General features: G+C 70.3%; 102 protein-coding genes, 2 tRNA genes, 1 other RNA gene and 2 pseudogenes. 65 read left to right on the top strand and 42 right to left on the bottom strand.

Features of this window, described 5'->3' with window-relative positions:
• Positions 1-146: 146 nt before the first annotated feature.
• Complete coding sequence (locus ABH937_RS16925) at positions 147-3,362, bottom strand: glycosyl hydrolase family 18 protein (RefSeq protein WP_370218671.1); 3,216 nt, start codon at positions 3,360-3,362, stop codon at positions 147-149.
• 321 nt (positions 3,363-3,683) lie between these two features.
• Between ABH937_RS16925 and ABH937_RS16920 the strand changes: the two genes are divergently transcribed.
• Together ABH937_RS16920 and ABH937_RS16915 are read left to right on the top strand one after the other, a co-directional pair.
• Complete coding sequence (locus ABH937_RS16920; protein ID WP_280690997.1) at positions 3,684-4,346, top strand: sigma-70 family RNA polymerase sigma factor; 663 nt, start codon at positions 3,684-3,686, stop codon at positions 4,344-4,346.
• On the top strand, positions 4,343-4,585 hold the full coding sequence (locus tag ABH937_RS16915; RefSeq protein ID WP_280690996.1) for a zf-HC2 domain-containing protein: 243 nt from the start codon (positions 4,343-4,345) through the stop codon (positions 4,583-4,585). The genes ABH937_RS16920 and ABH937_RS16915 overlap by 4 nt, the downstream gene beginning before the upstream one ends.
• A gap of 10 nt (positions 4,586-4,595) precedes the next feature.
• Here the strand turns inward: ABH937_RS16915 and ABH937_RS16910 are convergent, their stop codons facing one another.
• Positions 4,596-4,826, bottom strand: a complete 231-nt coding sequence (locus ABH937_RS16910; RefSeq protein ID WP_280690995.1) for an anti-sigma factor — start codon at positions 4,824-4,826, stop codon at positions 4,596-4,598.
• Positions 4,827-5,144: 318 nt separating this feature from the next.
• On the opposite strand from ABH937_RS16910, the gene ABH937_RS16905 reads away from it, so the two are divergent.
• Positions 5,145-6,371, top strand: coding sequence for a PP2C family protein-serine/threonine phosphatase (locus ABH937_RS16905; RefSeq protein WP_280690994.1), 1,227 nt, complete (start codon positions 5,145-5,147; stop codon positions 6,369-6,371).
• A gap of 320 nt (positions 6,372-6,691) precedes the next feature.
• On the opposite strand, the gene ABH937_RS16900 is transcribed toward ABH937_RS16905, so the two are convergent.
• Positions 6,692-6,776, bottom strand: a tRNA-Ser gene (locus ABH937_RS16900).
• Between the two features lie 132 nt (positions 6,777-6,908).
• On the opposite strand from ABH937_RS16900, the gene ffs reads away from it, so the two are divergent.
• The 10 genes from ffs (at position 6,909) to ABH937_RS16850 (ending at position 16,909) form a co-directional block, all read left to right on the top strand.
• An RNA gene (gene ffs, locus ABH937_RS16895) (signal recognition particle sRNA small type) lies at positions 6,909-6,999 on the top strand.
• A gap of 69 nt (positions 7,000-7,068) precedes the next feature.
• Positions 7,069-9,261, top strand: coding sequence for a DNA polymerase III subunit gamma and tau (locus ABH937_RS16890; RefSeq protein WP_370218670.1), 2,193 nt, complete (start codon positions 7,069-7,071; stop codon positions 9,259-9,261).
• Positions 9,262-9,354: 93 nt separating this feature from the next.
• A complete protein-coding gene (locus ABH937_RS16885; protein ID WP_280690971.1) occupies positions 9,355-9,699 on the top strand; it encodes a YbaB/EbfC family nucleoid-associated protein in 345 nt (114 codons plus the stop codon).
• Between the two features lie 234 nt (positions 9,700-9,933).
• A complete protein-coding gene (gene recR / locus ABH937_RS16880) occupies positions 9,934-10,533 on the top strand; it encodes a recombination mediator RecR (protein ID WP_370218669.1) in 600 nt (199 codons plus the stop codon).
• Complete coding sequence (locus ABH937_RS16875) at positions 10,526-11,182, top strand: DUF5063 domain-containing protein (protein WP_280690969.1); 657 nt, start codon at positions 10,526-10,528, stop codon at positions 11,180-11,182. Before recR ends, ABH937_RS16875 begins: the two co-directional genes overlap by 8 nt.
• A 430-nt stretch (positions 11,183-11,612) precedes the next feature.
• Positions 11,613-12,893 (top strand): aspartate kinase, encoded by a 1,281-nt coding sequence (locus ABH937_RS16870; protein ID WP_370218668.1) that lies wholly within the window; start codon positions 11,613-11,615, stop codon positions 12,891-12,893.
• Positions 12,890-13,963 (top strand): aspartate-semialdehyde dehydrogenase, encoded by a 1,074-nt coding sequence (locus ABH937_RS16865; RefSeq protein ID WP_370218667.1) that lies wholly within the window; start codon positions 12,890-12,892, stop codon positions 13,961-13,963. Before ABH937_RS16870 ends, ABH937_RS16865 begins: the two co-directional genes overlap by 4 nt.
• Positions 13,964-14,164: 201 nt before the next feature.
• A complete protein-coding gene (locus ABH937_RS16860) occupies positions 14,165-14,686 on the top strand; it encodes a SigE family RNA polymerase sigma factor (RefSeq protein WP_280690963.1) in 522 nt (173 codons plus the stop codon).
• Positions 14,679-15,992, top strand: a complete 1,314-nt coding sequence (locus ABH937_RS16855; protein ID WP_370218666.1) for a hypothetical protein — start codon at positions 14,679-14,681, stop codon at positions 15,990-15,992. The genes ABH937_RS16860 and ABH937_RS16855 overlap by 8 nt, the downstream gene beginning before the upstream one ends.
• 131 nt (positions 15,993-16,123) lie before the next feature.
• Positions 16,124-16,909 (top strand): SURF1 family protein, encoded by a 786-nt coding sequence (locus ABH937_RS16850; RefSeq protein ID WP_280690959.1) that lies wholly within the window; start codon positions 16,124-16,126, stop codon positions 16,907-16,909.
• A 15-nt stretch (positions 16,910-16,924) separates the two neighbouring features.
• On the opposite strand, the gene ABH937_RS16845 is transcribed toward ABH937_RS16850, so the two are convergent.
• The 3 genes from ABH937_RS16845 to ABH937_RS16835 form a co-directional block, all read right to left on the bottom strand.
• Positions 16,925-18,736, bottom strand: coding sequence for a prolyl oligopeptidase family serine peptidase (locus ABH937_RS16845; RefSeq protein WP_370218665.1), 1,812 nt, complete (start codon positions 18,734-18,736; stop codon positions 16,925-16,927).
• A gap of 45 nt (positions 18,737-18,781) precedes the next feature.
• Positions 18,782-20,185 carry an MFS transporter gene (locus ABH937_RS16840; protein ID WP_370218664.1) on the bottom strand — a complete coding sequence of 468 codons (1,404 nt, stop codon included), beginning with the start codon at positions 20,183-20,185 and terminating at the stop codon, positions 18,782-18,784.
• Between the two features lie 70 nt (positions 20,186-20,255).
• Positions 20,256-20,618 (bottom strand): nuclear transport factor 2 family protein, encoded by a 363-nt coding sequence (locus ABH937_RS16835; RefSeq protein WP_280690954.1) that lies wholly within the window; start codon positions 20,616-20,618, stop codon positions 20,256-20,258.
• Between the two features lie 101 nt (positions 20,619-20,719).
• On the opposite strand from ABH937_RS16835, the gene ABH937_RS16830 reads away from it, so the two are divergent.
• Positions 20,720-23,449 carry an AAA family ATPase gene (locus ABH937_RS16830; RefSeq protein WP_370218663.1) on the top strand — a complete coding sequence of 910 codons (2,730 nt, stop codon included), beginning with the start codon at positions 20,720-20,722 and terminating at the stop codon, positions 23,447-23,449.
• Between the two features lie 27 nt (positions 23,450-23,476).
• Here ABH937_RS16830 and ABH937_RS16825 read toward each other — a convergent pair whose 3' ends face one another.
• The 4 genes from ABH937_RS16825 to ABH937_RS16810 all read right to left on the bottom strand — a co-directional run bounded on the left by ABH937_RS16825 (position 23,477) and on the right by ABH937_RS16810 (position 29,911).
• Positions 23,477-25,033 carry an adenosine deaminase gene (locus tag ABH937_RS16825; RefSeq protein WP_370218662.1) on the bottom strand — a complete coding sequence of 519 codons (1,557 nt, stop codon included), beginning with the start codon at positions 25,031-25,033 and terminating at the stop codon, positions 23,477-23,479.
• A gap of 105 nt (positions 25,034-25,138) precedes the next feature.
• Positions 25,139-27,328 (bottom strand): MMPL family transporter, encoded by a 2,190-nt coding sequence (locus ABH937_RS16820; protein ID WP_370218661.1) that lies wholly within the window; start codon positions 27,326-27,328, stop codon positions 25,139-25,141.
• Positions 27,329-27,425: 97 nt separating this feature from the next.
• Positions 27,426-29,081: an alkaline phosphatase family protein gene (locus ABH937_RS16815; protein WP_280690949.1), complete on the bottom strand. Its 1,656-nt coding sequence runs from the start codon at positions 29,079-29,081 to the stop codon at positions 27,426-27,428.
• A 137-nt stretch (positions 29,082-29,218) separates the two neighbouring features.
• On the bottom strand, positions 29,219-29,911 hold the full coding sequence (locus tag ABH937_RS16810) for a TetR/AcrR family transcriptional regulator (protein ID WP_370218660.1): 693 nt from the start codon (positions 29,909-29,911) through the stop codon (positions 29,219-29,221).
• A gap of 252 nt (positions 29,912-30,163) precedes the next feature.
• On the opposite strand from ABH937_RS16810, the gene ABH937_RS16805 reads away from it, so the two are divergent.
• The gene (locus ABH937_RS16805) at positions 30,164-30,808 is read left to right on the top strand and encodes a hypothetical protein (protein WP_370218659.1); all 645 of its coding nucleotides are present in this window, start codon (positions 30,164-30,166) and stop codon (positions 30,806-30,808) included.
• Here the strand turns inward: ABH937_RS16805 and ABH937_RS16800 are convergent, their stop codons facing one another.
• The 3 genes from ABH937_RS16800 to ABH937_RS16790 form a co-directional block, all read right to left on the bottom strand.
• Positions 30,809-31,750, bottom strand: coding sequence for an N-acetylmuramic acid 6-phosphate etherase (locus ABH937_RS16800; RefSeq protein WP_280690946.1), 942 nt, complete (start codon positions 31,748-31,750; stop codon positions 30,809-30,811).
• Positions 31,751-31,841: 91 nt separating this feature from the next.
• The gene (locus ABH937_RS16795) at positions 31,842-32,798 is read right to left on the bottom strand and encodes a hypothetical protein (RefSeq protein WP_370218657.1); all 957 of its coding nucleotides are present in this window, start codon (positions 32,796-32,798) and stop codon (positions 31,842-31,844) included.
• Entirely contained in the window at positions 32,795-33,382 is a 588-nt protein-coding gene (locus ABH937_RS16790; protein WP_280690944.1) for a SigE family RNA polymerase sigma factor, read from the bottom strand. The genes ABH937_RS16795 and ABH937_RS16790 overlap by 4 nt, the downstream gene beginning before the upstream one ends.
• Positions 33,383-33,520: 138 nt before the next feature.
• Here ABH937_RS16790 and ABH937_RS16785 point away from each other — a divergent pair, with 138 nt between their 5' ends.
• The 3 genes and pseudogenes from ABH937_RS16785 (at position 33,521) to ABH937_RS16775 (ending at position 36,573) form a co-directional block, all read left to right on the top strand.
• Positions 33,521-34,414, top strand: coding sequence for a phytanoyl-CoA dioxygenase family protein (locus ABH937_RS16785; protein ID WP_370218656.1), 894 nt, complete (start codon positions 33,521-33,523; stop codon positions 34,412-34,414).
• Between the two features lie 37 nt (positions 34,415-34,451).
• Positions 34,452-35,780: pseudogene (locus ABH937_RS16780) on the top strand (ATP-binding protein); the annotation flags it as partial.
• A gap of 421 nt (positions 35,781-36,201) precedes the next feature.
• Entirely contained in the window at positions 36,202-36,573 is a 372-nt protein-coding gene (locus tag ABH937_RS16775; RefSeq protein ID WP_280690942.1) for a hypothetical protein, read from the top strand.
• 42 nt (positions 36,574-36,615) lie between these two features.
• On the opposite strand, the gene fxsT is transcribed toward ABH937_RS16775, so the two are convergent.
• Positions 36,616-39,300, bottom strand: coding sequence for an FxSxx-COOH system tetratricopeptide repeat protein (gene fxsT, locus ABH937_RS16770; RefSeq protein ID WP_370218655.1), 2,685 nt, complete (start codon positions 39,298-39,300; stop codon positions 36,616-36,618).
• Positions 39,297-39,713, bottom strand: coding sequence for a hypothetical protein (locus ABH937_RS16765; protein ID WP_280690938.1), 417 nt, complete (start codon positions 39,711-39,713; stop codon positions 39,297-39,299). Before ABH937_RS16765 ends, fxsT begins: the two co-directional genes overlap by 4 nt.
• A 562-nt stretch (positions 39,714-40,275) precedes the next feature.
• Here ABH937_RS16765 and ABH937_RS16760 point away from each other — a divergent pair.
• The 6 genes from ABH937_RS16760 (at position 40,276) to ABH937_RS16735 (ending at position 48,086) form a co-directional block, all read left to right on the top strand.
• Positions 40,276-40,470: a hypothetical protein gene (locus tag ABH937_RS16760; protein WP_370145932.1), complete on the top strand. Its 195-nt coding sequence runs from the start codon at positions 40,276-40,278 to the stop codon at positions 40,468-40,470.
• 1,213 nt (positions 40,471-41,683) lie between these two features.
• The gene (locus tag ABH937_RS16755; RefSeq protein WP_280690937.1) at positions 41,684-43,159 is read left to right on the top strand and encodes an RNA-directed DNA polymerase; all 1,476 of its coding nucleotides are present in this window, start codon (positions 41,684-41,686) and stop codon (positions 43,157-43,159) included.
• Between the two features lie 7 nt (positions 43,160-43,166).
• Positions 43,167-43,682, top strand: coding sequence for a hypothetical protein (locus ABH937_RS16750; protein WP_280690936.1), 516 nt, complete (start codon positions 43,167-43,169; stop codon positions 43,680-43,682).
• Between the two features lie 340 nt (positions 43,683-44,022).
• A complete protein-coding gene (locus tag ABH937_RS16745) occupies positions 44,023-46,533 on the top strand; it encodes a glycoside hydrolase family 3 C-terminal domain-containing protein (RefSeq protein WP_280690935.1) in 2,511 nt (836 codons plus the stop codon).
• 247 nt (positions 46,534-46,780) lie between these two features.
• Positions 46,781-47,329 carry a hypothetical protein gene (locus ABH937_RS16740; RefSeq protein WP_280690934.1) on the top strand — a complete coding sequence of 183 codons (549 nt, stop codon included), beginning with the start codon at positions 46,781-46,783 and terminating at the stop codon, positions 47,327-47,329.
• A gap of 310 nt (positions 47,330-47,639) precedes the next feature.
• Positions 47,640-48,086 carry a hypothetical protein gene (locus ABH937_RS16735; RefSeq protein WP_280690933.1) on the top strand — a complete coding sequence of 149 codons (447 nt, stop codon included), beginning with the start codon at positions 47,640-47,642 and terminating at the stop codon, positions 48,084-48,086.
• A gap of 681 nt (positions 48,087-48,767) precedes the next feature.
• On the opposite strand, the gene ABH937_RS16730 is transcribed toward ABH937_RS16735, so the two are convergent.
• Positions 48,768-49,337: a hypothetical protein gene (locus ABH937_RS16730; protein ID WP_280690932.1), complete on the bottom strand. Its 570-nt coding sequence runs from the start codon at positions 49,335-49,337 to the stop codon at positions 48,768-48,770.
• A 282-nt stretch (positions 49,338-49,619) separates the two neighbouring features.
• Positions 49,620-50,372, bottom strand: coding sequence for a GntR family transcriptional regulator (locus tag ABH937_RS16725; protein WP_280690930.1), 753 nt, complete (start codon positions 50,370-50,372; stop codon positions 49,620-49,622).
• A gap of 512 nt (positions 50,373-50,884) precedes the next feature.
• On the opposite strand from ABH937_RS16725, the gene ABH937_RS16720 reads away from it, so the two are divergent.
• Genes ABH937_RS16720 through ABH937_RS16710 form a run of 3 tightly spaced genes read left to right on the top strand, consistent with a single transcriptional unit; the run spans position 50,885 to position 52,337 of the window.
• On the top strand, positions 50,885-51,616 hold the full coding sequence (locus ABH937_RS16720; RefSeq protein WP_280690929.1) for a GntR family transcriptional regulator: 732 nt from the start codon (positions 50,885-50,887) through the stop codon (positions 51,614-51,616).
• The gene (locus ABH937_RS16715; protein ID WP_280690928.1) at positions 51,613-52,032 is read left to right on the top strand and encodes an ATP-binding protein; all 420 of its coding nucleotides are present in this window, start codon (positions 51,613-51,615) and stop codon (positions 52,030-52,032) included. The genes ABH937_RS16720 and ABH937_RS16715 overlap by 4 nt, the downstream gene beginning before the upstream one ends.
• Positions 52,029-52,337: a hypothetical protein gene (locus ABH937_RS16710; protein ID WP_280690927.1), complete on the top strand. Its 309-nt coding sequence runs from the start codon at positions 52,029-52,031 to the stop codon at positions 52,335-52,337. Before ABH937_RS16715 ends, ABH937_RS16710 begins: the two co-directional genes overlap by 4 nt.
• 212 nt (positions 52,338-52,549) lie before the next feature.
• Here the strand turns inward: ABH937_RS16710 and ABH937_RS16705 are convergent, their stop codons facing one another.
• Positions 52,550-53,308: a glycosyltransferase family 2 protein gene (locus ABH937_RS16705; protein WP_280691120.1), complete on the bottom strand. Its 759-nt coding sequence runs from the start codon at positions 53,306-53,308 to the stop codon at positions 52,550-52,552.
• 5 nt (positions 53,309-53,313) lie between these two features.
• The gene (locus ABH937_RS16700; RefSeq protein ID WP_280690926.1) at positions 53,314-54,102 is read right to left on the bottom strand and encodes a GntR family transcriptional regulator; all 789 of its coding nucleotides are present in this window, start codon (positions 54,100-54,102) and stop codon (positions 53,314-53,316) included.
• A gap of 187 nt (positions 54,103-54,289) precedes the next feature.
• On the opposite strand from ABH937_RS16700, the gene ABH937_RS16695 reads away from it, so the two are divergent.
• The 11 genes from ABH937_RS16695 to xerC all read left to right on the top strand — a co-directional run bounded on the left by ABH937_RS16695 (position 54,290) and on the right by xerC (position 63,046).
• Positions 54,290-54,664: a hypothetical protein gene (locus ABH937_RS16695; RefSeq protein ID WP_280690925.1), complete on the top strand. Its 375-nt coding sequence runs from the start codon at positions 54,290-54,292 to the stop codon at positions 54,662-54,664.
• Between the two features lie 90 nt (positions 54,665-54,754).
• Positions 54,755-55,051 (top strand): hypothetical protein, encoded by a 297-nt coding sequence (locus tag ABH937_RS16690; RefSeq protein WP_280690924.1) that lies wholly within the window; start codon positions 54,755-54,757, stop codon positions 55,049-55,051.
• On the top strand, positions 55,048-56,343 hold the full coding sequence (locus tag ABH937_RS16685; RefSeq protein ID WP_280690923.1) for a hypothetical protein: 1,296 nt from the start codon (positions 55,048-55,050) through the stop codon (positions 56,341-56,343). Before ABH937_RS16690 ends, ABH937_RS16685 begins: the two co-directional genes overlap by 4 nt.
• A gap of 33 nt (positions 56,344-56,376) precedes the next feature.
• Positions 56,377-56,679 (top strand): hypothetical protein, encoded by a 303-nt coding sequence (locus tag ABH937_RS16680; RefSeq protein ID WP_370218654.1) that lies wholly within the window; start codon positions 56,377-56,379, stop codon positions 56,677-56,679.
• A gap of 90 nt (positions 56,680-56,769) precedes the next feature.
• The gene (locus tag ABH937_RS16675; RefSeq protein ID WP_370218653.1) at positions 56,770-58,980 is read left to right on the top strand and encodes a cell division protein FtsK; all 2,211 of its coding nucleotides are present in this window, start codon (positions 56,770-56,772) and stop codon (positions 58,978-58,980) included.
• Between the two features lie 178 nt (positions 58,981-59,158).
• Positions 59,159-59,368 (top strand): hypothetical protein, encoded by a 210-nt coding sequence (locus ABH937_RS16670; RefSeq protein ID WP_370218710.1) that lies wholly within the window; start codon positions 59,159-59,161, stop codon positions 59,366-59,368.
• Between the two features lie 27 nt (positions 59,369-59,395).
• Complete coding sequence (locus ABH937_RS16665; RefSeq protein ID WP_280690919.1) at positions 59,396-59,578, top strand: hypothetical protein; 183 nt, start codon at positions 59,396-59,398, stop codon at positions 59,576-59,578.
• A gap of 153 nt (positions 59,579-59,731) precedes the next feature.
• The gene (locus tag ABH937_RS16660) at positions 59,732-60,622 is read left to right on the top strand and encodes a bifunctional DNA primase/polymerase (RefSeq protein ID WP_370218652.1); all 891 of its coding nucleotides are present in this window, start codon (positions 59,732-59,734) and stop codon (positions 60,620-60,622) included.
• Positions 60,619-61,626 (top strand): AAA family ATPase, encoded by a 1,008-nt coding sequence (locus tag ABH937_RS16655; RefSeq protein WP_370218650.1) that lies wholly within the window; start codon positions 60,619-60,621, stop codon positions 61,624-61,626. The genes ABH937_RS16660 and ABH937_RS16655 overlap by 4 nt, the downstream gene beginning before the upstream one ends.
• On the top strand, positions 61,623-61,883 hold the full coding sequence (locus ABH937_RS16650; protein WP_370218649.1) for a helix-turn-helix domain-containing protein: 261 nt from the start codon (positions 61,623-61,625) through the stop codon (positions 61,881-61,883). The genes ABH937_RS16655 and ABH937_RS16650 overlap by 4 nt, the downstream gene beginning before the upstream one ends.
• Positions 61,880-63,046 (top strand): tyrosine recombinase XerC, encoded by a 1,167-nt coding sequence (gene xerC, locus ABH937_RS16645; protein WP_370218648.1) that lies wholly within the window; start codon positions 61,880-61,882, stop codon positions 63,044-63,046. Before ABH937_RS16650 ends, xerC begins: the two co-directional genes overlap by 4 nt.
• A 77-nt stretch (positions 63,047-63,123) precedes the next feature.
• On the opposite strand, the gene ABH937_RS16640 is transcribed toward xerC, so the two are convergent.
• Both ABH937_RS16640 and ABH937_RS16635 read right to left on the bottom strand, forming a co-directional pair.
• A tRNA-Pro gene (locus ABH937_RS16640) sits at positions 63,124-63,197 on the bottom strand.
• Positions 63,198-63,273: 76 nt separating this feature from the next.
• On the bottom strand, positions 63,274-64,218 hold the full coding sequence (locus ABH937_RS16635; protein ID WP_370218647.1) for a metallophosphoesterase: 945 nt from the start codon (positions 64,216-64,218) through the stop codon (positions 63,274-63,276).
• 157 nt (positions 64,219-64,375) lie between these two features.
• Between ABH937_RS16635 and ABH937_RS16630 the strand changes: the two genes are divergently transcribed.
• The gene (locus tag ABH937_RS16630; RefSeq protein ID WP_280690915.1) at positions 64,376-64,834 is read left to right on the top strand and encodes a GatB/YqeY domain-containing protein; all 459 of its coding nucleotides are present in this window, start codon (positions 64,376-64,378) and stop codon (positions 64,832-64,834) included.
• Positions 64,835-64,944: 110 nt separating this feature from the next.
• Here ABH937_RS16630 and ABH937_RS16625 read toward each other — a convergent pair whose 3' ends face one another.
• Positions 64,945-67,284 carry a transglycosylase domain-containing protein gene (locus ABH937_RS16625; RefSeq protein ID WP_280690914.1) on the bottom strand — a complete coding sequence of 780 codons (2,340 nt, stop codon included), beginning with the start codon at positions 67,282-67,284 and terminating at the stop codon, positions 64,945-64,947.
• Positions 67,285-67,718: 434 nt separating this feature from the next.
• Here ABH937_RS16625 and ABH937_RS16620 point away from each other — a divergent pair, with 434 nt between their 5' ends.
• A complete protein-coding gene (locus ABH937_RS16620; protein ID WP_145905440.1) occupies positions 67,719-68,042 on the top strand; it encodes a WhiB family transcriptional regulator in 324 nt (107 codons plus the stop codon).
• A gap of 37 nt (positions 68,043-68,079) precedes the next feature.
• Here ABH937_RS16620 and ABH937_RS16615 read toward each other — a convergent pair whose 3' ends face one another.
• Both ABH937_RS16615 and ABH937_RS16610 read right to left on the bottom strand, forming a co-directional pair.
• Positions 68,080-69,324, bottom strand: coding sequence for an ArsA family ATPase (locus ABH937_RS16615; protein WP_370218709.1), 1,245 nt, complete (start codon positions 69,322-69,324; stop codon positions 68,080-68,082).
• Between the two features lie 71 nt (positions 69,325-69,395).
• Complete coding sequence (locus ABH937_RS16610; RefSeq protein WP_370218708.1) at positions 69,396-70,412, bottom strand: ArsA-related P-loop ATPase; 1,017 nt, start codon at positions 70,410-70,412, stop codon at positions 69,396-69,398.
• Between the two features lie 243 nt (positions 70,413-70,655).
• Between ABH937_RS16610 and ABH937_RS16605 the strand changes: the two genes are divergently transcribed.
• From ABH937_RS16605 to ABH937_RS16585, 5 genes are all read left to right on the top strand, one after another.
• A complete protein-coding gene (locus ABH937_RS16605; RefSeq protein ID WP_100889483.1) occupies positions 70,656-70,814 on the top strand; it encodes a DUF4177 domain-containing protein in 159 nt (52 codons plus the stop codon).
• Positions 70,814-71,278, top strand: a complete 465-nt coding sequence (locus ABH937_RS16600; protein ID WP_280690913.1) for a RidA family protein — start codon at positions 70,814-70,816, stop codon at positions 71,276-71,278. Before ABH937_RS16605 ends, ABH937_RS16600 begins: the two co-directional genes overlap by 1 nt.
• 107 nt (positions 71,279-71,385) lie before the next feature.
• Positions 71,386-72,297: an NUDIX domain-containing protein gene (locus ABH937_RS16595; protein ID WP_280690912.1), complete on the top strand. Its 912-nt coding sequence runs from the start codon at positions 71,386-71,388 to the stop codon at positions 72,295-72,297.
• Positions 72,284-72,451: a hypothetical protein gene (locus tag ABH937_RS16590; RefSeq protein ID WP_280690911.1), complete on the top strand. Its 168-nt coding sequence runs from the start codon at positions 72,284-72,286 to the stop codon at positions 72,449-72,451. Before ABH937_RS16595 ends, ABH937_RS16590 begins: the two co-directional genes overlap by 14 nt.
• Positions 72,452-72,461: 10 nt before the next feature.
• Entirely contained in the window at positions 72,462-73,283 is an 822-nt protein-coding gene (locus ABH937_RS16585) for an MBL fold metallo-hydrolase (protein ID WP_280690910.1), read from the top strand.
• Between the two features lie 41 nt (positions 73,284-73,324).
• Here the strand turns inward: ABH937_RS16585 and ABH937_RS16580 are convergent, their stop codons facing one another.
• Complete coding sequence (locus tag ABH937_RS16580) at positions 73,325-73,999, bottom strand: Crp/Fnr family transcriptional regulator (protein ID WP_030060009.1); 675 nt, start codon at positions 73,997-73,999, stop codon at positions 73,325-73,327.
• 381 nt (positions 74,000-74,380) lie between these two features.
• Here ABH937_RS16580 and nth point away from each other — a divergent pair, with 381 nt between their 5' ends.
• From nth to ABH937_RS16560, 4 genes are all read left to right on the top strand, one after another.
• Entirely contained in the window at positions 74,381-75,238 is an 858-nt protein-coding gene (nth, locus tag ABH937_RS16575) for an endonuclease III (protein ID WP_280690909.1), read from the top strand.
• Complete coding sequence (locus ABH937_RS16570) at positions 75,235-75,906, top strand: CoA pyrophosphatase (RefSeq protein WP_370218645.1); 672 nt, start codon at positions 75,235-75,237, stop codon at positions 75,904-75,906. The genes nth and ABH937_RS16570 overlap by 4 nt, the downstream gene beginning before the upstream one ends.
• A gap of 85 nt (positions 75,907-75,991) precedes the next feature.
• Positions 75,992-77,179 (top strand): MarP family serine protease, encoded by a 1,188-nt coding sequence (locus tag ABH937_RS16565; RefSeq protein WP_280690907.1) that lies wholly within the window; start codon positions 75,992-75,994, stop codon positions 77,177-77,179.
• A 215-nt stretch (positions 77,180-77,394) separates the two neighbouring features.
• Entirely contained in the window at positions 77,395-78,096 is a 702-nt protein-coding gene (locus tag ABH937_RS16560) for a metal-dependent hydrolase (protein WP_280690906.1), read from the top strand.
• A 111-nt stretch (positions 78,097-78,207) separates the two neighbouring features.
• Here the strand turns inward: ABH937_RS16560 and ABH937_RS16555 are convergent, their stop codons facing one another.
• The 7 genes from ABH937_RS16555 to acs all read right to left on the bottom strand — a co-directional run bounded on the left by ABH937_RS16555 (position 78,208) and on the right by acs (position 86,256).
• Positions 78,208-78,411, bottom strand: coding sequence for a hypothetical protein (locus tag ABH937_RS16555; protein ID WP_370218644.1), 204 nt, complete (start codon positions 78,409-78,411; stop codon positions 78,208-78,210).
• A gap of 183 nt (positions 78,412-78,594) precedes the next feature.
• Positions 78,595-79,512 carry an alpha/beta fold hydrolase gene (locus tag ABH937_RS16550; RefSeq protein ID WP_370218707.1) on the bottom strand — a complete coding sequence of 306 codons (918 nt, stop codon included), beginning with the start codon at positions 79,510-79,512 and terminating at the stop codon, positions 78,595-78,597.
• 317 nt (positions 79,513-79,829) lie between these two features.
• Complete coding sequence (locus ABH937_RS16545; RefSeq protein ID WP_280690904.1) at positions 79,830-80,297, bottom strand: phage holin family protein; 468 nt, start codon at positions 80,295-80,297, stop codon at positions 79,830-79,832.
• A gap of 134 nt (positions 80,298-80,431) precedes the next feature.
• Entirely contained in the window at positions 80,432-81,721 is a 1,290-nt protein-coding gene (gene nhaA / locus ABH937_RS16540; protein WP_370218706.1) for a Na+/H+ antiporter NhaA, read from the bottom strand.
• Between the two features lie 365 nt (positions 81,722-82,086).
• Positions 82,087-82,731, bottom strand: a complete 645-nt coding sequence (locus tag ABH937_RS16535) for a response regulator (protein WP_370218643.1) — start codon at positions 82,729-82,731, stop codon at positions 82,087-82,089.
• Between the two features lie 77 nt (positions 82,732-82,808).
• On the bottom strand, positions 82,809-84,089 hold the full coding sequence (locus ABH937_RS16530; RefSeq protein ID WP_370218642.1) for a sensor histidine kinase: 1,281 nt from the start codon (positions 84,087-84,089) through the stop codon (positions 82,809-82,811).
• Between the two features lie 211 nt (positions 84,090-84,300).
• Entirely contained in the window at positions 84,301-86,256 is a 1,956-nt protein-coding gene (gene acs, locus ABH937_RS16525) for an acetate--CoA ligase (RefSeq protein ID WP_280690901.1), read from the bottom strand.
• Positions 86,257-86,796: 540 nt separating this feature from the next.
• On the opposite strand from acs, the gene ABH937_RS16520 reads away from it, so the two are divergent.
• Positions 86,797-87,258 carry a hypothetical protein gene (locus ABH937_RS16520; protein ID WP_370218641.1) on the top strand — a complete coding sequence of 154 codons (462 nt, stop codon included), beginning with the start codon at positions 86,797-86,799 and terminating at the stop codon, positions 87,256-87,258.
• 299 nt (positions 87,259-87,557) lie between these two features.
• Positions 87,558-88,502, top strand: a complete 945-nt coding sequence (locus tag ABH937_RS16515) for a chitinase (protein ID WP_370218639.1) — start codon at positions 87,558-87,560, stop codon at positions 88,500-88,502.
• 129 nt (positions 88,503-88,631) lie between these two features.
• Here ABH937_RS16515 and ABH937_RS16510 read toward each other — a convergent pair whose 3' ends face one another.
• Together ABH937_RS16510 and ABH937_RS16505 are read right to left on the bottom strand one after the other, a co-directional pair.
• Entirely contained in the window at positions 88,632-90,953 is a 2,322-nt protein-coding gene (locus tag ABH937_RS16510) for a SulP family inorganic anion transporter (RefSeq protein ID WP_370218637.1), read from the bottom strand.
• Between the two features lie 404 nt (positions 90,954-91,357).
• Complete coding sequence (locus ABH937_RS16505) at positions 91,358-92,371, bottom strand: ATP-binding protein (RefSeq protein WP_370218636.1); 1,014 nt, start codon at positions 92,369-92,371, stop codon at positions 91,358-91,360.
• 197 nt (positions 92,372-92,568) lie between these two features.
• Between ABH937_RS16505 and ABH937_RS16500 the strand changes: the two genes are divergently transcribed.
• Positions 92,569-93,486 carry an oxidoreductase gene (locus tag ABH937_RS16500; RefSeq protein ID WP_370218635.1) on the top strand — a complete coding sequence of 306 codons (918 nt, stop codon included), beginning with the start codon at positions 92,569-92,571 and terminating at the stop codon, positions 93,484-93,486.
• A 505-nt stretch (positions 93,487-93,991) separates the two neighbouring features.
• Here ABH937_RS16500 and ABH937_RS16495 read toward each other — a convergent pair.
• Positions 93,992-94,978 carry an HAD-IB family hydrolase gene (locus ABH937_RS16495; protein ID WP_280690894.1) on the bottom strand — a complete coding sequence of 329 codons (987 nt, stop codon included), beginning with the start codon at positions 94,976-94,978 and terminating at the stop codon, positions 93,992-93,994.
• A gap of 687 nt (positions 94,979-95,665) precedes the next feature.
• Here ABH937_RS16495 and ssd point away from each other — a divergent pair.
• A complete protein-coding gene (gene ssd, locus ABH937_RS16490) occupies positions 95,666-96,775 on the top strand; it encodes a septum site-determining protein Ssd (RefSeq protein WP_370218634.1) in 1,110 nt (369 codons plus the stop codon).
• A gap of 155 nt (positions 96,776-96,930) precedes the next feature.
• Positions 96,931-98,172, top strand: a complete 1,242-nt coding sequence (locus tag ABH937_RS16485; protein WP_370218705.1) for a TadA family conjugal transfer-associated ATPase — start codon at positions 96,931-96,933, stop codon at positions 98,170-98,172.
• Positions 98,173-98,423: 251 nt separating this feature from the next.
• On the opposite strand, the gene ABH937_RS16480 is transcribed toward ABH937_RS16485, so the two are convergent.
• The 4 genes from ABH937_RS16480 to ABH937_RS16465 form a co-directional block, all read right to left on the bottom strand.
• The gene (locus ABH937_RS16480; RefSeq protein WP_370218633.1) at positions 98,424-98,618 is read right to left on the bottom strand and encodes a hypothetical protein; all 195 of its coding nucleotides are present in this window, start codon (positions 98,616-98,618) and stop codon (positions 98,424-98,426) included.
• Positions 98,619-98,764: 146 nt separating this feature from the next.
• Complete coding sequence (locus tag ABH937_RS16475; RefSeq protein WP_370218632.1) at positions 98,765-99,592, bottom strand: helix-turn-helix domain-containing protein; 828 nt, start codon at positions 99,590-99,592, stop codon at positions 98,765-98,767.
• Positions 99,589-100,092, bottom strand: coding sequence for a DUF6879 family protein (locus tag ABH937_RS16470; RefSeq protein ID WP_370218631.1), 504 nt, complete (start codon positions 100,090-100,092; stop codon positions 99,589-99,591). Before ABH937_RS16470 ends, ABH937_RS16475 begins: the two co-directional genes overlap by 4 nt.
• On the bottom strand, positions 100,079-100,309 hold the full coding sequence (locus tag ABH937_RS16465) for a hypothetical protein (RefSeq protein ID WP_370218630.1): 231 nt from the start codon (positions 100,307-100,309) through the stop codon (positions 100,079-100,081). The genes ABH937_RS16470 and ABH937_RS16465 overlap by 14 nt, the downstream gene beginning before the upstream one ends.
• 519 nt (positions 100,310-100,828) lie before the next feature.
• Between ABH937_RS16465 and ABH937_RS16460 the strand changes: the two genes are divergently transcribed.
• From ABH937_RS16460 to ABH937_RS16450, 3 genes are all read left to right on the top strand, one after another.
• Positions 100,829-101,176, top strand: a complete 348-nt coding sequence (locus tag ABH937_RS16460) for a hypothetical protein (protein WP_370218629.1) — start codon at positions 100,829-100,831, stop codon at positions 101,174-101,176.
• A 162-nt stretch (positions 101,177-101,338) separates the two neighbouring features.
• The gene (locus tag ABH937_RS16455; protein WP_370218628.1) at positions 101,339-101,554 is read left to right on the top strand and encodes a hypothetical protein; all 216 of its coding nucleotides are present in this window, start codon (positions 101,339-101,341) and stop codon (positions 101,552-101,554) included.
• 153 nt (positions 101,555-101,707) lie between these two features.
• Positions 101,708-102,289 (top strand): recombinase family protein, encoded by a 582-nt coding sequence (locus ABH937_RS16450; protein WP_370218627.1) that lies wholly within the window; start codon positions 101,708-101,710, stop codon positions 102,287-102,289.
• Between the two features lie 100 nt (positions 102,290-102,389).
• Here ABH937_RS16450 and ABH937_RS16445 read toward each other — a convergent pair whose 3' ends face one another.
• Both ABH937_RS16445 and ABH937_RS16440 read right to left on the bottom strand, forming a co-directional pair.
• On the bottom strand, positions 102,390-103,139 hold the full coding sequence (locus ABH937_RS16445) for a hypothetical protein (RefSeq protein WP_370218626.1): 750 nt from the start codon (positions 103,137-103,139) through the stop codon (positions 102,390-102,392).
• Positions 103,140-103,476: 337 nt separating this feature from the next.
• On the bottom strand, positions 103,477-105,018 hold the full coding sequence (locus ABH937_RS16440) for a recombinase family protein (RefSeq protein WP_370218625.1): 1,542 nt from the start codon (positions 105,016-105,018) through the stop codon (positions 103,477-103,479).
• Between ABH937_RS16440 and ABH937_RS16435 the strand changes: the two genes are divergently transcribed.
• The 6 genes and pseudogenes from ABH937_RS16435 to ABH937_RS16410 form a co-directional block, all read left to right on the top strand.
• On the top strand, positions 104,902-105,420 hold the full coding sequence (locus ABH937_RS16435; RefSeq protein ID WP_370218624.1) for an ATPase, T2SS/T4P/T4SS family: 519 nt from the start codon (positions 104,902-104,904) through the stop codon (positions 105,418-105,420). The genes ABH937_RS16440 and ABH937_RS16435 overlap by 117 nt on opposite strands.
• Positions 105,420-106,682 carry a type II secretion system F family protein gene (locus ABH937_RS16430; protein WP_370218623.1) on the top strand — a complete coding sequence of 421 codons (1,263 nt, stop codon included), beginning with the start codon at positions 105,420-105,422 and terminating at the stop codon, positions 106,680-106,682. Before ABH937_RS16435 ends, ABH937_RS16430 begins: the two co-directional genes overlap by 1 nt.
• Positions 106,682-107,638, top strand: a complete 957-nt coding sequence (locus ABH937_RS16425) for a type II secretion system F family protein (RefSeq protein WP_370218621.1) — start codon at positions 106,682-106,684, stop codon at positions 107,636-107,638. Before ABH937_RS16430 ends, ABH937_RS16425 begins: the two co-directional genes overlap by 1 nt.
• A gap of 142 nt (positions 107,639-107,780) precedes the next feature.
• A complete protein-coding gene (locus ABH937_RS16420; protein ID WP_370218620.1) occupies positions 107,781-108,191 on the top strand; it encodes a DUF4244 domain-containing protein in 411 nt (136 codons plus the stop codon).
• 100 nt (positions 108,192-108,291) lie between these two features.
• Positions 108,292-108,630 (top strand): TadE family type IV pilus minor pilin, encoded by a 339-nt coding sequence (locus ABH937_RS16415; protein WP_280690889.1) that lies wholly within the window; start codon positions 108,292-108,294, stop codon positions 108,628-108,630.
• Positions 108,630-109,112 (top strand): annotated as a pseudogene (locus tag ABH937_RS16410) (Rv3654c family TadE-like protein); the annotation flags it as partial. The gene ABH937_RS16415 and the pseudogene ABH937_RS16410, both read left to right, overlap by 1 nt.
• 204 nt (positions 109,113-109,316) lie before the next feature.
• Here ABH937_RS16410 and ABH937_RS16405 read toward each other — a convergent pair.
• Positions 109,317-111,641, bottom strand: coding sequence for a DEAD/DEAH box helicase (locus ABH937_RS16405; RefSeq protein WP_370218619.1), 2,325 nt, complete (start codon positions 111,639-111,641; stop codon positions 109,317-109,319).
• 271 nt (positions 111,642-111,912) lie between these two features.
• Here ABH937_RS16405 and ABH937_RS16400 point away from each other — a divergent pair, with 271 nt between their 5' ends.
• Both ABH937_RS16400 and ABH937_RS16395 read left to right on the top strand, forming a co-directional pair.
• Positions 111,913-112,254 carry an STAS domain-containing protein gene (locus ABH937_RS16400; protein ID WP_280690887.1) on the top strand — a complete coding sequence of 114 codons (342 nt, stop codon included), beginning with the start codon at positions 111,913-111,915 and terminating at the stop codon, positions 112,252-112,254.
• Between the two features lie 241 nt (positions 112,255-112,495).
• Positions 112,496-112,906 carry an ATP-binding protein gene (locus ABH937_RS16395; RefSeq protein ID WP_280690886.1) on the top strand — a complete coding sequence of 137 codons (411 nt, stop codon included), beginning with the start codon at positions 112,496-112,498 and terminating at the stop codon, positions 112,904-112,906.
• The last annotated feature ends 323 nt before the right edge of the window (positions 112,907-113,229 follow it).

The following is a 113,229-nucleotide window of genomic DNA, read 5'->3' as shown; positions in this document are numbered from 1 at the left end:
GGGGCGAGTCGTATGGGGCCTCCTGGGGCATGACGGCGATCGTACCGGCAAGAGCCGTCCGGCCCGGACCGCCGAGCGGTCCGGGCCAGCCGGCGCCCGAGGGCCCGCGCCGCGCGTGAACGCCACGCGGACCCCTCGGCGTCGGATCAGCCCGTGCCGGTGGCCGCCTTGACGAGGGTGGCTGCCGGGTCGTCGGACTCGAGGGAGTACATCATGACGCCCGCAAGCCCCTTGTCGCCGATGTACTGACGCTTGAAGGCCAGCGACTGCGGGCTCTCTATGCTCCAGAAGTTCGTTCCGTCATAGATCCACGCACTGTCCGTGGTCTGGTCGAAGAACGTGTGGGCGGTCGTGATCTTGCCTGCCGCCTTCAGCTCCTTGTAGTCCGCCACGCCCGGCTGCGCGGAGTCGGCGAACGCTGCCGTCGGCCCGGTCACGCTCTGGTACAGGCCGTGGGTCGTGCCGGCGGGTACCCCGGTCCAGCCCCGGCCGTACAGCGGGACGCCGAGGATCATCTTGCCGGCGGGGAAGCCTCGCTGCAGAAGGGTGTTGACGGAGGCGTCCACCGTGAACCCCGTTCCGGCCGCCGGGCTGGACGGCGAGTCGTACAGGGGTGCCTGGGCGTTGGTCGGCCCGTGCGTGTCGAAGGCGCCGTGGTAGTCGTAGGCCTCGACGGTGCCGAAGTCGAGGTACTGGCTCATGGCCGCGGGCTGCAGTTGGGCGATGTTGGCCGGACCGGCGGGCAGGACGGCGGTCGTCAGGTAGTGCTTGCCGCCGCCCAGGGCGTTCAGCTGGGTACGGAACTCCTGCAGCAAGGCGACGTAGTTCGCACCGTCCTGCGGGGAGTGGAAGTTGCCGACGTGGCCCAGGTCGGTTCCCGGGAACTCCCAGTCCAGGTCGAAGCCGTCGAAGATGCCCGCGGCCGCACCCGGGCCGCCGGCCGGGTCAGGGGCGAGCTTGGGCAGGTTGCCCTTGATGTACAGGTTGATGCACGAGCTGACGAACTTCTGCCGGGACGCAGCCGTCGCCGCGACCTTGGAGAAGTACTTCGAGTAGGTGTACCCGCCGAGCGACACCAGCATCTTCACGTTCGGGTACTTGGCCTTCAGCTCCTTGAGCTGCTGGAAGTTGCCGCGCAAGGGCTGGCTGTAGGTGTCGGCCTTGCCGTTGACGCTGGTGCCGGCGGTGTACTCCTTCTGGTAGTCGGCGTACGCGTCGGAGGACCCGTCGTTGCCGGAGACGCTGTTCGGGTCGCTCACCGACGGCTTGTTGGCCGCGAAGCAGGTCAGGTTGACCGGGTCGATGTTCTCGAACGCGTAGTTCAGCACCGTCAGCCTGCCGGCGATACCCTCGGTGTCCAGATTCTTCGGGTAGAAGGCGTTGGCGTAGGTCGACCAGCTCGTGTAGTAGGCGATCCGCTGGGCGGGCTTGCCAGGGTTCGGCGGCTGCACCGTCAGGTTCTCGAAGGTGTCACCACCACCGCCGGAGTCGTCGGGCCCGTCGTGATCGGCGGTCGGCGCACCGGCGGGGTCGAAGGGCGTGTAGAACCAGTCCTGGTTGGGCTGGAAGTTGCAGGTGTAGACGTCCAGGTAACCCCGGCTCGGATCCTGGGGGTTGCCCGCGACGTCCAGGCAGAGGCTGTGGTTGAGAACGCTGACGAACAGGGTCGTGCCGTTGTTCTGCGGTTCGGGTTGCCATCGCTGGCTCTGCTGACCCGAGCAGTTGTAGATCACCAGCTCCCGTCCGCTCACGGCCGACGTGCTGTTGTGGATGTCCAGGCACCTGCCGCTGCCCACACCCCGAAAGGACACCGACGCGTCAGGATAGGGCACCACGTTCCAGCCCTGGTTGACCATGAGGTCGCGGTGGTAGGAGATGACCCTCGAGTCGTTCGTCGTCCCGCCTCCCGACACGTCCATGATCCCGCCGTCCCCGATGGACTCCAGGGCGATCGGGTCCGAAGGCGGTGTCTGCACCGGGACGTTCGCGTTCGCCGGGGTGTAGGTCGGCGTGAAGATGAACCGCTCGTTGGGCGTGTTGTCGCAGGAGTAGAGGATCGTGTTCGTCTTGTTGTTCGGGTCGCTCTGGCCGCCACTGAGGTTCATGCACAGACCGGGCAGGAACGCGCTCAGGAACTCGTACTGACTGTTGCCCAGGTAGAGCGGTACCCAGCGCTGGCTCGGCTGGCCGGTGCAGTCGTACAGCGAGAGCGGGGTGCCGGCCCCGGGGTTCCGGTCGCTGTGGGTGATGTCGATGCAGCGACCGCTCCCCGTCCCCTGGAAGGTGACCTCCTCCTTGGGTGTGTCGGTGTAGAAGTTCACTTTCCAGCTCTGGTTGGCACCGCCGTTGCGGTGGTAGCCGACGATCGGGGTCAGGTTCGCGGTGCCCTGCCGGTCGACGTCCAGCACTCCCCCGGCCTGCATGTTCTCGATCGCCTGGGGTATCGGGGCGCCGGACGGCGAGGTGAACAGCTGCGTCGGCTCGGCCGCCGCGCGCAGCGGCCCGAACCCGACCGCGTAGTGGTCGGCCGAGGCGCCGGTCAGCCGCTCGGTCACGGCCGGCGCGGCACCGGTGGTGTAGACGGCGTAGTCGAGTTCGCCTCCCGACTGCTGGGTCGCCTGCCCCGTGGTGGCACGGGCCGAGCCGACGGGAATCTGGAGACTGCTGGGCTCCCGGTTGAAGTCGCCGATGGCCGCCCAGGCCTCGACCCTGTTCCGCCCGGTCACGAAGGTCCTGATCGCGTTGACCAGGGCAGGGGCATCGCCGCCGCCGGTGTCCGACCGTGCATGGACATCGAAGTACCAGGTGGTGCCGTACAGCAGACCCAGGGTCGCCCGGCCATGACCGGTCGGGTTCGGAATCGCGGCGACCGCGTCGGCCGCCCGGTGCGCGACGATCGCGAGATTGTTCCGGCCGCCCAGGTATCGCGGCTGTCCGATGGCGGTGTTGCTGTTGGGATCGGTCTGGAGGAAGTAGACGTCCAGGTTGGTCATGCCGCTCGTCCACTGCGAGTGCGTCACCTGGTTCGCCGCCCCGATGTTCGGCAGGTTCACGGCGTTCGCGTTGGCCAACTGCGCGGCAGGTATGACCACCGGCGCCGTTCCCTGAGCCGGGGTCGGCGGCGCGGCGCCGACTTCCTGGAGCACGACGATCTGGGCCCGAGCGGCATAGCCGCCGACCGTCGTGGTCCATTTGCTGTCGCCACCAGCGGTGGCCCCCTGCATGTTGTACGTGATGACCGGAAGATCACCCAACGTCGCGGCGGCCGGCCCGGCGGTCAGCACGCTCACCGCGCCTGCCAGGCACATGGCCAGCAGCACGGCAACGGACCGCCGCCTCCTGCCGGTTGTCGATCTGAACATCGGCTTCCCCTCCCTGCGAGGCAAGCGAGGTCACCGCCGAGCGGTGACCTCGGGACCGTCGCCACATCGCGGTCCGCAGGAGTAGTCCCGCTTCCCGGCCCAGCGTTACAGCGTCGACCCGGGAGCCGCTCAGGCAGGACGCCGGGCGCCGGGGCGGCCGTGACGCGGTATCGGCACAGCTCGGGTGTGCCGACACCGCCAGAACTGGGAAGCCACGGGCGGCGTTTGACTGCCTACCAAAGCCTTCCGCCGGCGCGGAGGGCCAGACGGGATGGGTATCGTGCGGTGAGCGCCCCTGTATCCCGACCGCGAGGAGCCTTCGTGGCACGCGATGTCCCACTGCCGCCCGACGACGAGATGGTGGAGCGTCTTCGCGGCGGGGACGAGGCGGCCTTCGCGCTCGTCCTGGACCGCTGGTCACCGTCGATGCTGCGCCTGGCCAGGTCGTTCGTGTCCACGAACGCGACGGCCGAGGAAGTGGTGCAGGAAGCCTGGCTCGCCGTCATCCAGGGCCTCGCCCGCTTCGAGGGGCGCGCCTCGCTCAAGACCTGGGTGTTCCGCATCCTGGTGAACACCGCCAAGACCCGGGGCGCCAAGGAGAGCCGCACCCTGCCGTTCAGCAGCCTGCTCCCCGAGGACGAGGGGCCCACCGTCGACCCGTCACGGTTCCGGTCCTCCGATCCCCACCCCGGCCACTGGAACCCGGGGCAGCGACCGCAGCCCTGGATGCTGCCGGAGGACGCCGCGCTGAACACCGAGGTCCGCGCCGTCCTCGCCGAAGCCCTGTCCGCGCTGCCCGACCGTCACCGGATCGTGGTGACGCTGCGTGACATCGAGGGCCACGGCTCCGACGAGGTCTGCGACATGCTGAACATCTCCCCCGGCAACCAGCGCGTGATCCTGCACCGGGCCCGAGCCGCGGTGCGCACGAGGCTCGAAAGCTACTTCAGCGCCGCCGCCGCGCAGCACCAGGACGCGCCATGACCTGCTCCGAGCTCGTCGAGCTCGTCACCGGGTACCTCGACGGCGCGTTGGACGAGAGGTCCGAGACGCTCCTCGTCGTCCACCTGGATGGGTGCCCGTCCTGCCGGGCCCTGCTGGAACAGCATCGGCAGATCATCCGGCTCCTCGAGCCGACGGCCCTGCCCACCCCCCTGCCGACAGCCCTGCCGCCGGCGCGCAGGACGATCCTGCTGGCCGCGTTCCGCGACTCGTCTCGCTGAGGCGGAGCCGCTACCCGCGCCGGAATCCACGGAAGGCGGTCAGCAGTTGGTCCTTCGCCTGCTCCGACAGGCTGTCGGCGGGGAGCACGCCGAGGGTGTGGATGGTCTGCCGGAACTGCTCCAGATACGCCTCGCATCCGTCACAGGCGGCGAGGTGCTCGACGAAGCGCGCTTCGTCGGCCTCGGGCAGGGCGCCGTCGAGGAAGTCCGTGACCAACTCGACGAACTCGTCGCAGTCCACGCGTTCCCATCCCTTCACGCCGCACGCCCGTGCCACGAGGGTACCGGTGTCCGCCAGCGGCAGCGCTCGCCCAGCGTGGGCACCGCGACATGACGAAGGCCCGGACGCAGAGGCGTCCGGGCCTTCGTCTGCCCTGGCGGGCGGGTGCGGAGAATACGGGATTCGAACGCGTGAGGGGTTGCCCCCAGCACGCTTCCAGAACTGGGACCATGATCCGGTAGTGGCAACCTGTACGCCCTGGTCGCGTCGACGACGTCGCTCGGCAGCCTCCCTATCGTTGAACCACATGACTGCGGCGCACGGTGAGGCGGGCGGAGCATGACAGGCGCGGACATCGACTATGCGGCCGTGTTTCAGGCACTGCCTGGCATGGTGGCGCTGCTGACCCCTGAGCTGATGTACGCGGACGCGAACGAGGAGTTCGTGCGTATGTCCGGCCGTACACGTGAGCAGCTGGTGGGCAAGTACCTCTTCGACGTCTTCCCCGACAACCCGAACGACTCGACGGCGACAGGTGCGCGGAATCTGCGCGCGTCGCTCCTGCGGGTGCTGGAAACCGGGGAGCGTGACGCCATGGCGCTGCAGCGTTACGACGTCGAGTCCCTGGAGCGGCCGGGTACGTGGACGGAGCGGTACTGGAGCCCGGTGAACGCTGCCGTGCTCGGGCCCGACGGCCGTGCGGCCCTGCTCGTGCACCGGGTGGAGGAGGTGACCGAGCTCATCAAAGCCCGCGGTGGCACGGACGGCGGCCGGGCACGGGTGCTGGAGGCCGAGCTCTACACGCGGGCCCGCGAGCTGCAGGAGATCAACGAACGGCTGCGGCAGGCCCACGCCCGGGAACGCGAAGTGGCTCTCGCCCTGCAGGAGGCCATGCTGCCTGCCCCGAGACCGGTGGGCCACCACCGGGCTGCCGTGCGCTACCGGCCCGCCGTAGGCGCGCTGAACGTGTGCGGTGACTGGTACGACCTGGTCGACCTGCCCGGCGACTGCATCGGGGTCGCCGTCGGCGACGTCGTCGGTCACGGCCTCAGCGCTGCCTGTGTCATGGGTCTGCTCCGCAGTGCGTTGAGCGCGGCCTCACTCGTCGCCAGCGGCCCCGCCCAGGCGCTGGAGGTTCTCGGCCTGTACGCCCGCTCGGTCGATGGCGCCGAGAGCGCCACGGCTGTGGAGACCCACATCGACTGGGACACGCACACGATCAAGTACAGCAGCGCAGGCCATCCCCCGCCGGGCCTGCTGCACACCGACGGCACCGTCGAGTTGCTGGACCAGGCCACCGACCCGCCACTCGGTGCCCGCCCGGAACCCGTCCCCCGTCCGGAGGCAGCCATCGCATTCAGCGAAGGCGACACGCTCGTGCTCTATACCGACGGGCTGGTCGAACGCCGCCGTGAGGACATCGATACCAGCCTCGCCCGCCTCGCCAACTCCCTCAGGTGCCACCGCGGGCTCGCCCCAGAACCCCTCGCCGACGCACTCCTGCACGACCTCCTGCCGGTAGGCGGCGCCACCGACGACACCGCCCTGGTCATCGTTCGGCTCTGATCACGCCGAGCCGGCAGCTGTCCGGGGAGATGGAGGCTCTCGGGCGATGCCCGGCGCCGGGCACCCAGTGCTGTGTGAATGCGATGGTGGCGGTGTCGCTCAGGCGGTCGGGCGGGTCTCGAAGCCCACGAGCCCTTCGGGTTCCTCCTCGTGGACGCGGACCCGGTCCACCACGGGCACTGCGTGCGCGAAACCGGCAGGCAACAGCCGGCTCCGCTGCGGGCCGACACGTTGGTCGAAGCGGAGCTCCGGCATGAGGGAACGACGAAGGCCCGGACTGGTGAACAGTCCGGGCCTTCGTCTGCCCTGGCGGGCGGGTGCGGAGGATACGAGATTCGAACTCGTGAGGGGTTGCCCCCAACACGCTTTCCAAGCGTGCGCCCTAGGCCTCTAGGCGAATCCTCCGTGGGAGAGCTTAGCCCATGTTCAGGGGTGCTCGCGAACCGCTATGTCGCAGGTAGGGGGTGCGGGTGGCCTGCGGATCGGAGAGTGGGGGAGTGGGACGGAGTGGGGGTCGGGATCCGGTACTCTGGTGCCAGCCCCTCGTGTGGCGTTATCTCTCTGAACCCCCCCAGGGCCGGAAGGCAGCAAGGGTAGGAGGGCTCTGGCGGGTGCACGAGGGGTCCTTGCGTTCCCGGGGGAAGCCTGGGGATGAGGGACGACGCGTTTGTCCGTGCGTCCCGATATCGTCGGTGGCGTGTCCCTAGCCCTGTACCGCCGCTATCGCCCCGAGACTTTCGCCGAGGTCATCGGGCAGGAGCACGTGACCGCTCCGCTCCAGCAGGCCCTGCGCAACAACAGGGTCAACCACGCGTACCTGTTCAGCGGCCCGCGCGGCTGCGGGAAGACGACGAGCGCGCGGATCCTGGCGCGCTGCCTCAACTGCGCGCAGGGGCCGACGCCGACGCCGTGCGGGGAGTGCCAGTCCTGCCGGGACCTGGCGACGGGCGGACCCGGGTCGATCGACGTGATCGAGATCGACGCCGCCTCGCACGGTGGTGTGGACGACGCGCGTGAGCTGCGGGAGCGGGCGTTCTTCGCGCCGGTGCACAGCCGGTACAAGATCTTCATCCTGGACGAGGCGCACATGGTGACCTCGGCCGGCTTCAACGCGCTGCTGAAGGTGGTGGAGGAGCCGCCGGAGCACCTCAAGTTCATCTTCGCCACCACCGAGCCGGAGAAGGTGATCGGGACGATCCGGTCCCGGACGCACCACTATCCGTTCCGGCTGGTGCCGCCCGGGACGCTGCGGGACTACCTGACCGAGGTGTGCGGCCGGGAGGGGATCCAGGTCGAGGACTCGGTCTTCCCGCTGGTGGTGCGGGCCGGTGCCGGGTCGGTGCGTGACTCGATGTCGGTGATGGACCAGCTGCTCGCCGGGGCGGCCGAAGGCGGTGTCACCTACAAGATGGCCACCGCGCTGCTCGGTTACACCGACTCCGCGCTGCTGGACGAGGTGGTCGACGCGTTCGCCGCGCAGGACGGGGCGACGGTCTTCCAGCTGATCGACCGGGTGGTCGAGGGCGGGCACGATCCGCGGCGGTTCGTGACGGACCTGCTGGAGCGGCTGCGGGATCTGGTGATCCTGGCCACCGTGCCGGAGGCCGGGGAGAAGGGGCTGATCGACGCCCCGGCCGACCGGGTCGCGGTGATGCAGGCGCAGGCCGACCGGTTCGGGGCGGGGGAGCTGAGCCGGGCCGCCGACATCGTCAACACCGGGCTGACCGAGATGCGGGGCAACGCCGCGCCCCGGCTGCAGTTGGAGCTGATCTGCGCCCGGGTGATGCTGCCCGGCGCGTACTCGGACGAGCTTTCGCTGATGGCGCGGCTGGACAAGCTGGAGCGCCGGGGGGTGCTGCCGGGCGGCGGGGCGGTCCCGGGCCCGACGGCCCCGGCGGTACCCATGGCCCCGACGCCTCCGGTCGCACCGGCGGCGATGCCCGCTCAGCCGCAGGCCGCTCCGGTGGTCCAGCCGGCCCCGGCTCCGGTAGCGCAGCCCGCCCCCCCGACGCCTGCCCCCGTCGGCCCGGCCCCCGGGGCCTGGCCGATCCCGCGCAGCTTCGCCGCCCCCGGCGAGGCCGCGCCGGCGCCCGTGCAGCCGCCGGCTCCGGTGCAGGCGGCGCCGGCCCCCGTGCCCGTCGCGCCGCAACCGACGCCCACGCACCAGGCGGGCTCGTCCGCGCAGCAGCAGCAAGGGGCGGCCCAGGTCCGGCAGATGTGGCCACAGGTGCTGGAGGCGGTGAAGAACCGGCGCCGGTTCACCTGGATCCTGCTCAGCCAGAACGGCCAGGTGGCCGGATTCGACGGCAGCACGCTGCAGGTCTCGTTCATCAACGCCGGCGCCCGGGACAGCTTCGTCAGCAGCAACAGTGACGATGTGCTGCGCCAGGCCCTGGCCGACGCGCTGGGGGTCGACTGGCGGGTGGAGTGCATCGTCGATCCGTCCGGCGGCACCCAGACTCCGCAGCCCGGTGGCGGTGGCGGTGCCGGCGGTTGGGGCGCGGCCCCGCAGCCGCAGGCCCCGCGCCCGGCCGCCCCGGTGGCGACGGCCACGGCGGTCGGCGGCTTCGGTGGCCCGCCGCCCGGGCAGGCCGGGGCCGCTGCGCCGAGTCCGGTCCCGCCGGGCCCGGCTCAGCCGACGCAGGCCGCACCGCCGGCCCCCACGCCGCAGGCTCAGCAATCGCGACAGCCGCAGGCCCACGGCCAGGCCCAAGTCCACGGCCAGGTCCAGGCGCAGGCCCGGCCGCAGGCGGTGGATCCGGAGGACGAGGAGGTCTCGGCCGACGACGTCGCCGTGGCCGGGGTGCCCGAGGAGAGCGTCTCGGGGCAGGAGTTGATCATCCGTGAGCTGGGCGCGACGGTGTTGGAGGAGATCCAGCACGGCGGCTGATCGCTGCCAGGGTCGCCGGGGCCGGCGGGTGCTGCCGAGCGCGTAGGCTCGACTCGAGCTACCTACTCACTTGTACCCAGGCAGGAGTGACCCGTGTTCCCTGGCGGCCAGCCCAACATGCAGCAGCTGCTCAAGCAGGCGCAGAAGATGCAGCAGGACCTCGCCACCGCCCAGCAGGAGCTGGCCGAGACGAAGCTGACCGGTTCGGCGGGCGGCGGCCTGGTCGAGGCGACGGTGACCGGCAGCGGAGAGCTGGTGGCGCTGACCATCGCCCCGGCGGCGGTCGACCCGGACGACACCGAGACGCTGGCCGACCTGGTGCTCGCGGCGGTCCGTGACGCCAACGCCGCCGCGCAGAAGCTGCAGGCGGACCGGATGGGCCCGCTGACCCAGGGCCTGGGCGGCATGGGCGGCGGCATCCCCGGCCTGCCGTTCTGACGTCGGACGTCCATCCAGGGCCGGACACCTGGGGTCCGACCGCGGCGCGGTTGCGACCCGTCGGGCCCGTCGCCGGCCGTGACTTCTCGGAGTCACGCAGGGGAACTGTTCGATCAGAGTCGACTTTCGGGCGTCGGACGCTGTGTCCGGCGCCCGGTTCGTTGGATGATGGCACCGGCGGTACAGCGATACAGCGGTACGGCCGGGTCGTCTGACCAGTGGAAAGGCAGAGCGGTGTACGAGGGCGTGGTTCAGGACCTGATCGACGAACTGGGCAGGCTGCCCGGCGTCGGGCCCAAGAGCGCGCAGCGGATCGCCTTCCACATCCTGCAGTCGGACCCGGTGGACGTGCGCCGGCTGGCCCACGCGCTGCTCGAGGTCAAGGAGAAGGTGCGGTTCTGCGCGGTCTGCGGCAATGTCGCCGAGGCCGAGCGGTGTCGCGTCTGCCTGGACCCGCGCCGCGACCTCACGGTGATCTGCGTGGTCGAGGAGTCCAAGGACGTGGTGGCGATCGAGCGCACCCGCGAGTTCCGTGGGCGCTACCACGTGCTGGGCGGCGCGATCAGCCCGATCGAGGGTGTCGGCCCGGACGATCTGCGGATCCGGGAGCTGCTGGCCCGGCTGGCCGACGGCAGCGTCGGCGAGCTGATCCTGGCCACAGACCCCAACCTGGAGGGGGAGGCGACCGCCACCTACCTGGCCCGGCTCTGCAAGCCGATGGGCCTGAAGGTGACTCGGCTGGCGAGCGGGCTGCCCGTCGGCGGGGACTTGGAGTATGCCGACGAGGTCACCCTCGGCCGGGCCTTCGAAGGGAGACGACTGCTCGATGTCTGACAACAGCACGCACCAGGCGGTGCACACGGTCCACATGGCCGAACCCGACGACTTCTCGGTCCAGATCTCGGACTCGATCAAGAGTTTCGTGCTCGCGGTGACCGAGATCGCCAAGGGCGACGAGCCGGGCAGCGCCGTGTCGCTGCTGCTCCTGGAGGTCTCGCAGCTGCTGCTGGCCGGTGGCCGGCTCGGCGCCATCGAGGACGTGCTGCCGGAGGACCGCTTCGAGCCGGACGCCGGTCCGGAGCCGGACGGGGTCGAGCTGCGCGAGCACCTCGCCGAGCTGCTCGCACCGATCGACGTCTACCACGAGGTCTTCGACCCGTACGGGCCGCCGATGATGCCGAACACCTTCCGGATCTCGGACGACCTGGCGGGCGTGGTCAGCGACCTGCGGCACGGGCTGACCCACTACGACGAGGGACGGGTCAGCGAGGCGCTCTGGTGGTGGCAGTTCTCCTACCTGTCGACCTGGGGCTCCACCTGCACCGCCGTGCTGCGGGCGCTGCAGTCGCTGATCGCGCACGTGCGCCTGGACAGCCCGATCGGCGCGGTGCCGGACGGCGCCGACACCGATGACGACGGGCTGACGGACGAGCAACTGGAGCAGCAGGCGGGCGACTTGATGGCGGCCGAGTTGGGGACCTGACGGTCCGACCGACGCGCTCGCCGCGCAGCCGGCACCCCGGCAGCGCGGCGAGCCGGCTACTCGTCGGTCGTCGAACCGCACGAACTCCCCGAAAAGCACCCGGCCCCGCCCTTGCGACCCCCTCCGCGCCCCGCTTCGGAGAATTCGCCGAAAAAATCTTCGCGGCAAATTCCGAGCCCGCGCCGCCCCCTTCCGCGAATTCTTTCGAAACCGTCGCCCCTCGCCCGCAGAGTCGCCGGTCGAGCCGCCTGACCGGCGTTCACCAGGTGAAACGTGAGTATCAACATATGGAATATGGCTGACGGCCGCCCCCTGCTCGGTAGACTGACGGGCGACCGCAGTACCCCCGCAGAGGGGGTCTGGGGGGACCGGACGGCGCCACCCCGCGTCGGGTACCACCCCCCGAAGACGACTTAGTCGAGGAGCGCACGTGGGCCTTGTCGTGCAGAAGTACGGCGGCTCATCCGTTGCGGATGCCGAGGGCATCAAGCGCGTGGCCCGTCGAATCGTCGACACCAAGAAGGCCGGCCATGAGGTCGTCGTCGTGGTGTCCGCGATGGGCGACACGACGGACGAGCTGATCGAACTCGCCGAGCAGGTATCCCCCATTCCGGCCGGTCGCGAGTTCGACATGCTGCTGACCGCCGGCGAGCGGATCTCCATGGCCCTGCTGGCGATGGCGATCAGGGCGCTGGGACATGAGGCCCAGTCCTTCACCGGCAGCCAGGCCGGCGTGATCACCGACCAGGTCCACAACAAGGCGCGCATCATCGACGTCACGCCGGGCCGGATCCGCTCCGCCCTGGACGAGGGCAACATCGCGATCGTGGCCGGTTTCCAGGGCGTCTCCCAGGTGAGCAAGGACATCACTACCCTGGGTCGAGGTGGGTCCGACACGACCGCGGTCGCGCTGGCCGCCGCGCTCAAGGCCCAGATCTGCGAGATCTACACCGATGTGGACGGCGTCTTCACCGCCGACCCGCGGGTGGTGACGAAGGCCCGCAAGATCGACTGGATCGCCTACGAGGACATGCTGGAGCTGGCGTCCTCCGGGTCCAAGGTGCTGCTGGACCGCTGTGTGGAGTACGCGCGGCGCTACAACATCCCGATCCACGTACGATCGTCCTTCTCCGGTTTGCCGGGGACCATCGTCAGCAACACCAACCCGAACAAGCCCGAAGGGGGCGAGATGGAGCAGGCCATCATCTCCGGAGTCGCCCACGACACGTCCGAGGCCAAGGTCACGGTCGTCGGTGTGCCGGACAAGCCGGGTGAGGCGGCCCGGATCTTCCGCGCCATCGCGGACGCCGAGGTCAACATCGACATGGTCGTGCAGAACGTCTCCGCCGCCTCCACCGGGCTGACCGACATCTCCTTCACCCTGCCGAAGACCGAGGGCCAGAAGGCCATCGACGCGCTCGGCCGGGTCAAGGAGGGCATCGGCTACGAGTCGCTCCGCTACGACGACGCGATCGGCAAGATCTCCCTGGTCGGCGCCGGCATGCGGTCCAACCCGGGGGTCACCGCGACCTTCTTCGAGGCGCTCTCCGAGGCCGGCGTCAACATCGAGCTGATCTCCACCTCGGAGATCCGGATCTCGGTGGTCACCCGGGCCGACGACGTCAACGAGGCGGTCCGCGCCGTGCACAGCGCCTTCGGCCTGGACAGCGAGACCGACGAGGCGGTCGTCTACGGCGGGACCGGACGATGACCGGCGGCGGGGAGGAACGCAGCGGTCGGCCCAACCTCGCGGTGGTCGGTGCCACCGGTGCGGTCGGGACCGTGCTGCTCGGCATCCTCTCCGCCCGAGCGGACATCTGGGGCGAGATCCGGCTGATCGCCTCCGCGCGCTCGGCCGGCCGCCGGCTGACCGTGCGCGGTGAGCAGGTGCCGGTGGTCGCGCTCAGCGAGGAGGCCTTCGAGGGCATCGACGTCGCGATGTTCGACGTGCCCGACGAGGTCTCCGCGCAGTGGGCGCCGATCGCGGCGGCCAAGGGCGCCGTGGTGGTCGACAACTCCGGTGCGTTCCGGATGGCCGAGGACGTGCCGCTGGTGGTCCCCGAGGTCAACGCGGCCGCCGCCCGGATCCGCCCGCGCGGGATCATCGCCAACCCCAACTGCACGACGCTCTCGATGATCGTGGCGCTCGGCGCGCTGCACTCGGAGTTCGGCCTGAGCGAGCTGGTGGTCGCCTCCTACCAGGCGGCCTCCGGGGCCGGCCAGGCCGGGATCGACGCGCTGCGCGAGCAGACCGTGAAGGTGGCGGGGACGGCGGCCGGCGAGCAGCCGGGCGACCTGCGGGCGCTGATCGGCGACAGCGGTCCTTTCCAGGTGCCGCTGGTGCTCAACGCGGTGCCGTGGGCGGGTTCGCTGCAGGAGGACGGCTGGTCCTCCGAGGAGCTGAAGGTCCGCAACGAGAGCCGCAAGATCCTCGGGCTGCCGCACCTGCGGGTGGCGGCGACCTGCGTGCGGATCCCGGTGATCACCACGCACTCGCTGGCGGTGCACGCGGTCTTCGAGCGCGAGGTGACGCAGGCGCGGGCGCAGGAGATCCTGGCCCGGGCCCCCGGGGTGGTGCTCTACGACAACCCGGCGGCCGGCGAGTTCCCGACCCCGAACGACGTGGTCGGCACCGACCCCACCTGGGTCGGCCGGGTGCGCCGCTCGATCGACGACCCGACGGCGCTGGACCTGTTCCTCTGCGGCGACAACCTGCGCAAGGGCGCGGCGCTGAACACGGCCCAGATCGGCGAACTGGTGGCCGGTGAGCTGATCGGCTGAGGCCGACTCGACCTTTCGATCGGACCTGAGCTCCCTCCTCGGTGGAGGGAGCTCATCTCTTTGCGGAAGAATGTCCGCCGAACGGGGCAACCCTGAGGGGGGATCGAGTGTCCAACGGTCGTGACAGACCTGGCAGTGATAGTGGCGGCACCGACCGTGCGGATGCCGCGGGGCGCCGTGCGGCAGCCGGTTGAGTCAGCGATGACCACCGCCGCCACCGACACGGTCGGCGCCAGCGTCGACCTGCTCACGACCACCTATCAGGCCCACTACCGCGCGCTGCTGCGGCTCGCCGCGCTGCTGCTGGACGACCGGTCCAGCTGCGAGGACGTGGTGCAGGAGGCCTTCATCCGGGTGCACTCGGCCCGGAAGCGGGTGCGCGAGCCGGAGAAGATCCTCGCCTACCTGCGGCAGACCGTGGTCAACCTGTCGCGCAGCACGCTGCGTCGGCGGTTGCTCGGCATGCGACTGCTGCCCAAGCCCATGCCTGACATGGCCAGTGCAGAAGAGGGAGCCTACGATGCTCTCGAACGTGACCAGCTGAAAGCGGCCTTGCAAGGTTTGCAAAGGCGTCAGCGCGAGGTCCTGGTGCTTCGCTACTACGCCGACATGACGGAGGCCCAGGTGGCCGAGCTGCTCGGAATCTCGGTGGGTGCGGTGAAGGCGTACGGCTCACGCGGATTGGCGGCGCTGCGGGTGCTGATGGGGAGCAGTCATGACTGAGGATCAGTTCGGCCGCCGGAGCCCGGTCGGGCCGACCGGCGGTGCGTCGGCTGCGAACGCGTCGGCTGCGAACGCGTCGGCCGGGAGTGGGTCGGCCGGGAGTGGGTCGGCGGATCGGGAGCCGACCTCGGGTGAGGAGCAGGCGCTGCGCGCGCTGCTGCACCGCGCGGTGGACGGCCTGCAGCCCGATGCCGAAGCGCTGCCCCGGATCCGGCGGGCGATTCCGGCCCGACGGGTCCGGCACCGGCAGGCGTGGACCGGAGCGATGCTGATCGCGATGGTCTCGGCGGCCGCCGTGCCGACCCTGCGCGGTCTGGGCGCCCTGCAGCTCTCGGACGGCTCGGCGGTCACCCCGGGTGCCACCCCCGGTGCCACCTCCGGAGGTTGGCTCAGCGCCACGGCGCGCCCCGGGGGCGCGCGGTCGGTCGTTCCGCTTCCGGTGCCCGACGCGAGCGCCGGCGCGGCGAGCGGCAGCCCCAGCGGCACCGCGAGCGCGCCGGTCGGCGGCAGCCCCAGCGCGTCCGCCCAGGGCGCCACGGCGGGCGCGGCGGCGAGCGGCGTGACCGCGACGGCGGTCGTGCACCCCGCCTGCGGGCGAGGGGACCTCGGCGGCGGCCAGGCGACGGTGAGCGCGCCCGACGCCGCAGGGTGGGTGTACGGCGCGTTCACGGTGGCCAACGTCTCCGGGTACCCCTGCGCGCTGACCGATCCCGGGACGATCAGCGCGGTGATCGGCGGCAGTGGCGGCGGGACGGTGCGGGTGCTCGCGCACACGACCGGTGACCCGGCCACCAACCTGCCGGACCCGGCGAGCGCGACCGGCGAGCTGCTGCTGGGGCCGGGGGCCGGCTACCGGGTGCGGTTCGCCTTCCTGCCGGACGCGCCCTGCCCGGCGAACGGTCCCGCGGCCGGCGGCGGGCAGAGCCCGCCCGCCAGCCCCAGCGCGAGTGCCGCCACGCCGGCGGCGAGCGGGGGCGCGAGCCCCTCGAGCGGCGGCGCCGGCCCGGCCGGTGCCCCGGCCGGGGGCGGTTCGGCGGCGGGCGCCGCACCGGCGGGTGCGGCCGCGGACCGGGTCGCGGCCGGCGGCGACCAGAGCCCGCTGGCCGATGGCGGTCCAGCCTCGGTGGCGGCGACGCTCAGCCCGACACCGACCGCGACCGGCAGTCCCACGACGACCCCCACCCCGGCCGCCGTGCAGCTCGGCTACCGCCCGCTCGGCACCGCCCCGGACGCCGCCGGCACCAGCATCACCGGCGTCTGCGGCGGTGGCACGCTCTACCGCGGCGCCCCGGAGGCCGCCGGGTAGGTCCTGTCCGGTCGATCTTGCCGGGCGCCAAGATCGACCGGACAGGACCTGGGCCGCCCGCGAGCGCCCCTGACACCCCCGAGCGGGGGGCCGTGGTCGGCGGTCCGCAATCGCTGGTTACCGTGATGGATGTGTACCGATTCCTCCTGACCGCGCGCTGGCTCGGCGGCACCGTGCTCGCGATCCTCGCCATCGCGGTCTGCCTCTGGCTGGGCTCCTGGCAGCTGAGCCGTTTCGAGGGCCGGGTCGCCAGCCACCCCGCCGCCGCCCCGACCAGCCCCGGCGGGGCCCCGCAGCCGGCCGGAGCGCTGGACACGGTGCTGGGCGGGCCGACCGCGCAGGTCGGCACCAACAGCCTGGGCCGCGAGGTGGCCGCCGCCGGGCAGTACGACGCCGCCCACCAGCTGCTGGTCCCCGACCGCACCGTGGACGGACGTCAGGGCTACTACGTGCTCACCCCGCTGCGCACCGGCTCGGGCCGGGCGGTGGCGGTGGTGCGCGGCTGGCTCCCCGGCTCGCCGGGTGCCGCGCTGCCCGCCCCGCCGACCGGTGAGGTCACCGTCGTGGGCCGGCTGCAGGCCTCGGAGACCACGGACACCGGCGGCGCGGTCAACGGCGGCCTGCCGGTCGGGCAGCTGGGCATGATCAGCCCGGCCACCCTGGTCAACCTGCTGCCGTACCCGGTGTACGACGGCTGGGTGGCCGCCGACGGCGTGCCGGCCGGCCTGACCGCCGTGCCGACCACCCAGCCCGACGGCGGCAACGGCCTGGACGCGCGCGCCTTCCAGAACCTCGGGTACACGCTGGAGTGGTTCGTCTTCGCCGGGTTCGTCGTCTTCATGTGGTTCCGACTGGCCCGCCGCGAGGCGGAGGCGGTCCAGGACCGGGAGCTCGGGCTGGTCCCGGCCCTGGACTGACCTGCCGTCAGCGGCTCACGGCTTGAGGTGCCGCCGGGCGAAGTCCAGCTCCAGCCGCAGCTGCTTGATCCGCTCCTCCACCACCAGCGAGCCGTGCCCGGCGTCGTAGCGGTACACCTCGTGCGGGACGCCGAGCTGCGCGAGCCGGGCCACGTAGTTCTCGATCTGCTGGATCGGGCAGCGCGGGTCGTTCAGCCCGGCGCTGAGGTAGACCGGCACCCGCACCCGCTCCACGTGACTGAGCGGCGAGGAGGCCCGGTAGCGTTCGGGCACCTCCTCGGGAGTGCCGCCGAAGAGCGTGCGGTCCAGCGACTTGAGCGCCTCCATCTCGTCCGCGTACGCGGTGAAGTAGTCCGCGACCGGGACGGCCGCCAGGCCCAGCGACCAGTCGTCGGGCTGGGTGCCGAGACCGAGCAGGGTCAGGTAGCCGCCCCAGGAGCCGCCGGAGAGCACCAGCCGCTCCGGATCGGCCAGCCCCGAGGCCACCGCCCAGGCCCGCACCGCACCGATGTCCTCCAGCTCGATCAGGCCGACCCGCTCGCGCAGCGCGTCCGTCCAGGCCTGGCCGTAGCCGGTGGAGCCGCGGTAGTTGACCCGGACCACCGCGAAGCCGTGGTCCAGCCAGGCGGCGGGTCCGGCGGCGAACGAGTCGCTGTCGTGGTGGGTCGGGCCGCCGTGCACCTCGAAGAGGGTCGGGTACGGGCCGGGGCCGGCCGGGCGTTGGACCAGCGCGTGCACCCGTCCGCCGGGCCCGTCCACCCAGACGTCCTCCACCGGCACCGAACGCGGCGGTGTGCCGCCGGCCGCCCGCAGCACCACCGAGCCGGCCGTGGAGCGGACCACCGAGGGCTCGGCCGCCGAGGACCAGAGGAACTCGACGGTGCCGTCGGGGCGGGCGGTGGCGCCGGCCACCGTGCCGCGCGGGGTCTGAAGCCGGGTCAGCACGCCGGTCGCCAGGTCGTGGCCGAACAGCTCGCTGCGGGCCTCGAACTCGTGCTCCACCAGCAGCGCCCGCGCGTCCGGGCGCCACTGCGCCGAGACGTCGCCGGGCAGCGGCTGCCCGTCCTCGGTGTGCAGCGCCGGCTCGCTCTCGGCGCCGGTCAGCGGGTCCCAGATCATCGGCTCCCAGCGGCCGCGGCGCTGGTGGGCGACCAGCAGCCGGTTGTCCCCGGCCACCGGGGCGAAGCCCAGGCAGGCCAGCCCGCGCGGCTCCTGGCGACCGGTCACCTCGTCGAGCTCGGCGACCGTCGCGCCGTCGGAGGTCCGAACCACCCGGATCGCGCTGTGCATGGCGTCGCCGTGCTCGGTGTGCTCGATGGCCAGCAGCGCGCAGTCGTGGGAGAGGTCGCCGACCCCGCCGTACTCGGCGTGCCGGTAGATCTCCACCGGCTCGCTCGCGCCGGGGCGCAGCAGGTGCAGGGTGGTGCCGTCCTCGTCGGTGGAGCGGCCGACCACCACGGTGCCGTCCCGGCCCAGCGCCAGGCCCGCGTCGTAGGCCGGGGCCAGGCCGGGCACGGCCTCCTCGTCCGGGCCGCCCGCGAAGGGCTGGCGGCGCCAGACGCCGAACTCGTCGCCGTCGGTGTCGTCGAACCACCAGATCCAGGCGCCGTCGGGGGAGAGTGCCGCGTCGGTGGTGCCGCTGGGACGATCGGTGACCTGCCGGTGGGTGTCGGCCGCCCGGTCCCAGGCGTAGACCTCATAGCTGCCGGCCGCGTTCGAGACGTACAGCGAACGCTCCGGGGCGTCATCCGCCCAGTCGGGAAGTGAGACCCGTGCCGCCCGGAAGCGCTGCTCCCAGGCGGGCACGTCGTTCTTCTCGCTACTCATCCGAGTCACTCTGGCACGGCAGGGCGGGGATCCGGCAGTGGGGTGTCAGTTCCGCGGCAGCAGCCGGGAGAGCGCGGCCACCGCGAGTTCCAGTCCGGCCAGGACCAGCATGCTCAGGCCGAAGGCGTGGGTGTAGCCGTGCTGGAGCGCGCCGTAGAAGAGGTTGCCGAGCAGTGCGACGCCCAGCGCGTTGCCGATCTGCGGGGTGGTGGCCACCACCCCGGCCGCCGAGCCGACCAGCTGCGGCCGGACCGCCCCGAGCACCCCGCCGGTCAGCGGGCCGATCACCAGGCCCATGCCGAGCCCGTCCAGGAACATGCCGGGCGCCAGGCACCAGGCGCTGCCGCTGGTGCCGACCAGCTGCGCGGTCAGCGCGAGCACGCCCAGGCCCGCGGCCATGCCCACGGTGCCCAGCGCGACGGCGTGCCGGCCGAGCCGGGCGGCCACGCGGTGCGCGCTGAGCGAGGTGAGCAGGTAGCCGCCGCCGATCGAGACGAAGAGCAGCCCGGAGCCGAGTGCGTCCAACCCCCTGCCCTGCTGCAGGTAGATCGCGAGCACCAGGAAGAAGGAGGCCTGGCCCAGGTTGAAGGCGAGTTGGGCGAGCACGCCGACGGTGAAGCCGGGCTCGCGCAGCAGCCGGGGGTCGAGCACCGGGTGGGCGGCGATCCGGGACTGGTGCAGGGCGAACAGCGTGAAGAGGACGGCCGAGCCGGCCAGGCAGAGCCAGGTCCACAGCGGCCAGCCCTGCGACGGGCCCTGGATCAGCGGCAGCACCAGGGCGGTCAGCGCGCTGGTGACCAGGGCGCTGCCGGGCAGGTCCAGGCCGGTCCTCCCGGGCGCCCGGGACTCCGGCACACAGCGCTTGACCAGGGCCAGGGTGACCAGGCCGACCGGCACGTTGATCAGGAAGCAGCTGCGCCAGCCGAGGCCGAGGAGGTCGGCCCTGATCAGCAGGCCGCCGATCAGCTGGCCGAGCACCGCGCCGACGCCCATCGAGAGCGCGTACCGGCCGAAGGCCCTGGCCTGCGCGGGGCCGGTGTAGCTGTCCCGCAGGATGGCCAGCACCTGCGGGCCCATCAGCGCGGCGGCCAGACCCTGCACCACCCGGCCCGCGACCAGGGTCCCGGTGCTCGGGGCCAGGCCGCAGGCGGCCGAGGCGAGGGTGAAGAGCAGCAGCCCGAGCGCGAAGACCCGGCGGCGCCCGAACCGGTCCCCGAGCCGGCCGGCTGGCACCAGTGCGGCCGCCAGCGCCAGGCCGAAGCCCGCCACCACCCACTGCACACCGGCCGGGCCGGCGTGCAACTGGCTCTGCAGCGAGGGGATGGCGACGTTGACGACGAAGAAGTCGAGCGAGGTCACGAAGGTCGCGGTGAGCACGACGGGCAGCAGGCCGCGCGGCGGGCGGGGCTGCTCGGTGGCGATCGGGGCGGGGGCAAGGGTGGTGGCCATGGCGGACTGCTCCTTCGGGAAAATCGGGAAAGGGGCGCCGGCGGGGTCCGGCCGCCGGCGCCCCGGGGGTTCAGAGGGAGGGGACCTTGTCGAGGAAGCCGTGCACCGCGCCGATCAGGCCGTCCTCGGTGGCCACCAGCACGTCGAAGCCGACGACCAGCGGCTCGGCGCCCGCCGGGCCGAGGTCCCAGGTGAACCGGGCCAGGTCGTGGTGGGCGTCGACCGCCCCGAGGGTGAAGACCAGGCCGGGGAACTGGGCCTGGACGGCGCCGATCACGGCGTCCACCCCGTCCCGCCCCGCGACCTCGGCCAGCGGGTCGGTGTAGCTCGCGTCGGCGGCCCAGCAGGTGTCGATCAGCTTGCGTCGGGCGGCCGCGTCGGTCTCGTTCCAGGTGGCGATGTACTGCTCGGCCAGCTGCTGAAGGTTCGTCATCTTCCGTTCCCATCCTGTGTTCTGCGGTTTGTTCCGGCAGGTCAAGACGGTAGGCGGGATACGCACGGGCCGAATCGGTCACGCATAGGTAGGGTCGACCCATGCTGTACGGACGGGCGGGGGAGCAGGCCGCGGTCGGCGAGTTGCTGGCAGCGGCGGGCGAGGGACGCAGCGGGGCGCTGGTGCTGCGCGGGGAGCCGGGAATCGGCAAGAGCGCGCTGCTGGAGTACGCGGCCGAGCGGGCGGGCGCCGACTTCGAGGTGCTGCGGGCGACCGGTGTCGAGTACGAGGCCGACCTGCCGTTCGCCGGACTGCACCTGCTGCTCGGCCCCGCCCTGCCGCTGCTCGCGGCCCTGCCGGCGCCGCAACGCCGGGCCCTGGAGGCGGCGTTCGGGCTGGCCGAGGTGAGCGGCCCGGCCGACCGGCTGCTGACCGGCCTGGCCGCCCTGGGGCTGCTGGCCGAGCTGGCCACCGAGCGGCCGCTGCTCTGCCTGGTGGACGACGCGCAGTGGCTGGACCACTCCTCGGCCGGGGCGCTGCTGCTGGCCGCCCGGCGACTGGGGCGCGAGGGCGTGCTGCTGCTCTTCGCGGCTCGGGACGGGGAGGGGGCCTTCGTCGCGCCCGGGCTGCCCGAGCTGCGGTTGGCGCCGCTGGAGCCTTCGGCCGCCGCCGAGTTGCTCGCGGCCCGCGCCGGCGAGGACGGTCGCGGCCGGGTCGGCCTGCGCTACCGGGTGCTGGCCGAGGCCCGCGGCAATCCACTCGCGCTGACCGAGCTGCCCGCCGCGCTGGCCGCAGACCAGCCCTACCAGGGCGGCGAGTTGGCGCTGACCGAGCGGCTCAGGCAGGCCTTCCACGGCCAGGTCGCCCGGCTGCCCGCGCCGACCGGGACGCTGCTCCTGGTGGCCGCCGCCGAGGAGAGCGGCGAACTGGCCACCGTGCTGCGGGCCGCCGAGATGCTCGGCGCGGGGGCCGAGCACCTGGCCGCCGCCGAGCGGGCCGACCTGCTGCGGCGCACCCCGGACGGGCGGTGCGTGCTGCGCCACCCGCTGCTGCGCGCCGCGATCCTGGAGAGCGCGCCGCTGGACCGGAAGCTGGCGGCCCATCAGGCACTGGGCGCCGCGCTGCTGGCGAACGGCGAGGTGGATCGCGGCAGTTGGCACCTGGCGCTGGCCGCCACCGGGCCGGACGCCGAGCTGGCCGAGGCACTGGAGAACACCGCCCGCCGGGCGGTGGCCCGGGGCGGGCACGCGGGTGCGGCCGCCGCCTACGAGCGGGCCGCCCAGCTCGCGCCCGATCGCGAGCGGGTCACCCGCTGCCTGGTGCTGGCCGCCGAATCGGCGCTGGACGCGGCGGAGGCGGAACGGGCCGTCGCCCTCGCCCGGCGCGGTGCCGAGCTGACCGAAGAGCCTTTCACGCTGGCCGTGTTGGACTGGGTGCGGGCCACCGCCGAGTTCTGGCGCGGCGGTTACCCCGAGGCGCACCGGCTGCTGCTGGGCGCGGCGGCGCGGGAGATCGAACCGGCACTGGCCGCCCGGCTGCTGCTACAGGCCTTCCACACCGCCTGGTACCTGGGGGAGGAGCAGGTGGGCGACCTGCTCGACCGGCTGGCGGCGCTCGAGCTGTCGCCGGCGGACTCGACCACCCCGCTGGTCGAGTACCTGATTTCGGCCGCCGGTCCGACGCTCGGCCGGTCGGCGCCGCCGGCTCGCCCGCTGCCAGAAGTCGCCGCGCTGGCCCGGGCGGCCGGCGCGGACAGTCCGCGCGAGCTGGTGCAGCTCTGCGGTGCCTCGCTGATCCCCGGTCGGGACGCGGAAACCCACCTGTTGGCCGAGGAGTTGGTCGCCGAGGCGCGGGCGGCCGGTGCGCTCGGCCTGCTGCCCACGCTGCTCTTCTTCTTCGCCGAGGCCGAGCTCTTCCACGGCCGCCACCGGCAGGCCGAACTCGCGGTGGCCGAGGGGCTGGACCTCGCCCGGGACACCGCGCAACCGCAGTGGATCAGCCAACTCTCGGCGATGGACGCCTACCTGGCGGCGCTGCGCGGTGACGGCGAGCTGCTGGCCCGGCGGGTCGGCGAGGCACTGGCCGACCAGGCCACCGCCTGGGGCGCCCCGGCGGCGGGCACTTCCTGGAGCCGGTGGGCGCTGGCCCTGCACGATCTCGGCGCGGGCCGGGCCGCCGAGGTGGTGGACCGCCTGGAGCCGCACACCGCCGGCCGGTACCGCAGCCACGTCTCGGCCATCCGCACCGTGCCCGACCTGGTGGAGGCGGCCGTCCGGCTGGGCCGCCCCGAGCGGGCCGAGGCGGCCTTCCAGCGGTTCGCGAGCTGGTCGCGGCGGATCGGCGAACCGGACTGGACCCGGGCGCTGGTGCTGCGCTGCCAGGCGCTGCTCGGGCCGGCCGAACTCGCCGAGTCGGGCTACCTGGCAGCCCTGGAGCTGCACGCGGCCACCGACCGGCCGTTCGAACTCGCACGCACCAGCCTGCTGTTCGGCGAGTGGCTGCGCCGGGACCGGCGCAAGAGCGAGGCCCGGACCCGCCTGCGCGCCGCCCTGGAGATCTTCGAGCGGCTGGGCGCCGCGCCGTGGGCCGAGCGGGCCCGCGCCGAGTTGAGTGCGGCCGGGGCGGCCACCCCGGTCGCCGCCCCGGCCGGACCGTTGGCGGGGCTGACCCCGCAGGAGGAGCAGATCGCCCGGCTCGCGGCGAAGGGGCTGTCGAACCGGGAGATCGCCGCCCAGCTCTTCCTCAGCCCCCGCACCGTGGGCCACCACCTCTACAAGGCCTACCCGAAGCTCGGCATCGCCTCCCGGGCGGAGCTGGCCGAGCTGGTCTGATCAGGCGTCAGATCAACTGTGGGCGCGTTACTTCCGGAGCACCTGGCGCTCGAAGGCGGCGAAGCCGGCCTCCTCCTGCCACTGCGCGGCCGCCTTCGGGCTGCCCGCCAGCAGCGCCGCGCAGTCGGCCCCGGGGTGCCGGTTGCCCGGCCGCTCCCCGGCACACTCGGGAGCGAGCCGGAACACGTCCCCGTCCCGCCAGATGCTGGCGCCGGGCAGGAAGCCGTACTCGATCGAGGTGCGGGACAGCCGCTTGAGCGTGCGGTAGTCCAGGCCGTAGGTCTCGGCGGCCCGCCGGTACTCGTGGCTGATGTCGATCCGCTCCACACCCTGGTCGTCGGTGGCGAGGGCGACCGGCACGCCGGCGGCCAGGTAGCGCGGGAACGGGTGGTCGGCGCCCATCACGTTGAGGATCTGGGCGTTGCTGGTCAGCGGTACCTCGACCAGTACGTGGCGCTCCACCATGGTGCGCAGCAGGCCGTCCGGGTCGTCCTCGTGGCCGAGGTCCACGCCGTGCCCGATCCGCTCCGCCTGGCCCTTCTCCACGGCCTGGCGGATGTGGAAGCGCAGGTCCTCGGGCTTGACCAGGCCGGGGGCCAACTCGCCCGCGTGCAGCGTGATGTGTGCCTCGGGGTACTGGCCGTGCAGGTAGTCCAGCATGCCCATCTGCAGCTCGTAGTCGCGCAGCGCGACCGGCCCGTCCTCCGGCTGCACCAGGTTGACGGCGACGAACCGGTTGTCGTGGCGGGCGAGTTCCATGCCGAGCAGCAACTGGGTGAAGACCCGCTCGGGTGCCGTGCCGCGGCTCGCCTGGGAGATGATCCGGATCGGCAGCGCGCAGCCCGGGGTGGCCTGGGGTGTGCCGCAGTGCGAGACATCCCGCTGCTCGGCGAACATCCGGTCCAGGTCGCCGCTCGCCTGGGTGACCAGGTCGGCGATCTGGTGGTCGGCCAGCAGCTTGTCGCGCAGCGCGGGCAGGTCCGGGTCCCAGCCGACCTTGGCCGCGAGCGCGGCCGCGCCGCTCGAGGCCGGCGTGATCATGGTCTCCAGGTAGTACTGGTGCTGCTCCGCCGCCCGGTTGGCGACCTCGGCCAGCAGCCGCCCGGTGTGCGGGTAAGTGGCGGCACCGAACTTGCCGAAGGTGGCGAAGAAGTGGTCGTGACCGGATTCGGCGCCAGGCACGAAGTCCTGCATCGACCAGGCCCGGATCACCTCCTGCCGGAAGGCCGGGTCGGTGCTGGTGTCGGCGGCCGGCCGGGTGCCGGCAGCACAGGGCGGCTGCTGGGCGGTGTCGGTCGAGTCGATGCACAGTCCCTGCTCGACGGCCAGCTGCAGCAGCAACTCGGTGCTCGCCGCGCCGGACAGGTGGTTGTGCAGGTCGCCGCCCTTGGGAAGGTCGCGGAAGAAGGCGTCCAGCGCCTCGGGCCGGTCCTGGATCGAGGCCAGGTAGCGGGAGACCGCCGCGTCGACGGGTGGGTCGGTCGGTCGACCGAAGGCGGCGGTCGGCGCCAGCGGCGAAAGCGCCAGCGCGGCACCGAGGAGCAGCGGGATCCAGGCGCGGCGGCGGTTCGGGTACGTCGTCATGGGCGCATCCTGGACAAGATCACCCGGGTCGGCCGCATGTCGCGTGCCGGCGCACAGGGGCGCGTCGGGGGCGCTCGAACAGTACGAGTGCCCGCTGACGCGCCGTCAGTCGCCTTCGACGTTCACCGTCGGCAGCATCCGGTCCAGCCGGCGCGGCATCCACCAGGCGCGCTCACCCAGCAGCGTCAGCACCGCGGGGACCAGCAGCAGCCGGACCACGGTGGCGTCGACCAGCACGCTGACGGCCAGGCCCAGGCCCAGCATCTTGACCACGATGTTGTCGCTCAGGATGAAGGCCGCGAAGACGCTGACCATGATCAGCGCGGCACAGGTGATCACCCGGGCGGTGATCTCCAGGCCGTGCGCCACGGCGTCGCGGCTGTTCCGGGTCCGGGTCCAGTCCTCGTGCACCCGGGAGAGCAGGAAGACCTCGTAGTCCATGCTCAGGCCGAAGACGATGGCGAACATCATCATCGGCACGTAACTCTCGATCGGTACCTTGCCGTTCACCCCGAGCGCCGGGCCGCCCCAGCCCCACTGGAAGACCGCCACCACCACGCCGTACGAGGCCCCGATCGAGAGCAGGTTGAGCACGGCCGCCTTGACCGCCACCAGCAGGCCGCGGAAGACCACCAGGATGATGATGAACGCCAGGCCCACCACCACCGCGATGATGCCCGGCAGCCGCGCCGCGACCAGCTCCAGGAAGTCCAGCTGGGCCGCGGTGGTGCCGGTCAGGTAGCTCTTGGCGGTCGTTCCGGTGGTGCCCTGCGGCAGCGCGGTGTTCTTGAGGTGGTTGAAGAGGTTGGTGGTCGCGGCCTCCTGCGGCGCGCTGGTGGAGATCGCGGTGGCGATCAGCACCTGCCCGTCCGAGGTCGGCTGCAGCGGGCTGATGCTGGCCGCGTTCGGCACGCCGGTGAGGGAGTGCTGAAGGTTGGTCAGCAGCGTGGCGCGGTCCGCGGCGGGGACCGCGCTCTGGTCGACCACGATGGTCAGCGGCCCGTTGGCGCCGGGACCGAAGCCTTCGGAGATCAGGTCGAAGGCGCGCCGGTCGGTGAAGGTGATCGGATCGGCGCCGTCGTCGATGTGGCCGAGCCGGATCGAGAAGAGCGGGATCGCCAGCACCCCGATCACCACCAGGCCGCCGGCCAGGAACCACCACGGGCGGCGCTCGACCCGGCGGGCGTAGCGGTGCCAGAAGCCGGCGCCCTGCTCGGCGGGGACCGCGCTGACCTCCGCCACCGGGGTGCGCAGGCAGAACCGGTCGATCCGCCGTCCGATCAGCCCGAGCAGCGCGGGGACCAGGGTGATCGCGCCGAGCACCGCGGTGATCACGGTGACCATCGCGGCCACGCCCAGCTTGCCGATGAAGCTCACCCGGGAGACCGAGAGCCCGGCCAGCGCGATCACCACGGTGCAGCCGGAGACCACCACCGCCCGCCCGCTGGTGGCCACCGCCTGTCCGGCGGCACTTGTCGGGTCGACCCCGTCCATCAGCAGTTGGCGGTGTCTGGTGATCAGGAAGAGCGCGTAGTCGATGCCCACGCCCAGCCCGATCATGGTGGCCAGGGTCGGCGAGACGCTCGCGAAGGTGAAGGCGATCGCCAGCAGGCTCAGGCAGCTCAGCCCGACGATCACCGCGAGCAGCGCGCTGAGCAGCGGCAGCCCGGCGGCGATCAGGCTGCCGAAGCCGATCACCAGCACCACCACGGCCACCGCGAAGCCGATCGCCTCGCTGGTCAGGTCCTTGGCGTGCGGCCGGGCCAGCTCGCCGAGCGGCCCGCCGTACTCGACCTGGAGGCCGGCCGCCCGCATCGGCGCCACCGCCGCGTCCACGCCGGTCAGGTAGCCGGTGCCGTAGACCGTGGGGTTGGCCTCGAACCGGACGGTGACGTAGCCGATGGTCTGGTCGGCGGAGAGCGCGCCGGTGGGCGGGGCGCCGGGGGCGGGCAGCGGGTTCACCACGGAGAGCACGTGCGGCAGTTGTTGCAGCGCGGTGACGCTCTGGCCGATCGGTCCGGCCGCGGCGGTGAGCGGGCCGCTCGCGTCGCGCAGCACGATCTGCGAGCCGAAACCGCCGGAGGCCGGGGCGTGCGCGGCGAGCACCTGCTGGCCGGTGTGCGACTGCACTCCGGGCAGCGAGAAGTCGTCCGAGTAGCTGCCGCCGACGGCGTTCTGCAGCCCGTGCAGCCCGCCCAGCGCGACCAGCCAGCCGATGAGCACCACGGCCCAGTGGCGCGCGCACCACTGACCGAGCCGGTGGAGGCCGCCGGGCCTCTGGGTGAGCGTGGACATGGGCCCGACGGTAGGCCCTCCCGGCGCGGGGCCATCCGTGCGACATACGCCCAATCAGGTAGGCGGCCCGCGGCGGGGCCGCCCACCTGGTGGACGGTCAGCGGACCGGCAGCACCTTGGTGTTCTCCTCGCGCACGGCCTGCAGCGCCTGCGGGTTCAGGCCCAGCAGCTTGAGGATGGTCGGGGCGATCTGCTTGGTCTGCACCGGGGCCGCGTCACGCACGTGGTCCGGGGTGCCGGCGCCGGAGACCACCAGCGGCACGTCCAGGTCGTCGGCGTGCGCGCCGCCGTGCTCGGCCACCTTGCCGTGGCCGCCGGTGTAGACCACGCCGTACTGGCCGATCCCGAAGATGTCCGGCACCCGGGCGTCGCCCGGCTCGACGCCGAAGTACCGGGCTGCCGCGGCGCCCGCGTAGACCTTGCTCAGACCGCTCGCGGTGAAGGCCTTCGACGTGCCGTTGATGTCGTTGCCGGTGCCGTTCTGGGCGAGCAGGTAGTTCTTGGCGAACTCGGTGGCCGCGGCCGAGCGGTCGTTCAGCCAGAGCAGCATGCCGTCGTCGTCCACGGCGTGGGCCACCAGGTCGCCGGCGGTCGGGTGCAGCTTCTTCCAGGCGGCGTTCAGCCCGTCCAGCAGCGGGCCGTCGTCGATCCGGGTCAGTGCGCTCGGGTCGGTGGGCGACTGGCCGTGCTTGGCGGAGAGCACGATGGTGGTGGAGTCGGCCAGGTGCTGCTTGCGCAGCTCGGCGGTGAGCGCGCCGATCTGGGCGTCGACGTAGGCCAGGTTCTTCGCCAGCAGCGGGCTGGGCACGTTCTTGGCGGTGTAGCCACCCGTCAGACCCTCGGACGTGGGCAGCTTCTGGGCGGTGGAGACCGACTGGAAGTTCAGGCCGAAGATCGCCGGGGTGCCGGTCCTGGTGGTGCGGCTGTGGTCGTAGCCGTCGATCTCGTTGAGCACGGCCTGAACCTTGTAGCCGTCGTACTGCTCGGTGGCCTGGTTGTCGGTGGTCCAGTCGCCGCCGGCCGGGTAGCCGGGGGCGTCGCTGTTGATCTCGGGCGTGAACAGGTCCTGGATCCCGGTGCCGGACGGGCCGTTGAGGATGTCGTAAGCCGCGTGCTTGTCCGACCAGGCGGTGCGCAGGCCGGCCTGGCTCGCCACCTCGAAGATGGTGTTCACCTGGAGGTAGGAGTGCGGGTAGACCGGCTTGCAGGTGGCCGGGTCGACCGGCAGCTTGCTCGGGTCGATCAGGGTCTGCGGCTGCCCGGTCATCGACAGGATGGAGCCCGGCAGGCCGGCCAGGCCCTGGCCGGCGTCGATCGAGGCCTTGTTCCTGTCCAGGTCCTCGGTCAGGTCCACCTCGACACCGGGCTTGACGCCCTTGCAGTCGGTGGTGCCGGCCGGCAGCAGCTTGGCGTTGTAGGTGTCGTCGTAGTAAACGCCGGTGGTGCCGGGGCCGCCGCCGGTGGCCTGGGCGACCATGCCGGGGAAGGAGTCGGAGGGGGTCGTCGTCTGCGCGTTGGTGTACTCCACGCCGCCGCCGACCAGGCGGGCCAGCGCCGACTGCGGGTGCTGCGCGACGTACCAGCTCAGGTCGGACTGGTGCAGCCCGTCGACCGAGATCAGCAGGACGTGCTTGGCGGCACCGTGCTGCCGTGCGGCGGCCGGGGCGGCGGCCAGCGCCGGGGCGACGGTGCCCAGGGCGAGTGCGCCGGTGGTGCTGAGGACTGCGGCGAGGCGGATGGAGCGTCGGTTCACGGCTTCTCCTGGTGCTCACAGTGCGGGCGGCAAGGGCTCGCGCTATGACTATGGGTCGGCCGTGTACCAGGGGCGGCCGGCGACTGAACGCCTGGCGAAGCCTGCCTGGGCCTTCGGCGGAGGCCCTCGGCGGGGGCCTACGGCGCGGCGGGCAGCGCGATGCCGTCCAGCAGCAGCCGCAGGATGCCCTGCAGCTCCCCGGTCAGCGCCTCGGGCCCGGTGGGGTCGGGCCCGTCCGCCCAGCGGTGGAGCGCGCCGAGGTAGAGGTCGTGCAGCAGGTCGCCGACCTGTTCGGGCGCCGGCCCCGGGCGTAACTCGCCCTGTGCGATACCCGCTCCGACGATCCGGGCGAAGGTCTGCGCGACGTACGGCTGCCGCAGGATCGGGCGCCCCGCCTTGCCCGAGGCCCGCAGCATGGCCACGGTGAGCTCCCGCTGCGCCGAGTCGAGCCCGCCGAGCACGGCCATGCAGCGGGTCAGCTGCGCGAGCGGGCTGCTGCTGCCGCGCCGGCCCTCGGCCAGCAGCACCATCAGGTGGTGGCCCCGCTGCTCGCTCCAGGCGGTGATCAGATCCTCTTTGCGCTGGAAGTAGTTGAAGAAAGTGCCGCGGGCCACATCGGCGCGCTCGACGATGTCCTCGATCGAGGTGTGCTCGTAGCCCTTGGCCATGAAGAGGTCGACGGCGGCGGTGTACAGGCGTTCGCGGACCCGCTGCTTGTTGCGTTCGCGGCGGCCCAGGCTGGGGGCGGCGGGCGGGCGCGGGTCCATGGTGTCTCCGTTCGGCTCGACCCGGTCGGCTGGGGCGGTGGCCTGCACCGACGCGGTTTTCATACCACGGTCTGAATATCAGACCCGGTTCCCCGCGACGCCGAGCCACCGAGCAGTCGAATGAATTAACAGACATAACGTCAAGTCACCTGTCTGACCTGCGTAGTAGACGTGTTTGACCAGAAAAGCTTTGACTGCGGACCAAGTTAGGACTTGCGTTCATCGATTGGCTGCCATCTATGATTGACGTGCGGTCAGATCGCCTTGCAGACAAGGAAGCTGGGCGCCCGAGTGAGGAGAGTCGAGGTGTGCGCCGTGGTGCCAGTGATGGAGCCGGCCGAGCCGCCGCCGCTGAGACCGTGGTCCTATCCCGAGGTGACGCGGCTGCTGCTCACCTTCGACGGCTCGGCCAACCGGCTGCTGGCGAGCCTGGTCGGCAGCCCCGTGCGCGCGGTGGTGGACGGCCAGCAGCCCCTCGTGCCGGCGGTCATCCCGTCGGCGGTGCGCGAGGCGCTCGCGGGTGAGGGCGGGGCTGTCCCGCTGCTGCTGCGCCGTTGCCGGCTGGTCACGCCCCAGGGAGTCACGGTCAGCAGCAGCCGGATCTACCTGCCCGCCCGGCAGGCGGAGTCGCTGCTCCCGTCGCCCGGGGTGCCGCTGCTTCACCATCTCGCCCAGCAGCAGCTCGCGTTGAGCTGTCGCCCGGTCTCCTTCGCGCCCCGGCGCTGGTCCTACGGCGCCGGGCGGCAGTGGAGCGTGGGGCGGGACTACCTGGTCGACTGCCGCGGCGGGACGCGGATCTGGGTCAGCGAGCAGTTCAGCCCCGACTGCATCCCGCCCGCCGCCGCGCCGGGCCTGGGCACGGCGCCCGACCTGACGGCGCCCGACCGGACAGCGCCCGACCTGACGGCACCCGACCGGACACCGCCTGCGGGCGAACGCCCTGATCAGCCCGCCCCCTGATCAGCCCGCCTCGACGCCTTCGACGGTGGCTCGGCCCAGCTCCCGCACCGCCGCCCACGGCCGGCCGTGGTTGCGCTCCAGCGCCGCCCTGGCCCGCTCCGGGGTGCTGCCGCCGACCAGCGCCACCAGCGCCGTCGGCGTCTGCCCGCCGCAGGCGTCGAGCGCCTCCTCGGCCTGGTGTCGCGATACTTGACAGGCCGTCATCAGGTTCCGGACGGCTCGCTCGCGCAGCTTGGTGTTGGCGGCCGAGGCGGTGATCATCAGGTTGGACCAGGTGCGCCCGCTGCGTACCATCAGCGCGGTCGAGAAGGCGTTGAGGGCGAGTTTCTGGGCGGTTCCCGCCTTCATCCGGGTGGAGCCGGTGACCACCTCGGGTCCGGTGTCCAGCAGGACGTGCAGGTCCGCGAAGGCGGCCGCCGGAGCGTGCGGATTGCCGGACAGCAGCGCGGTCGTCGCCCCCACCGCGCGAGCTGCCCGCAGCGCGGCGGTCACGTACGGGGTGCCGCCGCCGGCGGTGATGCCGATCGCCAGGTCGCGCTCGTCCGCGGGCTGCCGCTCCGCCGGGTCGGGCGGCTCGTCCTCGGCGCCCTCCCGGGCGACGGCGGCCGTTCGGTGGCCGCCCGCCAGGTGCGCGACGAAGTGCTCCTCGCCCACCCCGTAGGTCGGCCCCAGCTCCACGGCGTCGCCGAGCGCGAGCCGTCCGCCCGTCCCGGCGCCGAAGTAGTGCACCCGGCCGCCCGCGCGCAGCGTCCGCAGCCCCGCCTCGACCAGCTCGGCCAGCTGCGGCAGCGCGGCCCGCACCGCGCCCGGCACGGTGGCGTCCTGATCGTTGATCAGCTCCAGGATCGCGGTGGTGTCCATCCGATCCAGCTCCAGGCTGGCCGGATTGCGGTGCTCGGTGGGCGGGAGCAGGGCTGACGGGTCGTCGAAGTCCAGGGACACGAGGGCTCCCTCGGGTGAGCGGCAGCGGCCGTCAGCAGTCTGCCACCCGGGGCGCTCCCAGGGCGCTGGACGGGGCACGGCAGGTCGGGAGTCACTCGCCGGTGAACAGGCTGACCGTCCCAATGGCCGTGGGCACCCCGCTGCTCTGCTGCACCAGCGGGTGGTCGACGCCGTCGCCCGGAGCGTCGCAGCGCAGCGACGTCCGGTTGTCGCCGGGCAGCGTGATCCTGGTCCGCCAGATGCCCGGGCGGCTCTGCGTCCAGAGGACTTCGGCGATGCCCGGGGTGTGGTCGAGACTGAGGACCCGGGCACCGCCGCCGCAGGGCGGCGCCAGCAGGATCAGGGCGACGTTGTCGGTGGGGACGCCGACGGCGAGCGCGATGGGTGCGGTGGGCGTGCTCGGCGCGGGCCAGTCGGCCAGCAGCAGCAGTGACTGATCGGTCAGGCCCTGCTCGGCGTTCCGATCGCTGTGCAGCAGCAGGATCCGGCGCCGCCCGTCCGGCTCCCGGCCGGCCACCAGCAGCAGGAACCCGCTGGGTGTCGGCTCCTGGTCGAGCAGCCGCACCTCGTCGTGCGGGCCGCTGTCCTTGCTGTCCCAGAACGCCTGCAGTGCCGCCGAGCTGTCCGGGGCGGTCGCTGTGCCGCTCGCCGCGTTGCCCGCCGGGCTGCTCGCCTGGTCGGAACTCGTGCCGGCTGCCGTGCCGCCGGTCGGGCGGGCTGTCGAGTCGGCCGCCCACCAGGGCGTGTCGGACGCTGCCGTCGCGGTCGGCCGCGCGCCGGGCGGACCGGTCACCGACGGTCCGTCGGCGGCGGGGACGATCACCCGGCTGTCGCGGCTCGGCAGCGAGAGGCCGAGCGAGGCGGCCAGCACCACGGCCGCGCCGGCCGCGACCGCCGCTGCCACGGTGGCCCGGCGCCGGCGCCGGTGCAGCGCGATCCGCTGCCGCACCCGGTACTGGAAGTCCGGCGGCGGCAGTTCGATGGAATCCGCGATGGCGGCCAGTTCCGTCTGCAGCCGTGCCTCGAAGCGCTCGGTCGAGGAGTTCATCGGGCCGCTGCCTGGATCGCGCGCCGCGGGGCCTCGGTGGCCTGCGGGGCGGGTGGTTGCCGGTCCATCGCGGCCCGCAGTTGGGCGAGCCCGCGGGAGCTCAGCCGCTTGATGTTGCCCACCGAGCAGCCGAGGGTCTGCGCCGTCTCCTGCTCGGTCAGTCCCACGTAGTGCCGCAGCACCACGGCGGACCGGGTGCGCGGGGCGAGTTCGGCCAGCGCACGGCGCAGCAGGTCGCGGTCGTCCACGGCGCCGGCCGGCTCGCGCTGGCCGGTCTCCGGCAGGTGCAGGGTGAGGATCTCCTGGAGTCGGCGCCGACGCACCGTGCTGATGTGCGTGTTGACGATCGCGGCTCGCACGTAGGCCTCCTCTCTGCCCTGGGAGGTGGCCTGGTCCCAGCGCCGGTAGCAGTTGGCGAGCGTGGTCTGCAGCAGGTCCTCCGCCAGGCCCCGGTCGTTCGTCAGCAGGTGGCACAGGCGCAGCAGGGAGGGCGAGCGGGCCAGCACGAACTCCTCGAATCTGGTCTCCCGCTCGCTGCGCCGCACGAAGGTCCCCCGCTTGTCCCGCGCGGAGCCGTTCGCCACCGCACCATCCAACAACGCGTTGTGCGGCGAGCCGGTTGTATCCGGGGGCTGTGGCGGTGGTCACACCGATCGAGGTCAACCGGGCGGACCGGGGCCGCGTTCTCTAGGACGCAATCAGCCGGTACAGGGGGAGAGTTCATGACCAAGAGCGCCACGGCGACGCTGCGTCCGATGACCGGGGAGCAGCGCGCGCGGTTCGAGCGGGACGGCTACCTGGTGATCCGGGGCGCCCTCGACGAGCACGAAGTCGCCCGGTACGCGGACGCGTTGGACCGGCTGCACGCCGAGGAGCGCGCGGCCGGCCGGGTCGGGCCCGGCGGCTCGATGCACCGGCTCTGCGCGGTGGCCGGACTGCCGCAGGCGGTGCACCTGATCGACCATCCGCGGACCTTCCCGCTGGTCTGGTCGGTGCTCGGCTGGAACGTGCACGTCTACCACTCGCACCTGGACGTGCACCCGCCGATCCGGGTCCCCAAGCCCTACCGCTTCGAGTGGCACCAGGACGGCGGCCGGCAGAACCGCGAGCTGGAGACGGAACCGCGCCCGCGCCTGTCGGTCAAGGTCGCCTTCTGGCTCTCCGACGTCTCCGAGCCGGGCCGCGGCAACTTCAAGGTGGTCCCCGGCAGCCACCTGGCCAATCGGATCGACGGGCCGCCGCGCCGTGACGTCCCGTGGCCCGAGCCGGTCGGCGCCGTCGAGGTCACCGTCGCCGCCGGTGACGCCGTCTTCTTCGACCGTCGGCTCTGGCACACCAGGACCGACAACCACTCGGAGCTGACCCGCAAGGGCATCTTCTTCGCCTACGCGCACCGCTGGCAGCACAGCCGCGACGAGAACACCGAGCTGCTCGCCACCCCGGCGGCCGCCGGTTTCACCCCGGTCCAGCGCCAGCTGCTCGCCGCCCCGCTGGCCGGCCCGGGCCAGTCTCCGGGCGACCACCAGTGGGGCCATCACCCGGACACCACCCCGCTGCACGGCTACCTGGCCTCGCGCGGCCTGCTCGACCCGCACTACCCGCCGCTGCAGCCCTGACCGGCGCCGATGCGGGCCCCGGCGTTCCAGCGGCGGCCCGCCGCTCCCGCGCCGAGAATGGAGGTCCGGACGGGGCGAGGTGAACACGATGCCGGTATGGCACCTGCGGGACTATCGCGAAGCCGACCTCGACCAGGCGATCCAGATCTGGGACCAGAGCCGCCAGGCCGACGGCGAGGTCCCGATCTTCCCGGTCTCCGAGGTGATGGCCGCCGCGGCAGCCGACCAGGCGAGCGTGGTCGCCGCGGTCGGCGACGAGGTGATCGGCATGGTGGTCGCCCAGCCGCGCGGCGACCGCGCCTGGGTGCTGCTGGTGGCCCTCGCCTCGCAGTGGCGCAACCGTGGAGTCGGCAGCGCGCTGCTGGCCGAGGTCGAGCGGCGCCTGCGAGCGGTCGGCGTGCGCCGGATCAGCGTGCTGCTGCCCGAGGGCGCCACCGGGACGAAGGCCCTGGAGAACTCCGGCTACCTGGTCCGCAACGGCCTGGCCTACTACGAGCGGATCGAGCCCCCGGGCGCGGCCGACGCCGACGCGCTCGCGGTGCTGGGCGGCCGGATGCTGCCGGGCGGGCTCTGGGAGGCCATGGCCGGCATGGAGAGTGAGAAGCAGGTCGTCGAACGCCGGGTCGTGCTCCCGCTGGTGGAGCCGGCGGTGGCCGAGCGCTACGGGGTCGCCCCGCCCAAGGCGGTGATCCTCTTCGGCCCGCCCGGCACCGGCAAGACCAGCTTCGCCAAGGCGGTGGCCTCCCGGCTCAGTTGGCCATTCGTGGAGCTCTTCCCGTCCCGCCTGGCGGCGGCCACCGACGGCGGACTGGCCGTCGCCCTGCGGGACGCTTTCGCCGACCTCGCCGGGCTGGACGCGGTGTTGCTCTTCATCGACGAGGTGGAGGAGATCGCCGGGATCCGCTCCGGCAAGGCGGTCGACCCCGGACACGGGGTCACCAACGAGCTGCTCAAGATCATCCCGGGCTTCCGCGAGCACGAGGCCCGTCTACTGGTCTGCGCCACCAACTCGATCCGCTCGCTGGACCCGGCCTTCCTGCGACCGGGCCGCTTCGACTACGTGATCCCGATCGGCCCACCCAACCCGGCCGCCCGCGCGGCCATCTGGGCCCGCTACCTGGGCCCCGCCGCCTCGGTGGACCTGGACCACCTGGTGCGGGCCAGCGAGCTCTTCACCCCCGCCGACATCGAGTTCGCCGCCCGAAAAGGCGCCCAGGCAGCCTTCGAACGCGAACTCACCCACCACCAGGGAACCCCCGCCACCACCGACGACTACCTCACCGCCATCGCCGACACCCGGCCCACCCTCACCCCGCAGGCCATCGCGGAGTTCAACGACGACATCGAGGCGTACAGCCGCTTCTGAGGAGGGGGGGCGGGGGCGAACTCCGGTGCTGGCCGAGCCCTGGCCGGGGGCGCCGGCCAGGTCGCCCGGGTCACCCGTGGTCGGTCTCGCCGCGGTGCTGATGGGGCGTCAGTAGCAGGCGCTCGGGAGTGGGATTCCATGATCCACTCCCCAACTCACTCCCGAGTGACCCTCAGAGGAGCCGGGAAACCAGTCAGGGCCGGTACTCCTTGCGGAGTACCGGCCCTGACTGGTGTTACTGGGTCGGGGTGGCGGGATTTGAACCCACGGCCTCTTCGTCCCGAATTACGGGCAGGGCGGTCGCCGAGGTCATTTGGGCTGTTCAGAAGTGGTGTCAGGTGCACTGAAGGCCACTACCGGACGGCCCGGTTGCTGTACTTTGCTGCTGTACTTCCGGAGCGCGAACCAGGAGTGGGGCGCGATGGACGAACGCATTCTCGCGATGATGGCAGCCGTGAGGTCGGGCGAGGCCGACAGGCTGGTGCATGCCGTGCACGGCATGGTGGATGCCAACCCCGAGGTCTCGGGACGTGAGGTTCTCCTCCAGCTCGAAGCGCTGGCCCAGAAGTCTCAGGAGTGGGCGAACAAGACAGTCGTGGCGAGCGAACCCGATCGGGATACGTGCGCCAAGTGTGGGCAGCCCATCGAGACCGACTCCCGGGACCGGGAGCGCTGGGACCACAGTTCCGATCGGAGCCGAGGCTGTCGAGCGGCAGATTTCACCGCCGAGGACGGCTGGAACGACGAGATCCCGCGCTCATGGGTGGCCAGTCCGCGGAAGCGTCGTTCCTGACCTTTGTTCCTCTGCCTGACGGCACGGCGAGATGGCGAGTCCTCAGAACGGCTGCGACTCCAGGTCCCGGTTGATCCGATTCCAACCGCGCGCGGAGACGGTGTTGGGGTGCTCCTCGCCCAGCTGTCGGATGAACTCGGTGAGCGCCCGAGCCCGCAGTTCGGCGGCCTGGGCGGTGCGGCCAAGCGCCCGTAGGGTGACCGCCAGGTTGGACTGGCAGCTGACCGCGTCCGGGTGGTGGCCATTGAAGCGCTCCGTGAGGCCGCGGTGGGCAGCCAGCTCCAGTTGCTCGGCCCTCGTGTACTCGCCGAGGTCGGCGTACGCGTTGGCTAGGTTGATCTTGGCGTTCAGGTCGTACGGGTGGTCGGGGCCCAGCACGCGCTGCAACGTACCCACCGTCCGCCGGCCGAGCTCGACCGCCTCCTCCACCTCGCCGCTGCCGCGCAGGTAGATCACCAGGTTGTTGGCGCAGGCCAGGGTGAACGGGTGCTCGAAGCCGAACAGCTGCTGGTGGCCGACGTGGACCTGGCGGGCCAGGTCGCGGGCGGCGTTCTTGTCGCCGCCCGCGCTGTAGTCGGCGGCCAGGTCGAGCGCGCAGGCCAGGGTGTCGGGGGCGTTTTCGCCGTAGCGCTCCCGGTAGCGCTCGTAGGTCTCCGTGATGATCCGGCGGGCCTCGGTCTGCCGGCCGGCCTTGCGCAGCGAGACGGCCAGTGACGTGGCGTTGCGCAGGATCTCCGGCGCGTTGATGTCGAGCACCTCGGCGAGGGCCTCCACCACCTCCTGGTGGATCGTCACCGAGGCCTCGTAGTCGCCCGCCGCGCGCAGGTCGCGGGCCAGGTTGGACTTGCTGGAGAGGGTGTACGGGTGCTTCGGGCCGAGCACCAGGGCGCGCCGGTCCAGGGTGTCCTGGTCCAGCTCCTGGGCGGCCAGGGCGTCGCCCGTCAGCCGGTAGTCGATGGCCAGGTTGTTGGCGCAGGACAGGGTCCGCGGGTTGTCCTCGCCGAGTTGCTCGCGGAGCCGCTGCAGCGTTTCCCGGTCCAGCGCCAGCGCTTGGTGGAAGTCGCCGACCGTGCGCAGGTCGGCGGCCAGCGAGCTGGCCGTCCTCAGGGTGTACGGGTGATGCTCGCCGAGCACCCGCTTCTGTCGCTCGAGGGTGTCCTGGTCCAGCTGTTGCGCTAGGGCGTACTGGCCCTGCGTGCGCATCACGTTGGCGAGCTGGAAGCGCAGTAGCAGGATCTGGGGGTCGTCATCGCCGAGCTTGGCGGTCCAGGCCTCCTCCAGTAGGTCGCCGGTGTGGCGGGCCTGCTGGAACTCCCCGCGCCTCCACAGGTAGCGGACCCGGTCGATCATCAGCTCGCGGGTGTCCGGCTCGTCGCAGTTGTGTGCCCGGGAAGGTGACAGGTGCGGCCAGATCTCCTCGAAGGCGGGCCAGTTGGCCGGGTCGTCGGCGTCGCCGGTGACCGGTCGGGCGCCGATCAGGATCCGGTGCACTTCGTGCGCCGCGGTGCTCTTCTCGTCCTCGCTCATGCCGCTGCGGACCACGGCCTGCACCAGGCGGTGCACCTGGACACTGTCGTTTGCCGTGTCGACCCTGGCGAGCCCGTATCGGCTGACCGCACGCAGGACCTTGCCGAGCATGAAGCCCTCGGCCAGTTCCCGGTCGTACGGCTCCAGGGCCAGCCGCATCGACTCGGAGTAGAAGAAGTGCCTGAGCGAGATCGGCTCGGGCCCGAAGAAGGCTAGCAGTTCCAACAGCCGGACGGCAGCTGGTGACTGCTCGCGCAGCCTGGCGATCGAGACGTTCCAGGTCTGACCGACCGGGGCCGGGTAGTCCAGCGGGGGCTCGCCGGCGGCGAGGGCCCTGGGGGCAGCGGCCTTCAGTTGGGTGAGATAGGTGTCCACAGGGATCCCGGTGGTCGCCAGCCAGGCGGCGGCGACCTCGACGGCCAGCGGCAGGTCGCCGACCTCGCGGGCAACCCGGGCCGCGTCCTCCTCGGACAGGCCGGGGACCCGGTTGCATAAATGCTCGATGCTCTCCGATCGGTCGAACACGTCTACCGGCAGCACCTGAGCCAGCCCGGACCAGTTCGGGTTTCGGGAAGTAATCAGGGTGTGTCCGGGGCCGTCGATGAAGAAGCGGCGAACATCGGCGGGGGCATCGGCATTGTCGAAGATCAGCAGCCATCGGGTGGTTGGCACGCCCCGGCGCAGTGCATCCTGGGCTGCTTCCGCCGCCTTCTCGACGTCACCGCCGACGGGGAGGAGTATCCGCTCAGCCAGTTGGGCGAGGGCAGACGTGATCAGCTCGGTCTGTTCGGCATCGATCCACCAGATCAGGTCGTAATACGCCCTGTAGCGGTTCGCATACTCTGCGGCCAGTTGTGTTTTGCCGACCCCGCCAAGCCCCTGCAGGGTCTGGGGCGCCGCGGCCACCAGGGCCGTGGTGCCCTCGGCCAGCGTCGTGTGCAGTTCGGTCAGGACATCGTCGCGGCCGGTGAACGACGGATTCTTCTGGGGTGCGTTTGAGTACTTCGGGCCGATGCCGGCGGATGGTCCTCGCAGCTCGGGGCCGCTGTCGGCGGGCGTCGGTGTGCCTCCGGTAACGGTCTCGGCCGGCGTCAGGACCAAGTCGCCGTTCACGACCATGTCGATGTGCTGCGCAGCCAGTCCGCGGTGGCCCTTGGAATTGATCCAATACTTGGCGGGCGGCTCGTCGGGCAGCGTCACCGCTGAATCGTGGTGTTGTCACCGTTGATGACGGTGCCGATGTGCTGGGCGGCGATACCCCGTTCACCCGAGGCGGTGATCACGACCTGCGGGGTGGGCGGCAACATCGCGGCCACGTCCTCGCGGAGCCGGTCATCCTCACGCAGGGCGCGCTCGATCTGCCGCCGCAGGTCTGCGGCGGCCTCGGGGTTCTCCGGCTCGGCAGCGGCCTCCGCCACGGAAACGGTCAGGGCTGCCTGGTCCGAGCGTTGCCTCCGCTGCCACACGGTCTGAAGGATGCGCTGCCCGAGATTCGCCGTCGCGTCCACGGCAGCATCCTGCGCCCGTGTGAGCACAGCGGCCCCGTACGCGGTGACCGCAGCACTGACATAGGGCCCAGCCTGTTCAACCAACTGCACCAACTCGGCTGACATTCAGTCCCCTCCGGGGTCATGACTCTGCCTCTCAGCGAAATCTAACCCAACGCCGCCAAGGCGGCCAGAGTGCAAGGTCGTTGGGCTACGCTCGGGGCCCCAACGGGCGGCTTGGGAGGCCGTCCGGGGCGCGGACCGAGGAACTGCGTGCGCTGACCTGGAACCATCCGTTCCTCAATGCCTGCCGGACGCCGACCCGCCGGCGCCCCTCGCGCTGTCGCCCCGGTGCGTGGAGGCGCTGTGGGAGCACTGGGTGGACCAGGGCCGGGACCAGCTGGCAGTGGGGGACAAGTGGGAGGAGAACGACCTGGTCTGCCATTCGGACATCGGCAAGGAGCTGGACCCCTCCCACGTCCGCTGGGCCCTCCGGACGGCGATCGGCAGGGCCGAAGGCTGTACAGCAGCGCCTGCTCGGTCATGAGGTCAGGCTCTTGCGGCGGGCGCGCAAGGAGTACGTGGTTCGGCCTTGCCCGGAGCTGCGGCCCCAGCCTCCGGATGTGGCGATGTCCCAGCCACGCTGCTCACGCATCTGGCTGGCGAAGGTCCTGCGAGGACCCCGAAGGTGCTGGCCGATGAGCGGATCGGTCATCTCGACGGGTCGGTTCAGGCGCGGTACTCGCATGTGACGCAGGAGATGCGCGAGGAACTGATGGACGGCCTGACGCGGATCTGGGGGGCCGCTCTCGAAGCTCGCCGGCGGATGTCTCCCCGCTCACCCGTGGCCGTCCTCGACGCCCTACTGACGGGCCGCCAGTAGTAGGCCGCCGGGAGCGGGATTTGCATGATCCACTCCCGAGGCCACTCCCCGGGAGGCTTGAAAACCAGTCAGGGCCGGTGTCCCGCAAGGGACACCGGCCCTGACTGGTGTTACTGGGTCGGGGTGGCGGGATTTGAACCCACGGCCTCTTCGTCCCGAAGCAACTCGGACACTCACCCGACGTGAGGAAGGGGCGCCGATGACCTGCACAGACGGTGCGTGAGTGTCCGTGGTTGTGCGCGGGGGTACGGGGCCGTTGTAGCGCAGTTAGACACTCAACCCCGCATGGCTGCGAGACGCCCTGGCTGCTACTCGTCTGCTGGTGGGGTCCAGTCCATCCCGATCTTCTCCAACGACGTTAGGATCCACTCTCGGCCAGCTGGCCCGGCAACCTTCCAGGTCCAATCCATGGGTCGCCGGTTCTGCCGGTCTCGCCAGTGCCACCACCGACGTGCTCGGAAAGGATCAACCGGCATGTTGTGGCACAGGTCAGCCAACCACGCGATGCACGCAACGAAGTCGTCGTCGGGCCACGTGCTCAACGGCTTGCGCCGTCGCGCCATGGTTCGGATCTCGACCATCGCCCAACCATGCAGGTACGTGCCCGCTGTCCAGCCATCGACCCTGCGCTTGCGGTCCATGCTGTTCTGCCCCTGACTCTGTGATCGCTGCGGAACGGTACCGCCCCCTGTCGGGTTCGAACCGACGACCCCTGCTTTACAAGGATTGGCGCGGGGCACCCAGGCTGACCTTGGCCCTTCCGCCGATGGGCCTTCGCCTGGCTCTGGCCTCTTGATGGCTCTGACTGTCAGTCACATACCGTCCGATCCGGCACGGCTGTGGCACGCACCCCCCTGCCGCCCGCGCCTTCCTGGCCGCGAAGTCTGCCGGCAGCCAGGCCGCCATGGTGCCGTACCTCGCAGCTGTGTAGTCACACGCGTTGGTGGCTCGAACGCTGCTTATAAGCATGACTTTGCAGCACTCAAGATATTGCGCTTGCTGTCAATATGGCCTCCGATGCGAACAGCCGGCGCCACAAATCGGATAAATGATGCAAACCCATCAAATCCTCCAGGTATCGACATGAACCCACGAGATTGGCTCGGGCCGCTAGCCAGCAGCTGACTCATGCATGTAATCTCTGTTGGCTAAATGAAGATTTGCAGGTCTGCGCACCCAGCTTGGGTTCGCCTGACTAGCAAGAGGCCGAGCGATGAACGTTCCACGGGTCCTGGACTCTACATGGCGGCACCATTATCGGGGCCGCTATAACGAGGAGCTTCCGGACGTAATAGGCCTTGATGATCTGCGCCTATTCTGGCCTACGCTGTACAACTCACTCCTTTCTGACCTCCGGGCCGGAAATACTAGGATCGACAACATTGAAATAGTCGATCTCCCCAAGGATAAGATTTCCGTTCGCCCTCTAGTGCGCTTTTCCACGAGGGATCGGATTCTGTACGAGGTGCTCGTTTTTAGGCTGGCCAGGGCCGTGGACTCGCAAATCTTCGATTCCGTCTACAGCTACCGGTGGAGCCGAGGAAGCTTTTCATTCAAGAGTCCGATCGACATGTGGCTCCGGATGCAGCGATCAGCAGCGCGCCATCTCTCAAGAAATCCTGGTCACTATGTGGCCCGCACCGACGTTACATCCTTCTACGACAGCATCCACCTAGAAACATTGATGGATGATCTCGAGGCAGCTTCGGGGGAAAATGGCTGGGTCCGCATGCTCAGCAACTATCTAGACTCATTTCAATCTTTCCATAGCGCATGGGGAATTCCCCAGGGATCGGACGCTTCGGGCATACTTGCGAATCTCTACCTGCTGCCAGTCGACGAGCTACTTCGAAGGCGGGGCATTAAAAGTTTCCGATACTCTGACGACATGTATCTGTTTGGGCCGGACTTCTGGGTTCTCCGCGACGCCATCCTTCAGATAAACGATGTCCTTCGGTCGCGCCGACTGACCATGGCCTCACAAAAGACCATAATTATGGAGCCGGCCGAGGCTAAGGACTTCTTTGAAGATGCAGAGAAAGATGCCATCCAGTATGGAATCCGGGTCGGGAGCCCCGGCACGCCAGCCACGGTCCGAAGCTACTTCGACAAGGTCGTCGGCCAAGAAGAGATATCCGCGCGGGATCTTCGGTTCGCAATAAACAGGCTGAAGCGATTAGGAGATGACTACGCCCTCTCCTGGACCCTGGAGAACTCTCCCTCATTCCCTCATCTCGCGAGGGATTTCTTTCCCTACATAGCGAAGTTCACCGATACGAGAGGAAATGAAGTAAGGCGGAGTCTTGCATCGATGGCGCGAAGCGGGGCCATACGGCCATATCCTTATCTGCAATTCCAGGTAATCCGGATGGCCCTCAAGCATGGCATACGCGACCCCAGCATCCTTGACGCCGCATGGGAGATTCTAGAGGACAAAAATAGGGGAAGCCTGCCGAGAGAGTTTGCCGTGCGCTACATCGCTAGATCGGGAAGCCTTTCTAGTGGAATGCTCATGAAGCACAGGTTCGAAAACGAGCCGACAGAGTCCATGCGAAGAGCTCTAATGGTCGGCATGTACGAGTCTGGATACTTCCCCAAGAGGATATTCAGGCACCTATCCAGCGAAAGCGGTGCTCTCGGAGTTACTGCCGCCTACCTACAAAGCGAACCTGATATACCGATCGTGTGAGGCGAAAATGTCAAGCTCTGGTCAAATAAGCGCTCCCATCGACGCACTTAAAAGACTTGAAATCGATGCCCTATATAGCGCCCAGGCATATTTTGAGGCAGCAAAATCGGCAGACTTCTGGGGAAGGTTCATCGTCTTCTTTCCGGCGATCATTTCGGCCGCATCAGGGATCGCTACTGCAATTTTTTCCATCAAGTTCGGAGGTGCCCTCTCTGCGACCTCCGGAGCAGTTGCTGCAACAGCGTCGTTTATCGGTTCAGGTAAGCTTGCTGCTTCCTACCGAGAGTCGGCTCGGCAGTATACGGCGCTGAGGCATAATGCGCGGCTAGAGGCTTCAATCGGACTCTCCAGAGCAGCAGAAGAGCTGGAACAAGTAGTTCGATCGTTGAATAAAGTGCGAGAATCCATCGTCGCCAAGGACGAACCGGTGCCCAACAGGCTCTTCCGGCGCGCCTCGCGGCGAATTGGTGCCGGTATCACCTCCTATGAGCAGGCAGTCGCTGAGACTCCTCCTGTGCAGTAGCGGGCGCAGTGGGTGGCGGAGTCTCACTGAAAACGCGCAGCGCTGTGCGCGGCGCCTGAAGCTGCAGTAAAGGTCTTTATGCAATCACCCGCGGGCGCCGGCGCAGTCTGCAAGGTAGCGCAGTACCGGTGCAGTTGATTGGCCTGCAACCAGCAGAAATGGCGTGCAATGAGATTGGCTGACGGGGTGTCTCCTCCGCGAATCGGCATAAGGAATGCGCGCTGACCTGGTCTGGCGTCGTCGCTTCGCCGTCTCCGGTGTCGTGTTCTGACCTGGAGGGTTCGCCAGATTAGTGTGCAGGGGCCAGCGAGTCATCTCCCTTCCGTGAGCCGGAGGCGTCATGCGCAGGATCGTCACCGCACCGTGGCTCGCGCGAATGGCGGTGGCCTTGAGCACTCTGTCCGGTTCGCTGCCGGCTGCCTATGTCGTGGCTCCACCCGCTGCGGCGGTCTCGACCGCCTGCCCGTGGGTGGGATCGAGCGCGCCGATCCCTCAGCGCGTCAACGAGGTGATCTCGCGGATGACGCTGAATCAGAAGGTCCAGCTGATGACCGGGGCCGGCGGCTCCAGCTACGTCGGCTTTACGCCGGGGATCGGTTCGTTGTGCATCCCGGCGTTGAGCCTGGAGGACGGTCCGGCCGGCGTGAGCGACTGGATGACGGGGGTCACCCAGTTCCCGGCGCCCGTCAGCGTCGCCGCGACCTGGGACACCACAGCGGAGCAGACCTACGGCCAGGCCATCGGTGAGGAGCAGGCCGCCAAGGGCACGACTGTGGACCTCGGACCGACGATCAACATCGTGCGGGACCCGCGCTGGGGCCGCGCGTTCGAGTCGGTCGGTGAGGACCCGTACCTCAACGGGCAGATGAGCGCAGCTGACATCCGCGGTGTGCAGTCCACCGGGGTGATGGCACAGGTCAAGCACTTCGCTGTGTACAACCAGGAGACGAACCGCAACACGCCCGCCGACGACGCGATCGTCGGCGACCAGGCGCTGCGGGAGATTTACCTACCCGCCTTCCAGACCGCCGTGCAGCAGGGCGCCCCCTCCTCGGTGATGTGCTCCTACAGCCAGATCAATGGGACCTTCGCCTGCGAGAACCCGCTGATCCTGAACTCAGTCCTGCGCCGGCAGTTCGGCTTCACCGGCTTCGTCACCTCCGACTGGCGCGCCACACACTCCACCGTGCCGTCAGTGAACGCGGGCTTGGACCAGGACATGCCGGGTGACAACACCTACTTCGGCAGCGCGCTGCGGCAGGCCGTCACCTCCGGTCAGGTGAGTCAGTCCATGATCGACACGTCCGTCTCACGCATCCTCACCGAGATGTTCGCCTTCGGGCTGTTCGACAAGCCGGCGACAGGATCCGCGACCCAGGTCGCGACCAGTGCCTCGCACCAGGCGACGGCAGAGCGCCTGGCCGAAGAGGGCACGGTACTGCTGAAGAACTCGGACAACGTCCTGCCGCTCGGCGCCTCGGACACGTCCATCGCCGTCATCGGCTCGGATGCCTCGACCAGCGCACAGACCGGCGGTGGCGGGACCGCGGGCGTGAACTCCAGCGGCACAGTCACGCCGCTGCAGGGGATCACCAGTGCCGCGCCCAGCGGTGCGACCGTGAGTTACGACGACGGCTCCTCGCCGAGCTCGGCCGCTGCGCTCGCCGCCAGGTCCAGCGTCGCGGTGGTGTTCGCCAGCACCTGGGAGAGCGAAGGAAGCGACCTGACGAGCATCGATCTGCCCAGCGAGGACAACGCGCTGATCTCTTCGGTGGCCGCGGCGAACCCGGACACGATCGTGGTGCTCAACACCGGCTCCGCGGTCACCCTGCCCTGGCTCTCCTCGGTCAAGGGCGTGCTTGAGGCCTGGTACCCAGGGCAGCAGGACGGCACCGCCATCGCGAACGTTCTGTTCGGCGCCACCAACCCCTCCGGCCACCTGCCGGTGACCTTCCCGACCTCGCTCTCCCAGCTCCCGGCGAGCACGAACGCGCGATGGCCCGGCGTTGACGGGCAGGCTCAGTACTCGGAGGGCGTCGATGTCGGCTACCGCTGGTACGACAGCAAGGGCCTGACGCCCCAGTACCCATTCGGCTACGGCCTTTCCTACACCACGTTCTCCTTCAGCAACCTGCAGATCAGCCGCTTGCCGCGGGGTGGCGAGGCCACGGTGAGCGCGACCGTGACCAATACGGGCACCCGGGCCGGAGCGGAGGTCGCCCAGCTGTATGTCATCGACCCGGCTGCTTCCGGGCAGCCGCCGCGGCAGCTTGAGGGCTTCGTCCGGGTGAACCTGCAGCCTGGCCAGAGCGAGACTGTCACCTTCCCGCTCACCGAGCGAAGCCTTCGTTACTGGGACGTGGACACGAACAACTGGGCTACCAGTACTGGCGATTACGGCATTGCTGTCGGCGACGCCGACTCTTCCGCAGGGCTCAAGCTCACTGGCACGCTCAGCATCTGCGCTGACCAACTCGGGCAGCTCATGACGATCACCGCCCCTGGCCCGCAGGAGGGTTCGGCCGGCACTCCGGTCTCATTGCAGGTCGCCGCAAGCGACTCGACGACCGGACAGAGAGTGGCGTACAGCGCCACCGATCTGCCTGCCGGTCTGTCTCTCTCGTTCTCGGGCCTGATCACCGGCATTCCGACCACGGCCGGGACCAACACGGTGACTGTAACCGCGAAGGACCCGAACGGCGCCCAGGCCGAGACGTCGTTCACCTGGACTGTCGAACCGTCCACTGACGGCCTCGCCGCGACGGCGCTCGTTGGCGGTTCTGATCAACATTTCGGGATGGCTGAGCGTGACCATTGGTCAGTTCGATCTCTGAACAAGCGCGTTGAGTGATCACATACTTGAGGTGCTGCTGCCGCATCTGCTGGCTGTTGCTGTCGAAGACATCCAGGGCCAGTCTCAGGCCCGTTGACCAGCGGGAATAGAGAAGTCCGGCTGGAATATTAGTCCGCCACGCCTGGCAAGGGCGGCCACTTCCAGAGGAAGAAACCGAATACATCTGACATATTTCATACAACATGTCATTTCTGGCAAAGTTTGGTCATTTCGAGTTTATTTGCACGGTATCCATGCGCAAGTCTTGACCGCCTCGATTCCCCCTGAAAGAATTGACGAGGTCGCGGCTGTCAAGTATTCACTCTCAGTGGCGGTCGCGGGTGGAGCTAGCCGGGAGGTCATTTTGGGCACTGCTCGCAAGTTTCGACGGTCGATGGCGAGTGCGCTGACGTTCGGAGTGGCGGCGACTGCGCTGCTGGTCGGGACGACCCCAGCTTCTGCTGCCGGTAATACGGGCACTTGGTGCAACCAGAGCAAGGTTACGAACGACGTCTACCTGTCGACGTGCGTTCATGTGCTTGCGTCGTATTGGGCTTCACCTGACGTAAACATCGTGAACTATGGGCATCATCGGATCGCGGTTACGCTCTGGTATAACAGCGGTGGCTACATGTTTAATATTGCCACCTGTCAGGGCTATCCGACAAACAGCACTTTCAATACGCCTTGTCATGGCGATGCAGGATATGGGAGCAGTGCCTTCCCGAATGGCTATGCGCAAGGTCAGAGCTTCATCGTGATCGACGGGCAGAAGTACGGGACGTTCTACTCGCCTAGCCGGCCGGTCTGGTAGTCAAAGCGCGAGTGCAACGGACAGCGCCCTGGCCTCGATCTTTCGTGACGGTCCGTTGGTCATCCGGCGGGCCGTTTCGGCCGGCTTCCTAATAGGTTTTCCATGTGCCCCACCCACGCCGCAGCCTCGATACACTCACCGTCCCCAGGCCACTGACCAGGGCACATGGAGAACTCTCACTGGAGCACTAGGCTGCTGATCTCTTTTCAGTTTCCCATGCAGGTGGCTACAGTGGCGCCGGGGGGCGTGATCGAGTTGGCCCATCCGTATGTTGACGTACAACCTTGGACCCACGGAGGGACTCAGAGCTATGCAGAACCGATCGAAAGTCCGCGTCGCCGTAGTCGCGGCGGCCGCGCTGGCCGCGCCGCTGGCGCTTGCCTCGGCAGCGCACGCGTCCACCGGTGGCGGGTGCCGCGCCTGGTACTCGTACAGCGGCTTGAATGTGTCCACCAGGCCGTGCATCAGTTCCAGCGGCGCCACGGTCAACGGCAGCGGCTACCTCAGCGGTAGCGGACTGGTGCGTTCGGTCGACTTGCAGCTCGTCCACAACGGGCAGATCGTTGCGGAGATCTCCTCCTTTTGCGACCCGTCCCAGACGCAGTGGGCGATACCCGCAGGGCAGTGCACCGCTTTGGACAACATCTCGTTCGGACAGCAGGCAACCGGAAACACCTACTACGTCGACATGTCCTTCACCCCTGACGGCCTCAACTGGTATGGGCCGACGGAGTCGCCGGCGCTGAACCTGTCCTGACCCGCCCGGCCCGCATGACGAGGCTGCTGAAGTAGCCGTGTGCAGGCCCCGGTTCGGTCACGTCGCCGGGCCGGAGCCTGCGCAGCAGGTTCTGCCGGTCAGCTGGCCGCCCAGCGGCCGGTCGGGTTGAACCAGCCCTCGACCGGGCTCCATACCAGACAGCGCTCACCCATCATCGCGGGCGTTTTACCCTCGGCCTTTAGCTCGCCGAGCAGCTGCGGTAGCCAGAGACCTGACGGTTCTTCAGCCGGAAGTCGCCGTTGACGCGAGCTGTCCAGACCCGGCTGCAGCCCGGGTCGGCCATCGAAGACCGCTCTCTGGCGAGACCGCCGGAGACCTCGGCATGGGGTGTTGGTCCAGGTCCATCCAGCACTCGCCGAAGCCGACCCGGCCGTCCGCGTACTCGATCCGGATGTCTGGCATGCTGTGCGAGCTCCCGTCGTCCTGGAGGATGACGTGCTCACCGGTCAGCTGGGCCATCACCCGGCCGGCCGTGTACTCGAAGTCCCAGCCCATGTGGTCGGCTGCCTTCTTGGCGCGCTGCTCGGCTGTGCGCCGGTCGTCAGGGTAGCCCCGCTGCCACTCGCCGATGAGGGAGACTCTGCCGCCCGCAGCAGGGAGTTCCCACTGGGTTTCCCTGGGCGGTGCTGAGGTGTCTCGCTCGACGTGGTGGGCGGCGAATCAGCCATTCTTGCCCGTCGCGCCACCTCTCTGGGGAGGCAGTAGAAGGTCTCGCTCCGGGTGGCTCTCACCGCTGACGTTGCCCTGGACGCCGAGGTCCTGGCGCGCGGCGTCGTGGAACTCGTTGATGCTGCGGAAGACGGCGCGGTTACGTGAGCGCCACTCGTCCAGGGTGCCGTGGACCTTGCCGCCGGCCTGCCAGTCGACTTCGAGGGCTGCCGCGTTGAGCTGGTGCGCTGCCTCAACGACCTCATCGCCACCGAGCAGCATGATGCGCTCGAATGCGCGCCCGCGCTGCCAGCTGGCCTCCGCCAGCTCCACGCTCAGCTCGTGTTCGCCCTTGGGGCTCGCATGGATGCCCTCCTTGTGCTCGTAGAGCTGCACGGCAAGGAAGATGCACGATCTGATCTTGTCGATGTAGCCCTCGTAGGCGTCGAGCTTCTTCTCGTCCCATCGCGTCAGTAGCTCGTGCTGCTTCCGAGTCCGCTCCATCGCGTGGTTGGTGAGGTGCGTGGTCATCGCACCGACCAGGACAGCTGCGATCGTCACTAACTGTTCGGCGGCCGCCAACTCATCCCCCAGGACATGAAGTTCTCTTGATGTCTTGAGATTCTAGGGGGCAGAGAGGTTCATGGCCCTGTCAACGAGTGTTTTGGCAGGCTGAGTTAGGCCGCACGTCCGGCAGCCGGCGGGTGGCAGGCTGAAACACGGGGGTGGTCCCGATCCCTGGCCTGCTGGCACGCTGACGTTCTGTGACGCTGTGACAGTTGTGACTCCCGCGCCCCGTGTTCCAGCCGCTTGAAGCGGTGGACCGGGTGACTCGTCTGGTCCACAGCCGCATCCGGGAGCTTCTCAGCGCCCGACCGGTACCTCGTAGACCAACTCGCACAGGCCTGCGGGAATGATCAGGTCCGCAGTCTCGACCGCGAGGTCGTCGCTGAAGTAGGTGCGTCGGATGTGCGTGACGAGAGCGCCGCGTTGCACCCCGAGGAGTGTGGCTTCCTCGTCGGTCGCGTGCCGGGGCTCCGGCTGCTCAGTGAGGTGGCTGACCGTGATGCCGATCTCGGCCATGCGGTTGACCACACCGCGGCCGGCGTGCGGGCCGCCCTCGGGGAGTACGACCAGCGTGCCCCCGGTGATGCGGTAGGGCTCCCAACTGGTCGACAGCTGGACCGGTTTGCCGTCGGCGAAGAACTCGTAGGCCGTGCGCACGCACAGGTCGCCTACTGCGATGCCGAGGCGGGCCGCGATGTCGGCAGGCGCTGGCACCTTGGCGTCGGTGCGGCTCTCCCACGTTCCCCGCCGGCCGAGGCTCGTCATGTCGGCTTGGAAGGGGGAGCCGTCGCGGTCTTCGCGCGCCCGAGAGCGGACGAGTCGCAGTCGCTCTCGCGGTTCGGCGACGAAGGTGCCCGAGCCCGCTCGGCCTTCGAGAGCACCCTGAAGGATCAGGAGTTCCTGAGCGCGCCGGATGACGTTGTCACCGACACCGAACTCCTGAGCGAGCAGCGCGCGCGACGGCAGGCGATCGCCCGGCGACCACTCCCCGCTGGCGATGCGCTCCTGCAGGGCATCCACGATCCGCAGGTACGGAGGTTGCTCACGCATATGGAAAATCTAGTCCACTAGGTCTAGTCTAGTTAACTAGCTTCGCTCTTAGTAGTCGAGGGGCTGCGGAGGGGTGTCCTGTGTCCTCGTGCCATCAAGCACGTGTCGATGACATCGCTGCTGGTCTTTCGGCCCTTGGCCTCGACGCGCACGTGCATGACCACGGCAGTCACGTCTGCTTAGAAACGGAGGTGCCGGACTCGACAACGGCCGAGTCGTGGGGAGCCCTGCTGGCTCTGCTGGAGACAGCCGACCAGTTCGGGCTCGTCAAAAGCGCCAGCCGCGGCCTGATCGTGTGGGCCGCCGTCCGTATGGATGCACCCGCGACGGACGACGCATTCGCCGTCGCGGGGCAGTGCCGTCAGCTGTATGGGAGCTGATCAGCGTGTTCGACATTATCTGTCCTGCCTCAACCTTGACCAGGTATCAGCTCGTAGCGTGTTCGAGCTACCTCCACCCGGCTCTGCCGTGTCACGGCTCCGCCGACGACGAGCGGAAGCGGTGACTGCGTCATGGCCGTCCGCTACACGCACGTAGTTGATGAACTCCGAAGCCGTATCAAGAGCGGCGCTCTACCGGCCGGCGACAGGCTGCCCTCGGAGGGGGAGCTTGCCGCGACCTATCGGGTTGGCTTGCCTACCCTGCGCCGGGCACTGGACGTGCTGCAGGCCGAGGGCCTGATCGAGAAGTTCCATGGGCGGGGGAACTTCGTTCGTCCGCCGATCCGGCCGGTCACGTATGTCAGCGGGTGCGATGCGCAGACCGTGCAGCCAGCTGGCTCAAGCCTTCTGAAGGTCGACGTCAGGGTGACCGAGCTGGAGGCACAAGGCGGGTTGCTTCCCTGGCTGCAGGTGCCCGCCGGCACTCCGCTGGTGGAGCGCGTCTACCTGAGCAAGCAGGCAGGTGTCCCCTGCAGCTTGGCTCGCGTCTACGTGCCGCGTGTCCTAGATGGGGGCGCGACGGAAGTGCCGCAATCACCGTGGGGCGACGACGTTCTGGCGCAGCTATTCGCGCGCGGCGTTCGGCTTGCGGCCACCCGAGAGCGGACCGTCGCGCGGTTTCCGACCGCGGAGGAGGCAGAAGAGCTTCACGTCGTCACCCGGGCCCCGGTGTTGGTGATCGAGCGCACCTCGACCGATAGCGATGGGCGGGTGTTGGTGGGATCGCTCCTGCTCCTTCCCGGTGGCCGCGCGGAGGCGCTGTTCGCGACCGTTGACTGCAGGAACCTGGAGGAAGCCCGGTGACGACGATTCCGAGTGCGACCTTTGCCTGGCTGCCGCGCCGGCCGACGTCCGGGGGCGCCGCCCGCAGCCTGTTGCGGGAGTTTTTGGCGGGCGTGGATGGTGGCGAGCTGTTCGCGGAGGTCGGAATGACGGTGCTGACCGAGTTGGTCAACAACGCCGTGCAGCACGTTCGCGCGCCACGGGACTGCCGAATCTTCGTCCGGTTCGAGATGTCGGCAGGTCTGCTGCGCATTGAGGTCCACGACCCCAGCCGCAAACTCCCGGCTATGCGCAAGGCGAGTCGGGACGACGAGTCCGGTCGTGGACTGTTGCTGGTCGAGCAGCTTTCGCAGGAGTGGGGCGCGAATTTCCGCGAAGGGCCCGTGGGTAAAGTGGTGTGGGCTGCGCTCGCTTCGGCCGCCGGAGGTGCTGGGTGAGCGTCACGCCGGAGACCTTCGGCCCTGTCACGGCCTCTATCGAGGGCATCATGCCCGCGGTCGAGTTCGACCAGCTCCTGGACGCGCTCACGGCGCTGCTCAAGGAGGTTGGGCAGTTGAGGGTCTGGCCACTGCACCGGGACTTCATCGAGCTGGGCCTCGGCCGGCCGGAGGCGGCGGAGTGCATCGCAGGTCATTTGCAGCGCACCGGCTGGTGGGGGCAGGACCTTTACGTCGGTGACATCGGGGAGGCGGAGCGGCATCGGATTGAAATCGTTCCGACGCGTCCGGCAGCACCAGGGTGATCTGGCCCCGCCTGGACCGGCCCAACGCCCGCGTCTGAGGGATTCCGGTCAGGGTGGGGAAGTGCAGTTGATCCGGGCAGGACCCAGCCAGGAGACCAGCCGAGCCACCCCACGCTGAGAGTGCCGTGCACCGTTCGACTGATCGAGCCTGGACACCTCCTTGACGGAGGTGTCCAGGCTCTCTCGCTTCTTACGGCGGGACGTCAGGCCGCTCAAGCTCCGGCCGGGTAGCGCCACGCCAAGCCGGCAAGCGCCTCAGCTCGGCTCTCGATCACGGCCATCCGGGCCTCGCGCTCGATCGCGTCGGTGTGGGCGGCCTGATTGGTCATCTGACCGGGCCACTTCCGGTAGAGCAGGCCCACGTCCGGAGTGAACCACCCGCGACTGACTGCGCTGAGCGCGAGCAGAAGACCGGTGTCTTCCGAGGCCGGCAGCGCCATCCAGGCACCAAGGGCAAGCAGCAGGTCGCGCCGGATGCAGAGTGTTGCAGGGTGCACCTGGGCTCGGTAGCCGTGGGCCTTCCAATGCTCCAGCACGGCGCCGCGCTCGATCGGCCCGGCCGGCGGGTCCTGGTCGAAGCCGACGGTCGAGCCGTCGGGCAACAGGTCCAGGACCCGGGACGTCGTCCATCCGATGGTGGGGTCAGAGCTGAGCGCGGCCAGGTCGCGGGCGAGCGCGCCGGGGGCAAACATGTCGTCAGCGTCCAGCACCTTGACGTATTCGCCCTCTGCACGCGCGAGCGCGATGGTCCGGGCCATTCCCGCGCCCCCCGGTCGGCCCTGGCTGAAGCTCACCCGGGCGTCGTCAGGGACGTATGGCGCGACCTCGTCGCTCTTGCCGTCTTCCTGGATCAGCCAGAGCCAGTCCCAGCCTTCGGGAAGCACCTGCTCGCGCAGCGACTTGTACGCGTCCGGCAGGAACGGGGCGGCCGCCGGGTGGACCGGGGTGACGATGATGATGCGCCGCTGCACGGCCTTCACCACCTTTCCAGTTGAGTGGTGAAGGTCATTTCCGTGCGGTCGCCGGGCAGCGTGACGTCGGCGATGTCCACGACGCGCCCGGCGATGTCGTAAGACGTCTTTCGCAGGACCAGGACGGAGGTGCCGGGGGGCAGTTCCAGCTCTTCGGTCTCCTCGGCCGTTGGCGGCCGTGCCGTTATGCGCTCTACGACACGGTCGATCTCGATGCCGACGGTGTAGAGCTGATTCTGAGTGCCCCCGGGCCAGGGCTCGCGCGTGGCGTCGAGAAGGTCGGGGTTCCCCGCGATCATGTCGCGGACCAGGTACGAATGGGTGAGGTTGAAGGGGGCGGTCTCCGCGCGGTAGCGCGTCCGGAAGATGCGCTCCAGCAGGACTGTTCCTGCCGCGACTCTGAAGGCTTCGGCCCACTCTCCGAACGCCACGACTTCCCGGTACTCGGCCGTGAAGACCAGGTCATCCAGGACCAGGCCGGTGTCGTGCTCGGTCGCGCCGGTCTTCTGACGATCCTGCAGCGGACTCCGTGCGCGGTCCTTCTCCCACTGGTGCCGCTGGTTGGTGCGCTGGACAAGCTTGCGCGCCTGGCGCACGAAGTTGCCGAGGCCGTGCTTCTTCTCGATCAGCCCTTCCGCCTGCAAGAGCGCCAGCGCCTGGCGGGTGGTCGGAAGGCTCCTGCCGTACTGCTCCGCGAGGGCCGTCTCCGCCGGCAGCCGGTCGCCCGGCGCGAGTTCACCTGCACGGATGCGCTGGCGGAGGTCGTCCGCGATGCGCTCATACAGCTTCGCCATGGTCACCACCGTCCTGGTCGGTTAGCGACACCAGCATACGAGTCCTTAAGAGGACTTGACGAGTTGAGGTGACGCGCGCCATAGTTCTAGCAACTCCTTAAGAGGACCTGAGGACAGGATCTCTTTAGGAGTTGTGGCGGCCGGGCGGAACCGGACCCGCCTCCGAATCCCGAGGAGGGGGAGACTCATGCAGATCGCAATCGGTGACGTCGTTCGCGACCGGAGCGACATGGCGCTGGGAACGGTGACCGGTGTCGCCCGCCAGGCCGGCGGCAGTGTCGTGGTCATCCAGGTCTCCGGCGGGGAGCTGCGCCAGGTCAGGCACTACGACCTCGAAGTCGTCGCCCGTGGCCCCGAGCCCAAGACCGTCGCCCGGGGCGTGGTGGCATGCATCGTGCTGGCCGTGTCCTTCGTGGCGGGTGCCCTGGCTGGCGACGCGGAAATGGCTTCGGGCGGCAGCCTTCTGCTGGCCATCCTGGCGGCTTTCGGCTCCTCGACCGCCGTCATGACGGCGGTTCAGATCATTCAGCGGGTGGCCGACCCGCGCCGCATCAGCGTCTGAGTAGCACTCTCACAGCCGGTGGCGGCGGTCGACGGGTCAAGGAAGCTCGCCGCTCCGGCTCTCCATCCCATCCAGGACCAGGAGAGCAGTATGCGCACCTATGTCGGTGACCAAGAAGCCTTAACCGTGGCGGAGTTCGAGGAGCTGACCTCCGGATTCGCGGAAGACGAGCAACTCCCTGATTTCCTGCGGGAGATGCTGTTCGGCCGGTCCGGCGAATCGGGCCTGGAGCGTGCCGTCCGAGTGGACGCCGCTCGCGGAATTCTGGCCGACCTGAGCGCGGACGACCCCGAACTGGTGCTGTACGCCGCGACGTTGCTGGGTGTCATCCCGCTGACCACGCGCTGCGGTGCCCACCGGCCGCTGCGGACGGAGCCGGCCGCATGACCGATCAGACGGTTTACAGCCTGCGGGCTGCCAGGCAGTTGGACGCGGTCACGGTGGAACTCGCCAGGGCGAAGGCTGGGAGAGATCGGGCTGAGGCCGATGCCGCTGCTCAAGCAGTGCTCAGGCGATCCGAGCGGGAGCATCAGGAAGCACTGGCCGAGTTGCGCGCCGTTGCTGAGGCGGAACGTGAGCGGCGCGCAGCCCGGCGGCAGGCCGCACGAGCGCAGCAGTGGGCCCGCCGCCGGCGGGCTCTGGCCGGCCGTGCAGCGCTACTGGCCACGCTTGCCGTGATCATGCTGTTCGTGGTCGTCGCGCTGCCGGCGCAGGTCAGCTTCCTTGCCGAGCGCTGGCCGTTGCCAATGGCGTTGGCGGGCGGGACCGCGCTGGAGTCGCTCACTTGGGTGTTCGCCCTGCAGGGGCGGGCGCGGGACGCGCGAGGCCTGTCCGCCGCGGTCCACCACGCGGGAATCTGGACAGCCGCGATCGTCGCGGCGGCCGTCAACCTCACCCATGGCGCTCAGCTCTGGGGCCCGGCCTTCGCGGTCGTCGCTGCGTGCGGTTCGTTGGCGGCGCCGATCACCTGGCACATGTACCTGCTCTCGCAGCGGGAGGACGCGGCGGACCCGCGCCAGGCACGCCGAGACCGCCGCCGGCAGCGTCGCCACCGCAAGGTGGCCCGCACCGCCCGGTGGCTGGCCACTGCGCTCCCGTCGGAGCTGACGCCGGACGAGTTGTGGACGCTGGCCTGGCGGGCGGTGCACGGTGCCGAGCCGGGGATCACCGCCGACCTGCTCGACAGCTACGCCAAGGTCTCCACGCTGGTGGCGAAGCACTTGCGACCGGGTGACCGAGCCGGCCTGGAACTGCTCACTCGGCCCACGGCCGCAGCGGCCGTGCCGCAGAGGCTCGATGCGCGGGCCAGGGTGGAGGCCGGCTTCGCCGCCGCCCGCCCGGTTGCCGAACTGCTGCAGGCAGAAGTCCGCACGCGGATGTCGCCGCTGGCGGTCCGTACAGGGGCGTACACCCAGGTCACAGGCCGTACGGCTGCACGCTCGGCGCCACTTCGTTCGGACCGTACAACCCCTGTACAGGCCGCAGCAACGGGCGCCGCTGTGGAGGCCAAGCGTCGGGCCGCGCGCGCCGCGATCCGCCGCACTCTCGCCGCCGGCGGCTCTCCCTCCCCGACCGAGATCGGGCGGGTGCACGGCATGTCCCCGGAGTGGGGCGCCAAGCAGATCCGCGCCGTCCGGACGGAACGTCAGTCCAGCCCAGTCGCGCCAGCCGGCGCCTGACTGAGTCGACCTCAGCACTGGAGGTATAGCGCTATGAGCAGTACGACCTTCCTGCACGTGACCGCGCAGACCACGGTCATCAGCGCGCGGCAGAGCGACGGCGAGCCCTTTCTCCGGTTGGAGAGCAAGGGGCACCTCCTCACCCTCTTCGGCCCGAGCGTGACGTTCCAAGGCCCGGCCACCCTCGTTGCCTTTGCCGAGGCGCTGGCCGATGCGGCCAGCGAGTTCCTGGTGCTGGCCCGCGAGCGCGCTGCCGCGTCCTGCTCTCGTGAGGTGCCCACCGCCGCCACGGACAGCACGTCGTCCGCCGACGCCGGTGCAGTGCAGCTCCGCTGAGCCACCGCCAGACCACCCGGGACGCGACCGGCCTGCCAGCACAGAGCGCGTCCCGGGCTCCTTCACCCATCGATGTGAGGAAGGACCTCAGTGAACCACGACGAGGATGACGACTCGCGCGAGCTGTTCGCGCGCCTGGAAGCCGAGTTGAACGCTGACCGTGACGACAACGTGGTCGACATCGACCAGGCGCGGGCTCAACGAGCCCAGCAGAACGCCAGCTCCGTCGCTGGCGGCCAGTACAGCAACCCGGCCGGGGATTCGGTGTACGAGCCGGCGCCCGCCGCACCGGTCGACAAGCCGGCGCCCGCTGGACTGGGCTGGCTCCAGCGCCTCCAGACGGAGAAGCGTCGCCCGGTGATTCCGGCCTGGCTGCAGAGCAAGGCCGAGTTCCAGGAGGCGGCCCGCTGGACGGCCAGCCACTACGCCCACTCGGTGGCGTTCCACGCGGTCCGCCTGCCGGCGTATGCGGGCAAGCTCGTGGCGCGCTCACCCCGTGGTGCGTCCCGCGCCATGCGGGAGTTCCGCCGCTGGACGCGTGACCTCGAAGCGGAGCCGATCCGCGCGTACGCCGTCGCCACGGAGGATGCCGAGCTCTACCTGAAGCTCTCCCGCCAGCGCGACCGGCGAGTTGCCTCGCGAGGCTGGCTCACTGCCCTGTTCGTTCTGTCCGTCGCCGCGTTCGGCCCGTTGCTGGTGCTGACCGCCCCCGGCTGGGCGCTGCTGGTGCTCGTCGTGGCTGCGATGCTCGGCCTGGGTACGGCCGGCGCACCGGCAGATCAGCCGTTGATCTCCCGCGCAGTTGTCGCGGCGAAGGTGCAGCGGCTCACCTCTGAGATGGTCGAGCGGGCGCTGTCCGTGCTGGCCGTCAGCGGCATCACCCAGTACCTCTCCAAAGGCGGCCGGGTGGAGTTCACCGCCCCTATCACCCGCGACGGGCCTGGATGGCGGGCCGACGTCCAGCTGCCGCCTGGGGTCACGGTCGGCGAGGTGATGGACAAGCGGGACAAGCTCGCGTCGGGCCTGCGCCGCCCGCTGGGCTGCGTCTGGCCGGAGCCGATGGCCGGCGAGCACCCCGGCATGATGGCGCTCTGGGTCGGCGACCAGGACATGAACAAGACGAGGCAGCCAGTCTGGCCGCTGCTCAACGGTGGCAGCGTGGACCTGTTCAAGCCCGCGAGCTTCGCCACCGACCAGCGCGGGCGGTGGGTCGAGCTGACCCTGATGTACATCGCGGGCATCATCGGCGCGATCCCCAGGATGGGCAAGACCTTCCTCCTCCGGCTGCTCCTGCTGATCGCAGCCCTGGACCCGCGGGCCGAGCTGCACACCTACGACCTCAAGGGGACCGGTGACCTCGACCCGGTCGGCGAGACGGTCTCGCACCGCCACCGGGCCGGCGAGGACGATGAGGACATCAAGTACGCACTGGACGACATGCGCGAGATCCGTGCCGAGCTGCGCCGCCGAGCGAAGGTGATCCGCTCACTGCCGCGCGACATCTGCCCGGAGTCCAAGGTCACCAGCGAACTGGCCGATAAGAAGTCGCTGGGGCTGCACCCGATCGTCATCGGCGTGGACGAGTGCCAGAAGTGGTTCGAACACCCGAAGTACGGCGGTGAGTTGGAAGAGATCTGCACCGACCTGGTCAAGCGCGGCCCCGCGACCGGAATTGTCCTGCTGCTCGCCACCCAGCGCCCCGACGCCAAGTCGCTGCCTACCGGCATCAGCGCCAACGCCTCTGTCCGCCTCTGCCTCAAGGTCATGGGCCAGTTGGAGAACGACATGGTGCTGGGTACCAGCTCCTACCGGAACGGGATCCGGGCCACCACCTTCGCCTGGGCCGACAAGGGCATCGCGTACTTCGTCGGCGAGGGCGCGGACGCCCGGATCGTGCGGGCCGTGAACGTCGACGCGCCCACGGCCGAGGCCATTGGGACCCGTGCCCGAGCTGTGCGGGAGCGGGCCGGCCTGCTCACTGGCTACGCCGCGGGTAACGACAGCGCGCCGGTGGACGGACCGTCCTACAACCTGCTCGCCGACATCCTCGCCGTGGTACCGGCCTCCGAAGCGAAGGCGTGGTCGGAGACCGTTGTCGCGCGCCTCGCGGAGCTGCGGCCGGAGGTCTACGGCGGTTGGGCGCCCGACCAGTTGGCCGCCGCGCTGAAGCCGCACGGGATCAGCACGGGCCAGGTCTGGGGGACCGCCGAGGACGGCAAGGGCGCCAACCGGCGCGGCATCACCCGCGCACACATCTCCGCCGCAGCTGCGGAGCGTGATCAGAAGCGGGACGCGAGCTGAACTCCGCCGCTGCTAGGTCTAGCACCCGAGCCCGCTAGACCTAGCACCCCCGCTAGCACGCCAGATACGCCCCGAACAGGGATCTATTGCCTAGCGCCTCCCGCTGGGGAGCGCCCAGAAGCACTCAGGAGGACCCGTGTTGAGCACCCTGCTTGCCGCTAGCCCCGTCCTGATCCTCATGACCGTGTGTTACGCGGCGCTCTGCGCCGCCAGCCCGTTCGGCGACTGCCGCAGGTGCCGAGGCTTCGGCTTCCAGCTCAAGTACGACCGCCGAGGACGTCCGTGCCGAGGCAAGCACTGCCGGCGCTGCGACGGCATCGGCAAGCGCATCCGCCTTGGCCGCCACCTCTACAACGTCGCCGTCCGTCTCCGGACCGGCGCCCGCTAACTCGTCCGTAAGAAGGGAATTCCAGCCGTGGCCGTCACCGTCTCCACCGCTCTGATCTTCTTCGCCAGCACCGTGGTCCTGGTCTGGGCCAAGCAAGTCAGCCTGTTCGGCGCCGTCGTGGTCTGGCTCTCGGGCTTCACCGCCGCCGCGACCGTGGTGGCCAGCCCCATCCACGCTCTGCTCACCACGCTCACCACGGCCGGCCACTGAGTCGCAGGCCAGCTCGGCGACAGCGAGCGCCTGACTCACCGGCTATGACGGCCGGTTGATGCAGCGCCAGCTCAACCCGGGGCAGCGGACGACGGGTCAGGAAGCCCGCTGCCCCGGCCTCCATCCCATCCAGGAATAAGAGGTGCTCCAAGCATGCACCAAACCACCCCCTGCCCGCTGCTGCAGGCCGCACTTGGGGCCATTGACCGCGGTTGGCACGTCTTCCCGCTCGTGCCCGGTGAGAAGCGTCCGGCGGTCACGTCGTGGGAGGCGCGCGCCACCACCGACCGCAGGCGAGCCGCTCAGTGGTGGACTGCGGGTCGCTACAACGTCGGTGTCGCTGCGGGCCCTTCTCGGCTTGTGGTCATCGACCTGGACGTACCCAAGCACAGCCAGGACCGTCCGCCGGCCGGAACGCCCACCGGAGTTGCGGACGGCCGGGACGCCCTTGCCCAGCTCGCAGAGCAGGCCGGGCAGCTGTTCCCCGACGAGACCTACACCGTTCGGACCCGCCGCGGACTCCACCTGTACTTCGCGGCTCCTGCGGGAGTGGAACTGCGGAACACCGCTTCAGCCCTGGGCTGGAAGGTCGACACCCGTGCGAGCGGCGGCTACGTGGTCGGCGCCGGCAGCACGGTTGACGGCAGCCACTACGTGGTGCTTCGTGGGGAAGAGCCCGCGCCGTTGCCGGACTGGATCCGCAAGCTCCTCTTGCCGGCGCCCCTGCCGCCGCAGACCCACGTCACCACCAAGCTGACGGCCAACGACCGTCACAACGCCTACCTGCGGGCTGCCGAGAAGGGTGAGCTGGAGCGCGTCGCCAGCGCTCGCCCGGGACAGCGGAACCGGGCCCTGTACCTGGCCGCCGTGGCGCTGGGCCAACTCGTAGCCGGCGGAGAGCTGTCCGCCACCGAGGTGGCCGAGCGGCTCATCGCTGCCGCGCTGGCGAAGGGCCTGGCCGAGCGGGAAGCCCGAGCTACTGTCGCTTCCGGCTTCCGGGCCGGGGCCAGGCGGCCCCGGATGGTCACGCGGAGGACGGCGTGAGCGAGTCCCAGCACATCCCGTCCGCCAGCTCGCCGGATCCGCTCCCGTTGCAGCCGGCACAGCAGCGCATCCGCACCGCCTGGACCGCTGACGAGTTGATGGCGGCTCAGTTTCCCGACCCGAAGTGGGCGGTGCCCGGCATCATCTCGGAGGGCGTCAACCTCCTCGCCGGGCCACCCAAGGTCGGCAAGTCGTGGCTCTCACTGGGTCTGGCGCTCTCGGTCGCGGCTGGTGGCCAGGCACTTGAGCGGGTAGAGGTGGAGGCCGGTCCGGTGCTCTACCTCGCGCTCGAGGACACCGCGCGCCGTCTGCAGACCCGCATCCGCAAGGTCCTTGGCACCGCCCCGGCGCCGTCTACGCTGACGCTCGCCACTTCCTGCCCCGCGCTGCCTCAGGGCGGAAGCGAGGCCATCGCGCAGTGGGTCGAGCGCCACCCGGACGCCCGGATGGTCATCATCGACGTCTTCGCGAAGATGCGCGGACCGTCCATGCCTGGCGCCTCCGCCTACGACGCGGATTACGCAGCTGTCGGGCACGCGAAGCGGATCGCCGATCACTACGGCATCGCGATCGTGCTGGTGCACCACGTCCGCAAGGCCGGATCGGACGACTTCCTCGCCGAGGTCTCCGGCACCAACGGCCTGGCTGGAGCGGCTGACGCGACGCTGGTGCTCAAGCGAGCCCGGGGCCAGGCCGACGGCGTCCTGCACGTCACTGGTCGCGATGTCGACGAGACCGAGTACGCGCTTCGCTTCCAGCCGGAGGCGGGTTCCTGGCAGCTCCTCGAAGGCCCCGCTGCCGACCACACCATCAGCGAGACGCGCGCCACGATCCTGCGCTACGTGCGCGCCAACCCGGAGGCGAAGCCGAAGCAGATTGCCGACGGGACCGGCCTGGAGTCGACCCTGGTCCGGCAGACCTGCTCGCGCATGGCCAACGACGTTCAGCTCGTGCGGCGGGCCGGCGGCTACGTGGTCCCGTGCGAGAAGGGGGGACAGGGATGACCAGTCACAGCCGTCACGGTGTCACAGCAGTCACAGCCAATTCCAACGGCAGGGGTCGCGAGACGCTCAGCGCGCCCGTTCTCTACCGGGTGACGGACGTTATGGAGCTCCTGAACATGAGCCGAACCGTCATCTACGAATTGATCCGCGAGGGCCGTATCCGGACCGTCCACGAGGGCCGCAGCCGGCTGATCCCGGCGTCCGCCATTGCCGACTACGTCGCGCTGCTGGAGCGCGAAGCGAGGGGAAACCGGTGACCACCCGACGCAGCAGGGGAGATGGCGGTCTCCACTGGGACGAGACCCGGCAGCGCTGGATCGCCACCGCCAGCCTGGGTTTCGACCCGAGCGGCAAGCGCATCGTCAAGCGTGGCAGCGGCAAGACCAAGACCGAGGCCAAGAACAAGCTCAAGGAGATCCTCCGCGACCACGAAGACGGCCTCGCCATCGCCCCGACGGGCTACACGGTCGAGAACGCGGTCAATGACTGGCTGACCTACGGCCTGGCCGGACGGGACACGGGCACCCTGGAGACCCTGACCATCCTCAGCCGAACGCACGTGATCCCGTCTCTGGGCGCACGGAAGCTTCGCGACCTGAGCGCGGAGGACGTGGACCGGTGGCTCGCAGCAAAGGCCAAGGTCCTGAGCACCCGCAGCCTGCAAGCCATCCACTCCTGCCTGAACCGGGCCGTCAAGCGCGCCATGGCCCGGGACAAGGTGAAGCGCAACGTGGTGGAGCTGTGTTCGGTCCCCACCGGCCAGCCTGGCCGGCCGTCTAAGGCGCTGACGTTTGCTCAGGCCGAAGCCGTGCTCAAGGCGGCGGAGAAGACCTCGATGTACGCGTACATCCTGGTCTCCCTGCTCACGGGTGCACGGACCGAAGAACTGCGTCCGCTGACCTGGGATCACGTTCTCCTGAAGGGAAAGCCGGGCGTCGATCCGCCAGTACCTCCGCACATGGCCGTGTGGCGGTCGGTGCGGGCCGGCGGGGACACCAAGACCCGGAAGTCCCGCCGAACGCTGGCTTTGCCAGCCAGGTGCGTGGAAGCTCTGTTGGATCACTGGGTGGATCAGGGCTGGGACCGGCTCGCAGCGGGGGACAGGTGGGAGGAGAACAACCTGGTCTTTCACTCCGCCGTTGGTACGGAGCTGGACCCCTCCCACGTCCGCCGCGCTTTCCGGACAGCCATCGCCAAGGCCGACGGCGTGGATGCTGCCGAGTGGACGCCCCGCGAGCTGCGCCACAGCTTCGTGTCGCTGCTCTCCGATCGGGGCGTCCCGCTGGAGGAGATCTCACGGCTCGTCGGGCACTCCAGCACTGCCGTCACCGAGGAGGTCTACCGGAAGCAGATCCGCCCCGTGATCCAGACCGGCGCGGTGGTCATGGATGACCTGTTCGGGCAAGATCCTGAGGCTTAGTCACGCAGTTAGTCACGCACAACGAATCAGGGCCCTATCGGATCTCTCCGATAGGGCCCTGAACTCGTACTACTGGGTCGGGGTGGCGGGATTTGAACCCACGGCCTCTTCGTCCCGAACGAAGCGCGCTACCAAGCTGCGCCACACCCCGGTCCTGCTCTTGTTGCTTCCGTCTCCGGCGCAACGAGTAGAACTCTATCCCATGCAGGTCAGGAGACGAAATCCGGTTATCGGGAGCGCGGGGTCAGGGTCAGCAGGGTGGCCTCGGGGGGGCAGGCGAAGCGGACGGGGGTGTAGCGGTTGGTGCCGCAGCCGGCGGAGACGTGGAGGTGGGCCAGCTTGCCGCCGGCGCGGTGGGTGGAGAGGCCCTTGACCCGCTTGGCGTCGAGGTCGCAGTTGGTGACCAGGGCGCCGTAGAAGGGGACGCAGAGTTGGCCGCCGTGGGTGTGGCCGGCCAGGATCAGCGGGTAGCCGTCGGCGGTGAAGGCGTCCAGGCTGCGCAGGTACGGCGCGTGGACCACGCCGATCGAGAGGTCGGCGTCGGCGGACGGGCCGCCGGCCACCGCGGCGTAGCGGTCGCGGCGGATGTGCGGGTCGTCGATGCCGGTGAACTCGATGTCGAGCCCGGCCAGGCTGAGCCGGCCGCGCGCGTTGGTCAGGTCCAGCCAGCCGGCCGCGTCGAAGCCGTCGCGCAGCTTCTCCCAGGGGTTGTGGACCGCCCCGGTGATGCCGGCCCGGCCGGTGCCGTCGGCGTTGTTGAGGCCGTGGTTCCCGTTGGCCAGTGCCTTGAGGTAGCGGGTGGGGCTCTTGCGGGCCGGGCCGTAGTAGTCGTTCGAGCCGAAGACGTACGCCCCGGGGAACTCCATCAGCGGTCCGAGCGCGTCCAGCGTGGCGGGCACGCCGAGCGGGTCGGAGAGGTTGTCGCCGGTGTTCACCACCAGGTCGGGCCGCAGGCCGGCCAGGCTCCGCAGCCAGCGCTGCTTCTTCCGCTGTCCGGTCACCATGTGGATGTCCGACACGTGCAGTACCCGCAGCGGCTTGGCCCCCGCTGGCAGCACGGGGACCTCGACCCGGCGCAGCCGGAACGAGCGGACCTCGTAGCCGGCCGAGTAGGCGAGCCCGGCGGCTCCGGTGGCGAGGGCGGCGAGTGGGACGGAGTACAGCTTTCGCATCGTTCCATCGTCGCAGACCCGGCCTGCCGGGGAGAACCAGGCCTTCCTCGGTTGCTGACATTCCGTCGGCCGCACAGGTACTGCGTTCGCTCCCGCCGGCCGACGGTCCCGCGGTTATTCACGCGCACGGCGGCGGCTCAGGTGTGAGGATTGGCCCATGACAACGCTCAAGGAGCGGCTGCGGGAGGACCTGACGGCCGCGATCAAGGCTCGGGACGAGCTGCGCTCGTCCACGATTCGGCTGACGCTGACGGCCGTGAACCGCGCCGAGGTGGCCGGCAAGGAGAAGCGCGAGCTCTCCGACGCCGAGGTGGTCCAAGTGGTGCAGGGCGAGGCGAAGAAGCGCCGGGACGCGGCGACCGCCTTCGCGGACGCGGGGCGGCCCGAGGCGGCCGAGCGTGAGCGGGCCGAGGGCGCGCTGCTGGCCGAGTACCTTCCCCAGCAGCTCAGCGATGAGCAACTGGCCGCGGTCGTCGCCGAGGCGGTGGCCGAGAGCGGGGCGAGCGGGCCGCAGGCGATGGGCGCGGTGATGAAGATCGTCCGGCCGAAGGTGGCGGGCCTGGCCGAGGGCGGCCGGGTGGTCGAAGCGGTGAAGGCGGCGCTGGCGAACCGGTAGCCGGCCCGCCCGACCCGGGAACGCCGCACAGCGAAGGGCCCGGGGCCCCTGGACTGATCCAGGGGCCCCGGGCCCTTCACTGTGCTCGCGGTGCGGCTCGGGCGTCAGCGTCAGTGGTGCCCCGGCCGGCCCGGCTTTCCGGTGCCGCCACCGCCGATCATCCCCGGCGGCAGCGAGAAGCCGCCGCCGATGGTGCCGCCCTGGGGCGGCCCCGCGGTGATCGGCGGGACCGGGTTGGTGGTGTCCAGGCCGGCGGTGGTCGGCGGGTTGGCGGGCGGGTTGCCCGGGTTCGGCGGCTGGGCCGGGTTCTGCGCCGGGGTGTCGGTGGATGCCGTCGCGGAGGGCGCGTTCGGGATCAGGTTGAACTGGCTCACCGGAGTACCGGCCACCGCCTGGCTCATCGCCTGCTGCCACATCGGGCCGGGGCCGGTGGCGCCGTAGACGCCGTCGGGGAAGCGGTGGCCGCCGATGACGATGTTGCCGTCCATCGGGACGCTGCCCTCCGGGCCGCCGAGCCAGACCACGCCGACCAGGTCCGGGGTGTAGCCGTCGAACCAGGCCGCCTTCCGCTGGTCCGTGGTACCGGTCTTGCCGGCGATCGGGCGGTTGTCGTCCAGGTTCAGCTGGCCACCGGTGCCCGACTTCTCGGTCACGCCCTTGAGCAGGGTGTTGATGCTGTCGGCGGTGTTCTGCTGTATCACCTGCTGGCAGTTGGCCTGCGGGACCGCCAGTTGCTTGCCGTCGATGCCGGTGACCGACTTGATCGCGATCGGGTCGCAGTGGACGCCGCGCGAGGCGAAGGTGGCGTAGACGCCGGCCATGTCGAGCGGGCTCACCAGCTGGGTGCCCAGGGTCATGGACGGGACCTGCTGCAGCGCGGCGCCGCTGGCCTGGGCCTTTATCCCCAGCTTGTTGGCCATCTGGGTGACCGCGCAGAGGCCGATGCTCTGTTCCAGCGAGACGAAGTAGGTGTTGATGGAGCGGGCCATCGCCTCCGGCATCATGAACGGCCCGGCCTCGCTGGGGCTGTCGTTGCTGACGGTCGCGGGCTTGTTGGTGCTGTTCTTCCAGGTCTGGCCGCAGGTGGACATGTCCGGGTAGGGCATCTGCGGCGGTGACGGGAAGGCGGTGTTCAGCTGTGCGGAGCCGCTGTCGAGTGCCGCGGCCGCCACGATCGCCTTGAAGGTCGAGCCGGGCTGGAAGCCGCTGCCACCGCCCATCGCCGCGTCGACGTTGAGGTTGACCACGGTCTGGTGCTGGCTGGCGTCCAGGCCGAAGGGCCGGGTCTGGGCCATCGCGAGGATCTCACCGGTGCCCGGTTTGACCATGGTCATCGCTGCCGCGACCGAGTCGGTCACCTTGACCTGCGAGGTGACGGCGTTGTTCGCCGCGGCCTGCTTGCCCGCGTCGATGGTGGTGGTGATCTTCAGGCCGCCCTGGGTCCAGAGCTTCTGTCGCGCCGCCGAGGAGGCACCGAAGGCGGGATCGTTCTCCACCACGCGCTGGACGTAGTCGCAGAAGAAGGCCATGCCGTTGCTGGCCGTGATGCAGCCGTTCTGCGGCGCCTGGTAGTTCAGTTCGAGCCCGCTGGCCTTCGCGGCCTGGGCCTGCTGCGCCGTGATGTGCTTGTACTGCAGCATCTTGTCGATCACGGTGTCGCGCCGGGTCTGCGCGGCCTTCGGGTGGGCCAGCGGGTCGTACGCCGACGGGTTCTGCACCATGCCGGCCAGCAGCGCGGCCTGGGCGACGTCGAGGTCCTTGTCCGACTTGCCGAAGTAGCGCTGGGCGGCCGCCTCGATGCCGTACGCCTGGTGGTTGAAGAAGGTGATGTTGAGGTAGTTGGTGAGGATCTGGTCCTTGCTCAGGTCCTTCTCCAACTGGATGGCGTACTTCAGTTCCTTGATCTTGCGGCCCAGGCTCTTCTGGGTCGCCGCCTTGAAGGCGGCCTGGTCGTCGCCGGCCTCCTCGACGAAGACGTTCTTCACGTACTGCTGGGTCAGCGTCGAGGCGCCTTCGGCGGAGTCCCCGGAGGAGGCGTTCTTGCCGATGGCGCGCAGCACGCCCTTGGGGTCGATCGCGCCGTGCTGGAAGAACCGCGCGTCCTCGATGTCGACCTGCGCCTCGCGACTCAGCGGTGACATCTGATCCTGGGTCAGTATCGTCCGGTCCCGGGCGTAGACCTTGGCGATCTGGTTGCCCTGGGAGTCGTAGATGTACGAGGCCTGGGACAAGGTCGGCGTCTTGAAGTCGTCCGGGATGTTGTCGAAGCTCTGGACGCCGTCCTTGGCGCCGAGGCCGATCGCGCCTACGGCGGGCAGCGCAAGGCCCGCCAGCAGGACGCCGGAGAGGATGCTGACGCCCAGGAACTTGATCCCGTGTCCGGCCAACTCCAGGGGAGAGGTGCGCCGTCGGCGGGGGCGCTGGGCTGCTGAGGAGCGCTTCGGTGCCATAGGGAGGACTCTACGTTGCCAAAATTAGGGCACGAGGGCAGGTGTTCGCCTAGGCTTGTCACAAGCTTGCGACAGCTTCGCTCCGTAGGCTTCAAACACTCCTGTGAGTGTTGAGAGTTGCCCGATTTGACGGGTTATGAGGCGGATCGTTCGGCCATTGGTCGGCCCTCGTGGCGCGACCCCCTGGGGGCGCCGTGGCGCTCCGTGACGAAAGTGGCGGCAAAGCGGACGTTCGGGGCGGGGGCAAGCCCCACGACCTGCGATCACTCCAACGAGTGATCTGACCGGCACCCATAGTCCGATCGGGTCATTCGAGATTGGACCCGAAGGGGCTGTTGCGCTCCGCCAATCTTCCGTAACGTCCTCAACTGGCAGCGGTGAATATGCCGTTACCGCCGTGGGGGAGCCTCGATTCGGGAGAGGACGGCGCCGGGATGGGCTGGGTAGATGACTGGAGCGCGCAGGCTGCCTGCCGCACGAGCGATCCGGACGAACTGTTCGTCCAAGGGGCGGCGCAGAATCGGGCCAAAGCGGTGTGCAGCGGGTGTCCGGTGCGCACCGAGTGCCTGGCGGACGCGCTGGACAACCGGGTGGAGTTCGGCGTCTGGGGCGGGATGACCGAGCGGGAGCGCAGGGCACTGCTGCGTCGCCGCCCGACGGTGATCTCCTGGCGCCGGCTGCTGGAGACCGCCCGCACGGAGTACGAGGAGTCGCTCGCCACCGGCGTGATCCTCTCGGACTACGCGCAGGCCGGCTGATCGGGCGACCCCTGTGGTACGGGGTCGCCCGCAGCGCTCACCGGTCCGACCCGCCAGCGAGTTGACGCCCGATCAGGCGTAGACCGTCCAGGTCGTGGACATCCCCGGCCAGCGCCGGTACCTCGACCAGGGGCACATCGGGATAGACCGAGACGAATCGGTCCCTGGTCCGCTGCTCCCGGCCCATCACCTCGACCCGCTCGGCGTGCAGTCGCAGCAGTCCGGCTGCCAGCGCCTCGGCCGCGCCCTGCCGGGCCTCCCGCTCCGCACCGCTGCCGGCGCCCTCTGCGGTGCCGTGCTGTTCGCCGTTCCCCGCTCCGTGGTCCCCGCCGTTCTCCGCGCTGCTCTCCTCCAGCGCCTGAGCCGCCGCCTGCGCCCGCTCCGCCGTGAGCTGCGGCGCGCCGGTCCCGTGCACCCGGTTGAGCACCAGCCCGGCCAGCGGCATCTGATCGGCCGCCAGTCGGTCCACGAAGTACGCGGCCTCGCGCAGCGCGTCCCGCTCCGGCGCGGCGACCACCAGGAAGGCCGTGCCCTGGGCCTTGAGCAGCTGGTAGGTCCCCTCGGCGCGCTCCCGGAACCCGCCGAACATCGAGTCCATCGCGGCCACGAAGGTCTGCAGGTCGGTCAGCAGTTGGGCGCCGAAGATCTTCCCGAGAGTGCCGGTGAGCAGCCCCATTCCGACGTTGAGGAACTTCATCGCGCTGCGCCCACCGACCTTGGCAGGGGTCATCAGCACCCGGATGATCTTCCCGTCCAGGAAGGAGCCGAGCCGGCCGGGCGCGTCCAGGAAGTCCAGCGCCGAGCGCGAGGGCGGGGTGTCGACCACGATCAGGTCCCACTCCCCGGTGGCCTGCAGTTGGCCGAGCTTCTCCATCGCCATGTACTCCTGGGTGCCCGCGAAACCGGCCGAGAGCGACTGGTAGAAGGGGTTCTCCAGGATCGCCCGGGCCCGCTCGGGGTCGGCGTGCGCCAGTACGACCTCGTCGAAGGTCCGCTTCATGTCGAGCATCATGGCGTGCAGCTCGCCGGGGCCGTCCGGACCGGCCGCGCCCTTCACCGGGCGGGGAGTGTTGTCCAGCTCGGTCAGGCCCATCGACTGGGCCAGCCGGCGCGCCGGGTCGATGGTCAGCACCACGGTCCGTCGGCCGCGTTCGGCGGCCCGCAGGCCGATCGCGGCGGCGGTGGTGGTCTTGCCGACGCCGCCGGAGCCGCAGCAGACGATGATCCGGGTGGCCGGGTCGTCGATCAGCCCGTCGATGTCGAGCCCGTTGCCGCCGTTCACGCCGCCGCTCCCGCCGCCCTCGTCGTCACTGCTGCCACGGTCCCTGCTGCCGCCCGCGCCGCCGCCGTTGCTCACGCCGCCCCCTGCCGCTTCAGCTCGCCGGCCAGCCGGTACAGCCCGCCGAGATCCACGCCCCCGCTGAGCAGCGGCAGCTCGTAGGTCGGCAGCAGCAGGGTGCCCAGGTCGGCCCGCTGCTCGTGCTCCAGCGTCACCCGCTCGGAGTGCTCACGGGCCTGCGCCAGCAGCGGGTCGAGCAGCGGCTCCACCGCCGCCCGCCGGGTGGCCGCGCTGCGCGAGCGTCCGCCGAGCCCGGCCTCCACCAGGGCCAGCGCCACCTCCTCGCGGTGGTCGCCGTGCGCCGCCGCCACGGCCGCCGCGTCCAGCACCGGCGGACGCACCATGTTCACCAGCACCCCGCCGACCGGCAGTCCGGCCTCGCGCAGCTCGGTGAAGCCGTCCACGGTCTCCTGCACCGGCATCTCCTCCAGCAGGGTGACCAGGTGCACGGCCGTCTGCGGTGACTTCAGCACCCGCATCACCGCCTGGGCCTGGCTGTGTATCGGACCGAATCTGGCCAGCCCCGCGACCTCGGAGTTGACGTTCAGGAACCGGATCAGCCGGCCGGTGGGCGGCGCGTCCATCACCACCGCGTCGTACACCAGACGCCCGTCCGGCCCCTTGCGCCGGGCCGCCTCGCAGGCCTTTCCGGTCAGCAGCACGTCGCGCACGCCGGGGGCGATGGTGGTGGCGAAGTCGACGAAGCCGACCTTCTGCAGCGCCTTCCCGGCCCGGCCCAGCTTGTAGAACATGTCCAGGTACTCGAGCAGTGCCTGCTCGGGATCGATCGCCAGCGCGAACACCTCGCCGGTGCCGCGCCCCGGCAGGCCGAGCTTGGTGGGGGAGACGGTGGCGATCTTCCGCTCCTCGTAGGGCAGCGCCGTGCTGCCGAACAGCTCGGCGATCCCCTGCCGGCCCTCGACCTCGATGAGCAGCGTGCGCCGCCCCTCGGCGGCCAGCGCCAGCGCGAGCGCCGCCGCCAGGGTGGTCTTGCCGGTGCCGCCCTTCCCGCTGACCACGTGCAGGCGCACGCCCTCCCAGTCGGAACCGCCGGATGCCGCGCCGGGTTCCGCGGCGCCCGTCGGCGCCGCGGCCGCGCCGGGCTGCTGGGTCCTTGGCACGCTCGGTCTCCCTCCACTGGGCCCTCCTCGCGAGCGTAACCAGCGCTCGCGCCCGATGCCGGGAGCATTCGGCTGCCGGGTGCCCTCACGGCCCGCATTGTGTCCCACCTCACATCGGACTCCGGCGCGCGCGGACGGTCTAGAGTCAGGCCCATGACCAAGTGGGAATACGTAACGGTGCCGCTGCTCGTGCACGCGACCAAGCAGATCCTGGACACCTGGGGCGAGGACGGCTGGGAGCTCGTCCAGGTGGTGCCCGGGCCGAACAACCCCGAGCAGCTGGTGGCCTACCTCAAGCGGGAGAAGAACTGATGGGCAAGGTCGAGAGCCGCCTGGCCGAGCTGGGCCTGACCCTCCCCGAGGTGGCGGCCCCGGTCGCCGCGTACGTCCCGGCGGTCCGTTCCGGCGATCACGTGCTGACCTCCGGCCAACTGCCGATGGTGCAGGGCAAGCTGCGGGACACCGGCAAGGTCGGCGCCGAGGTCACCGCCGAGCAGGCCAAGGAGCTCGCGCAGATCTGCGCGCTCAACGCGCTGGCCGCCGTGAAGTCGGTGATCGGCGACCTGGATCTGATCGAGCAGGTGGTCAAGGTGGTCGGGTTCGTCGCCTCGGCGCCCGACTTCACCGGTCAGCCCGGCGTGGTGAACGGTGCCAGCGAGCTGCTCGGCAAGGTGCTCGGCGAGGCGGGTGTGCACGCGCGCAGCGCGGTGGGCGTCGCGGTGCTTCCGCTGGACGCGCCGGTCGAGGTGGAGATCCAGGTCCGGGTCCGCGCCTGACCCACGGTCCGCTGATCAGCGCTCGACCGACCCACGGGCCGCCGATCGGTGGACCACTGATCAGTAGCCCCTTCTCAGCGCCATGTCCGGGTGCATAGCATCCGGACATGGCAGCGAACCTCCCCGGCCCGCCCCCGGCCGCTCTCCCCATGCCGCCCGGCTGGCCCGCCCGGATCCGGGCGCTGGCGACCGGCCGGCTGACCCCGGTGGCGCCCAAGCGGGCGGCGACCGTGGTGCTGCTGCGCGACGGCGCGGACGCCGCCGCCGGCCCGCAGGCCTACCTGCTGCGCCGCCGCGGCTCGATGTCCTTCGCGGCCGGCATGTACGCCTATCCGGGTGGCGGGGTCGACCCGCGCGACGCCGAGCAGGAGCTCGGCTGGGCCGGTCCCGGCCCCGAGGAGTGGGCCGCCCGGCTCGGGGTGGACCGGGCGACGGCGCAGGCGGTGGTCTGCGCAGCGGTCCGGGAGACCTTCGAGGAGGCCGGCGTCCTGCTGGCCGGCCCGGATGCGCACACCATGGCCCCCGAGCGTGACTGGAGCGCCGAGCGGGCCGAGCTGGAGGCGCATCAGCTCTCCTTCGCCGACTTCTGCCGTGAGCACGGGCTGGTGCTGCGCAGCGACCTGCTGGCCGGCTGGGCCCGGTGGATCACCCCGGCGTTCGAGGAGCGGCGCTACGACACCTGGTTCTTCGTCGCCGCGCTGCCGCCCGGTCAGCGGGCCGCGCGCGAGGTCGGCGAGGCGGACCGGGTGGCCTGGCTGACCCCGGCCGAGGCGGTCCGGGGCCATGCCGAGGGCCGGTACGGGATGCTGCCGCCGACCGTCTCGGTGCTCCGTGAGCTGCTGCCGGCCCGCACCGCGCACGAGGCGCTGGAGCTGGCCCGGCGGCGCACCCTGACGCCGGTGCTCGGTCAGGCCGAGCTGGCGGGCGATCGAATGACCGTTCGCTGGCCTGGGTATGAAGAGCTGACCATCGACGGTCACTATCCCGAGGAAGGACCCCCAGCCGATGACCCACAATGACGTGGCTCGCGTGCTCGCCCCCCGTGCCCTGGCGGCTCGTCCGCTGACCCGCCCGTTGGCCTGCGAGTGCCCGGACCGGTCGGCCGACCTGGCCGTCCGCCCGCTGGTCCGGGCCCCGCAGGCGCGCGAACTGACCCGGCCCTTCCGCTCCTGAGGATTCCCCTGTGACAGGTCTGCTGCCCGGCGACCCCGCCGCCACCGTCGGCGGGGTCGCCACCGAGCGCGCGTTCTGCGTGCTCGCCCCCAACCCGTCCCCGATGACCCTGGACGGCACCAACACCTGGCTGCTCGCCGAACCGGACTCCGAGCTCGCCGTGGTGGTGGACCCCGGGCCGTTGGACGAGGGGCACCTGCGCGCGGTGCTGGCCGCCGCCGAGCAGCGGGGCAAGCGGATCGCCCTCACCCTGCTCACCCACGGCCACCACGACCACGCCGAGGGGGCCGCCCGGTTCGCCGAGCTGACCGGCACTCAGGTTCGGGCCCTGGACCCGGCGCTGCGCCTGGGCGAGGAGGGCCTGCACGGCGGGCAGGTGATCGAGGTGGGCGGTCTGGAGCTGCGGGTGGTGGCCACCCCGGGTCACACGGCGGACTCGCTCACCTTCCACCTCCCGGCGGACGGCGCGATCCTCACCGGCGACACCGTGCTGGGGCGGGGCACCACGATGGTCGCCCACCCGGACGGGGTGCTCGGCGACTACCTGGACTCGCTGCGCCGGCTGCGCGCGCTGGCGGCGCAGCACGGCGTGGGCACCGTGCTGCCGGGGCACGGTCCGGTGCTGACCGATGCGCTCGGCACGGTCGAGTACTACCTGGCACACCGGGCGGCCCGGCTGGCCCAGGTGGAGACGGCGGTCGAGGCCGGCTACCGGACGGCCCAGCAGGTGGTGGCCCGGGTCTACGCCGACGTGGACCGGGCGCTCTGGCCGGCCGCCGAGCTCTCGGTCCTGGCCCAGCTGCGATACCTCGAGGACCACGGGCTCATCTGACGAGCCCGTGGTCCCAGGTCCAGCTCTGTGCGATCGCCCGCTCAGCGGGAGCGGCGGGAGAGCCGCTCGACGTCCAGCAGCACCACCGCGCGGGCCTCCAGCTTGAGCCAGCCGCGCCCGGCGAAGTCGGCCAGCGCCTTGTTCACGGTCTCCCGGGAGGCGCCGACCAGCTGGGCCAGCTCCTCCTGGGTCAGGTCATGGGCGACGTGGATGCCCTCGTCGGACTGCACGCCGAAGCGTCGCGAGAGGTCGAGCAGCGCCTTGGCGACCCGGCCGGGCACGTCCGAGAAGACCAGGTCGCTCATCACGTCGTTGGTCCGCCGCAGCCGGCGGGCGATCGCGCGCAGCAGGGCGATCGAGACCTCGGGGCGGGCGTGCAGCCAGGGCTGCAGGTCGCCGTGGCCCAGGCCGAGCAGCTTGACCTCGGTCAGCGCGCTGGCGGTGGCGGTACGCGGGCCCGGGTCGAAGAGCGAGAGTTCGCCGATCATCTCGCTGGGGCCGAGTACCGCGAGCATGTTCTCGCGGCCGTCCGGCGAGGCGCGGTGCAGCTTGACCTTGCCCTCGGCGACCACGTAGAGCCGGTCGCCCGGGTCGCCCTCGTGGAACAGCGACTCGCCACGGGCGAGGGTCACCTCGGTCATGGAAGCGCGCAGCTCGCCGGCCTGTTCGTCGTCGAGCGCCGCGAAGAGCGCGGCGCGCCGCAGAACGTCGTCCACGTGCTTCCTCCTGTTCGCCGCCCGAGGTGGTGCCCTGGGACGGCTCGCGTGCTGGTGTTTCCGCCATTCTTTCGGTGGTCTTCGGCGATCCTTCGATCGATCTCCGACGATCCCCGGTGATGGAGGAACAGTGCTCTTCATCACCAAGCATGGCGCATGTCGCTCCGATCATATGAGGAGGGGGTGCGCTCTGGAGCCCGGTACACGGCCATCCGTACGCATCGGTTACTGATCGGTCATCTGCTGGTGACACCTCAGCGGGCTGCGGGCCGAGCTCGGTGACGACCCGGCCGAGGGGGCTGCCGGCCGGCAGATGACGGTGTGCGCCGGTGGCCTGCCAAAGCGCCACGGGAGTTCAGCCGACCGGCGTAGCCTGCGTGCATGGCAGAGAGCAAGGTCCGGCAGGCGGCGCCCTCGGTGCGGGCGGTCGCGAAGCCGAAGAAGCCCGAGTCCCAGCTGGCGATGGTGCGCCGAGCCCGGAAGATCAACCGCGCGCTGGCGGAGCTGTACCCGTACGCGCATCCGGAGCTGGACTTCGAGTCGCCGTTCCAGCTGCTGGTGGCGACGGTGCTGTCGGCCCAGACGACCGACCTGCGGGTGAACCAGACGACGCCGGCGCTGTTCGCGAAGTACCCGACCCCGGCCGACCTGGCGGCGGCGGTGCCGGACGAGCTGGAGGAGATCATCCGGCCGACCGGCTTCTTCCGGAACAAGGCGAAGGCGCTGATCGGGCTGTCGATCGCGTTGCGGGACGACTTCGGCGGTGAGGTGCCCAGGACCCTGGCCGAGATGGTCACGCTGCCCGGCGTGGGCCGCAAGACCGGCAACGTGGTGCTGGGCAATGCCTACGGCGTGCCGGGGATCACCGTGGACACCCATTTCGGGCGGCTCGCCCGGCGCTTCGGGTGGACCACCGAGGAGGACCCGGTGGCGGTCGAGGCGGCCGTCGCGGCGATCTTCCCGAAGTCGGAGTGGACGATGCTCTCGCATCGGGTGGTCTTCCACGGCCGGCGGATCTGCCATGCGCGCAAGCCCGCCTGCGGCGCCTGCCCGATCGCGTCGCTCTGCCCCTCCTACGGGGTCGGCGAGGTGGACCCGGAGAAGGCGGCCGCGCTGCTGAAGTACGAGCTGGGCGGCCAGCCGGGCCAGCGCCTGCGCCCGCCGGCCGACTACCCGGGCGCGCCCGCGCGGCCCGCCGCGGGCGACGGCGGCCAGGACGTGGACGGAGCGGCCGAGTGACGAGCAGCAGCACGCCGACCGCGATCGTCCGCGACGGCCTGCCGGACTGGCTGCTGCCGGTCCGGGCGGCGGCCGAGACGGTCCGCCCCGAGCAGCTCAGCCGGTTCCTGCCGCCGGCCGAGGGCGGTCGGCACTCCGCCGTGCTGCTGCTCTTCGGCGAGGGACCGGGCGGCCCGGACCTGCTGCTGACCGAGCGCTCCAAGGCGCTGCGCTCGCACGCCGGCCAGATCTCCTTCCCAGGCGGATCGCTGGACGAGGTGGACGGTGATCCGCAGGGCTCGGGCCCGGTGGCCGCCGCGCTGCGCGAGGCGGCGGAGGAGACCGGTGTCGACCCCGGCGGGGTGCAGGTCTTCGCCACCCTGCCCGCGCTCTACATCCCGGTCAGCGACTTCGTGGTGACCCCGGTGCTGGGGTGGTGGCGCGAGGAGAGCCCGGTGGCGCCGGTGGACCTGGGGGAGACCGGCGCGGTCTTCCGGGTCCCGCTCGCGGAACTCGTCGACCCGGCGAACCGCGGCCGCTATCGGCACCCCTCGGGGTTCACCGGACCGGCCTTCGCGGTCGCCGGGCACGTGGTGTGGGGCTTCACGGCCGGCGTGATCGACCGGGTGCTGCACCACAGCGGGCTCGAGCTGCCCTGGGACAGCTCCCGCCTGATCACCCTGCCGTGAGGCGGGCCACCGCGGAGCGTCGCGCCGAGAGCCCGGTGGCCGGGTCCGCTGCCATGCGGTCCGGCATCCATGGGAGGGTGGCCCGGTGAACGTGCTCGATCTGCTGCTGCTCGCCGCCGCGATCGGCTTTGCTGTGTCCGGGTACCGGCAGGGCTTCGTGGTGGGCATCCTTTCCGTACTGGGCTTCCTCGGGGGCGGCCTGATCGCGGTGCAACTGCTGCCGTTGCTGCTCAGCCACCTCAGCCCGGGGACCACCGCCTCGGTGGTGGCGGTGGTCGTGGTGATCGTCTTCGCGGCGGTCGGCCAGGCGGCCACCACCCAGCTGGGTTGGAAGCTCCGGGGGCGGATCGGCGAGCGCGGTCCCGCCAAGGTGCTGGACGCGCTCGGCGGCTCGGTGGTGAACGTGCTGTCGATGCTGCTGGTCGCCTGGCTGATCGGCTCGGCACTGGCCGGGACCTCGATGCCCACCGTCTCCAAGCAGGTCAGGACCTCCAGGGTGCTCGGCGGGGTCCAGCAGGCGCTGCCCGCCGACGCGCCGAACTGGTTCTCCGACTTCAGCAAGGTGCTCTCGCAGAACGGTTTCCCGCAGGTCTTCAATCCGTTCGAGCACGAGCCGATCACCGACGTCCAGCCACCGGACCCGGCGCTGGCGGGCAGTCCCGCGTTGGCCAAGGCCCGGCAGAGCCTGGTCAAGGTGGTGGGCACCGCCCCCTCCTGCGGCAAGACCTTGGAGGGCAGCGGCTTCGTCTTCGCCCCGCACCGGGTGATGACCAACGCCCACGTGGTCGGGGGTGTCGACGAGCCGACCGTGCAGATCGGCGGGACAGGACCGCTCTACGACGCCACGGTCGTCCGCTACGACTGGCAGCGGGACATCGCGATCCTCGAGGTGCCCAAGCTCAACGCCCCGCCGCTCGCCTTCGCGGGCGAGGCCAAGACCAACGACAGCGCGATCGTGGCCGGGTTCCCGGAGAACGGGCCGTTCGACGTGCAGCCCGCCCGGATCCGCGGCGACATCCAGGCCAACGGCCCGGACATCTACCACCGCAGCCAGGTGGTCCGGGACGTCTACTCGATCCGTTCACTGGTCCGCCAGGGCAACAGCGGCGGTCCGTTGCTCACCCCGGACGGCGAGGTGTACGGGGTGGTGTTCGCCAAGTCGCTGGACAGCGCCGACACGGGCTATGCGCTGACCGCCGCCGAGGTGAAACCCGACGCGGTCGCGGGCGCGACCGACAGCACCCAGGCGGACACCCAGGGCTGCGCGCTCTGACAGCTCCCGGGCCCCTGCTCCCCACCCTCTGCTCCTGACGCGGCGTCGGCTCCGGCTGACGCCGCGTCTGCTTGGCGCCGCTCACCGGGCGGTGGATCCGTCGACCCGTCAGTTCCTCCTGATAGCGTCGGCGGCGCTCACCCGTTCGGCGCAATCTGGCTGGTGCGGGCCCGGCCGGCAGGACAGCCGGCGCCAAGCAAGAAGGAGTATCGGCCATGATGGGTCACTCGCACGCGGTCAGCGGCGCGATGCTGTACGCGGGCTCCGCGCCCTTTCTGCCGCCACTGTTGCTGCACACCCACCTGAAGCCGGCCGACATCCTGCTCGGCACGGTGCTCTGCGCCGGTGCCGCACTGCTGCCCGACCTGGACCACCACGACGGGACGATCGCCAACTTCCTCGGCCCGGTCTCCAAGGTGCTCTGCCGCTTCGTGGCCTGGATCTCGGGCGGTCACCGGCACGCCACCCACTCGCTGCTCTTCGTCGCCCTGGTGGGTGGCGGCAGTTGGGCCGGTGTCACCTATCTGGGTCGGCCGTTCACCCTCGGCATGACCTTCTTCCTGCTCGCCCTCGCGGTGAAGGCGCTGCGGATCCATCTGCCGGGCGAGGGACACACCACCTGGCTGAGCGTGCTCGGGATCTCGGCGCTGGGCACCTTCGTCCTGGACCGGTGGATGCCCGCCGCGCCGGGCTGGCTGCCGTACGCGGTCGCCCTCGGCGCCCTGGCCCACCTGCTGGGCGACAGCCTCACCAAGATGGGCGCGCCGTGGCTCTGGCCGTTCAAGCAGCGCTACGAGATCGTGCTGATCAAGCACAGCGGCAACAACGTCGAGACCAAGGTCCTGGTCCCGATCATGACGGTTGCCACCTTCGCGCTGCTCTGGTTCACCGCGGTCGAGCCGGCGGTCATCACCTGACGGACCGCCTGTTGTCGGGGCTTCGCCCCTTGTCAGGCCCGCGTGGCGCCCATGGCCGCGCGGGCCTCGCCGTCTTCGCTGCCGGGTGCTCGCCGCCGCGCCGGGCGGAGCTCAGGCCTCGCGCCGCAGCCGGGCGCCGACCCAGCGGGCGCGGCGGCCGAGGATGCGTGGGATGCCCAGTGGATGCGGCTCGGTGCCCGGGTGCTCGGACTCGGTGGTCCAGTCGCTCTGGTGCGGTGCGGGGTTCGAGTACGAGGTGCTCTGCGAGATGCGGCTGACACGTCGTCCGCGAGGTGCGGCGGTTCGATCGGGCATCCAGGTCATGCAGGATGGATGCCCCTGCGCCCGGGGAGGTAACCACCTTCCTTCAGGCGAACCGGACTATGCCCACGGCATGCGACATCTCGTCATATCAACTGAGTCGGCAGGTTGGTCACCTGAAGCCTCGCCGGCCTCGCTGGGCCTCACCGGCCCCGCCGACCAGTGCGCGCGAGCGCCCTACCGCTGGTGCTCGCGAACCCAGGCGACCAGTTCGGCGCTGAACTCCTCCGGTACCTCCTCGTGCGGGAAGTGGCCCACTCCGGGGAGCAGCCGCCAGCGGTACGGCGCCGCCACGTACTCGCCGGCGCCGAGCGCGGTGTGGGCGAGCAGCACCGGGTCGGCCGCGCCCTGGATGTGCAGCGTCGGCGCGGTCACCGGCTTCTTCATCCGTCGCGCGAACTGGATGCCGTCCGGACGGCCCATCGAGCGCACCAGCCAGCGGTACGGCTCGATCGAGCAGTGCGCGGTGCTCGGGATCTGCATCGCCTTGCGGTAGTTCGTCACCGCCTCGGCGTCCAGCCGGCTCGGGCCGGTCCACGCGGCGAGGTAGTCCGCGACCTGCGCGGCATCCTCCGCGACCAGCCGTCGCTCCGGTATCCAGGGCCGCTGGAAGCCGAGCACATGGTCGTACGCGGCCATCTGCCGACGGTCGCGCAGCAGGGCCCGGCGCAGGTGGCGCGGATGGGCGGCCGAGACCACGGTCAGGCTCCGGATCACCGAGGGCCGCATCACCGCCGCCACCCAGGAGAGCGAACCGCCGCTGTCGTGCCCCACCAGGTGGGCGCTGTGCTCGCCGAGCGAGCGGATCACCCCGGTGATGTCGAGGGCCAGGTTGGTCGGGTCGTAGCCGCGCGGGGTGCGGTCGCTGCCGCCCATGCCGCGCAGGTCCAGGGCGACCGCACGGAATCCAGCCTCGGCCAGCGCGGTCATCTGGTGCCGCCAGGCCCACCAGTACTGCGGCCAGCCGTGCACCAGCAGGACCAGTGGCCCCTCCCCCTGCTCCGCGATGTGGAACCGGGCACCGTTGGCGGCCAGGTCCCGGTGCGTCCACGGGCCTGGCACCCGGACGTTCCAGCCGGCCGCCCGCCCGCCCATCGGCGAAGCGCCCGCGACCGCCGACGCGCTGCCGCCTGACCCGCCCTCACGCCGAGCGGTCGCCGGCCCGACGGGGCCGCCGGGCGCACCGGGCCCCTCGGAGCTGTCCGGCTGTCGGGGCGCACCGGTCTCCCCGGACTTCGAACTCGCGTGCGGTCCTGCGGTGGCGGGCGGAACAGGCGTCTGGTCGAGCGGCATACCGAGAGCGTTTCACATCCGGGCGCGGAACACGGCCCCGGCACTCGTACGGGCTACCGCCGACTACGACGGATACCGTACGTCGCGCCACCCGCGGGCCGTGCCCGGACGACGCGTGCTCAGTGCTCCAGGGCCGCGCGCTCCTCGGGCGTGGCCGGCCGGGGGCGGGCGTTCTTCAGCACCTCCGCGGTCGCGTGGGCACCCTCGATGGTGCGGCGCGGCGGCTCGATCTTCTTGAAGGACCGCCAGGCCAGCAGGCCCAGGACCGCGGCCAGCAGGACGAACGCCCCGCCGACGACCGCGAACGAGGCGCTCAGCGGCAGGCCCCAGTACTTCAGCAGGTAGGCCGCTGCGAAGCTGAACATCGGGATCGACGCCAGCGCGATGACGCCGGCCACCACCAACGAGACGCTGCCCGCCACGCCGCGCTTGACGTCCTGTCGGATCTCGGCCTTCGCCAGCGCGATCTCGTCGTGCACCAGGGCCGACAGGTCAGCCGTGGCCGCGGCGAACAGCTGCCCGACCGAGCGCTCGCCCTCGTAGGGCGCCCGGGAGCTGCCGGACGGACCTGCGGTTCCTGCGGACATCTGGTCTTCTCCTCTGCTGAGATTCCGGACAGCTCAGAATCATGCCCCTACCGGCCAGTCAGGCACCACTTCGGGCCACTCGCGGCGGACGGTGTGTCACCCGCCCGCAGCCGCCCGGACCGAGACCCATCCCATCATGCATGCCGCTCGATCGGACCGTGCCTGGGCCAGGGGAGGGCGTCGCCCTGGTACACGTCCGGGATCCCGTCCCCGTCGCTGTCCAGTTCCTCCTCCTCCCACAACTGCCGGTAGTGCCGGTTGCGAAGCTTGAGCAGGACGGTCGCCACCACCGCGCAGAGCACCGAACCGATCAGCACCGCCGCCTTGGCCCGGTCGGCCAACTCGGGGTGGTCGGTGAACGCCAAGTCGCTGATCAGCAGGGAGACCGTGAAGCCGATGCCCGCCAGCGTGGAGAGGGCGAACAGGTCGGCCCACTTGAGCTGCGGATTCAGCTCGGCCCTGGTGAACCTGGCCGCCAGCCAGGTCCCGCCGAAGATGCCCACGGTCTTGCCCACCAGCAGGCCGAGCACGATGCCCAGCGGCATCGCCTGGGTGAAGACGTCCTTGATCGCCGAGGGCGAGATCGTCACGCCCGCCGCGAAGAGCGCGAACACCGGCACCGCCACCCCGGCCGAGAGCGGCCGGACCAGATGCTCGATGTGCTCACCGGGGGACTCCTTCTCGTCGCCCTCGCGGTGACAGCGCAACATCAGGCCCATCGCCACACCCGCCACCGTCGGGTGCACCCCGCTCTCGTGCATCAGCGCCCAGATGACCACGGCGAGGGGGACGAACAGGTACCAGCCGTGCACTCCCCGCCGGTGCAGGAACCAGAACAGCACCAGGCCCGCCAGCGACAGCCCGAGCGCCCAGAACTTGATGCCGGAGCTGTAGAAGACCGCGATGATCAGGATCGCGATCAGGTCGTCCACCACGGCCAGGGTCAGCAGGAACGCCCGCAGCGCGGACGGCAGATGACTGCTCACCACGGCGAGCACCCCGAGGGCGAAGGCGATGTCCGTGGCGGTCGGGATCGCCCAGCCGCCGGGATGTCCACCGGAGCCGCTGTTGGCCACGGCGTAGACGATCGCGGGCAGTGCCACCCCGCAGACGGCGGCGACCACCGGCAGCACCGCGGCACTGGGGGAGCGCAGCTCGCCGGCGACGAACTCGCGCTTGAGCTCGATGCCCGCGACGAAGAAGAAGATGGTGAGCAGCCCGTCGTTGGCCCAGGCCTCGAGCGTGAGGTTCAGGTGCAGCGGCACCGAGGGGCCGACGGTGTGGTGCAGGACGCTCTCGTAGGCGTGTGGCCAGACGTTGGCCCAGATGAGTGCCGCGATCGCGGCGAGCAGCAGCAGGATGCCGCCGACGGTCTCGGTGCGCAGGGCGGCTGCCAGGAAGCGGCGCTCGGGCAGCGGGAGCATGCCGAGGAACTGACGCCGCTGCGGGGCCGGGGAGGTCGGCGGCCGGTGCTGAGCCGAGGGGTCGGGCGAGTGGTCGGCGGAGTGGTCGGCGGAGTGGTCATGGGGCGGCGGGCTGGCCACGCGGGAGACCTCCAGGGCGCGGGAAGGGCATGCGGATGCACCGGTGGTGCGGTGCCGACCAGACTTCCCGGCGCGCCTCGAAGAGCTGTCGCCGATCTTGTTGCGACTTTGACAGTCTACGGGGTGTCGAGGGTCGATATCCGTTTTGTCGTACTTTATGTGCGCTTCTCGCTGTACGTCGGCTGACCTGCCGATGCGCTCGTCCCGCCCCGCCGACCCGTGTGCTCAGCCCGGCTGAGCCACCGTCAGGCCCCCAGGTGACGCAGGACGGCCAGCACGCGCCGATGGTCGGCCGCCGAGACCGGGAGGCCGAGCTTCAGGAAGATGTTGGCGACGTGCTTCTCGACGGCGCGCTCCGTGACCACCAGTCCCGCCGCGATGGCCGCGTTCGACCGCCCCTGCGCCATCAGCGCGAGGACCTCCCGCTCCCGGGGGCTGAGCTCGCTGACCGTGCTGCGCGTCGGGCCGGCGCCCATCAGCTGGGTGACCACCTCGGGGTCGAGCGCGGTGCCGCCGGCCGCCACCCGCTCCAGCGCGTCGACGAAGTCCTGCGTGTCGAGCACCCGTTCCTTGAGCAGATAGCCGACGCCCGCCGAACCGCCCGCCAGCAGTCGGCCAGCGTACTGGGTTTCCACGTACTGGGAGAAGATCAGGACCGCCAGCGCGGGATTGGCCGCCCGCAGCTCGATCACGGCGCGCAGACCCTCGTCGGTATGGGTCGGCGGCATCCGGATGTCGGAGACCACCAGGTCCGGACCGTGTTCGAGCACCGCCGTCCGCAGCTGCTCGGCGTCCGGAACCGCCGCCACGACCTGGTGCCCCTCCTCCTCCAGCAGTTGGACCAGTCCGGCCCGCAGGATCGCGGTGTCCTCGGCCACTACCACCCGCATCGTCGAGCGCTCCTCACGTTGTAGCTTCCTGAGCTTCCTGAGCTGAGATGTCGATCTTTCCGGGTGGTCCGGTCAGGTCAGGCCGGCGCCGGCAGCTCGATCGCGATCGTGGTCGGCCCGCCGATCGGGCTGGTCGCGGTCAGCACCCCGTCGGCCACCCGGACCCGTTCGGCCAGCCCGCGCAGCCCGCTGCCTGATCCGTCCAGCTGGACCCCGCCCTTCCCGTCGTCGCTCACCAGCAGGCTCAGCCGTCCCCGCGCCGCACGGACCGACACCGTCACGGACTCTGCCTCACTGTGCTTGCCGGCATTGGCCAGCAGCTCCGCCGCGGCGAAGTACAGCATGGTCTCGACGGCGGCCGACGGTCGCTCCGGCAGGTCCAGCTCGACCCGGGTCGCAATGGCCGAGCGGGCGGCGAGCGTGGTCAGCGCGGGGCCCAGTCCGGCGTCCAGCGCGGGTGGATGGATCCCGCTCACCAGCTCGCGCAGCTCGCCGATGATCTCCTTCGTCTCCTGCCGCGATTCGTGCAGCAAGGATCGGCACTGCTCGAGGTCTCCCTGGGTCAGCCGCCGCTCCGCCCGACCCAACCGCATGCCCAGGGCCACCAGCCGGGCCTGGGCGCCGTCGTGCAGATCGCGCTCGATCCGGCGCAGGGTGGCCGCCGCCTCGTTGATCGCGTGCGCCCTGGTCTCGGTGAGCTGGGCCAGCCGGAGCGAAGCGGCGCTCGGGCCGAGCAGGCGGGGCATCAGATAGTGGTCGGCGAGCAGCGGCAGGCGACCGGGCCAGGGCGAGGCCACCAGGACCAGGACGCCGACCGCCGCCACCAGCAGCGCGCGCGGCCAGGTGTCGAAGTAGAAGCCCGCGATCTCCAGCCCGAAGCTGTGGGCGACGCCGGCCTTGTCGATCTCGTGCGCCGGCTCCACCTTCCAGAGCACCGGGTAGCAGAGGAAGAGGAGGCCGTAGGCCCACCAGAGGAAGCCGAGGGTGAACTGGAGGACCCCCAGCGGGATGCGGATGAGGAGGTAGAGGCAGGCCCGCCAGGCGGCGGGATCGCCCAGGTGCTGGCCCATCAGGCCGGAGAGGCCGGGAGCGCGCGGCGGACGGGGTGGTGCCGCGATCTCCAGCCGCAGCAGACCGCGGGCCAGCGCCCGGTACAGGGAAGCCAGCGCCCGGTCGGCCCGAAGGCTCAGCGCCAGCATCGGGAGGAAGAGGAGGCCGGCGGAGAGCAGGCCGAGGATGGTCGTGACCAGCACCGCGGCCAGCCCCAGCGCTGCCAGCGGCAGGCTGAGCAGCGAGTAGAGCCGCTCACGCCAGGAACGTCCCGTCAGGTGTTCGCGCATGACGGTCCCCGGTGCCATGCGGTCAGTCTGGCTCATCGTGATCTCACGCGTCACACGTTTCGGCATCCGAGCTCTGACGAGAGGTCAGACTGCCCGGGAGACGCTGCGCGGCCTCACCACGGGCCAGTTGGGGCGCTGACCCCGCGTCGGCGCACGGCTGAGGGCCTCCTCCGCAGCACGCGGGGGAGGCCCTCGACCAGGTCGCTCCGGGACTCCGGGGCTCGGTGAATCAGTCCTCGCTGGGGGTGGCCGGCAGCTGGGACTGGATCAGGTTCATCACCGAGGAGTCGGCGAGCGTGGTGGTGTCACCGACCTCGCGGCCCTCGGCGATGTCGCGCAGCAGGCGGCGCATGATCTTGCCGGAACGGGTCTTCGGCAGCTCGCTGACCACCTTGATCTGCTTCGGCTTGGCGATCGGGCCCAGCGTCTTGCTCACGTGGTTGCGCAGCTCGACGATCAGCTCCTCGCTGTCGGTGGCGGTGCCGCGCAGGATGACGAACGCGACGATCGCCTGACCCGTGGTCGGGTCGCTGGCGCCGACCACCGCCGACTCGGCCACGGCCGGGTGGCCGACCAGCGCCGACTCCACCTCGGTGGTCGAGATGTTGTGGCCCGAGACGAGCATGACGTCATCCACGCGGCCGAGCAGCCAGATGTCGCCGTCGTCGTCCTTCTTGGCCCCGTCGCCGGCGAAGTAACGGCCCGGGAAGCGCGACCAGTAGGTGTCGATGTAGCGCTGGTCGTCGCCCCAGATGGTGCGCAGCATGGACGGCCACGGCTCGGTGAGCACCAGGTAGCCGCCGGAGCCGTTGGGGACCTCGTGGGCCTCGTCGTCGACCACGGTGGCCGAGATGCCCGGAAGGGCGCGCTGGGCGGAACCCGGCTTGGTCTCGGTGACGCCCGGCAGCGGGCTGATCATCATGGCGCCGGTCTCGGTCTGCCACCAGGTGTCGACGATCGGGGTCCGCCCGCCGCCGATGTGCTCGCGGTACCAGATCCAGGCCTCGGGGTTGATCGGCTCGCCGACGCTGCCCAGGATCCGCAGCGAGGACAGGTCGAACTTCGCCGGGATGTCGTCGCCCCACTTCATGAAGGTGCGGATCGCGGTGGGGGCGGTGTACAGGATGGTGACGTGGTACTTCTGGACGATCTCCCAGAAGCGGCCCTGGTGCGGGGTGTCCGGCGTGCCCTCGTAGATCACCTGGGTGGCGCCGTTGGAGAGCGGACCGTAGACGATGTACGAGTGGCCGGTGACCCAGCCGATGTCGGCCGTGCACCAGTAGACGTCGGTCTCCGGCTTCAGGTCGAAGACCGCGTGGTGGGTGTAGCTGGCCTGGGTGAGGTAGCCGCCGGAGGTGTGCAGGATGCCCTTGGGCTTCCCGGTGGTGCCGGAGGTGTAGAGGATGAAGAGCGGCTGCTCCGCATCGTGTGCCTCGGGGGCGTGCTCGGTGGACTGACGCTCCGTCACCTCGTGCCACCAGACGTCCCGGCCCTCGGCCCAGGAGACCTCCTGGCCGGTCCGACGGACCACCAGAACGTGCTCCACCTGCGGACACTTGGTCAGCGCCTCGTCGATGGCGGGCTTGAGCGCGGACGGCTTGCCGCGGCGGTAGCCGCCGTCGGCGGTGATCACCAGCTTGGCGTCGGCGTCCTGGATCCGGGAGGCGACGGCGTCGGCGGAGAAGCCGCCGAAGACGACGGAGTGCGCGGCGCCGACCCGGGCGCAGGCGAGCATCGCGACGACCGCCTCGGGGATCATCGGCAGGTAGATCGCCACCCGGTCGCCCTTGACGACGCCCAACTCCAGCAGCGCGTTGGCGGCCTGCGAGACCTCGTCCTTGAGCTGGGCGTAGCTGATCGAGCGGCTGTCGCCGGGCTCACCCTCGAAGTGGATGGCGATCCGGTCGCCGTGGCCGGCCTCGACGTGGCGGTCGACGCAGTTGTACGCCACGTTGAGCTTGCCGTCCGCGAACCACTTGGCGAACGGCGGGTTCGACCAGTCCAGGGTCTCGGTCGGTTCGACCGCCCAGCTCAGGCGGCGGGCCTGCTCGGCCCAGAAGCCGAGGCGGTCTTCGGAAGCCTGCGCGTACGCGGACGCGGTGACGTTGGCGGCCGCGGCGAGCTCGGCGGGCGGGGCGAAGCGCCGCTCCTCCTTGAGCAGGTTGGCCAGGCTCTCGTTGCTCAACGCACACTCCTCATCGAGTCTGTTTCATGGTGCTTACCCTCCACGGGCCTTATCCTCCACGGGCCCCGCGGGGGAGAAGAACCAGGGTCGCGGGATGTCCCTTGCTCAGGGATTGTCCCGTGTGTCCCAGTGGACAGCTCACCAGGCGAACAGGCCGGTTGACAAGGGGACCCGAGAAATTGGTGTAGACCTTTGATCAATCTGTCGTCGTCAGCGCTGGGATAGCACGCGTTTTCGGTCGGACGCGGAGGAATTTCCCAGCTTCTCGACCACGTCACGGGCGTGGCGTGTCGCACCACCGGGGCGGCGAATCCGTCTTCCTCTGCGGCAGACCTTGACGCTTCTGCGCACCGGTACTCCACTGGAGTCACCAGCTCACGAGCGTCCGCACCGCCCGAGGTCACGACGGCCGCGCCGGCGGGTGGGCGCCGGCTGGCGCGGCACTTCTCGGGGAGTTGAGCCATGTCGGAATCTCCTGCCACTGCGTCCCCTGCCACTGCCACTCCGCTGCCGAGGCCCGGTGATTTCGCCGTGGTGCGCATGGGTGGTGATATCGGTCGGCTGATTCGCCTGGGCCAGTGGCTCAACGGCGACGGCTTCGCCGACTACGAACACGCCTTCGTCCTGGTCGGTGATGACGAGGTGGTAGAAGCCGAACCCGGCGGAGCCCGCCAGGCGCCGCTCGCCGAGTACGACACGCATCTGATGCGCTGGTCGAGCGGGCACCTCCAGCTGACGAACGATCAGCGAGTGGAGATCGTCGCCGCGGCCCGGCGATACCTGCGAGTGCCGTACAGCTTCCTCGACTACGGCGCACTGGCCGCCCACCGGTTCCGGTTGCCCGGCAGCTCGCTGCTCAAGGGCTATGTCGCCGACACCCGACACCTGATCTGCTCTCAACTGGTCGACCAGTGCTATCAGGATGCCGGGATCCACCTGTTCGCGGACGGACGTTGGCCCGGCTACGTCACGCCTGCCGACCTGCACCGGCTGATCAGCTGACCTTGGTGAGTTGATCCGCGGCCCCGGTGCGCCGGTGGCGCGTCCTCCTGCTGGGGTCGCTCTCGTCTCAGCGTTGATCAATTCCCAGCTCGGGAGCCCAGCTCGGGAGCCTCAGGTCGGGGGCGGAACTGCGCTGCCCCTTGACAGGTCACCGGGGCGGCGCCACCATCCTGGTCAAGGTTAGGAATATTTACTAACCGGCCAGGCCTTCCCCCACGTCCCGGCCCGCCGCGTCCTGTCCGACATGCCCCCAGCAAGCCTTGTCGCGAAGAGGGCAAGCGTGCGCCTGAGAGGTTGTCATGGACAAGAAGTTCCGGCTCGCCGCGCTCGTCGCCTCGGTCCTGCCGATCACGCTCGCCCTTGCCACCGCACCCGCCCAAGCGGCGACGGCACGAGCGGCGGCCGCCTTCCCGGCCCACTACGCCGCCCCCTACCTGCAGATCGCCGGCTCCGACGCGGGTGACCTCGCGGCCGATCACAAGGCCAGTGGCGGGCAGTTCTACACCCTGGCCTTCCTCACGCCGAAGTCCGGCTGCACCCCCATGTGGGAGGACGGCAACGACTCGCTCGGAGCCTTCACTTCGCAGGTCAACGCGCTCAAGTCGGCCGGCGGCAACGTGATCATCTCCTTCGGCGGCGAGGCCGGCGGTGAGCTCGCCCAGACCTGCACCTCGGTCTCCGCGCTGACCGCCGCCTACGCCAACGTCGTCAAGACCTACGGTGTCACCAGGCTCGACTTCGACATCGAGGGGAGCGTGCTGGACGACACGGCTGCCAACTCCCGCCGGGACCAGGCCCTGGCAGCGCTCCAGAAGGCCAACCCCTCGGTGCAGATCGACCTCACCGTCCCGGTGGACCCCACCGGTCTGGAGTCGAACGCCCTCGACCTGCTCAAGGACGCCAAGGGCAGGGGCGTCAAGGTCAACCTGGTCAACATCATGACCATGGACTTCGGTGATGGTCAGAACGCCTTGAAGGACGCCGAGTCGGCGGCCGACGCGACCCACGGGCAGCTGGCCGGGCTCTACGGCGGCTCGTCGGCGCAAGCCTGGGGGCGGCTCGGGCTGACCCCGATCGCCGGCCGGAACGACGACAACGAGAACTTCACCCAGTCCAACGCCGCCACGCTGGAGAGCTTCGCCGCCGCCAAGGGCGTGCAGGAGCTGTCCTTCTGGGAGGTCGACGGCTACGACAAGGGCACGGGCTACGCCTACTCCAAGATCTTCCAGAAGATCACCGGCTGACGTCGCGGAAGTCGGGGTGGTGGCCCCGGTCGGCCACCACCCGCAGCCGTGCCGTCGAGCGGTACAGGCCGCTGATAAGGCGCCGCTGCCGTCGGGTACCGCTGCCGTCAGGTTCGGGTATCGCTGCCGTCAGGCCGCGCTCGCGATCTCACGCGTCCCGACGACGGCGGTGAAGCTGCCCGTCGCCTGGTCGAGCACGTAGGTCTGCGCGCTGGCGAAGTCGAAGTACATGCCGATCAGGCGCAGGCTGCCGTCCAGCACCCGCCGTTCGACCGCCGGGTTGGCCAGCAACTGGTCGAGTTGCTGAACCACATTGGTGATGCACAACTGCTCCACCTGGTCGGCGACCGGACGATCCGTGAACTCTGCCGGGGCCCGAGCCAGCCGAGCCAGCGAGCCTCGCCCGTTGCGCAGCCAGCGAGCCAGTGCCGTCGGTCGCCCGGGCTGCTCGTGCACGCCGTCCAGCAGTGCCTTCATCGCGCCGCACTCGGAGTGTCCGCAGATCGCGATGCTGCCGACCTCCAGCACCTCGACCGCGTACTGCACGGCGGCGGCCACCGAATCGTCGGCCGCACCGGGCTCGTGCGGGGCCGGAGCCAGATTGCCGACATTGCGGACGGTGAAGAGGTCGCCCGGCCCGCTGCTGGTGATCATGCTGGTGACCAGCCGGGAGTCGGCGCAGGTCAGGAAGAGTTGCGAGGGCGTCTGGCCCTCCCGGGCGAGCCGGGCCAGTTCCGGTCTGACCAGCGCGGCGGTATGCGCCTGGAAGCCGCGCACGCCGTTGAGCAGCCGATCGTGCGGGTCGTCCTCCTGGTCGATGCAGTGGTGGCCCACCCAGGGGGTCCAGGCCCGGCAGCGGTGCGGTCCGGCGCCCTCGGCGGCACGCAGCGTGCCGTCCGGGTCCAGTACCTCTTCGTCATGACGGTCGGTCAGCATGACGACCTGATCGCCTCGTGCGACCCGCTCGCCCCGCCAGCTCCGCAAGGCCTCGTAGGCGGAGTGGTCCAGGAAAGCCCCGTCGTGGCGGATCGTGACCCGGGCGCCGAGCGGGATCGATGCGAGCGCCCCGCTCAGCCTGGGCACGGCCAGGAAGGTCAGCGGACCGTGCGTCCGCAGTTCGTAGGAGCCGTCCTGATGCTGGGTCATCTCGATATGGGCCCGGGTGAGCCGGTAGAGGGCGAGCAGTGCGGTCGCCGCCGCGCCGGTCGCGACCCCGAGGGGGACGCCGAGCAGTACCACGCCGATGACGGTGGTGAGGTAGACCGCGAACTCCCGGTGCCGGTGCACCTTGCGGATGTGCGCGGCGCTCACCATCTGGATGCCGACCACCATGACCAGCGCGGCCAGTGCGGCGAGTGGGATCCGGCGCAGCCCGCCGGTCAGTGCGAACGCTGCCAGCAGCACCCAGCAGCCCTGCAGGGCGGCGGCCCGGCGACTGCGCGCACCCGCCTGGACGTTGGCGGAGCTGCGGATCGCGCCGCCGGCCACCGGCAGGCCGCCGAGCATCCCGCTGAGCAGATTCGCGATGCCCTGGCCCCGCAACTCGCGGTTGAGGTCGCCCGGATGGCCGCTCTGCCGGTCTACCGTGACGGCGCAGAGCAGCGACTCCACGCTGGCCACGGCCGTGACGGTCAGTACCGCACCGAGGATCGCGAGCGGCGAGCCGTGCGGGAGGGCGGCTAGGTCGTGCTTGCCCCAGTCGGCGAGCTCGACTCGGGCGAGCCGAAAGTCGAAGACCATGGCCAGCGCCGTGCCCGCGGCCACCGCGACCAGGGCTGCCGGTACCCGCTCGAGCCGGCCGCCGATCCGCCCGGCTGCTCCGGGGAGCCGGTGCAGCCTCGGCCACCCGCAGAGGAGCGCGATCGCCAGCAGGCCCACGGCCAGCGCCGGTGGATGCGGCCCGGACAGCTGGGCCGGCAGTGCGGCGAGATTGGCCAGGGTGGAACCTTGTGGCGAGCCGCCCAGGACCACGTGGAACTGGGCGATCGCGATGGTGATGCCGACACCGGCCAGCATGCCGTGCACCACGGCAGGGGATACCGCCAGCGCCGACCTGGCCATCCGCGCTGTCCCCAGCAGAAGCTGCAGCAGGCCGGCCGCGAGCGTGATCGCGCAGGTGGCCTGCCAGCCGAATCGAGTGATCAGCCCTGCGGTGATGACGGTCAAGGCAGCTGACGGACCGCTCACCTGCAGCGGCGTGCCGCCGAGCAGCCCGGCCGTGATGCCGCCCACGGCGGCCGCGACCAGACCCGCCGTCAGCGGGGCACCGCTGGCCAGCGCGATGCCGAGCGAGAACGGAAGCGCGAAGACGAACACCACCAGGGAGGCCGTCAGATCCTGGGCGCCCGGCGTGCGGAAGCGGGGCCTGCCGCTCGCCGGGACCAGGGGCGGAGCATGGCTCTCGATGGTGACATCGGTGCGAGGCGGCGGTGGGGGAGAGTCGAGGGCCATGGCTTCCTGTCCTTCCAGGAGAACGGACACCGTCGAGTCCGTTGCTACGGCCAAGTCCGCGGCTGGTGCGGGTGATCGGAACGGCTGGCCGCGAGGCGCGGCAGCGGGCTGGGACGGCCACGAGCACGGCGCCGGCAGGCAGGGCGCTCACTGGCCATCGATCTCGCACACCAAGACTTGGTAAACTGTGAGTAATGAAAGCTTTGCATGGCGTAAGTGTGTGCGGGAGCCCTGGCGCCGAGATTCACTCCTGTGGGTGGCACGCGGATTCGTCGTAGCGCCCCACTGCTCGTCCTGCCGCTCGCCCCCACCGCCGCTGGCGAGCGCTCTGCGGCTGGGTGAACGCCGAGGGGCCGGGTCCGCACCCCCGTGGGTGCGGACCCGGCCCTTCGGTCGACTCGGCGTCAGACGCGCGCGCCGGCCGTGTCGGTGCGGACGGTCGCCAGGTCCAGCGCCGTCTGGTCGAGCACGAAGGACGGGTCGACCTGTGTGGCGAGGTCGACGCCGGCCTTGGCATTGCCCCAACTCTCGGCGTTGCGCAGGTGGAAGTCCACGGCCTGCGCGGTGTACCGCTGCGGGTCCCGGAGTTGGAAGGCGAGGTCCAACTCCTCACGCAGGAGCTCCAGAACGGCACGGTTCTCCGGCTCCAGCGAGTCGAGTGCCGGTCCGGCGCCCTGCTCCAGTCTGCGCACCCAGTCCGACTGGCCGAAGGCGGCCAGCAGGTCGTCGCCCACTTCCCGCCGCAGGTAGGCGAGGTCGTCCTCGCTCTGCACCTTGTTGCCGACCACGCGCAGGGCGACGCCGAAATCCCGGGCGTACTCCTTGTACTGGCGGTAGACCGAGACGCCCTTGCGCGTCGGTTCGGCCACCAGGAAGGTGAGGTCGAAACGGGTGAACAGGCCCGAGGCGAAGGAGTCGGAGCCTGCGGTCATGTCCGTCACCACGTACTCGTGCTGGCCGTCGACCAGGTGGTTGAGCAGCAACTCCACCGCGCCGACCTTGGAGTGGTAGCAGGCGACGCCGAGGTCCTCGTCGGTGAACGCGCCGGTGACCAGCAGGCGCACCGAACCCTCGTCCAGCGCCACCGGGCGGGCGCAGGCGGCGTACACCGGGTTCTCCTCGACGATCCGCAGCAGGCGTGAACCGCGGCCGGGTGGTGTGGTCTTGATCATCTCCGCCGCGGACGCGATGCGCGGATTGCCGCCCCGCAGGTACTCCTTGATCTCGGGCAGGTGGGCCCCGAGCGAGGGCAGCTCGGCAGCCTGATCATCCGTCAGGCCGAGGGCCGGGCCGAGGTGCTGATTGATATCGGCGTCCACCGCGATCACCGGTCGCCCGGCGGCGGCCAGATGGCGGATGAACAGTGCCGACAGCGTGGTCTTGCCGCTGCCGCCCTTGCCGACGAAGGCGATCTTCATCTGGACTCCCGGCTCTCGCTCCGTCGATCGCCAGCGCGGGCTTCGGCGGACCTTTTGACAATCGTTATCGTGTCAGATAATGAACATCGTAGTGGGGGTTTGGGTCACTGCGCCGAAGGGAAGCGTGGATTGCCTCGAACGGGTGAAGCCGGGGTTGCTGTGCGGTCCTGGACAGAGGGGTCGTTACTCTCGGGTAGGTGAGCACTGGAACTGATCCGCTTGCCCCGCTGGCCGCGCTTGCCGGGGTGCCCGAGTCCGTCACCGAGGTCCGCAAGGCCGTCGACCGACTCTACGGCCACCGCGTGATGCGGCGCCGGGCAGCCGAGGTCACCTCGGAGTCCGCGTTGCGCGGGGCCAGGGCCTCGGCCGCGCTGGCCGGTGCCGACTGGCCGCTCGAAGAGGTGCGTCGGCGCAGTGACTTCAGCAACGGCGCCGACGAACGCATCGTCGGCGGTGCACTGCGGATCTCGGCGGAGGCGGGCCAGTTGCTGAGCGTCTGGCGGACCTCGCCGCTGCAGGTGCTGGCGCGACTGCATCTGCTGGCCGCCGGCGACGCGAGCCCTGCGGCCGGCCGGCCGCGGCAGGACGGCGAATCGGCCGAGGAGCTCTTCCCGCTGGAACTGGTACCCGCGGACGGCGTGGCGGCGCCCGTCGACTCGCCGGCGCCCGCGTCGCCGGCGGGTGGGCCGACGGCGTCCGTGCTGCCACCAGCGCCCCCCGCAGCCGAGGTGGCGGCCCGTCTGGACCAGCTCGCGCAACTGCTGGCGGCCCGGACCGCGGGTGCCCAGGGCGGCGCGCCCGCACTGGTGACCGCTGCCGTGGTGCACGGCGAACTGCTCGCACTGCGCCCGTTCGACAGCCACAACGGCCTGGTGGCCCGGGCCGCGCAGCGCATCGTGCTGATCGCGGAGGGCCTTGATCCGCAGGCGATCTGCCCGGCCGAGGTGGGCCTGGTCGAGCTCGGCACGGTGGCCTACCGCGAAGCGCTGGCGGCCTACCTCACCGGCACGCCCGAGGGGTTGGGGCGCTGGATCGCGCACTGCGGCCTGGCCTTGCGGCTCGGCGTTCGGGAGAGTACGGCGGTGTGCGAGGCGATGCAGCGCGGGATGGCCTGATCGGCGGGCCGGCCTGATCGGCGTGACGCGGGCCCGCGCGCGGTGTGGACTGCGGCGCGGCCACGGCTCAACGGGGCCGGGAGGTGGTGGGCCTGGCCGTGGCGGAACTCTCGGCGGGCCTGCGAACAGAGTTGCGGCGACACCCTGACCGCTGATGTCGCCGCTGGTACAACGGTCCGGGTGACCATGCGTGCACCGGAAGTGCCCATCAGGCGGGGATCCAGCCCGTTCGCCTGGTGCGGCGGCCCGAATCGCGGGTCGGCTGCACGTGGGTGCTCGGAGGTTGTACGCGGTCCGTGGGCCTGAACTGCGGTGTCGGTCTGACCTCTTCGGGTCCTTCCGGGTCTCGCGGGCCGTGGTTCCTTTGTATCTCGGATCCAGGGCAAACGGAACTCGGATGGCGAATTCTTTACTTTTGCCTGTTTTGGCATGGACTGACTGCTCGGGCATCGGTCGACTGCTCGGCAGGACTGCCAGGCGGTGATCGCCGCGGCAGGCCGACCGGTCAGCCTGCCTGCCGCCGTCGCTTGGCCAACTGCCAGACCAGTGCGGCGCTCAGGCAGGCGGCGCCGACCGCCGCAGTGGCCAGCACGGTGCGGCTCGGCGTCCTGAACTCGGGTAGCCGACGGTTGAGTTCGATCGGACGGTCGAAGACCAGGACCGGCCAGTCGCGCGCGACGGCTTCCTTGCGCAGGCTCCGGTCCGGATTGACGGCGGACGGGTGCCCGACCGCCGAGAGCAGCGGCAGGTCGGTGATCGAGTCGCTGTACGCGTAACTGTCAGCCAGGTTGTAGCCCTCGCGCTCGGCCAACTCGCGGATCGCGGCGGCCTTGTTCTCGGCGTACGCGTAGTACTCGATCTCGCCGGTGTAGCAGCCGTCCTCGATCGCCAGCCTGGTGGCGATCACATGGTCGGCGCCGAGCAGGGCGCCGATGGGCTCGACGACCTCCGCGCCGGAACTGCTGACGATCACCACATCGCGCCCGGCGGCGTGGTGTTGCTCGATCAGCGCGGCGGCCTCCGCGTAGATGATCGGGTCGATCAGCCCGTGCAGCGTCTCGGCGACGATCTCGCGGACCTGCTGAACGTTCCAGCCCCGGGTCAGTGCGGAGAGGTACTGCCGCATCTTCTCCATCTGGTCGTGGTCCGCCCCGCCGACCAGGAAGACGAACTGGGCGTAAGCGCTCTTCAGGACGGCCCGACGGTTGATCAGGCCGCCCTGGTAGAAGGGGCGGCTGAAGGCGAGGGCGCTCGACTTCGCGATGATCGTCTTGTCGAGGTCGAAGAAGGCCGCCGTGCTGGTGAGGTCGGCGGCTGCCCCCTCGACGGATGGGTGAGGTGCGGCGACCGGCGTGCCGTCCGCCGCAGTCGGGGCGGACCGTTCGGTCGTGTGCGGGACAATCGTGCTGCCGCGCGGCGCGGCATTCGGTGCGGTCTCCGGTCGGGAGTTCTCGGCACCGCCTACGATGTCGGCGTTCTCGGTGGTGTCCACAGGAACCGAGGATAGATGGCGCTCTCGCGGGCGCCGCCATTCGGTGGACCTGGGGGCGTGCGGGTTTGTGTTTCCGGCCTCTCGGGTACACCATGGAAGTCACGGATCGTTCGCGACCGTGCTAACCCGGTCCGGCTCCTCCCCCCCGAGTCGGGCTGTGGATAGACGACCCCCGCTCTCCCCCCCGGCGGGGGTCGTCGCATGTCCGGGCCCGTTTTCGGGCTGCTGCGACGTGTCAGGGGTGGTGCTGGAGGGGCGTGGGGGAGGCGTTCGAACCGGGGGTGCCAGGGCAGTCGCCCGCTTCTTTTCGTCACTGTGGGTAGTCAATCGGGCTGTGCTCGGAGACCGTCCGGAACTGCGTCAATTTCACCGACCGGAACTCCTCTGACGGGTGAAGAGAGACCAGTCGGGTGAGTTCTGATTTCCACATCCCCGGGGTTATCCACAGCGAATCGACGCGTGGCCGACGCATTAGCGGCTGGACGGCACGCTGGGGCCCAAGCCGAAGTCATGGCTCGGACCGGCGGGGCACAGGCCTCCGACCGGGACGGCACCTCATGACCGCGGCCGCCACCGTCATCGCCCGCTCAGCCGGGCCGGTCTCCCCGCGGCACCCGCCTCGTCCGGCGGCGCGCCGTGCTCGACCGGCGCAGGCAGCAGCGAGCATCCCGCTCCGGGGAGGCAGCCATGCCCGCACCCACCATCGACCAGTACGGACCGATCTCCCACGATCCCGACTCCACCGGGCCCTTGATCCTCACCGAGGACGAGGGGTTGGCGGAGCACCTGCTCAAGCTCTGCGCGGCGGCCGGCGCCGAACCCCGGCTGCTGGCCGGCGCGCCGCCCCGCCGGCTCTGGGAGACCGCGCCGATCGTGCTGCTCGGCGATGACCAGTACGAGTGTTGCGCGGAGCTCTCCCGCAGGCCCGGTGTGTACCTGCTGGGCCTCGATCTCGACGACTGCGAGGTGTGGGTCCGCGGTGTCCAACTCGGAGCTGAGCAGGTGCTGTTCCTCCCTGAGGCGCAGGCCTGGCTGCTGGACCGCATCGCCGATGTGGTGGAGGGTGTCGGCAACCCTGCGCTGACCGTCGCGGTGCTCGGTGGTCGCGGCGGCGCCGGGGCCTCCACGCTCGCCTGTGCGCTCGCCGTGACAGCCGCCAGAGCCGGCCACCGCACCATGCTGATCGACGGCGACCCGCTGGGTGGCGGATTGGACGTCCTGCTCGGCGGCGAAGGCGTCGACGGGCTGCGCTGGCCCGAGCTGGCCGGTGCGCGAGGCCGGGTGAGCAGCTCCGAACTCGTTCAGGCGCTCCCCCGGCTGCACCGAATCAGCGCGCTCTCCTGGGACCGGGGCAACGCACTGCTGATCCCGCCGACCGCGATGCGCAGCGTGCTCGCGGCAGCCCGGCGTCGCGGCGGGCTGGTCGTCCTCGATCTGCCGCGACATCTGGACCCGGCGGCGGCTCAGGCCCTGGAGCAGGCCGACACCGGCCTGCTGGTGGTCCCCGCCGAGCTGCGCGCGCTGGCGGCGGCCGGGCGGGTGGCGGCCGCGGCCGGGATGCGGCTGGCGGACCTGCGGGCGGTGATCCGGCTGCCCGGGCCAGTGGGCTTGCGCAGCGCGGAGATTGCCCGCGGCCTCGGTCTGCCGCTCGCCGGTGAGATCACGCACGAGGCCGGTCTGACGCTCGATGCGGAGCGTGGCAAGCCTCCCGGCCTGCGCGGTGCCGGACCGCTCGCCAGGTTCTGCGCCGCCTATCTCGACGAAGTCATGCCCAGTACCGAAGGAGAGCCGTCATGAACACGCGTACGCCGTCCACCGGCCACCTTGCCGAGCGGCTATTGCCGTGGAGCCCGGCGGCGGCCCGGGCGAAGCCTCGCCCCGCCCTCGCCGCGCTCAGGCGTCGTTCCGGAGCCGCGGAGCCGGCCCCGGTCGTCCCCGAGCGCGCCACCGCCTTGCTCGACGCCGTCCGGCTGCGGCTGGCCGAGGCCGGTGCGGTGCCGACGACCGCCGAGGTCGCGGCGGCCCTGCGCGCCGCGCGGCCCCCGTTGGGCGGTGACGACCTGCTGGACACCGTCAGCACCCTGCGGGCCGAACTCGTCGGTGCCGGACCACTGGAGGCCCTGCTCGGCGCGCCAGATGTGACCGACGTGCTGGTCAATGCCCCGGACGAGGTCTGGGTCGACCGGGGCAGCGGGCTGTGTCGCGAGCCGTCCGTCCGGTTCCCCGACGTCGAGGCGGTGCGCCACCTCGCGCACCGGCTGGCGACCGCGGCCGGACGCCGACTCGACGATGCCCGGCCGTGGGTCGATGCCCGGCTCCCGGACGGCACCAGGCTGCACGCGGTGCTGCCGCCGATCGCGGCCGGCTGCACGCACATCTCGCTTCGGATCAGCCGTCAGAAACCGTTCGAGATGGCCGAGCTGGAGGCGGCCGGAGCCCTCGGTCCGACTGCCGCCGAGTTGCTGGGCGCCGTCGTGCGGGCCCGGCTCTCGCTGTTGATCAGCGGCGGGACAGGCAGTGGCAAGACCACCTTGTTGGCCGCGTTGCTGGGGCTGGTCGGCCGAGCCGAACGGATCGTCATCGCCGAGGACTCGGCGGAGCTGCGGCCGTCGCACCCTCACGTGGTCCGCCTGCAGAGCCGACCGCCCAACCAGGAGGGGCTCGGTGAGCTGACCCTGCGGGACCTGGTCCGGCAGGCACTGCGGATGCGGCCCGACCGGCTTGTGGTGGGGGAGGTGCGCGGCAGCGAGGTGCTCGACCTGCTGGCCGCCCTCAACACCGGCCATGAAGGCGCGTGGCTAGCGCAACCGTACATGCAAAGTGCGGGGCCGCTTAGGGGCGATCAGCTACTCGCCGTCCCACTTGCCGGGCTCCACCGTTACGGCGTCCGTGACGGTCCGCAGAAAGGCCGTGTGGCCCGACTCTGCGGTGTGCGCGCTGACGGCCTTGGCGAGCGCGTCCATGTCGGCCGGTGCGCCGTCGGTGCTCCACATGCACAGTCCCTCACCATCGGTGCAGCGGGCGACCCCGACCGGGGGCGTCTCCGGGTTGTGCCTGACGTGGTACTCCCGGAAGCGGAATTGCTGCCTGACGGTCACTCCGCCACCTCCTCAGCGCTCATGGTGTCGTCGGCCGCTACGTCGTCCCCCAGGGGCTCAGAGACCGGCTCACAGCCCCTGTGCGCGGGCAGGTAGGCCGACCGGGGCGGATGGGCGTCGAAGTAACCGGACTGTGAGCCGGGCTCGGCAGTCACAACTCACCACCTCCCCGGGGGACTTCGCACACGGGCGCATGCTGTTGCCGCAGGATCGCAACATCCGTCAGCGCCGACTCATCCCGGTACCAGCCACCCCCGGGAAGGCCGACACGCAGAGCAGCGCTCGCCATGGCGTCCAGCCGGATGCACTCGGAGCACTCCCGCTGCGCCGTTGGCTTGGTGGCCGTCTCAGGCAGCATCGGTCAGCCCCTGGGAGACGGAACGGCCCAGAACCGGGCCCAGCGCGCTGCCGTCGGTCTTCCCCTTGTCCGGACAGGTCTCACTGCCGCACTCGCAGAACGGCCAACCGTTGGGCGTGCCACGGACGCCACCCCGCGACTTCTCGAAGAACAGCGGGTCATAGTCCGCCTGAATAGCCGCCATCTCCGCCGGACTGACCGTCCTTCGACGCCGGGTCGGAGTACTGGGTTGCGCTGCTGCGGGCATGACTGGCTCCCGTGGCTCACGGATATCTCTGGATGAGAGATCAACGTAAGACCCTGCGGGGCCGCTAGCCAGGATCTTTCCTGTTACCGAAAGAACTCGTCTCGGATGCCCTCAACCATGGTCCGCATCTCGTTCCCGTGGACAGCTACGGCGTCGAACTGAGCAAAGGTCGAGAGGTATACCTGAACGTCCCTCGGGTCACGCGTGGTGATCTCTGAGTGGAACGTCTCAACAATCACTAGCCGGTCGTCGTGGGCGCTGAAACAGGTCATCGGGAAGTTAGGCATCTGTCGGTCGAGAGGTACAACTCCGATGGTGACATTGGGGAGTCGGGACAGAGATACAAGCCTATCCATCTGCGTGCCCATAATGGCCGGCGCTCCAATGCGCCAGCGCAGCACGTGTTCGCAGATGACGAAATGAAACGACCTACGCGTGTCATAGAGCGCTGTCTGCCGCTCAAGTCGTGCGGCAATAGATTTTGCCTTGGCTTCGTCGGTCAGCTCGGGCTTCATCGCGAACAGCGCAGAGACGTATTCGGCGCTTTGGAGTAGGCCAGGGATCAACTGGCCCTGAAATAGCCTGAGAGTGCCCGTCTGAGCTTCTATGGCCCGGATGGCTTGTTGGTGCTTCCAGTGGCCCATGCGGCGCAGCTCACGCCATGCCGTGGCCTCTGTGGCTGCCGACCTGGCTTGGGCCAGGAACTCCGCCTTGGCGGCCTCTGACACCCCGATGGCCGTCAGAATCAGCTCTACGTCCTGCACGGTGGGCAGAACTCGGCCATTCTCGATCTTCGACAGCTTGGCCGGAGACATGGAAGCCCTGCGGGCAATGGCCTCTGCGGTCTTATCCGCAGCGATCCGAAGTGCCCGCAGGGCCGTCCCCAAGCTGTGCTGCTGCTCCTCGCTCAAGCGGCCACGTAATCCGCGAAGGGCACGGCATGAGCCAGGGCAATATTCCGATACCGGCGATACTCGTCCAGCCGGTCATCCGGCAGCAACTCGCCGCCAATAAACTGTCCGGCCTCGGTATAGTGCATTCGGTAGATCCGGGCGTCATCGAACAGCCAGAAGTCGTGATTTGGCAGCCCAGCGACAGCCTGTCGTGCCGTGTCGATGATTCCGATGGACTCCCCGGCCTTGATGTTGCCGGGATACGAAGCCATCTGATAGCGCAAGTAGTCGCTCAGCGGAGAGCTGAGGACGTGCACTCGGCCAACCTGCTTTCCGAGGTCAGTCATGGATCGCACCCATGGATTATCTGAGCGCTTCGCTGGCAGTCCTTTGCCTGCCAGGAAGTCGGAGAATTCCTGTCGCTCTGCGTCTACGTCATACTCGGCCAGCGTCTCCAATCGGAACGCCGTCCGATCGAATGTCTGAAACAGTCGGCCGAAGTCCTCACCCCTGAGCACGGAGGTGCGCCTCCAGTCGCGTGCGGAAGTAGTTATCCAGCACCGCTTCGGGGACCTCGACCGCCGACTCACCTGCGGGCAAGTTCAGCTCCGCCAGTCGCGCCGGGTCAGTGATCACGTAACCCTGAACCACGTACTTCCCCTCCTCGGTGCCCCACAGCGTTGGGCACGTCCCATCGTTGCAGGACCCTTCCCCGGACAGCCAGCGCAGCATCATGTGCCCCCTTGCGTCGTAAGTGGTTCCTGTCTCGTTCGATGCTCCCGAGACGCCGGGACCATCGTCAAGGACCAGGGCTTTCCAAGACAGGAAAGGTCAGCCGGACCGCCGATACCCCCCGGTCATAAATTCGCGGCGGCGTGCGCGGGCATGGGGGCCGGGTCCCCAAGGCTCATGCGCCCAGAGATTGACCCACCCCCCGGTACCCCACTGACCAGCAAAAAAACGGCACCACACCTAGCGTGCGTGCGGCGAGCTGGGGCCGGGATCGCCGGCAGCCACGGTCGGGAACTTTCGCAGCGCCCCTCAAACCGGCCGGATGAACAGCCAGAACGGCAGCTTGCGATACGACTGCACCGTACGACTCGGCACAGTAGACACGGTGGTGCTGCCCGCGCCAGGTGGTGTCCCGGGGCGGGGCGAAGGTTCAGGGTCGGACTCCCGGCACGGTCGCTGAGCTTGCCGGGGCTTCTTCATGCCCGCGCGTTACCGCCAACCAGTGTGATCGTTTGACAGGGCATGCTTACTTCAAAGCGCGCCCTCGTCGCACTGGCCGTTCTCGCTGCCGGTCTCGCCGCTGCCACACCCGCCAGTGCGGAACCCCGGAAGCCCCTAGTCAACAACCCCCTCATCACGATCATCGGCCTTGAGGAGACACAGAACAACGCTCTGGAACACGCCCTGCTCCAGACACTCGTCAACGGGGACTCGGTCGGATGGGCAAACCCGCAGCAGATCACCCCGCTTCTCGGGACAGCCACGGCGGAGACGGGGTCGCCAACAACGGCACTGCTGCAGGCACAGATCAACAAGGACTTGGCAAATCTTGGTCTTGCCTCCCCAAGTCCCGCAACGCAGGGGCGCTGACCGTCGCACCTGGGCCAAGGACTGCACCCGCCCGCCAGCTCCCGCGCAAACGCTCCGATCAGCCATGCGAGAGTTTTCCCTCCCTGCCGCTCAGAGCGGGACGAGCAGGGGAGGCACCCGCCTGGGGTGGCACTGACAGTGCTGACTGCCATCATCGGCCCCATGAACCCACCCACCTGGTACCACGATGGTCAGCTCTCCCTGGCTCGGCAGCGCATGGCTCAGGCTCACGCCATCCTGACGCGGGTTGAGGACGAAATCCCGATCGGCGCACCGGCCACTGACCGACTCCAGCAGGCTCGCGCAGAAGCATGGGCGGCAGAGCGGGTGTTCGCCGAACGGTTCATGGAGCTTGACCGCACGGACGGCCGGGCGTAGCTGAGCGTCACGGTCGCCGAGCGTTCCACAAACGATGGTTAGTGGAACGGTCGCGCCGGACCCCTGATCGAGGCTCAGATCCGTTCCAAAAGTCGTTCCAGAACATGCCCGAAACCCCTTGAGTTTCGGAACGAGTTTTGGAACGATCGGGGTATGACGACGAACAAGACCACCGGCCACCTGATCGGCTACGCCCGAGTCTCCACCGACGACCAGGACGCACAGCTCCAGCACGACGCGCTGACCGAGGCCGGCTGCTCCCGGATCTTCACCGACAAGGCCAGCGGGAAGAACACCGACCGGCCCGAGCTTGCCGCCGTTCTGGACTACCTGCGCCCCGGTGACAGCCTGGTCGTCTGGAAGCTGGACCGTTTCGCCCGCTCGCTCATCGACCTTGTGACCACCGTGGACGCCCTGACGGCGCGCGGAATCGGCTTCAAGGTCCTGACCGGCGCACTGGCCAGCATCGACCCGAACACCCCGGACGGACGGCTCATGCTCCAGGTGGTCGGCGCCATGGCGGAGTTTGAGCGGAGCCTGATCCAGGACCGCACCCGCGCCGGTCTCGAAGCCGCCAAGGCCCAGGGGCGAACCGGCGGACGGCCCAAGGCCATGACCCCGGACATGCTCGCCGCCGCACAGCGCCGCAAGGCCGCCGGAGAGTCCTACGGAGAGATTGCCAAGGCTCTGGGGGTCGGCAAGGGCACCGTGCACCGGGCGCTGACCGCCGAGTAGGCGCAGCAAGCCACAGAGGACCACCTACAGGCTTCGTAGGTGGTCCTCTGGCATTCCTACTCTCAACCCGTCAGAGGGTCGTACGTGGCTCTCCAGGGGGTCACGCGGTGAGCGCCACGCCCCGCCAACCCTCATAGCCGGACAGCTTCCGGCGAGCACCGAACCGCTTGTCCATAGCCGCGAACAGCACAGTCTTGCCCGTCCGAGCACCCAGCGACCGAGCAAGGGCAGGCTCAGCCAGGCTGAATGCCTCCCACACGGCCGACGTGCGCACATGCTCAGTTCGCGGCGCAGCGGACAGGCCAGCCACCCAATCGGCGGGATCACGCATCGGAGCGCGAAAAGCATCGAACTGCGAAGCCAGCCGCAGGAGATGAGTGGCGCGGCCATCGTTGGCGGTCAAGATCTCGCTGGCCACCGACTCCATGCCCTTGATCAACTCCAGTGGAACCGTCATCGGCGGAACGATCATCGCGTCAGCCTGACGGCGCAGCGCAGCAGCCGACCGCTCGACCAGCGCTCGCACCTCGGGGGCCACGATACGAACATCCAACTCCGCCGACCTTGCCTGACGGTCCAACTCGGCGTGTTCTTCGGCAAGTTGCATGGCATCGTGGTTCTCGCAGCGGAGCCAAAACGCAAAGTCAGCCAGCCACTGACCCATGCCGCTTCGGATCTTCGGCAGGTCGCGCCACTCGCCAGCGAGGGTTACCCACTGCGTACCACTCCAGAGGAACGGGACCTGCGGACTTCCAGGCGCCACGGCAAGCGCGGCAGCCTCCAGCGCGCGGCGAGCGAGCGTGTCGTCTATGTACTTGCCCAAAATCAAGCCTCTCTCGGCCGTGTTCACGTCATCTCATCCCCGCTGTCTAACCCGCAGGTGACCCAAGGTGAGCCAAGGTGAGCCAAGATGCCCAGAAAGCCATCCTGGAAGTGAGTCTGCGGGACAACATAACAGCAGGTCAGAGCATCATTAGGTGAACAGAGAGGATCAATCAACCTATTATCCGCTGTTGGGCAAACCTGAAACGGGGTCCGGACCGTCATTCGTCATCCCGTGCGTCAGCCGGAGCGTACGGCCAACGTCTGACAGAAGCCCTGCACGCCCGTCTGCGGGCACGAAGAAGCCCCGCCGGACCACTAAGGGCCAGACGGGGCTATGGGGACCGCTATGGGGCGGCTAGGGGCTACTCCAGTTCGTCTAGCGCTATAGCTGCCAGCTCGGCTTCCGCAGGATCAAGCTCGCGCCACCATGCCGGGCCCTCGAAGGCAATCGACAGCCGCGACGGGTCGAACCGCTTAGGTGCCTTCGGTGCCGGAGGTGATATCACCACCCGTGCACCCAGGTCGGTGAGCAAGCCCCGTCGCCCCTCCTCCTCATCCCGCCGGTTCCACTCGTCCGAAACGGTGCCCCCAGCGTCAACCCAGCGCCCTTCGGCATGTTCGGCTTCCGCGCGCAGTTCTGCTTCTCGGCGCTCAAGCGCGTTCAGTTGCCCGATGGCGATCCGCGCTGCCGCCCCGTCGGGGGAAAGGTGCACCAGGTTCCCCGCCAAACGCTCAATCTGCATTGTCACCTCGGAGAGTTGGAGTACCGCGCTGCCGTCGGGCTCCAGCCAGCGCATCAGGTTGAACCGACCGAACCGCTTCAGGTACTCGGCGGTCACCATCGCTTCGACTGGCCCGGCCACAATCACGTTCGGCCTGTGGGCGCCCTGCTTGCCGACACCAGCGCGGCAGACATAGGTGCTGTAGTCCTTCCCGCCTACTTCTCGGCGCTGGCGGTACATCGGCCCGTCGCACTCAGAGCAGCGCGCCACGTGGAGCAGGAGTGCCTTGCCGCTGCGCTCTACGCCGCGTCCCTTGGCCTTCTGGTCGATGACAGCGCGCACAGCAGACCACGTCGCGCCGTCCAGGATGGCGGGGCCGGCAGAGACGGGCTGTCCCTCAGCGTCCAGGACCGGCTGATTGGTCAGTGCACCCCGCTTGGAGCCCGGGACGGCCTGAACCAGCCAGCCACGGACGGCAGGCGTGTAGAGCACATCCCGCAGGGTCGTAGAGTGCCATCGCTGGCCCCTCAGCTTGCGTCCGTCGCGCTGGCGGGCGTGCTCAGCCGGGGGCAGTACGCCACGTGCGTTAAGGTCCCGAGCCAGGCCGGTCAGCGACGCCCCGTGGTTGATGAGCCGTTCGGCACACTCGCGGACGACGCCAGCGGCGGTCTCATCGATGGCCCAACGCTTGTTGTTCACCGGTCCTTCGACCGCGTAGCCGTACGGTGCGAGGCCCCCCAGGTGGTTGCCGCGCGCCCGGAAGTGATCTTTAGATGCCTGGATGCGGGAAGTGATCATGTCCCGCTCGTACTCGGCGAATGCAGCAAGCACGTTGATGATGATCGATGCGTTCTCTGGCGACACCACACCGTCAGCCGTGACGATCGTCGTCCGGGTGGAGTCCGCAGCCCTCAGCAAGCGCTGAAACTCCAAGACACTCCGGGCGTACCGGTCTAGCTTCGCGGCCAGCACGTAGTCAGCGCGGGGGAGCCAGGCCAACACCTCGCGCATGCCGGGCCGATCTTCCAACTTCGTCGCGCCCGATACGTTGGTGTCGGTCGCGACGTGGATCACTTCCCATCCGCGCTGTGCGGCGTACGCCTTGCATGCACTGATCCGGTGGTCAGGTGCCTCCTCAGCGAACAGCCGGGACAGGCGGTCGTATATGACGACGGTTGGCATGGTGGCCCTTCTCTTGGTCGGATTGGGCCACGGCCCGGTGCAGTGTACGTGCACGGTTATGCGAGTCACCCGGGCGGCTGCGGCACGGTGCACGCGAATACCGCGGCCGATGTGCCGGTCCGGCTCGAAGCACTCGGCTCGATGGCCGGGTTGGAGCGACGGGCGGTGCACAGCCAACTGCGCGCCGCGCTGGACGTGGTGATCCACCTGGTGCGTGACCAGCGGACCGGTCGGCGGCGAGTGGCAGAGCTGCACACGCTGGCCGGTGATGCCACCGGCCTCGCCGTCACGGTTCCGGCCGCGCTCTTCGGCGCGGACGGTTCGGTGGCCCGAGGGCCCGGTTGGGAGCGGTTGGCGCAGCTGTGCACGGCGCGCGGCGTCGTGCTGGATGGGAGGCAGTGATGACTGGACTTCAGCTTCGACTCGCGCTGGCTGTGCTGCTCTGCGCGATGGCGGCCATGGCGTGGTCGCGGTTGGACCGGCGGACGTTCCTGAGGCGGCGGTCCAGGGCTGTGCTGGAGCACTCGGGCGGCTCGGGGGTGCTGGTTCGGATCGGTGTGCGGCGATTGCGCCGGCTCCTCGCTCCGGGTGCGCCTCGACCGCGCTGGCTGGTCCCGGAACTCCTGCTGCTGCCCTGCGGATCGGTTGCCGGGTACGGCCTGCACTCGCCGGTGCCGCCCGTGGTCGCGGTGTTGCTGGTCTTCCCCAGCTGTCGCTGGCGTGAGCGGCGCCGAGCGGTCCGGCTGGAGCGCGGCCGGGCTACCGCCGTCATCGAACTGTGCGCCGCGCTGGTGGGGGAGCTGCGCAGCGGCGCGACGCCCGAACAGGCGCTGGACAGCGTCACCGGTCCGGGGCGCGCGACGGCCGGTCTGCTGGAGCGGTTGGGCGAGGAGGCGGTGGCCCGGCTGGTGGCCGGCCGCTACGGGGCCGATGTCCCCGCCGCCCTGCGCTGGTTGGCAACGTTGCCCGGCGGTGGTGGTGGCTCCGCCATCGCGGCCTGTTGGCAGGTCACGGCGGACAGCGGTACCGGTCTGGCGCTGGCGCTCGAGCAGGTGGCCGAGGCCCTGCGGGCCGATCGTGCTCTGCGGGAGGAGGTCCGGAGCGAGCTGGCCGGGCCGCGGACCACCGCCGTCCTGTTGGCGGCCCTCCCGGTCTTCGGGTTGCTGCTCGGTGCCGCTCTTGGGGCGCAGCCGTTGGGGATCCTGCTGCACACTCCGTTGGGTTGGGGTTGCCTGGCGGTCGGTGCGGCTCTGGAGGTCGCGGGGCTGTGCTGGAGCGGACGGATCGTGCGTGGCGCGCTGGCCGACCTGGGCGTCGACGCCGGAGCGGTGGTGCGACCGGGTGGGCGCAGGCGGGGTCCGGACGGGGCGCGGGGCGCTCGGCGGCAACCGGCCGGGGCCGGCCGCCTGGGCGGGCCGAGCTCGACGGGTGGCAGGGCGGCTGGTCGGCGGGCGAGTTGCCGGTCCGGTGCCGGTGGTCGTGGTGGCAGAACGTCCCTGGCGGGCCGAAGGCGGCGGTCGTACCGGCGGACGCCGTTGGCCGGGAGCAGCTCCGGGTCCGCGTGGTGGCGACGCGAGTGTCTGCGGCAGCTGGGGTGCGCCTCCGGCCAGCCGGGACACAGCGGTCGGCACGGGGTGCTCGGCAGCGCGCTGGGGACGTCGTGATGGGCGTGGGCCCGGGCACGTACGTGCCGTCGACCCCTCCGGGTCTGTTGCCGCTGATGGTCCTGGCCGGGGCCTTCACACCACTGGTGCTGCTGGCCACGCTCGGCGGACGCTGGCTGCGTCGGCGGGCTCGGCGGCGGCGGGCGGTCCGGCTGGAGACAGCCGGTCGGCGCTGGAGCGGACAACTCCTCGGCGGTGCGGGTGAGCGCGGGTGGTCCGATGAAGCGTCGACCCGGGTGGGCCGACGGACGGCGGGAGCGCTCGCGACGACTCGGTCGGACCTGATGGCTCGGGCGGGCCGGGCGGGCGGCATGCACCGCGCGGCCGGGGACGGCAGACGGCCATGGCTGAGCGTCGAGTCCGCGGCGCCGGTGCTGGCGGGGCTGGGGGCGGCGGCGTTGCTGCCGAGCGCTTTCGGGGTCATGGCGGGAGTGGCGGCGGCGTTGTTGCTCCGGCGTCTGCTTCCGGTGATCCGCTCGGCTGACCGGCGGGCGGCGCGTGAGCAGGACCTGCTGCTGGCCCAGTTGCCGCTGACCGCGGAGCTGCTGGCTGCCTGCCTGGGATCGTCCGCCGCCCCGGCCCAGGCCGCGGAAGCCGTCGCGCGGACGATCGGCGACCCGATGCGGACACGCCTCAACGCGGTCTCAGCGGAACTGGCGCTGGGAGCGCCGCCGGCTGCCTGCTGGGAGCGGTTGGGGGACGAGTGTCCGGCCCTGGAGCCGCTCGCCCGTTGCTTGGTGCGGACCACCGTGAGCGGCGCGCCGCCTGCCGCCCCGCTCACGGGGCTGGCCCTCGCGCAGCGAGCGGCGGCCGGCCGTGCCGCCCACGCCCGGGTGCGTCGTGCCGGGGTGCTGGCGACCGCGCCGCTCGGGCTCTGCTTCCTGCCTGCGTTCGTCCTGATCGGCGTCGTTCCAGTGGTGGTGGGTCTGGCAGCGGCGTTCAGCCAGCGGTTGTGAGGCCGGGACGGGCTGCGGTGCAGGTGAATTGACGGGCTGTCGGATCTGTCGGATCTGTCGGGGCTGCGGGATCAGCGAGATCAGAAAACTCAGACGAGGTCGACCAGGTTGGCGATCTCCGAAGCGGAAGGAAATGCGAGCGATGAACGAGATGAACGGCGTCAACGCTGTCACCGACCGGAACGCGCCGGTCGTGACCTTCGTGGCCCTTCCCGGGCACGCGCGAGCGGCGCAGCTGCGGGCGGTGGTCGGCGGGCGGTGCGGGCCGCCGGCGGGCAGGCGCCCGTGGTTGCTCGGCAGTGCCGCTCCGCCGGTGCACCGCCGGCCGCGGCGGCGGTTGTGGGAAGGCGTGCGGAGTGTGTTTGGCCGGCTCGTTGCCTGGCACCGCCGGAGGTTTGCGGGAGCCTCGGATGTCGGCATGTCGACGGCCGAGTACGCGGTTGGCACGGTGGCGGCGTGCGGGTTCGCAGCGCTTCTCTACAAAGTGGTGACGAGCGGTGCGGTGAGTGGCGCGCTGGCGGACCTGCTGGATCGGGCGCTCCATGCGGTCTGACGTCGGCACGTTCGCGGGTGGGCCTGGTCCCCGGCTCAGGGTTCGCTTCAGGTGTCGCGGGTGGCTTCGCCGGGCTCGGGAAAGGCGGGAGGCCGGGTATGTGACGGCCGAGACGGCCGTGCTGCTGCCGACTCTCGTCGTGCTGACCAGCGTGCTCGTCTGGGGTGTGTTGACCGCGGCGGCGCAGCTGCGCTGCATCGATGCCGCTCAGGTTGGGGCGCGGACGGCGGCCCGAGGTGGGCGGGACGCCGTCGCCCGGGCGCAAGCCGCGGCACCGCGTGGGGCCACGGTCGAGGTCGCCGAGATCGGCGACACGGTTCAGGTGCTGGTGGAGGCGCAGTGCTTGGGGCCCGGGCGGTTGGCGTCCGCACTGTCGATGACGGTTTCGGCACGGGCCGAGGCCGTTCGGGAGGACCGGATCGGAAGGGAGCCGGGGTGATGGCGGTGAAGGTGGTGACGACGATCGTAGGGAAGGTGCTGCGGCTGGAGGGGAGGGCGGACGCCTCCACCTCGCCACCGCACTGGTGGAGGCCCACCGGAGGACAGACAGCGGCTGGGGAGACAGTGCTTGGGGAGGCCGACGCGGCCTCGGTGGATCGCGAGCAGGGATCGGCGACGGTCTGGTTGACGGCGCTCGCGTTCCTCGGGTGCGCGGTCTTCGGGGTGTCGCTGGCGCTTGGTGCGGTCCTGGTGGCTCGGCACCGCGCCGAGTCCGCGGCCGACCTCTCGGCCCTGGCGGCGGCCGACCATCTGCTGCTCGACGCCGATGGCGGCTGCGCCCGGGCGGCGGCGCTGGCGGTCGCGCAACGGGCCACGCTGGTCTCCTGCACGGTCGACCTCGGGACGGACAGCGTCCAGGTCCAGGTCGAGGTGCCGGTGCGCGGAGTGCGGTTGCCGATCGGCCCGGCGACCGCACGAGCGCGGGCCGGACCGATATGGGCCTTTGGTGGTCCGGAGGAGTCTGACGCCCCGTCCGCGTCCGGCGCCGGCCCGGTGGTGATGCGGCCCGCGGCAGTGCCTGCCGGTGCCGGGCGCGAACGCATCAGCGCCGGCCGGCTCCAACCCGGTCGGGTTGGAGCCGGTGGGGCCGGGGTTGCCGCGGGTGGCCGCGCTCCGTTGCACGCCCTAGGACTCCTTCGGTGCGCCGGCCAGCAGGGCGCTCAGCAGCCGGACCGCGCCGGCCTTGTCCAGCGGGTCGTTGCCGTTGCCGCACTTGGGCGACTGCACGCAGGACGGGCAGCCGCGCTCGCATTCACAGGCGGCGATGGCGTCCCGGGTGGCGGTGAGCCACTGCACCGCCCGGCGGAAGCCGTGTTCGGCGAAGCCGGCCCCGCCCGGGTGGCCGTCGTAGACGAAGACGGTCGGCAACTGGGTGTCGGGGTGCAGCGGGACCGAGACGCCGCCGATGTCCCAGCGGTCGCAGGTCGCGAAGAGCGGCAGCAGGCCGATCGAGGCGTGCTCGGCGGCGTGCGCGGCGCCGGGCAGCTGGTCGAAGGGGATCAGCGCGTCCAGCAGTTGCTGCTCGGTGACGGTCCACCAGACCGCTCTGGTCCGCAGCGTCCTGGGCGGCAGGTCGAGCTTGGACTCGCCGAGGATCTCGCCGGTGGAGATCCGTTTGCGCAGGAAGCCGACCACCTGGTTGACGACCTCGACCGAGCCGAAGTTGAGCCGGCCCTCGCCCCAGGCCGCGGTGCGGTCGGTGGTCAGGACGGAGATGGTCGTGGTGTCGCGAGCTGCGGTGGTGTAGCTGGGGTTGGCCGGTTCGACCAGGGCGACCGAGGTCTCCAGGTCGAGCTCCCGGACCAGATAGGTCCGGCCTTGGTGGAGATGGACGGCTCCGGTGTGCACGGTGGTGTGCGCCGCGGCGGCGTCGACGGTGCCCAGCAGTCGACCGGTGGAGGCCTCGACGATCTGGACGGGGTTCCCGCCGCTGCCGCGCAGGTCGACGGCGTCGACGGCGCGTTCACGGCGGGTCCAGTACCAGGAGCCGTCGGTCCGGCGGCGCAACAGCCCGCGCTGTTCCAGGACCGGCAGCAGCTGAGCGGTCGAGGGGCCGAACAGCTCCAGGTCGTCAGGCCCGAGCGGGAGTTCGGCGGCAGCCGCGCACAGGTGCGGGGCCAGCACATGCGGGTTGTCGGGGTCGAGCACGGTGGCCTCGACGGGGCGGGCGAACAGGGCCTCGGGGTGGTGCACCAGGTAGGTGTCCAGCGGGTCGTCGCGGGCGATCAGTACGGCAAGGGCTCCCTGGGACTCCCGTCCGGCCCGTCCGGCCTGCTGCCAGAGGGAGGCTCGGGTGCCGGGATAACCGGCCAGCAGCACCGCGTCCAGGCCGGAGACGTCGACCCCCAGTTCCAGGGCGGAGGTCGAGGCGAGACCGAGCAGTCGCCCGGAGTGCAGGTCGCGTTCCAGCGCGCGGCGCTCCTCGGGCAGGTAGCCACCGCGGTAGGCGGCGATCCGGTTGGCGAGCGGGGCGTCGAGGTTGTCCTGGGCCTGCAGCGCGACCAGTTCGGCGGCGCGTCGGGAGCGTACGAAGGCCACGGTGCGGGTGCCGGCCGCCACCAGGTCGGTCAGCAGGTAAGCGGCCTCGGTGGTGGCGGTCCGCCGCACGGGGGCGCCGTGCTCCCCGACGTGTTCGGTGAGTGGCGGCTCCCACAGGGCGAAGACCAGTGGGCCGTGCGGGGAGGCGTCGTCGGTCACCGCGACGGCGGGCAGGCCGGTGAGTCGCTCGGCGGCCGCGGCCGGGTCGGCCACGGTCGCGGAGGCGAGCAGAAAGGCGGGATCGGATCCGTAGCGGCGGCAGAGCCGGCGCAGCCGGCGCAGGACCTGGGCGACATGGGAGCCGAAGACGCCCCGGTAGCTGTGGCACTCGTCCACCACCACGTAGCGCAACGCCTTCAGGAAGGAGGACCAGCGGGCGTGGGCCGGCAGGATGCTCCGGTGCAGCATGTCCGGGTTGGTGAGCACGTAACTCGCGTACTGACGGACCCACTCGCGTTCCTGCGGCGGGGTGTCGCCGTCGTAGAGCGCGGCGCGCACCCGGTCCGGGGCGAGTTCGGCGGCCCGGCGGCGCTGGTCGGCGGCCAGTGCCTTGGTCGGTGCCAGGTAGAGGGCGGTGGCGCCGCGCCCGTTCGGGGCTTCGGTGCCCTCCAGCAGGTCGCTCAGCACGGGCGCCAGGTAGCCGAGCGACTTGCCCGAGGCGGTTCCTGTGGCGATCACCACAGTTTGGCCCGCTTTGGCCAGTTCCATTGCTTCGGCCTGGTGGGCCCAGGGCCGGTCCACGCCGGTTTCCGCGGCTGCGGCGCGGATCTCGGGGCGGATCGAGTCGGGCCAAGGGGCATGGCGCGCCTGGCGCGCGGGGAGATGCTCCGTATGGGTGAGTCGGTCCGAGCGGCCCCGGCTGGCGACCAGGGTGTCGAGCAGGGTCTCGGGCGGGCGATGGCTGGGCGGCATGAAGACCCAGTGTGTCACTGGAGTGACGGACAATCGCGGCAAGCCATCGTGCGGGCATGCTGCCAGGTGGTTGAATGAGGCGGTGGCGGCCAGTTGGCCGGACCGGCGGCACCTGGGCCGGTCACTCGGCCATGCGGTGGAGCCGGGCAGGCGTCCCAAACGCCTGCGCGGTGGCGGCCGTCTGGTCGGGATCGGCAACCGAGAACGGCCGATGCCGCCCGACTCGCCGTAGAACGCAATTGACGTAGCAAGGCAAGGTGCTGGAGGTTCCGTGGACCTGTCCCTGTCGACCGAAACAGTCGGCGATCGCACAGTCGTCAAGGTTGGCGGCGAGATCGATGTGTACACCGCTCCTAAGCTTCGCGAGCAGCTGGTCGAGCTCGTCAACGACGGCAGCTACCACCTGGTCGTCGACATGGAGGGCGTCGACTTCCTGGACTCGACCGGTCTGGGCGTCCTCGTGGGCGGCCTGAAGCGGGTGCGTGCGCACGAGGGCTCGCTGCGCCTGGTCTGCACCCAGGAGCGCATTCTCAAGATCTTCCGCATCACCGGGCTGACCAAGGTGTTCCCGATCCACTCCTCGGTGGCGGACGCCGTCAGCGCGACCGACTGACTCGGCGGACCCTGAGCCGCCCCGCCGGGGCGGCTCAGGGTCACCGTCGTGGTCCGCCGTGCCCGTACGGTCGGGTGCCTGCCGACAGACCGTCAGCAGGCGGCTTCCCCATGTTCGGTGGTGTCCTGCCGGGCAGAGCTCAGGACGCCTGGTTCAAGCGTGGCCCTTGGGTGGCGGCACCGAAGAGGTGGCACCAGAACAGCCGAGGCGGTAGCACCGGAGACAACTCCGAGAGGGAGAGATGGCAACCGTCGAACTGCGATTCAGTCCCCTTCCCGAGCACGTGCGCACGGCACGGCTGGTGGCGGCAGCGGTGGCCAGACGCGCGGGTGTGGACGAGTCGGTGCTCGACGAGCTCCGGCTCGCGGTCGGCGAGGCATGCTCCCGCGCGGTCGGCCTGCACCAGCACGGTGGCCTGGGTGGCGCGGTCCGGGTGGCGTTGACCGACCAGGAGAAGCGTTTCGTCATCGAGGTCGGTGACGGAGCCGGGACGCTCAGCGAGTTGGCCGCGTCGAGCGAGGACGAATCCGCAGACGGCTCCGACGACACCCTGGGCCTCGCGGTGATCACCGGGCTGGTCGAGGACGTCGAGGTCGGCCGGGACGAGGCCGGTGGCCTGATCCGGATGAGTTGGCCGGTGCAGCCGGCCTGACGGTGTCTGATCGGCCAGGCCTGCGCTTGGCCGGACGCCTGCCGGACGCACACCCGTGCAGCCCAGCGGTTGCCGCTCGTGCAGCCCGGCGGTTGCCGCTCGTGCGGCCCGGTGGCCGGGGTCGGTGAGGCCGCCGGGGCCGGCGTGAAGGGCGGGGTTCCTGGCGCGTGAAGTGACGCGAATAAACGAACGGGCCATCAGAAGAATCATGGGCGGTGGCGGAAAACACCCGGGTTTGGGGCCCCCCCCAGATTGTTTGGGGTGTCTGCCGCACCCGGTCTATATAAATACGTCGATGAGTACTACACAAGCCTCTGGGTATA

The organism is Kitasatospora sp. GAS1066B, from assembly GCF_041262605.1.
Lineage (GTDB): Bacteria > Actinomycetota > Actinomycetes > Streptomycetales > Streptomycetaceae > Kitasatospora.
The sequence above is the reverse complement of the archived record's forward strand: the minus strand, read 5'-3'. Positions and strand labels throughout refer to the sequence as shown.

Excerpts from the sequence above, each read along its gene's own strand:
- ABH937_RS16775 (WP_280690942.1), top strand. The coding sequence starts at position 36,202 with ATGGACGAACGCATTCTCGCGATGATGGCAGCCGTGAGGTCGGGCGAG.
- ABH937_RS16855 (WP_370218666.1), top strand. The coding sequence starts at position 14,679 with ATGACTGAGGATCAGTTCGGCCGCCGGAGCCCGGTCGGGCCGACCGGC.
- ABH937_RS16860 (WP_280690963.1), top strand. The coding sequence starts at position 14,165 with ATGACCACCGCCGCCACCGACACGGTCGGCGCCAGCGTCGACCTGCTC.
- ABH937_RS16605 (WP_100889483.1), top strand. The coding sequence starts at position 70,656 with ATGACCAAGTGGGAATACGTAACGGTGCCGCTGCTCGTGCACGCGACC.
- ABH937_RS16505 (WP_370218636.1), bottom strand. The coding sequence starts at position 92,371 with ATGAAGATCGCCTTCGTCGGCAAGGGCGGCAGCGGCAAGACCACGCTG.
- ABH937_RS16395 (WP_280690886.1), top strand. The coding sequence starts at position 112,496 with ATGGCAACCGTCGAACTGCGATTCAGTCCCCTTCCCGAGCACGTGCGC.
- ABH937_RS16700 (WP_280690926.1), bottom strand. The coding sequence starts at position 54,102 with ATGGCGAAGCTGTATGAGCGCATCGCGGACGACCTCCGCCAGCGCATC.
- ssd (WP_370218634.1), top strand. The coding sequence starts at position 95,666 with ATGCCCGCACCCACCATCGACCAGTACGGACCGATCTCCCACGATCCC.
- ABH937_RS16720 (WP_280690929.1), top strand. The coding sequence starts at position 50,885 with ATGGCCGTCCGCTACACGCACGTAGTTGATGAACTCCGAAGCCGTATC.
- ABH937_RS16560 (WP_280690906.1), top strand. The coding sequence starts at position 77,395 with ATGATGGGTCACTCGCACGCGGTCAGCGGCGCGATGCTGTACGCGGGC.
- ABH937_RS16670 (WP_370218710.1), top strand. The coding sequence starts at position 59,159 with ATGACCGTGTGTTACGCGGCGCTCTGCGCCGCCAGCCCGTTCGGCGAC.
- ABH937_RS16600 (WP_280690913.1), top strand. The coding sequence starts at position 70,814 with ATGGGCAAGGTCGAGAGCCGCCTGGCCGAGCTGGGCCTGACCCTCCCC.
- ABH937_RS16820 (WP_370218661.1), bottom strand. The coding sequence starts at position 27,328 with ATGTCCACGCTCACCCAGAGGCCCGGCGGCCTCCACCGGCTCGGTCAG.
- ABH937_RS16590 (WP_280690911.1), top strand. The coding sequence starts at position 72,284 with ATGACCCACAATGACGTGGCTCGCGTGCTCGCCCCCCGTGCCCTGGCG.
- ABH937_RS16465 (WP_370218630.1), bottom strand. The coding sequence starts at position 100,309 with ATGATGCTGCGCTGGCTGTCCGGGGAAGGGTCCTGCAACGATGGGACG.
- ABH937_RS16680 (WP_370218654.1), top strand. The coding sequence starts at position 56,377 with ATGAGCAGTACGACCTTCCTGCACGTGACCGCGCAGACCACGGTCATC.
- ABH937_RS16450 (WP_370218627.1), top strand. The coding sequence starts at position 101,708 with ATGACGACGAACAAGACCACCGGCCACCTGATCGGCTACGCCCGAGTC.
- ABH937_RS16685 (WP_280690923.1), top strand. The coding sequence starts at position 55,048 with ATGACCGATCAGACGGTTTACAGCCTGCGGGCTGCCAGGCAGTTGGAC.
- ABH937_RS16530 (WP_370218642.1), bottom strand. The coding sequence starts at position 84,089 with ATGGCACCGGGGACCGTCATGCGCGAACACCTGACGGGACGTTCCTGG.
- ABH937_RS16825 (WP_370218662.1), bottom strand. The coding sequence starts at position 25,033 with ATGACGACGTACCCGAACCGCCGCCGCGCCTGGATCCCGCTGCTCCTC.
- ABH937_RS16795 (WP_370218657.1), bottom strand. The coding sequence starts at position 32,798 with ATGAACTCCTCGACCGAGCGCTTCGAGGCACGGCTGCAGACGGAACTG.
- ABH937_RS16620 (WP_145905440.1), top strand. The coding sequence starts at position 67,719 with ATGGGCTGGGTAGATGACTGGAGCGCGCAGGCTGCCTGCCGCACGAGC.
- ABH937_RS16455 (WP_370218628.1), top strand. The coding sequence starts at position 101,339 with ATGAACCCACCCACCTGGTACCACGATGGTCAGCTCTCCCTGGCTCGG.
- ABH937_RS16835 (WP_280690954.1), bottom strand. The coding sequence starts at position 20,618 with ATGACGAACCTTCAGCAGCTGGCCGAGCAGTACATCGCCACCTGGAAC.
- ABH937_RS16460 (WP_370218629.1), top strand. The coding sequence starts at position 100,829 with ATGCTTACTTCAAAGCGCGCCCTCGTCGCACTGGCCGTTCTCGCTGCC.
- ABH937_RS16840 (WP_370218664.1), bottom strand. The coding sequence starts at position 20,185 with ATGGCCACCACCCTTGCCCCCGCCCCGATCGCCACCGAGCAGCCCCGC.
- ABH937_RS16785 (WP_370218656.1), top strand. The coding sequence starts at position 33,521 with ATGACCAAGAGCGCCACGGCGACGCTGCGTCCGATGACCGGGGAGCAG.
- ABH937_RS16535 (WP_370218643.1), bottom strand. The coding sequence starts at position 82,731 with ATGCGGGTGGTAGTGGCCGAGGACACCGCGATCCTGCGGGCCGGACTG.
- ABH937_RS16545 (WP_280690904.1), bottom strand. The coding sequence starts at position 80,297 with ATGTCCGCAGGAACCGCAGGTCCGTCCGGCAGCTCCCGGGCGCCCTAC.
- ABH937_RS16430 (WP_370218623.1), top strand. The coding sequence starts at position 105,420 with ATGACTGGACTTCAGCTTCGACTCGCGCTGGCTGTGCTGCTCTGCGCG.
- ABH937_RS16625 (WP_280690914.1), bottom strand. The coding sequence starts at position 67,284 with ATGGCACCGAAGCGCTCCTCAGCAGCCCAGCGCCCCCGCCGACGGCGC.
- ABH937_RS16725 (WP_280690930.1), bottom strand. The coding sequence starts at position 50,372 with ATGCGTGAGCAACCTCCGTACCTGCGGATCGTGGATGCCCTGCAGGAG.
- ABH937_RS16810 (WP_370218660.1), bottom strand. The coding sequence starts at position 29,911 with ATGAAAACCGCGTCGGTGCAGGCCACCGCCCCAGCCGACCGGGTCGAG.
- ABH937_RS16660 (WP_370218652.1), top strand. The coding sequence starts at position 59,732 with ATGCACCAAACCACCCCCTGCCCGCTGCTGCAGGCCGCACTTGGGGCC.
- ABH937_RS16515 (WP_370218639.1), top strand. The coding sequence starts at position 87,558 with ATGGACAAGAAGTTCCGGCTCGCCGCGCTCGTCGCCTCGGTCCTGCCG.
- ABH937_RS16875 (WP_280690969.1), top strand. The coding sequence starts at position 10,526 with ATGTCTGACAACAGCACGCACCAGGCGGTGCACACGGTCCACATGGCC.
- ABH937_RS16635 (WP_370218647.1), bottom strand. The coding sequence starts at position 64,218 with ATGCGAAAGCTGTACTCCGTCCCACTCGCCGCCCTCGCCACCGGAGCC.
- ABH937_RS16440 (WP_370218625.1), bottom strand. The coding sequence starts at position 105,018 with ATGCCAACCGTCGTCATATACGACCGCCTGTCCCGGCTGTTCGCTGAG.
- ABH937_RS16480 (WP_370218633.1), bottom strand. The coding sequence starts at position 98,618 with ATGGCGGCTATTCAGGCGGACTATGACCCGCTGTTCTTCGAGAAGTCG.
- ABH937_RS16520 (WP_370218641.1), top strand. The coding sequence starts at position 86,797 with ATGGGTGGTGATATCGGTCGGCTGATTCGCCTGGGCCAGTGGCTCAAC.
- ABH937_RS16745 (WP_280690935.1), top strand. The coding sequence starts at position 44,023 with ATGCGCAGGATCGTCACCGCACCGTGGCTCGCGCGAATGGCGGTGGCC.
- ABH937_RS16755 (WP_280690937.1), top strand. The coding sequence starts at position 41,684 with ATGAACGTTCCACGGGTCCTGGACTCTACATGGCGGCACCATTATCGG.
- ABH937_RS16865 (WP_370218667.1), top strand. The coding sequence starts at position 12,890 with ATGACCGGCGGCGGGGAGGAACGCAGCGGTCGGCCCAACCTCGCGGTG.
- ABH937_RS16695 (WP_280690925.1), top strand. The coding sequence starts at position 54,290 with ATGCAGATCGCAATCGGTGACGTCGTTCGCGACCGGAGCGACATGGCG.
- ABH937_RS16925 (WP_370218671.1), bottom strand. The coding sequence starts at position 3,362 with ATGTTCAGATCGACAACCGGCAGGAGGCGGCGGTCCGTTGCCGTGCTG.
- ABH937_RS16630 (WP_280690915.1), top strand. The coding sequence starts at position 64,376 with ATGACAACGCTCAAGGAGCGGCTGCGGGAGGACCTGACGGCCGCGATC.
- ABH937_RS16550 (WP_370218707.1), bottom strand. The coding sequence starts at position 79,512 with ATGGGCGGGCGGGCGGCCGGCTGGAACGTCCGGGTGCCAGGCCCGTGG.
- ABH937_RS16690 (WP_280690924.1), top strand. The coding sequence starts at position 54,755 with ATGCGCACCTATGTCGGTGACCAAGAAGCCTTAACCGTGGCGGAGTTC.
- ABH937_RS16555 (WP_370218644.1), bottom strand. The coding sequence starts at position 78,411 with ATGCCCGATCGAACCGCCGCACCTCGCGGACGACGTGTCAGCCGCATC.
- nth (WP_280690909.1), top strand. The coding sequence starts at position 74,381 with ATGGCAGAGAGCAAGGTCCGGCAGGCGGCGCCCTCGGTGCGGGCGGTC.
- ABH937_RS16830 (WP_370218663.1), top strand. The coding sequence starts at position 20,720 with ATGCTGTACGGACGGGCGGGGGAGCAGGCCGCGGTCGGCGAGTTGCTG.
- ABH937_RS16735 (WP_280690933.1), top strand. The coding sequence starts at position 47,640 with ATGCAGAACCGATCGAAAGTCCGCGTCGCCGTAGTCGCGGCGGCCGCG.
- nhaA (WP_370218706.1), bottom strand. The coding sequence starts at position 81,721 with ATGCTCCCGCTGCCCGAGCGCCGCTTCCTGGCAGCCGCCCTGCGCACC.
- ABH937_RS16915 (WP_280690996.1), top strand. The coding sequence starts at position 4,343 with ATGACCTGCTCCGAGCTCGTCGAGCTCGTCACCGGGTACCTCGACGGC.
- ABH937_RS16650 (WP_370218649.1), top strand. The coding sequence starts at position 61,623 with ATGACCAGTCACAGCCGTCACGGTGTCACAGCAGTCACAGCCAATTCC.
- ABH937_RS16595 (WP_280690912.1), top strand. The coding sequence starts at position 71,386 with ATGGCAGCGAACCTCCCCGGCCCGCCCCCGGCCGCTCTCCCCATGCCG.
- ABH937_RS16750 (WP_280690936.1), top strand. The coding sequence starts at position 43,167 with ATGTCAAGCTCTGGTCAAATAAGCGCTCCCATCGACGCACTTAAAAGA.
- ABH937_RS16510 (WP_370218637.1), bottom strand. The coding sequence starts at position 90,953 with ATGGCCCTCGACTCTCCCCCACCGCCGCCTCGCACCGATGTCACCATC.
- ABH937_RS16420 (WP_370218620.1), top strand. The coding sequence starts at position 107,781 with ATGAACGAGATGAACGGCGTCAACGCTGTCACCGACCGGAACGCGCCG.
- ABH937_RS16425 (WP_370218621.1), top strand. The coding sequence starts at position 106,682 with ATGGGCGTGGGCCCGGGCACGTACGTGCCGTCGACCCCTCCGGGTCTG.
- ABH937_RS16905 (WP_280690994.1), top strand. The coding sequence starts at position 5,145 with ATGACAGGCGCGGACATCGACTATGCGGCCGTGTTTCAGGCACTGCCT.
- ABH937_RS16845 (WP_370218665.1), bottom strand. The coding sequence starts at position 18,736 with ATGAGTAGCGAGAAGAACGACGTGCCCGCCTGGGAGCAGCGCTTCCGG.
- ABH937_RS16765 (WP_280690938.1), bottom strand. The coding sequence starts at position 39,713 with ATGTCAGCCGAGTTGGTGCAGTTGGTTGAACAGGCTGGGCCCTATGTC.
- ABH937_RS16405 (WP_370218619.1), bottom strand. The coding sequence starts at position 111,641 with ATGCCGCCCAGCCATCGCCCGCCCGAGACCCTGCTCGACACCCTGGTC.